The sequence below is a fragment of the Roseicella sp. DB1501 genome, assembly GCF_013112485.1.
Lineage (GTDB): Bacteria > Pseudomonadota > Alphaproteobacteria > Acetobacterales > Acetobacteraceae > Paracraurococcus.
Genome location: NZ_JABFHG010000003.1, coordinates 503024 through 584145, shown reverse-complemented (window position 1 = coordinate 584145; position 81122 = coordinate 503024). Strand labels below are relative to the sequence as shown.

Annotated in this window: 90 protein-coding genes and 2 pseudogenes (1 of these 92 cut by a window edge); 52 read left to right on the top strand and 40 right to left on the bottom strand. The window is 62.2% G+C overall.

Features of this window, described 5'->3' with window-relative positions:
* Positions 1 to 316: 316 nt before the first annotated feature.
* The 14 genes from HJG45_RS09020 (at position 317) to HJG45_RS08955 (ending at position 16408) form a co-directional block, all read left to right on the top strand.
* Positions 317 to 1330 carry a hypothetical protein gene (locus HJG45_RS09020; protein WP_171611754.1) on the top strand — a complete coding sequence of 338 codons (1014 nt, stop codon included), beginning with the start codon at positions 317 to 319 and terminating at the stop codon, positions 1328 to 1330.
* Entirely contained in the window at positions 1330 to 2754 is a 1425-nt protein-coding gene (locus HJG45_RS09015; protein ID WP_171611753.1) for a hypothetical protein, read from the top strand. The genes HJG45_RS09020 and HJG45_RS09015 overlap by 1 nt, the downstream gene beginning before the upstream one ends.
* An 87-nt stretch (positions 2755 to 2841) precedes the next feature.
* Positions 2842 to 3051, top strand: coding sequence for a hypothetical protein (locus HJG45_RS09010; RefSeq protein ID WP_171611752.1), 210 nt, complete (start codon positions 2842 to 2844; stop codon positions 3049 to 3051).
* Between the two features lie 131 nt (positions 3052 to 3182).
* A complete protein-coding gene (locus HJG45_RS29190; RefSeq protein WP_171611751.1) occupies positions 3183 to 3656 on the top strand; it encodes a lysozyme in 474 nt (157 codons plus the stop codon).
* 100 nt (positions 3657 to 3756) lie between these two features.
* Positions 3757 to 4104 (top strand): hypothetical protein, encoded by a 348-nt coding sequence (locus tag HJG45_RS09000; protein ID WP_171611750.1) that lies wholly within the window; start codon positions 3757 to 3759, stop codon positions 4102 to 4104.
* Positions 4101 to 4424, top strand: a complete 324-nt coding sequence (locus HJG45_RS08995; protein ID WP_171611749.1) for a hypothetical protein — start codon at positions 4101 to 4103, stop codon at positions 4422 to 4424. The genes HJG45_RS09000 and HJG45_RS08995 overlap by 4 nt, the downstream gene beginning before the upstream one ends.
* A 12-nt stretch (positions 4425 to 4436) precedes the next feature.
* Positions 4437 to 4778, top strand: a complete 342-nt coding sequence (locus HJG45_RS08990) for a hypothetical protein (RefSeq protein ID WP_171611748.1) — start codon at positions 4437 to 4439, stop codon at positions 4776 to 4778.
* Positions 4778 to 5167, top strand: a complete 390-nt coding sequence (locus tag HJG45_RS08985; RefSeq protein ID WP_171611747.1) for a hypothetical protein — start codon at positions 4778 to 4780, stop codon at positions 5165 to 5167. Before HJG45_RS08990 ends, HJG45_RS08985 begins: the two co-directional genes overlap by 1 nt.
* Positions 5164 to 5397, top strand: coding sequence for a hypothetical protein (locus HJG45_RS08980; RefSeq protein WP_171611746.1), 234 nt, complete (start codon positions 5164 to 5166; stop codon positions 5395 to 5397). Before HJG45_RS08985 ends, HJG45_RS08980 begins: the two co-directional genes overlap by 4 nt.
* A 51-nt stretch (positions 5398 to 5448) precedes the next feature.
* The gene (locus HJG45_RS08975) at positions 5449 to 7158 is read left to right on the top strand and encodes a hypothetical protein (RefSeq protein WP_171611745.1); all 1710 of its coding nucleotides are present in this window, start codon (positions 5449 to 5451) and stop codon (positions 7156 to 7158) included.
* 2 nt (positions 7159 to 7160) lie between these two features.
* Positions 7161 to 9125, top strand: coding sequence for a hypothetical protein (locus HJG45_RS08970; RefSeq protein WP_171611744.1), 1965 nt, complete (start codon positions 7161 to 7163; stop codon positions 9123 to 9125).
* Between the two features lie 9 nt (positions 9126 to 9134).
* A complete protein-coding gene (locus HJG45_RS08965; protein ID WP_171611743.1) occupies positions 9135 to 13334 on the top strand; it encodes a glycoside hydrolase family 5 protein in 4200 nt (1399 codons plus the stop codon).
* A 12-nt stretch (positions 13335 to 13346) separates the two neighbouring features.
* Positions 13347 to 14819, top strand: coding sequence for a hypothetical protein (locus HJG45_RS08960; protein WP_171611742.1), 1473 nt, complete (start codon positions 13347 to 13349; stop codon positions 14817 to 14819).
* A gap of 8 nt (positions 14820 to 14827) precedes the next feature.
* Complete coding sequence (locus HJG45_RS08955) at positions 14828 to 16408, top strand: hypothetical protein (RefSeq protein WP_171611741.1); 1581 nt, start codon at positions 14828 to 14830, stop codon at positions 16406 to 16408.
* A gap of 115 nt (positions 16409 to 16523) precedes the next feature.
* Here HJG45_RS08955 and HJG45_RS08950 read toward each other — a convergent pair whose 3' ends face one another.
* The gene (locus tag HJG45_RS08950) at positions 16524 to 18446 is read right to left on the bottom strand and encodes an NERD domain-containing protein (RefSeq protein ID WP_171611740.1); all 1923 of its coding nucleotides are present in this window, start codon (positions 18444 to 18446) and stop codon (positions 16524 to 16526) included.
* Positions 18447 to 18899: 453 nt separating this feature from the next.
* Between HJG45_RS08950 and HJG45_RS08945 the strand changes: the two genes are divergently transcribed.
* Positions 18900 to 19550 (top strand): hypothetical protein, encoded by a 651-nt coding sequence (locus HJG45_RS08945; protein ID WP_171611739.1) that lies wholly within the window; start codon positions 18900 to 18902, stop codon positions 19548 to 19550.
* A gap of 145 nt (positions 19551 to 19695) precedes the next feature.
* Here HJG45_RS08945 and HJG45_RS08940 read toward each other — a convergent pair whose 3' ends face one another.
* Genes HJG45_RS08940 through HJG45_RS08930 form a run of 3 tightly spaced genes read right to left on the bottom strand, consistent with a single transcriptional unit; the run spans position 19696 to position 21838 of the window.
* The gene (locus tag HJG45_RS08940) at positions 19696 to 19857 is read right to left on the bottom strand and encodes a hypothetical protein (RefSeq protein ID WP_171611738.1); all 162 of its coding nucleotides are present in this window, start codon (positions 19855 to 19857) and stop codon (positions 19696 to 19698) included.
* A complete protein-coding gene (locus HJG45_RS08935) occupies positions 19854 to 20195 on the bottom strand; it encodes a single-stranded DNA-binding protein (protein WP_171611737.1) in 342 nt (113 codons plus the stop codon). The genes HJG45_RS08940 and HJG45_RS08935 overlap by 4 nt, the downstream gene beginning before the upstream one ends.
* 38 nt (positions 20196 to 20233) lie before the next feature.
* The gene (locus HJG45_RS08930) at positions 20234 to 21838 is read right to left on the bottom strand and encodes a helicase HerA domain-containing protein (protein WP_171611736.1); all 1605 of its coding nucleotides are present in this window, start codon (positions 21836 to 21838) and stop codon (positions 20234 to 20236) included.
* A 248-nt stretch (positions 21839 to 22086) separates the two neighbouring features.
* Between HJG45_RS08930 and HJG45_RS08925 the strand changes: the two genes are divergently transcribed.
* From HJG45_RS08925 to HJG45_RS08880, 10 genes are all read left to right on the top strand, one after another.
* Complete coding sequence (locus tag HJG45_RS08925; protein WP_171611735.1) at positions 22087 to 22812, top strand: hypothetical protein; 726 nt, start codon at positions 22087 to 22089, stop codon at positions 22810 to 22812.
* A complete protein-coding gene (locus HJG45_RS08920) occupies positions 22805 to 23200 on the top strand; it encodes a hypothetical protein (RefSeq protein WP_171611734.1) in 396 nt (131 codons plus the stop codon). Before HJG45_RS08925 ends, HJG45_RS08920 begins: the two co-directional genes overlap by 8 nt.
* Positions 23201 to 23467 carry a hypothetical protein gene (locus tag HJG45_RS08915; protein ID WP_171611733.1) on the top strand — a complete coding sequence of 89 codons (267 nt, stop codon included), beginning with the start codon at positions 23201 to 23203 and terminating at the stop codon, positions 23465 to 23467.
* The gene (locus HJG45_RS08910; protein WP_171611732.1) at positions 23464 to 23709 is read left to right on the top strand and encodes a hypothetical protein; all 246 of its coding nucleotides are present in this window, start codon (positions 23464 to 23466) and stop codon (positions 23707 to 23709) included. The genes HJG45_RS08915 and HJG45_RS08910 overlap by 4 nt, the downstream gene beginning before the upstream one ends.
* A 103-nt stretch (positions 23710 to 23812) precedes the next feature.
* Positions 23813 to 24187 carry a hypothetical protein gene (locus HJG45_RS08905; RefSeq protein ID WP_171611731.1) on the top strand — a complete coding sequence of 125 codons (375 nt, stop codon included), beginning with the start codon at positions 23813 to 23815 and terminating at the stop codon, positions 24185 to 24187.
* Complete coding sequence (locus HJG45_RS08900; RefSeq protein ID WP_171611730.1) at positions 24184 to 24996, top strand: hypothetical protein; 813 nt, start codon at positions 24184 to 24186, stop codon at positions 24994 to 24996. Before HJG45_RS08905 ends, HJG45_RS08900 begins: the two co-directional genes overlap by 4 nt.
* Positions 24996 to 25268, top strand: a complete 273-nt coding sequence (locus tag HJG45_RS08895) for a hypothetical protein (RefSeq protein ID WP_171611729.1) — start codon at positions 24996 to 24998, stop codon at positions 25266 to 25268. Before HJG45_RS08900 ends, HJG45_RS08895 begins: the two co-directional genes overlap by 1 nt.
* A 146-nt stretch (positions 25269 to 25414) precedes the next feature.
* Entirely contained in the window at positions 25415 to 25843 is a 429-nt protein-coding gene (locus HJG45_RS08890; protein WP_368040548.1) for a DUF4345 domain-containing protein, read from the top strand.
* 59 nt (positions 25844 to 25902) lie between these two features.
* Positions 25903 to 26187 carry a hypothetical protein gene (locus HJG45_RS08885; protein WP_171611727.1) on the top strand — a complete coding sequence of 95 codons (285 nt, stop codon included), beginning with the start codon at positions 25903 to 25905 and terminating at the stop codon, positions 26185 to 26187.
* A 57-nt stretch (positions 26188 to 26244) separates the two neighbouring features.
* Positions 26245 to 26586, top strand: a complete 342-nt coding sequence (locus HJG45_RS08880) for a hypothetical protein (protein ID WP_171611726.1) — start codon at positions 26245 to 26247, stop codon at positions 26584 to 26586.
* Between the two features lie 39 nt (positions 26587 to 26625).
* Here the strand turns inward: HJG45_RS08880 and HJG45_RS08875 are convergent, their stop codons facing one another.
* Together HJG45_RS08875 and HJG45_RS08870 are read right to left on the bottom strand one after the other, a co-directional pair.
* Positions 26626 to 27099: an H-NS family nucleoid-associated regulatory protein gene (locus tag HJG45_RS08875; RefSeq protein WP_171611725.1), complete on the bottom strand. Its 474-nt coding sequence runs from the start codon at positions 27097 to 27099 to the stop codon at positions 26626 to 26628.
* Positions 27100 to 27182: 83 nt separating this feature from the next.
* Positions 27183 to 28013, bottom strand: coding sequence for a hypothetical protein (locus HJG45_RS08870; RefSeq protein WP_171611724.1), 831 nt, complete (start codon positions 28011 to 28013; stop codon positions 27183 to 27185).
* Between HJG45_RS08870 and HJG45_RS29400 the strand changes: the two are divergent.
* The 3 genes and pseudogenes from HJG45_RS29400 to HJG45_RS29390 form a co-directional block, all read left to right on the top strand.
* Positions 27932 to 31249 (top strand): annotated as a pseudogene (locus tag HJG45_RS29400) (hypothetical protein); the annotation flags it as partial. The gene HJG45_RS08870 and the pseudogene HJG45_RS29400 overlap by 82 nt on opposite strands.
* Positions 31224 to 32051, top strand: coding sequence for an endonuclease domain-containing protein (locus HJG45_RS29395; protein ID WP_368040551.1), 828 nt, complete (start codon positions 31224 to 31226; stop codon positions 32049 to 32051). The pseudogene HJG45_RS29400 and the gene HJG45_RS29395, both read left to right, overlap by 26 nt.
* Complete coding sequence (locus tag HJG45_RS29390) at positions 31961 to 34213, top strand: hypothetical protein (RefSeq protein ID WP_368040550.1); 2253 nt, start codon at positions 31961 to 31963, stop codon at positions 34211 to 34213. The genes HJG45_RS29395 and HJG45_RS29390 overlap by 91 nt, the downstream gene beginning before the upstream one ends.
* A gap of 3 nt (positions 34214 to 34216) precedes the next feature.
* Here HJG45_RS29390 and HJG45_RS08860 read toward each other — a convergent pair whose 3' ends face one another.
* On the bottom strand, positions 34217 to 34492 hold the full coding sequence (locus tag HJG45_RS08860) for a hypothetical protein (protein WP_171611722.1): 276 nt from the start codon (positions 34490 to 34492) through the stop codon (positions 34217 to 34219).
* Positions 34493 to 34754: 262 nt separating this feature from the next.
* Between HJG45_RS08860 and HJG45_RS28375 the strand changes: the two genes are divergently transcribed.
* The 4 genes from HJG45_RS28375 to HJG45_RS08840 all read left to right on the top strand — a co-directional run bounded on the left by HJG45_RS28375 (position 34755) and on the right by HJG45_RS08840 (position 38431).
* Positions 34755 to 35348 (top strand): hypothetical protein, encoded by a 594-nt coding sequence (locus HJG45_RS28375; RefSeq protein WP_217362869.1) that lies wholly within the window; start codon positions 34755 to 34757, stop codon positions 35346 to 35348.
* A 279-nt stretch (positions 35349 to 35627) separates the two neighbouring features.
* Positions 35628 to 36812 carry an RtcB family protein gene (locus HJG45_RS08850; RefSeq protein ID WP_171611721.1) on the top strand — a complete coding sequence of 395 codons (1185 nt, stop codon included), beginning with the start codon at positions 35628 to 35630 and terminating at the stop codon, positions 36810 to 36812.
* A 28-nt stretch (positions 36813 to 36840) separates the two neighbouring features.
* Entirely contained in the window at positions 36841 to 37257 is a 417-nt protein-coding gene (locus HJG45_RS08845) for a hypothetical protein (protein WP_171611720.1), read from the top strand.
* A 187-nt stretch (positions 37258 to 37444) separates the two neighbouring features.
* Positions 37445 to 38431, top strand: a complete 987-nt coding sequence (locus HJG45_RS08840; RefSeq protein ID WP_171611719.1) for a DUF6551 family protein — start codon at positions 37445 to 37447, stop codon at positions 38429 to 38431.
* An 89-nt stretch (positions 38432 to 38520) separates the two neighbouring features.
* On the opposite strand, the gene HJG45_RS08835 is transcribed toward HJG45_RS08840, so the two are convergent.
* From HJG45_RS08835 to HJG45_RS08810, 6 genes are all read right to left on the bottom strand, one after another.
* Complete coding sequence (locus HJG45_RS08835) at positions 38521 to 39249, bottom strand: glutathione S-transferase family protein (protein ID WP_174890415.1); 729 nt, start codon at positions 39247 to 39249, stop codon at positions 38521 to 38523.
* 90 nt (positions 39250 to 39339) lie between these two features.
* A complete protein-coding gene (locus HJG45_RS08830) occupies positions 39340 to 39948 on the bottom strand; it encodes a hypothetical protein (protein WP_171611718.1) in 609 nt (202 codons plus the stop codon).
* A gap of 367 nt (positions 39949 to 40315) precedes the next feature.
* Positions 40316 to 41107: a hypothetical protein gene (locus tag HJG45_RS08825; protein WP_171611717.1), complete on the bottom strand. Its 792-nt coding sequence runs from the start codon at positions 41105 to 41107 to the stop codon at positions 40316 to 40318.
* A 4-nt stretch (positions 41108 to 41111) separates the two neighbouring features.
* On the bottom strand, positions 41112 to 42137 hold the full coding sequence (locus HJG45_RS08820; RefSeq protein WP_171611716.1) for a hypothetical protein: 1026 nt from the start codon (positions 42135 to 42137) through the stop codon (positions 41112 to 41114).
* An 80-nt stretch (positions 42138 to 42217) separates the two neighbouring features.
* On the bottom strand, positions 42218 to 43837 hold the full coding sequence (locus tag HJG45_RS08815; RefSeq protein WP_171611715.1) for a type IV secretory system conjugative DNA transfer family protein: 1620 nt from the start codon (positions 43835 to 43837) through the stop codon (positions 42218 to 42220).
* Entirely contained in the window at positions 43834 to 44571 is a 738-nt protein-coding gene (locus tag HJG45_RS08810; protein WP_171611714.1) for a hypothetical protein, read from the bottom strand. The genes HJG45_RS08815 and HJG45_RS08810 overlap by 4 nt, the downstream gene beginning before the upstream one ends.
* A gap of 95 nt (positions 44572 to 44666) precedes the next feature.
* Between HJG45_RS08810 and HJG45_RS08805 the strand changes: the two genes are divergently transcribed.
* Positions 44667 to 45602, top strand: coding sequence for a hypothetical protein (locus HJG45_RS08805; RefSeq protein ID WP_171611713.1), 936 nt, complete (start codon positions 44667 to 44669; stop codon positions 45600 to 45602).
* On the top strand, positions 45595 to 45960 hold the full coding sequence (locus tag HJG45_RS08800; protein WP_171611712.1) for an ankyrin repeat domain-containing protein: 366 nt from the start codon (positions 45595 to 45597) through the stop codon (positions 45958 to 45960). The genes HJG45_RS08805 and HJG45_RS08800 overlap by 8 nt, the downstream gene beginning before the upstream one ends.
* A 28-nt stretch (positions 45961 to 45988) precedes the next feature.
* On the opposite strand, the gene HJG45_RS08795 is transcribed toward HJG45_RS08800, so the two are convergent.
* The 6 genes from HJG45_RS08795 to HJG45_RS08770 are packed head-to-tail and all read right to left on the bottom strand — an operon-like array spanning position 45989 to position 49559.
* Positions 45989 to 46246 (bottom strand): hypothetical protein, encoded by a 258-nt coding sequence (locus HJG45_RS08795; RefSeq protein ID WP_171611711.1) that lies wholly within the window; start codon positions 46244 to 46246, stop codon positions 45989 to 45991.
* The gene (locus tag HJG45_RS08790) at positions 46233 to 46652 is read right to left on the bottom strand and encodes a hypothetical protein (RefSeq protein WP_171611710.1); all 420 of its coding nucleotides are present in this window, start codon (positions 46650 to 46652) and stop codon (positions 46233 to 46235) included. The genes HJG45_RS08795 and HJG45_RS08790 overlap by 14 nt, the downstream gene beginning before the upstream one ends.
* Before the next feature lie 2 nt (positions 46653 to 46654).
* The gene (locus HJG45_RS08785) at positions 46655 to 46888 is read right to left on the bottom strand and encodes a hypothetical protein (protein ID WP_171611709.1); all 234 of its coding nucleotides are present in this window, start codon (positions 46886 to 46888) and stop codon (positions 46655 to 46657) included.
* Complete coding sequence (locus HJG45_RS28370; protein ID WP_171611708.1) at positions 46885 to 48570, bottom strand: Hint domain-containing protein; 1686 nt, start codon at positions 48568 to 48570, stop codon at positions 46885 to 46887. The genes HJG45_RS08785 and HJG45_RS28370 overlap by 4 nt, the downstream gene beginning before the upstream one ends.
* A gap of 48 nt (positions 48571 to 48618) precedes the next feature.
* A complete protein-coding gene (locus HJG45_RS08775; RefSeq protein ID WP_171611707.1) occupies positions 48619 to 49095 on the bottom strand; it encodes a hypothetical protein in 477 nt (158 codons plus the stop codon).
* Positions 49092 to 49559: a hypothetical protein gene (locus HJG45_RS08770; protein ID WP_171611706.1), complete on the bottom strand. Its 468-nt coding sequence runs from the start codon at positions 49557 to 49559 to the stop codon at positions 49092 to 49094. Before HJG45_RS08770 ends, HJG45_RS08775 begins: the two co-directional genes overlap by 4 nt.
* 253 nt (positions 49560 to 49812) lie before the next feature.
* Here HJG45_RS08770 and HJG45_RS08765 point away from each other — a divergent pair, with 253 nt between their 5' ends.
* The 4 genes from HJG45_RS08765 to HJG45_RS08750 all read left to right on the top strand — a co-directional run bounded on the left by HJG45_RS08765 (position 49813) and on the right by HJG45_RS08750 (position 51599).
* Positions 49813 to 50283, top strand: a complete 471-nt coding sequence (locus tag HJG45_RS08765; protein ID WP_171611705.1) for a hypothetical protein — start codon at positions 49813 to 49815, stop codon at positions 50281 to 50283.
* A 108-nt stretch (positions 50284 to 50391) separates the two neighbouring features.
* Positions 50392 to 50874 (top strand): hypothetical protein, encoded by a 483-nt coding sequence (locus HJG45_RS08760; RefSeq protein ID WP_171611704.1) that lies wholly within the window; start codon positions 50392 to 50394, stop codon positions 50872 to 50874.
* Positions 50874 to 51038 carry a hypothetical protein gene (locus HJG45_RS08755; RefSeq protein WP_171611703.1) on the top strand — a complete coding sequence of 55 codons (165 nt, stop codon included), beginning with the start codon at positions 50874 to 50876 and terminating at the stop codon, positions 51036 to 51038. The genes HJG45_RS08760 and HJG45_RS08755 overlap by 1 nt, the downstream gene beginning before the upstream one ends.
* 54 nt (positions 51039 to 51092) lie before the next feature.
* On the top strand, positions 51093 to 51599 hold the full coding sequence (locus tag HJG45_RS08750; RefSeq protein ID WP_171611702.1) for an NYN domain-containing protein: 507 nt from the start codon (positions 51093 to 51095) through the stop codon (positions 51597 to 51599).
* A 189-nt stretch (positions 51600 to 51788) separates the two neighbouring features.
* On the opposite strand, the gene HJG45_RS08745 is transcribed toward HJG45_RS08750, so the two are convergent.
* The 17 genes from HJG45_RS08745 to HJG45_RS08670 form a co-directional block, all read right to left on the bottom strand.
* Positions 51789 to 52115: a hypothetical protein gene (locus HJG45_RS08745; protein ID WP_171611701.1), complete on the bottom strand. Its 327-nt coding sequence runs from the start codon at positions 52113 to 52115 to the stop codon at positions 51789 to 51791.
* On the bottom strand, positions 52106 to 52555 hold the full coding sequence (locus HJG45_RS08740) for a hypothetical protein (protein ID WP_171611700.1): 450 nt from the start codon (positions 52553 to 52555) through the stop codon (positions 52106 to 52108). Before HJG45_RS08740 ends, HJG45_RS08745 begins: the two co-directional genes overlap by 10 nt.
* Positions 52556 to 52603: 48 nt before the next feature.
* Positions 52604 to 52930, bottom strand: a complete 327-nt coding sequence (locus tag HJG45_RS08735; protein ID WP_171611699.1) for a hypothetical protein — start codon at positions 52928 to 52930, stop codon at positions 52604 to 52606.
* Complete coding sequence (locus HJG45_RS08730; protein ID WP_171611698.1) at positions 52927 to 53313, bottom strand: zinc-finger-containing protein; 387 nt, start codon at positions 53311 to 53313, stop codon at positions 52927 to 52929. The genes HJG45_RS08735 and HJG45_RS08730 overlap by 4 nt, the downstream gene beginning before the upstream one ends.
* The gene (locus HJG45_RS08725; RefSeq protein ID WP_171611697.1) at positions 53310 to 53909 is read right to left on the bottom strand and encodes a DUF7007 domain-containing protein; all 600 of its coding nucleotides are present in this window, start codon (positions 53907 to 53909) and stop codon (positions 53310 to 53312) included. The genes HJG45_RS08730 and HJG45_RS08725 overlap by 4 nt, the downstream gene beginning before the upstream one ends.
* Positions 53910 to 53951: 42 nt before the next feature.
* Complete coding sequence (locus HJG45_RS08720; RefSeq protein WP_217362868.1) at positions 53952 to 54866, bottom strand: site-specific DNA-methyltransferase; 915 nt, start codon at positions 54864 to 54866, stop codon at positions 53952 to 53954.
* 126 nt (positions 54867 to 54992) lie between these two features.
* On the bottom strand, positions 54993 to 55334 hold the full coding sequence (locus tag HJG45_RS08715) for a hypothetical protein (protein ID WP_171611695.1): 342 nt from the start codon (positions 55332 to 55334) through the stop codon (positions 54993 to 54995).
* A 46-nt stretch (positions 55335 to 55380) separates the two neighbouring features.
* Entirely contained in the window at positions 55381 to 55632 is a 252-nt protein-coding gene (locus HJG45_RS08710; RefSeq protein ID WP_171611694.1) for a hypothetical protein, read from the bottom strand.
* A 402-nt stretch (positions 55633 to 56034) separates the two neighbouring features.
* The gene (locus HJG45_RS08705) at positions 56035 to 56457 is read right to left on the bottom strand and encodes a hypothetical protein (RefSeq protein WP_171611693.1); all 423 of its coding nucleotides are present in this window, start codon (positions 56455 to 56457) and stop codon (positions 56035 to 56037) included.
* Entirely contained in the window at positions 56450 to 56776 is a 327-nt protein-coding gene (locus HJG45_RS08700) for a hypothetical protein (protein WP_171611692.1), read from the bottom strand. Before HJG45_RS08700 ends, HJG45_RS08705 begins: the two co-directional genes overlap by 8 nt.
* 47 nt (positions 56777 to 56823) lie before the next feature.
* Positions 56824 to 57552: a hypothetical protein gene (locus HJG45_RS08695; RefSeq protein ID WP_171611691.1), complete on the bottom strand. Its 729-nt coding sequence runs from the start codon at positions 57550 to 57552 to the stop codon at positions 56824 to 56826.
* Between the two features lie 38 nt (positions 57553 to 57590).
* Positions 57591 to 57920, bottom strand: a complete 330-nt coding sequence (locus HJG45_RS08690; protein ID WP_171611690.1) for a hypothetical protein — start codon at positions 57918 to 57920, stop codon at positions 57591 to 57593.
* A 38-nt stretch (positions 57921 to 57958) separates the two neighbouring features.
* Entirely contained in the window at positions 57959 to 58213 is a 255-nt protein-coding gene (locus HJG45_RS08685; RefSeq protein WP_171611689.1) for a hypothetical protein, read from the bottom strand.
* A 175-nt stretch (positions 58214 to 58388) separates the two neighbouring features.
* Positions 58389 to 58511, bottom strand: a complete 123-nt coding sequence (locus HJG45_RS29185) for a hypothetical protein (RefSeq protein WP_302479722.1) — start codon at positions 58509 to 58511, stop codon at positions 58389 to 58391.
* Between the two features lie 3 nt (positions 58512 to 58514).
* Positions 58515 to 58793 carry a hypothetical protein gene (locus tag HJG45_RS08680; RefSeq protein WP_171611688.1) on the bottom strand — a complete coding sequence of 93 codons (279 nt, stop codon included), beginning with the start codon at positions 58791 to 58793 and terminating at the stop codon, positions 58515 to 58517.
* Between the two features lie 10 nt (positions 58794 to 58803).
* Positions 58804 to 59142 carry a hypothetical protein gene (locus HJG45_RS08675; RefSeq protein ID WP_171611687.1) on the bottom strand — a complete coding sequence of 113 codons (339 nt, stop codon included), beginning with the start codon at positions 59140 to 59142 and terminating at the stop codon, positions 58804 to 58806.
* Positions 59143 to 59249: 107 nt separating this feature from the next.
* Positions 59250 to 59840 (bottom strand): hypothetical protein, encoded by a 591-nt coding sequence (locus HJG45_RS08670; RefSeq protein ID WP_171611686.1) that lies wholly within the window; start codon positions 59838 to 59840, stop codon positions 59250 to 59252.
* A 143-nt stretch (positions 59841 to 59983) separates the two neighbouring features.
* Here HJG45_RS08670 and HJG45_RS08665 point away from each other — a divergent pair, with 143 nt between their 5' ends.
* From HJG45_RS08665 to HJG45_RS29380, 9 genes and pseudogenes are all read left to right on the top strand, one after another.
* Positions 59984 to 60205, top strand: a complete 222-nt coding sequence (locus HJG45_RS08665) for a hypothetical protein (RefSeq protein ID WP_171611685.1) — start codon at positions 59984 to 59986, stop codon at positions 60203 to 60205.
* Between the two features lie 212 nt (positions 60206 to 60417).
* Positions 60418 to 60693, top strand: a complete 276-nt coding sequence (locus HJG45_RS08660; RefSeq protein WP_408902016.1) for a plasmid mobilization protein — start codon at positions 60418 to 60420, stop codon at positions 60691 to 60693.
* Entirely contained in the window at positions 60690 to 61982 is a 1293-nt protein-coding gene (locus HJG45_RS08655; protein WP_171611683.1) for a relaxase/mobilization nuclease domain-containing protein, read from the top strand. Before HJG45_RS08660 ends, HJG45_RS08655 begins: the two co-directional genes overlap by 4 nt.
* Positions 61983 to 62008: 26 nt before the next feature.
* Positions 62009 to 62224 carry a hypothetical protein gene (locus HJG45_RS08650; protein WP_171611682.1) on the top strand — a complete coding sequence of 72 codons (216 nt, stop codon included), beginning with the start codon at positions 62009 to 62011 and terminating at the stop codon, positions 62222 to 62224.
* A gap of 59 nt (positions 62225 to 62283) precedes the next feature.
* Positions 62284 to 62508, top strand: coding sequence for a hypothetical protein (locus tag HJG45_RS08645; RefSeq protein WP_171611681.1), 225 nt, complete (start codon positions 62284 to 62286; stop codon positions 62506 to 62508).
* A gap of 1 nt (position 62509) precedes the next feature.
* Positions 62510 to 62659, top strand: a pseudogene (locus HJG45_RS29385) (helix-turn-helix domain-containing protein); the annotation flags it as partial.
* 17 nt (positions 62660 to 62676) lie between these two features.
* Positions 62677 to 63783 carry a site-specific integrase gene (locus tag HJG45_RS08640; protein WP_171611680.1) on the top strand — a complete coding sequence of 369 codons (1107 nt, stop codon included), beginning with the start codon at positions 62677 to 62679 and terminating at the stop codon, positions 63781 to 63783.
* Positions 63780 to 64208, top strand: a complete 429-nt coding sequence (locus HJG45_RS08635; RefSeq protein ID WP_171611679.1) for a group I intron-associated PD-(D/E)XK endonuclease — start codon at positions 63780 to 63782, stop codon at positions 64206 to 64208. Before HJG45_RS08640 ends, HJG45_RS08635 begins: the two co-directional genes overlap by 4 nt.
* Before the next feature lie 56 nt (positions 64209 to 64264).
* Complete coding sequence (locus tag HJG45_RS29380; RefSeq protein WP_171611678.1) at positions 64265 to 65221, top strand: OmpA family protein; 957 nt, start codon at positions 64265 to 64267, stop codon at positions 65219 to 65221.
* A gap of 636 nt (positions 65222 to 65857) precedes the next feature.
* Here HJG45_RS29380 and HJG45_RS08625 read toward each other — a convergent pair.
* Complete coding sequence (locus tag HJG45_RS08625) at positions 65858 to 66289, bottom strand: hotdog fold thioesterase (RefSeq protein ID WP_171611677.1); 432 nt, start codon at positions 66287 to 66289, stop codon at positions 65858 to 65860.
* 248 nt (positions 66290 to 66537) lie between these two features.
* Between HJG45_RS08625 and HJG45_RS29375 the strand changes: the two genes are divergently transcribed.
* The 5 genes from HJG45_RS29375 to HJG45_RS08600 all read left to right on the top strand — a co-directional run bounded on the left by HJG45_RS29375 (position 66538) and on the right by HJG45_RS08600 (position 78743).
* Positions 66538 to 67818, top strand: coding sequence for a glycosyltransferase family 1 protein (locus HJG45_RS29375; protein WP_217362867.1), 1281 nt, complete (start codon positions 66538 to 66540; stop codon positions 67816 to 67818).
* A gap of 8 nt (positions 67819 to 67826) precedes the next feature.
* Entirely contained in the window at positions 67827 to 75173 is a 7347-nt protein-coding gene (locus tag HJG45_RS08615) for a type I polyketide synthase (protein ID WP_171611675.1), read from the top strand.
* Positions 75170 to 76501: an aminotransferase class I/II-fold pyridoxal phosphate-dependent enzyme gene (locus HJG45_RS08610; protein ID WP_171611674.1), complete on the top strand. Its 1332-nt coding sequence runs from the start codon at positions 75170 to 75172 to the stop codon at positions 76499 to 76501. The genes HJG45_RS08615 and HJG45_RS08610 overlap by 4 nt, the downstream gene beginning before the upstream one ends.
* Before the next feature lie 136 nt (positions 76502 to 76637).
* A complete protein-coding gene (locus HJG45_RS28635) occupies positions 76638 to 77432 on the top strand; it encodes a formyltransferase family protein (RefSeq protein WP_171611673.1) in 795 nt (264 codons plus the stop codon).
* Positions 77433 to 77492: 60 nt separating this feature from the next.
* Positions 77493 to 78743 carry a capsule biosynthesis protein gene (locus HJG45_RS08600; protein WP_171611672.1) on the top strand — a complete coding sequence of 417 codons (1251 nt, stop codon included), beginning with the start codon at positions 77493 to 77495 and terminating at the stop codon, positions 78741 to 78743.
* Positions 78744 to 79061: 318 nt separating this feature from the next.
* On the opposite strand, the gene HJG45_RS08595 is transcribed toward HJG45_RS08600, so the two are convergent.
* From HJG45_RS08595 to HJG45_RS08585, 3 genes are all read right to left on the bottom strand, one after another.
* Positions 79062 to 79370, bottom strand: a complete 309-nt coding sequence (locus HJG45_RS08595) for a hypothetical protein (protein WP_171611671.1) — start codon at positions 79368 to 79370, stop codon at positions 79062 to 79064.
* Positions 79371 to 79454: 84 nt separating this feature from the next.
* A complete protein-coding gene (locus HJG45_RS08590) occupies positions 79455 to 80753 on the bottom strand; it encodes a S8 family serine peptidase (RefSeq protein ID WP_171611670.1) in 1299 nt (432 codons plus the stop codon).
* Between the two features lie 90 nt (positions 80754 to 80843).
* Positions 80844 to 81122 carry the 3' portion of a hypothetical protein gene (locus tag HJG45_RS08585; RefSeq protein ID WP_171611669.1) on the bottom strand. The gene runs 69 nt beyond the window's last position, so 279 of the gene's 348 nt are visible here — the last part of the coding sequence; its start codon lies beyond the right edge, outside the window — the gene reads right to left on this strand; it ends in the stop codon at positions 80844 to 80846.

Here is an 81122-nt window from a genome sequence, read left to right as displayed (position 1 = left end):
GCGCCGGAAGTACTGAGGGCAGACCACGTGCCCAGGCCCAGCGGCTCCGGCTCAGGCGGCGCCGCGCAGATCGCCGGACGGGTTATCCACTAAAATCTAACCCGGATCACTCGATGGGGGCTGGTCAACCGGCGCCAACGCTTACGACCTGACCTACCTGCGCCGCGGCCTGTACGGCACGACCATCGGCACCCATGCCGCAGGCACCCAGTTCGCCCGGCTTGACGGCGGTATTTTCAAATACGGCTACGACAAGAGTCAGATCGGCCAGACGATTTTCATCAAGCTCTGCTCATTCAACATCTACCAGGGCGGGTTGCAGTCGCTCGATGATGTCACGGCATACAGCTATGTCATTCAAGGGCCGCCCGCACCGCCGAACGTGCAGAATTTCGTCGTTCAGCAGAACGGCAACGCCGTCAACTTCACCTGGACCCAGGTCGATGACTATGCCCTGAAGGGCTACGACATCGGCTATATCGACCAGGGCGGCGACACCTCGGACTGGCACCAGTTCATCCTGCTCACGGAGGCCAGCAAGGGCACCGAGATGACCAACGCCTCGGTTCCGGCCGGGACGTGGACCTTCGGCATCCGGGCGCGCGACGTGGCCGATCAGCTGTCACCAGCGATAGCGACCTTCGACTTGGTCATCGAGAACAACAACGACACCACCACGGTCCAGAAGCAGGAGCCGGGCTGGCAAAGTGCGATGGTCGGCTTCCTCCGGCATTGGACTGGTGTGCTGATCCCGGACAGCACGACGCTGATGAGCGCAACCACGAGCTGGGCTGATCTCGACCACTTTGTGCTGAACCCGGTGTCGGAGTGTTCCTACACGACACCGACCTTCGACATCGGCTTCGTCAACAACCTGCGCATTCACTCGACCTACCAGATCACGGCGGGACCTGGCGAGGCGAGCGGTGCAGAAGCGACCACTTATCTCGACGCCTGGACCACCGGGGCAGACCCCGGCACCTATGACGAGTTCACGGTCGCCACGGTCCCGGTGCGCTACCTGAACATGAAGATTGTCTATGAGCCGATTGCCGGCGCTGTCGGGTATCTGAATGATTTTACCTACACCGTGGACCGGTCGCCGCTGATCGAGCAGGTCCAGAATGCGTCGATTGCGCCGGGCGGAACGGCGATAACTTTCGATCAGCCGTTCCACGATGTTCCGTATGTCGTCCCGGCATATATTGGCACTCACCCCTATTACGCCAGCGCGGAAACACCCACTGAAACCAGCGTGGTCATCCATGTCTGGGACCATTCAGGAAACGACGTCGGCGGCACTGTGACATTTACAGCTAGAGGAATTTGATGGGCGGCACTAACCCGACAGCACCTTACGTCCCGAACGATCAAACCGCGGACACCTTTGCCGCCTGGAAAAACAAGGTCGACAACAACAGCGTCGCCGCTTCCCGCATCGTCACCCGCTTCGCGCCGCATGCGCAGGCCACTCCGAATATGACGGTGGCGCTCGATGCAGGCTCGATCTTCACCGGCACGACCCTGACCGAGATTGCGCCGCAGTCTACCGCTACGATCACGGCCCCGGTTTCGAACTCGCGGATCGACCGCATCGTCATCGACAACACGACCGGCGCGGTGTCCGTGGTGGCAGGGACCGCCGCAGCGTCTCCTAACCCTCCCGCCCTCCCGACGGGGAAGAGTCCGGTCGCCCAGGTCCTCCTGACCAGCACGACGACGGCGATCACCAACAATCTGATTACCGACGAGCGCAACTTCGGCGGAATGGCGTCCAGTGGCTTTGGCACGCAGACCACACTGGCATCAGCATCGACCTGCAATCTTGGGTCGATCACGACGCAGAACGTCAAGATCACCGGCACGACGACGATCAACTCGTTCGGCAGCTCGGCCAGCACCATGGTTCCGATCTACATGATCGAGTTTGCAGCGTCGCTGACCCTTACCAACTCGGCGGCGCTGACACTGCCAGGCGGCGTTTCCATCCAGACCCAGCCAGGCGATTGCGCTATTGCCGAGTATCTCGGATCCGGCAACTGGCGTGTTCGGGATTACACATATGCCGCCGGCACCAGCCTGCCGACCGGCACCTCGATCCCGTGGAATGGCATCTTTGAGCCCACATGGGGCAAGTTCGAGAATGGCCAGGCGCTGTCTCGCACCACATTCGCCAAGCTGTTCTCCGTCCTTACCGCGCTTATCACCGGGACGCTCAGCAGCGGCAATGCGACAGTCACAGGGGTAATCACCGACCTCACTGGTCTCGGCCTCGAGGGCGCCGTGGTTGAGGGGGCCAGCATCTCCGCCGGTACGACGATCACCAGCGTCACCTCGAGCACGATCACCCTGTCACAGCCGGCAACCGGTGCTGGCTCATCGTTGCGCATCTTCCCGTACGGGAACGGTGACGGTTCGACGACCTTCAACCTGCCGGACAGCCGCGGCCGAGCGCAGTTTGGACGCGACAATATGGGTGGGTCCGCAGCTGGACGGCTCGCCGGTGCAATTTCCGGAACAGTCCTGGGCGCGTCTGGCGGCGAATCTGCGCATACCCTGACGGTCAATGAAATCCCGTCGCACACGCACGCACCGAAAGGCCGGCAATTTAACTTCGGCGGTTCGGGCGGAACCCGGATGACGCCTGATGCCGATTTAGGAGTGACCGGAGCCGCGACGACCGCGACCGGTGGAGATCAGCCTCACAATACCCTTCCCCCCGGCATCGTCAAAAACTGGGTCATCGTCACTTAAAGCCAGCACGCCCCACCAACCAGCGCCACCCCCATACATATGCCAGCCAACGCCGCCAGCAACATCCCGCCCCCCGGAGTATCTAGAATGCCTAATATCCGCGACGCCTTTTCGTACATGATCGGCGGTTGCAGCGCCGCGACAGGATACATTTTGATCCATAGCCAGGCCATCACCACCATCATGGGTGTTGCGGCAGGGTTCGTCGGTCTTTTGGTTGTCACGACACAACTCATGCTCAATATCAGGAAACTTGGTTGGCTCTCTTCCAACGCCAACGGCCGAGACGACGATTAAGTTCACCGTCCTTCTATTTCTCTGCTCCTGTACCCCGTTCTGCAAACCCTATCCCATCACCAACCACGCCCGCCGCGCGCCGCTCCAGCACCAACATTCGCTGGAATGTGGGGTCGCGATTAAGGATTGAAGTGCGCACCAGTGACAAAGGCATCGGCTTTATCAAGGGTTTCGAAGGGCTAAGGCTCGTCGCTTTCAAAGCCACGCCTACAGAAAAGTACTTCACCATCGGCTATGGCCGCTACGGCAAGTCCGTCGGCGCGAAGATGCGGATCACTGCTTTCGAAGCCGAGCAGATGCTGAGAGACGACCTCGCACCGGTCGAGACCTGTTTGAACTACGGCATCTTCATCCCCCTGTCACAACCGCAGTTCGACGCCCTCGCCAGCCTGATCTTCAATGTCGGCGTCGCACGGTGGACAGAATCGACCGCCCGGCACTGCCTCAACGACCGCGATCTTTTTGAATTCTGCCGTCAGGCATTTAGCCCTGAAATCGGCTTCGTGCGTCAGAACGGCAAAGTCCTGAATGGACTGGTTTGCCGCCGCGAAGCCGAACAGCTGCTGTTCCAGCACGGGCTCTATCAACAGCAGGCAATGGCATGATGTTCCACATCACAGCGGTCGCCTCAGTTTTCACTGCCTTGACCATGGCAGCGGTGTTTTTCATTCCAGAGATTCTAAACCACTTAGAAAGGCAGAAATTATGAGCGGATCAGGATTCAAGAACGTCAGGGACGGTGTCGTCCATTTCTTTCAGCATATCCTCGGCCAGGTCGACGAGAGCGTCGAAGCCGCGGCCGGCATCCTGGAATCGTCCATCGAGGCGGTTGCCAGCGAGATCAAGACCCATGGCGCCGATGTCGTGAAGGCCGCAGCTGCAGCAGCTGCCGCCGCCGCGTCGCAGGCCAAGGCAGAAGGCAAGACCAACTCGGAAGCTGGCCAGGCTGCGTTGTCTGCGGCGGAGAAGACCGCTCTGGCGAGCGCGGTGACCCTCGGCATCAATGCTCTTCATGCGATCTCGACCGCGACCGTGACCGGAGCCGCGCAATGACCATCCTCTCCTCAGTGGTCATCGGCGCGATTTCCGACCCGAACATCGCCTACGTCATCATCGGCATCATGGCCCGCGAAGCCGCACGGGGCTTCCTCTGGGCCTTCGGCACCATCCGGGCCCAGTCTGCGGCCGGCAAGATCCCGCACGTCACGCCAGATATGCTCGACCGGTTTAAAGCCGACATGCTGGCGGAACTGGCAAAGCAAAGCCCTGCTGCGGTCGCAGTGACGACTGTCGAGGTCGCTCCGATGCCCGCGCCTGTGCCAGCCGCGCCGTCTACCGAAAAGCCGAACATTCCCGTCTACAACCAGGATTAATGAGGAGGCGCCGTGGCGAACCTTTATATCGTTGAATACACCGGAGCCGGGCAACAGCAGGGCGGCGTCATGCCTGCCCTCAAAGGCTATGTCGGCAATCAGTCGATTGCACTCGCAAATGCTCATGCCGAGACGCAAAAGGATTTCACCAAAAACACTGAAATTCTTCGGCTCAAGAATGAAGGCGCCGTCACCTGTTATTACAAGCTTGGGCCGGCAGCAACCCTATCGTCATACCCAGCGACAACGTCAGACCGCCCATTGCTGCCTGGCGAGGTCGAGGATATCGACATCATCGACGTGATCCGGAAGCTGGGTGAAGTCGGTCTTAGATTGTCGGTGGTGACCGCCTAATGGATGTCCTGCCGCTTGAAATGACGCAAGGCGATTCCTTCTATTTCGAGCTCGCCTTTGTCGATCCATACAACGACAACCAGCCGGTCGATTTGTCCGGCTGGGACATCAGTGTCGATTTCAAGCTAAGAATATCGGATGCTGCACCGTACATCACGCTTGGCGTCGGCGCCGGCATCACGATCCTGCCGCCGAACAGAGCGGCACTGTCCTTTGCCGCGTCCGCCATCAGCGGCTTGGAAATCCTCTACACCCGCAGTGGCGAGTTCGTGCCGTCGCGCATAATTTATGGTGACGTGAAGCTAACTCCACCAATCGGCACCAATGTCATTCAGGGTCTCGGCGCCAGGACCGTTCTACCTCTTAAAATATGGGCCGGTATAACGTGAAAACCGGCCAAATCCGCATCATGCGCAGGCCCATTCGGGTTGTCCTTCTGGCGGTCGAGTATAACGTGCCAGCAGACGCACTACTCGACGATCAGGGCCGTCCAATCCTGGACGCCCAGGGCCATTATATCCGTATCAGTATTCCTCTTGACGTCCCGCAGACCGCATTGCTGGACGATGCCGGCAATCCAGTCCTCGACGACGCCGGCAATTACATCCTCGCGCCTTAACCAGAGAGAAAATCAGACATGAAGCATTTTAGGGTCGGGGCGACTGCCCTGTTGATGACGCTCGCCGGTTTAACAGGCCGGTCCGAGGCGCAGACGGGCAAGCACTTCAACGAATACGACAATACCGCACCGGCACAGGCGAATGACAGGGTCCTTATCGATCGGAACGGCGCCAACTACCTGCTGAGTGTTTCCAACCTCAGTTCCTACGCCTTCTCCCATGCGCCGGGCACCAACGGCCAGGTCGCCTACGTCTCGGGCGGCACCCTGACCACGGGCGACGCACAGACCCTGCGCGGGCTGCTCAACCTCTCCCCGGTCGCTGCATCCGGCTCATACACGGACCTGACGAGCAAGCCGACGATACCGTCGCTGCTCTCGCAACTGACCAATGACAGCGGCTTCCTGACCAACGCCTCGATCGGCAGCACGGTCCAGCCGCACGACAGCGACCTTGACACCGTCGCCGCCATTTCCACCACCGGCTATCTGAAACGCACCGGATCCGGCACATGGGCGACGCTGGGCAGCGTCCCTGCCGCCGACATTGGTACAGGCACGCCCAACACCCTCGCTGGCTGGGGCAGTTCCGGGGCATTCTCCGGCTTCACGCTGGGATCTAACCTGAGCCTGTCCGGTGGCGTCCTTTCCGCGACTGGTGGAGGGGCAACCCCTGGCGGAGCCGACGGCTCCCTCCAGTTCAACAGCGGCGGCACGCTCAGCGGCTGGATGCTCGGCAATGGCCTGACCACGGCTGGCGGCATCCTCAACACCACACAGCCCGCGCCGCGCGGCATCTTCCTGACCACCGACACGATCCTGGCGTCCGACAGTCGCAAGTTCGTCTATTATTACAACGCCTCGCCCGGCGCGATCACCCTGCCTTCGGCATCGTCGCCTGGATTCACGCAAGGCTTCAGCTTTACCCTGTCCATCCCTCCGGGCAGCGGTTCAGTGACGCTGAGCTCGCCGGGCAGCACGATCAACGGCCTCACCTCCTTCGTGGCCTCGGCTGGCGACATCTTCCTGCAGAGCGACGGCAGCAACTGGCTGGCCGCGGCTCCGGTGGCCCTGGGCTCGACAGGCTCAATCCAGTTCAACAGCAATGGGTACCTGGCCGGCGCCAACCTGACCGGTCTCGTGCTGGCCAATGGCGCGCTCCCGCCCTCGGCAGCCACACCAGGCGTCGACTTCGCGCCGCCGACGACCGGCACATCCCTGCTGAAAGGCAACGGGGCGGGTGGCTTCACCAGCTCGAACATGACCATCGCCGAACCGGCCACCAGCTCCACGCTGGGCGTCGCTGACGGCAAGACCTTCACGGCGCAGAACACGATCACCCTGACCGGCACGGACGGCGCATCGGTCAATGTCGGCGCAGGCGGCACGCTGGGTCCTGCAGCGTACATGACGCAGTTGACCGGTGGCCTGACCTTCCAGATCGGCTGCGCGCCTGGTGCGGTGATCCCGCCGACCGGCTCCTATGGCTTCCGCACCATGCCTTACGCAGGCTCTTTCACGAGCTGGTACATCGCCGGCGACACGACCGGCAGCGCGGTGGTCGATATCAAGCGCAACGGCACCTCGATCATCGGGACCGGTAACAAGCCAACCCTCTCCGGCGCGCAATTCGGCAATCAGGCCACTTCCGGCTGGACGGCCACAAGCTTCAGCGCGGGCGATCAGATCGAGATCGTCCTGAGCAGCGTCTCGACGCTGACATGCATCACCGGAACCATCAAAACCAACAGGACAAACTAAGAATGAAAAGAATTTCCGTCCTCTTCCTTGCGCTTGTCCTGCTGTCCAACCAGGCCTTCGCCGCGCTCAGTCCATCGAATATCTACACGATCCAAAGCACCGCGACGGTCGGCAACGCCAATGGCGGCGGGTTCAATACCGCCAACCCGAACTTCCTGACGGACGGTGCTATCACCAGCGCGACAGGCTCCTCGCCTGTCCTGACCTCCGCTTCCTATTCCTTCACCTCAGCCGATGTTGGAGCCTCCATCTGGCTTCCTGCGCAAACCAACGTCATATCCGGTTTCTTTAAAATCGCTTCCGTCAATGCTGGCGCCGCCACGCTGAGCGCAGGCATCGGCGCTGGCTCCATCGTCGGGCAAGGCCGCTACCTGGTCGCCACCACGGCCGGCGTCGGCACCGCCGCATCCCTGACCGGCATCACCTTTGGCGTCGACTACAGCCAGATGGACACCAGCCCGTTCGCGGATACCGACATCGCCTCGAGCAACGGCTCGACCGCGCCGGCACAGGTCACGTCCGCCTCGCACCCCTTCACCGTGGCGATGGTCGGCAACCTCCTCCGGGTGACCGCCGGCACCGGTTTTACCGCCAGCTGGTACGAGATCGTCAGTGTCTCCGGCGGGGTCGCCACGCTGGACCGGGCAGTCGGCACCACAGCGACCCTTTCAAATGGCACCGGCAAGGTTGGTGGCGCGCTGTCCCTTGGATCATCGGACGCCAACGTCTTCAACTCGACTCTCGCCGTGGCTTCCTCGACCGGTTCGGCGATGTATTTCATCAAGGGGGGCGCGACTTACACGCTGAGCGGGACCGTGACTATCGCCTCTGGTAACGCCCTGTCCCCGATCAAAATCGAGGGCTTCTCCTCCGTTCGCGGCGACAGGCCTTCCGTGGCGTCGGGCACTCTGCCGGTCCTCAATCCTTCAACGGCAACTCTGACCCTCGGCAACAATACTGTCACTCGCAGCGTCAAGGTGATCGGCAGCGCGGCTTCGGTTATCAATTTCGGTAACAGCGCGTCGCTTCTGGATAGCAGCGTCTACAACAACTCGACGACCGCCGGCCGCAGCGGAATCACGACCAACTTCAACAGCCTGATCCGGAACGTCGAAGCGGTCTCTATCAAAGGCAAGGCCGTGCAGGTCAGCACGAGCAACAACGCTTTTTCCATTATCGAAGACAGCTACCTGCATGACAGCGATATCGGGATATCCGTCGGTGGCAACAGCTCGGTCGTTATCCTCGGGAACCTGATCATCGGTAACGTGACTGGCGGAATCATTGGCTCCCTGGCCAACACCGGCTTTCTGGATATCCGCAACAACACGATTTACGGGGCCGAAAATAAACTTGGAACGGGTATTTCACTTGTCACCGGATCCCTCAATCAACTCCAGTTCCGCAACAACATCCTTTATGGGCTTGCGACTGGCGCATCGGGTGCGGACGTCAATAATTTCATTCAAGACAATCTGAACGACTATTTTAACAACACGGCCGACGTCAACGACCCGACCAAATGGCAAAAGGGCAATTCCGACCTCGCGCTCGATCCGCAGTTCGCGGGCGTGGCGCAGATCTCCGGAACGACCGCGACGACGGTGACGGGCAATCATTTCGTTCAGGCCGGTGCGACATTCCTTTCCTCCGGCGTCACGCCAGGCAGGGACTTCCTTTACGTCATCAGTGGAACAGGCGTGACGGTCGGTAAATACGGCATTGCCTCGGTCGACAGCGAAACTCAGATCACCACCGACATCGCCATCGCAGCGGATTCGACGCCGGACAAGGTCTGGCAGATTACCACCGGCAAGAACTTCGCCATCGGCACCAACCTGAAAGCCAAAGGCGCCCCCGGCAACTTCCCCGGCGGCTACACCACAGGCTTTATCGATATCGGTGCGGTGCAACGCCAGGAAGGCGGCGGCACCACCATTCTCGGCTCCTGCTCATCCGTTTACTGAGGATTTTAGATGCGCTTTTTCCTAACGCTTCTCGCCCTTATCGTATCTTCCGCTCCTGCCTATGCATCACGCGGCGGCAGCGAGCTTTCCGATAAAACGGTCCTGGTCGGGGTCAATGTCTCCGGCCTCGAGCAAGGCGCCCTGCCCGGCACGCCGTCTACCGATTATCCGATCCCGAACTCCGGCAATTTCGATTATTACCGCTCGAAGAACTGGATGCGGGTTCGCGTACCCTTCCGGTGGGAGCGCATCCAGCCTGTCCTGAATGGTCCGCTGGACCCGACCTTCGTCGGCTACCTGACTTCGGTCGCCTCGACAGCGGCCGCGCACGGTCAGAAGATCCTGCTCGATGTCCACAACTACGGCGGCTACACGCGCGTCGGCAAGGTCACCGGCACGACCTCGCTGACCACGCCAACCGTCATCACCGGCAGCGACACGACGAACATCGCGGTCGGCAACGGTATCAGCGGCACCGGCATCCCTGGCAACACGACCGTCATTTCGGTCGATACCCCGACGCAGTTCACCATCAGCAATGCCGCGACCGCCGCTGGCACGGTCAGCCTGACCTATTCCTACCCGACCCACAAACTCGGCGACGGCACGCTGAACCCGTCCGACTTCGCCGATCTGTGGAGCCGCATCGCAGCAGTTTTCGTCGGCAACCCTGCCGTCTATGGCTACGATCTCATGAACGAGCCGTCGAACATGCCAACGGCCAATGCCTGGCACGACGCCGCTCAGGCAGCCATCAACGCAATCCGCGCCATCGATTCGACGACACCGATCTATGTCGAGGGCAACGGGTATTCCGGCACCTACAGCTGGTTTTCCAACGGCAACGCCGATCTCGCCAATCTGACCGGCGGCAACCTGGTGTTCTCAGGCCACGCTTATGCCGACCACGATAACAGCGGCACGAATGGCGCGGGCGTCAACGGGTACGACAATGAAGTTGCCATCGGTGACAGCCTGGACTGCGCCGGCGGCGCCGGACATTGCGCCGTGCTGGGGCCGGACATCCTGGTCAAACGCTATAAACCGTTCATCGAGCAGTTCTGCGAGCCGAACCACCTGAAATGCCACATCGGCGAATCAGGCGTCCCGAACAGCGATCCGCGTTGGCTGACCATCCTCGATAACGGCCTCGCCTACCTGCAGAAGCACAACGTCCCGATCACGTACTTCGCCGCCGGTCCCTATTTCGGCAAATACTTCCAGGGTGTCGAGAATCAAGCCTCGGGCGGCGATACCGTCCAGGTTGCCGTTCTGACCAAATACACCAACGCCTACCAGCCTCGGGCCTATTACCTGACCGGCCCAAGCCGCGGCACGGTGGGGACGCCCGCGACCTTCACGGTGACGTACAAAGGGTGCGTAAAAAGCGCCTCTGACAGCTTCCCGTCGAGCTGCGTGGTCGGTCCCATCACCGTCACCCCTACCCCCATCACTGGCGTCACCTTCTCGCCCTCCAGCGTCACCCTGTCGCCTGGCTTCAATCCGACTGCGACCTTCACCGCCACCGCGTCCGGAAGCTCGACCTACATCATCGCCACCAAGAACAGCATCGGCTGGACAGATCCGGCCGCTGTGGGCTTTGCGACGCAGCCCGACCTGTTCATGAACCTGGCCACCGCGACCCCGCAGAACATTTTCTCCTTTCGCAAGCTGTATGCGCCGTACATCGGTCCGTGCTGCACCTTCCGTCGGGAGAGCGACAACAAGCAGATGACGGTCGGCTTCACCAGTCAGGCGATCAATGCGCCGGTCGACACAGCTTCCTTGCTGACTTGGGCCGCAGGATCTCCGGTGCATCTGGTGACCTGGTACGATCAAGGCCCCAATGCTTACAACGCTGGGATCAAGCGCAGCGCGGACGGCTATGGCGATGGGCAGGCTCCCACCCTCGCCGACCAGCCCGTGTTTTCCGCCACAGACGCCAATCTGAACAACAAGCCGGGCCTTGTCTGGAATGGCAGCAATGGCATGGATGCGATCAGTCCTATTAACGGTTATACCAACTTGACCGTTCTGGCTGCTTTCAATCCCGCATCTCTCACCGCCAATCGCGTTATCGGCTGGGATTTCCTTCAGCATTACGCCTTTCCGAACGGCGGCAACTTCTACATGGACGGCGACAACTTCATCGTCGCCTACATGGATGAAGGCTATTTCCACACCTATGGCTGGCGCTACAAAATCGGTCAAACAAATGGGATGACCGCTTACCGCGACGGCTACCCCGTCCAGCAGTCGGACAGTAATGCCGCGCTGTCCTCGATCAACCTTCAATACCGGTTCACAGCCCGCTTGGGTTACCCGATCAATGCCAGCGGCAGTTTTCAGGGCGATACGGCGGAAACGCTGGTGTTCAAGGGTGCCCTAACCGACAGTGAAATGCTGGCATTCAGCAATGATCAAGCGAACTATTACGGAACGCCGACACCGACCGCGCCGGCCTTACCGACAGCACCGGCTATCGACACAACGACGCCAAGCGCACTGCCCTTAACAGGCGTCAACAACTCCGAAATGGAGTTCGGCGCCTATCCTGGCGTCTTCCACACCGATTATTTCGACCACTCCTCCCAGAACTGCCCCTATTACCACTCCCGCTCGCTGCTGACGATCCGGGAACCGTTCAAATGGGAACGCCTCCAGCCAACCCTGCAGGCGCCGCTCGATGCCACCAAACTGGCGGAGATGCGCGCAGCCGTCGATACCTGCCAGGCCGCAGGCGAAAACATCCTTCTCGATATGCACAACTACGCCCAGTACGGCGACAGCATGATCAATGCGCCGACACTGGAAAAAGTGGTGAATGGCACATTCATTGCCGGCGCGAGTTTCACCGGATCGATTGCCGGAACGACGCTCACAGTTTCAGCCCTCTCATCTGGCACATTGGCGATTGGACAAGTCATCAATGGCCCTGGCGTCACCGCAGGGACCAAGATCAACTCTCTCGGGACAGGTACTGGCGGTACGGGGACTTACATCCTCAGCGCCAGCCAAGCGGTTGCCTCGACCTCCCTGACCTCGACCGAAAACTATGCAACGTTCACCGGGTCGATTTCCGGGAAAGTCCTCACTGTCACGGCCATTTCCTCTGGCAAAATTCTCAACGGCCAGATGATCACAGGTCAGGGGGTAACTGAAAACACCACCATTTCCTCCTTGGGAACTGGAACTGGCGGCGTTGGGACATACAATATCAATAACAGCCAGACGGTAATGTCTGAATATATGTCCGGCGCGCAAACTACCTGGAATCGCGGTCAGGGCGTCACCGTTTCCGGCAACGCGGCGAATATGTCGAACTTCACCGGCATAGCTATCAGCGAAACGCCGTCGACAGCGAACGGCATGCTCTACACCGTCACGTACACGCTGAGCAATGTAACGTCTGGTTCAGTAACCTTGAAACTGGGGACAGGGTCCGGGACGACACGGTCGAGCAACGGGACTTTCACTGAACAGGTTCGCTGCGGCCCGGTGCCGAGCGATATCATCGCATTCAGCGCCAGCGGTTTTAGCGGGTCGATCAGCAACGTCTCGGTCCAGTTCATTTCAGCAAAGCCGGCAGATTATGCCGACTTCTGGAGAAGGATGGCCGATGCATTCCCGTCATCGTCTTATCCCAAAGTCAGCTTCGACCTGATGAACGAGCCGCACGCAATCGACGGTGCAACCATGGCATCGTTTTATAATGCTGCCATCCCCGCCATTCGCGGCGAAGGCTTCACCGGTTGGATTTTGATAGAAGGCTTGAGCTACGCCAGCACCGCAAACTGGATTGCTGACGGATGGGCCGCCGCGGCACTGACTGTCACTGACACGCTGAACAAGCTGATTGATGAAGGCCACGCTTATCTGGATGCGGGCGCGGACGGCGGCGGTTCGGATATGTCCTTCTGCACAAGGGACGGCGTTTCGCAAATTTCGGCAATGACCGACTGGGCCACGACGAACAATCGCAAGCTTCTTCTCGGCGAGTTCGGCATTTCGCCCGACAACTCCTGCATGGCGCAATATGGGGCCATGCTCGATTACATGGCGTCCCATGATGTGTGGGTCGGATTCACGGCCTGGACGGACGGTGCTTATAAGAACGATTACCCATACAAGACCGGCCCAGCTAGCTTTACCGCCCCGCTTGTTGATCGGCCGAACCTCTTCCCATTGATCAATCACCGCAATCTATAACCAGTAGGCCATATGAAAAAGCTTTCCCTGCTGCTCGCCTTCTGCCTGCTCACTTTATTTTCCAACGAGGCGCAGGCTTTCAACTTTCACATGAACTTCGGGTTCAATTCCCGGCAGGCACCCACGACAGCGGCGTTCATCCCCGCGAACAATGCCATCGTGGCCAAGGGCGGGTATACCTCTGTCCACCCCAACAATTCAGGCTACATGCAGACCGCTCGCCGGTCGGTCATCGTCGTTGGGCGTCAACCGGTCAAGTCGATCCGCCTCATCTACTGGAATGGCTATTTGAACCATGGTGAATTCAGCAATGCCAATCCGATAACGATCGAAGCCGCGTTAGAGCAGATCTCGCCCACTGCAAAATACGTGACGGTCACTTTTAACGCTGCGGCCAACGTCACGATTCCATCGGGGCAATGGGCGGTCAGCGACCCGATCTACCCAGCAGCTTTCGGCCTGAACGTATTCCCCGCCGGGTGGGGCTCTAATTTCAGCGCGGCCGTCCGTACCGGCATGACCCTCTCCTCCACGTCGGACAAGTGGGCATCCGCCGAGCCGAACTTTCAAGAGATATTCAACAACCAGAACAATGGCACGACGCGCTGGATCAGCACGGCCCTAGTTCCCTCGCAGATCCAGGCCGCCGGTCCATTCACGACGCCTGGCACAGCGTCCAACTCATACGGCGACTTCGCAATGATGCCGAGCGCCATTATCGGCGAATGGGCCGGTACGCCCGATGTCTCGCTATTCCTAAGCGGCGACAGCATAAATTACGGATACTACGACAACCAGGATAATGGCTCTCTCGGCGGCGGCTATGTCGTCAACGGGATCCGAAACGTCAATGGCGGCCAGATACCCTTTGTCCATGTTGCCAAGCCGAGCGAAGCCGCCAGCGATTGGCCGGTTGGCGGCGCGGTTTATCGAAAGTGGCTGATGCAGTTCGCCACCCACTATCAAGACGATTATGGGACGAACGATTTCCAGGCAAACAAGACGGCAGCTCAGACGCTCGCTGCCAAACAGGTTATATGGGCCGATTTTCGCCAGTACGGCAAATACCCTCGACATATCGCCAACGACAACGTCATCCCGCGCGCGACTTCCACCAACAACTGGTCGGCGCCAACGGACCAGACGCCCGTTGCCAGCAGTGTCGTCGGCGGTCCGCGCGATCAGCTGAATGCCTCGATCACTCCCCTTATCGGACAGAGTAACGGTCCGGACGAGGTATTCGACATCAACTCGTACTGCCGCGATCCAAATGCCAGCTATTCAGATCGCTGGGTCAGCAACGGCACGTCCAAATACGGCACACCGGACGGCACCCATCCATCGGCCACAATCCACAGTCTCGCGTCCAGCCCTTATACAACGATGGCTGCGGGGTGGACTGTAGGCGTTCCCGCCAATGACAACGGCGCGAGTTCAACAAGCATCACTGCCGATTCCATACTTTTGACCGCCGATAAACAGTAGGTTCAATAATGAAAAAACTCCTTCTTCTATCCACCTTGCTGCTTTTCCCATTGCAGGCCGAAGCCGCTACGATCTCGCCCGTGAACATCGGAACAACTGCAAATGACGGGACTGGTGATCCCAACCGCACCGCCTTCGGTAAGATCAACTCAAACTTCACTGCCCTGAATTCCGGCACGGCCAATTACCTTGCAGGCTATGATGGCAGCGGCGTTCTGACATCCCTACAGCCAGGCGCAAACTGCTCGATTAGCAGCGGCGTTTTTAACTGTAGCGGCGGCACGACGTCACCTTTGACCAGCAAGGGCGACATTTATACCTTCAGCACCGCCAATACCCGGCTCGCGGTAGGCGCTGACAATACCTGCCTGATTGCTGACAGCACCCAGACAACTGGGTTAAAATGGGGAGCGTGCTCGACTGGCGGCAGCGGCACGCCGGGCGGAAGCACCGGGCAGATCCAGTATAACAACGCAGGATCCTTTGCCGGATCAACCGCAACCATCGACGCTTCCGGCAACCTCGGCTCAGTCGGGACCATCGCCAGCGGCGCGCAGACCATCACTGCAACCTCAGCCAATGCCTTTGTCGTCGGCCAGAACGGGACGACAAACCCTGGCTTCACCGTCAACACCAATACGGCGTCATCGGCAAACGGCGTGCAGCTGACCACCTCGGCAGCCGGATCCTCGACTGGTCCGCTTCTGCAATCGACCTCGAGCGCTGGCAACGAGAACATCACACTGAGCTCGAAGGGCAGCGGCGGATCGAGCGGCGCCGTTTACCTGAACACCGGCACTTCGGCAGGCGCGATCCGCATGACATATGGCGGTGTGGCGACGCCGGTTTATCAGTTCACCCAGACCGCAACGACGTTCTCGCCAGCAGCGAGCGCCGGCGTCCATTACGTGTTTAACGGTGCCGCCGACAACAACATCCCGGCGGGGTCAGTCCAGCCCGTGATGAACCTGGCCTTCACTGGCACTCGAACCCATCTTGTCGGCGCCCTGACCAACGACCCATGGCTGTCCGTCACCTGCGGCACCACCGCTTTCTCCGGTGCCAGCACCGCGACCGATTCCTCCTGCGCTTACATCGCCGGTCCACCCTCGGCAGGAACCAACGCCAGCTTTGGCGCAGCGCACGCATTGCAGATCGCGGGCGGCGCAGTATCCGGGTCGCCTCCGGTAGCCGACGGCCTGAACGTCTCCGCCCCGACCGGCGCGATCAGCAATTTTGCCATCAGAGCTACTGGCCCTTCCAGCTTCCAGGGCGGCCTGCAGTTTACGAGAACGACGGTCACTACCGGAGCGTCATACACCGTTCTCGCCAATGACTACGGGATCCTGGTCAACAAGGGCACGGGCAGCGCCACGACGATCAACATCCCGACCTGCACCACGGGCGGCACGATTGACGGGCGGATTTTGCGCATCGCTGACGAGAAAGGCGATGCGGCGACCAACAACATCACCATCACACCGACCAGCGGGACCGTGCAGAATGCTGCATCATTGGCGATTTCCGCTAACTACGGGAAGGCAATCCTGCAGTGCGATGGTGCCTCTGGTAACTGGGCTCAGGAATGACGTGATCGCTCAGATGAGTTAGCGCGTCTGGCCGGGCTCCTCCCCGGTTGGATAGCTTCGATCGACCCCCGTCAGCTTCGGCTGGCGGGGGTTTTTCTGCGTTGGGGTACAATGATCAATGATCGACAAGCGCTTCCGACGTTGCATGGAATAGCACGATCGGCTCTGGCTTTTGATTGTGTTCCGGCCAAGTCCGCCCGTATGCGATTAGCTCCGGGTTGTTTGCTGAACACACGACTGTCAGGAAGCTGCCTTGAGGACTTCGCTTCAGGCGAGTCAGAGCGGCGTAGATAACCGCTTTACTCTCGGGCAAGTCGAACTGGCTTACGTAGACGACAAGCAGTCTTGTCTCCCAACCCTTAAAGCTGTGCGGGGTAGTTGCTTTGATCCGCGCATCCCCCATAAAGAAGCCAATTTTCTCCCGACGCCGCTCCATGTAGTCCTCGTTAAATGTGCTGACTGCGTTTATGTTAAGGCCAGTCAATCCCCGTACCACGTCGTCTCCGAGGTTCGTGTCGTCCGTCAAGAAGGTTATATCCGCGTTGCCCGTTCCGTTCGCGCCCGTTCGACGCATCAATGCGATAATTTCCCTGATGCACGCCTCGGTCCCTTGGGGCGCTTCGCACTGCACCCACCGGAGCGTGCAACTATCAGGCTCCAAGTTGGACTGTCCCGAGTCGGGAAGGTCAGTTCGGTCTTTGTCGATGAAGATTTTGGCGAAAGTGCCCGCATAGTCCTGGACCATCTCGGGAAGCCTGTAGCTTTTGCCGAGCCTCGCCCAACGGCCGCTAAAGCCCATCTCGGTCATGGCTTGCTCGGTCCATGCCTTTCCTGTGCCGTAGATGTCTTGTGTAACATCGGCGACGAGCAACACCTCTCCCCCTGGCTTCAGCGCCTTACGAATGATTGGCCACCAGTCCGGACGGTAGTCTTGGCCCTCATCCACCATGATGGTGTCGTATGTCGGCACCTTGCCCGTTTCGAACGCTTCGCTGGCGAGCTGTGGTATTTCAACGTTCATAATACGGTCTTTCGTCGCGCGGTCAGCCGTCTTCTGAAGTTCGTCGATGAGCCGAACATATCGGGCATGATATCCAGATCGCAGGGCCGCGATCTTGCAGAAATGATGGAAGTGATCGAACCAAATGGAACTCAGGCCAACCGGTTTGTGCAGCGAGCGCACGATCAAGTCCCGGAGATAGTGCCACAGAGTAATGTTGAAAGTGAGGATGAGCACGGTCTTCTCTGCGTTCGCACGCATCGCCGCCCTCGCCGCCAACACCATGGACTTGCCCGATCCTGCCGGTCCCTTGATCCTCCGATATCGTGAAGCCGGCCACTCCGTGATCAACTTCCTCTGCTCGGCGTCGAGCTTGAGCGGCTCACGCTGCATGCGGGCGAAGTCCGGCTCTTCGAGCCATCCCCGCAGGTCGTCCGCAAGTTCCGGCCGCATCAGTTGGGACGTGCGCCTGCTCGACTCCGGGAAGATTGACCTAATGTCGCCAGTTGCCACCTCCCTCGAACCAGCGATGGGATGGTACTTAGCGATTTCGGGCTTCTGCCGGTCCCCAGTAAAGGGACTAAACAGCGCTTTCACCCGTTCCGCCGATGCAAAGGGAAAGATTACGCCCGCCGTAATAGCACCGAAACCGCTCCGCTGCTCAAGACGCGGACAATAAAGTTCGTAAATGGCCTTCTTATAGAACTCCACTTTCGAGATAGGATTTTGTTCTTCGATCGAAAACAGGCGGCCGTCCTTCCGGGCAACGAGGACCGGATAGCCTTTATACTTCTCAGCTACAGAGTAATCCATGGCATCGAGGTCCCAATCTTTCACCTCGAATACCGCGATACCAGCGCGGGGGTTCAGCAGCACAACGTCCGGCCTTAGCCCATTCAAATGGGGCTGGATGTAGATTTCCCATTCAACGGACAGGCGGCGGTGGAAGAGTTCCAGAACCATGCGCTCGCCCTCGGTGAGGGGTTGGCGCAGGCGGTCCAGGTCCTCAAGTGGCGGGAAGATTTTTCGGCGGAACATCTCGCCGTCATAACAGAAATTTTTGCGTCAGAACATCTCGTTCGATCAACGGCCATGCATGCCTACCGAAGCTCTGCCGCCATGCATGGTTGATCGGACATGTTCGTTGTAACGACCACCATTCCGTTGCTTTGGGTCGAGAACAGCTGAGGCACGATGAGTGCCTAGTGTGAGCTCTTACCCCTTAGCCAAGCCCGCCAACCCCTCCGCCGATGCACGAAAAACCGCCGTAGCTTCTTCCCCAACGTTCTGACCTCGGAGGAACCGCTGCAACAGCTTCGCGTGGGACGCCGGACTGTGCTGGTACGCCGATCCCCAATCCATCCACTTTGCCAACCGTGTCATCGAGATGCCACGGGATCGGCAATACGCGACCAGCTTCGCCCTGACTTCATCGTCGCTCATGGGAAAGCTCCTCACATCAGGTCAGCATAGCCGCATTCGGCGGGACAGATGGTGGAGATTGCGATGGCGTCCAGCAGCAAGGGTCCAGAACGTTGCGCGATGCCCCCATCAGAAGGCCAGCCATCGATGCCCGCCGACGAATCATCAACAGCTAAAGATGCAACCGCGCCAGGCGCGGTCCTTACGACCTCGTGGAGCCTGATAACTTCAGACCCGCCGGTCAGCCTTCGGGCTGACATCGCGACTCATTTGATGCATTCAGCTGTCCATGCAGCCAGAAGAGCTCACGCTGTTGAGGCTGAACGTGATCCATCTGCCCGCACCGCTCGGGTCGCCGATATGCTTCAGACCGTTCCAGTATCAACAATCATGGCATCGGCAGCTATCGAAGCGCATCTAAACGAGACAATTCAAGATCAGCTAGATATACCGACCATTTGTTATTCGAAGAAATTTGCGTTTGAAAATATTAAGGAACGCAGAAGCGGCAGCGCATGGGATAAATTCCCCTCTATCGCTTGCCTTATGCAAAAGGGCCCGCCGGACAAGAATAACAACAAATGTAAGAACATGAAGCTTCTCATTGATTTTCGCAACGCGCTGATCCATTTCAAACCCATGTGGGACAATGAGAAAGCTAGCCTCCGTGATTTAGTGAGAGACCTAGAAAAAAAGCATCAATTGTTCCCGTTAATTTAAACGATGGCCGACTTGAGTTTCCTACCAGCTTCATGACCTATGGCGCCGCGAAATGGTCAATCAACACCGCCCTTTCCTTCGCGGCCTACGTCTCGAGCATCCTGGGTGTCGCCGACAAGTTCTCCACCCAGGACTACGCGCTTCCCTAGCCCGGCTCCGGACCCCGCTCCTCCACCTCCTCGATCGCATCCTCGAACGGCTCGACATCCTCCGTCATGACGGAGCCGCAGGCTCCGCACTCCGGTTCATCATCCCGCGTCTCGAAGGCATTGCAGCCATGCCGGCAGAAGACCATGCGCAGCGTCATGGCTGCGGCTTCCGACCGAGGAAGCCGATCTCCTGGACGACGACCTCGGTGATGTTGCGCTTGACGCCGGCGTCATCCCATTCGCGCGGCTCCATGCGGCCGATGATACTGACCTGCTGGCCCTGCCTGACATGATCTCGCACCAGCTCGGCGGTCTTGCCGTAGGCGACGCAGGGATGCCAGCTCGTCTTCTCCTGACGCTGATCCTTAGCGTCGTACCAGGCCTCGGCCGTGGCGATGCTGAACCGCGCCGTCAGGCCGCCGCGATCGAGGGTCTTGGTCTTCGGGTCCTTGCCGACATTGCCGATGAGATGGACGCTGTTGAGTGAATAGGACATTTCTTTCTCCTTTGTTTGGTGGGCCGTAAGTGGCCGGCTTACGCAGTGTAGAAATTCATCGACAGGCTGACGGTCTGGGTCCCGTCGATCAGACCGAGGCCGCGCAGCTTCGTCAGCGTGTTGCGGAAGTAGCCCCCGCTGGGATCGGTGCCGACGCGCGCGGCGAGATCGCCCTTCGCCAGGGCACCGGCGTCCCATAAGGTGCCGAGGATCCGCTCGTTCAGACCGCCGAGGCGCTTGCTCCAGACATCGAGCAGATCGCGCCCCACCGGCAGCGGATCGACTGGACCGACAGCGGCGCGGCCCGCCGGGGTAATCGAGATCGGGTCGGTGCCGGTGACCTGTCCCTCCGACCGCATCTTGGTCAGGGTATTGCGGAAGTAACCTCCCGACGCCTTCACCTCCACCATCAGCGCCAGGCGCGACTTCGGCACCGCTCCGTCGAGCTGAGCCAGGGCGGTCAGGATGCGGCGCGGGAGACCGTCGCCAATCTCGGACCTGGTCGACGATGGTGGGGCTTTGGGCCTGGACGGCTGCAGGGGCACCGGGTTGGGCACTGGGGCGGCACTTATGACTTGGCTTGACCCCAGATCCTCTGCCAGTGCCCTCAGACGGTCGCCAGCGGCCGCCAGCGCCTGCTTAACTGCCGGAGCGACCTCCGCCCTCCCCCGTGCATACCCCGCCTCCTCGGCCTTCCTGAGCGCATCGGCGTCCGGCTTCCCCTTGGCCTTCTCGAGCTCGGCGATGCGGGCCTTCAGCCGCTTGGGATCATTCTCGGCGGCATCGCTCGTCGCCAGTTCGAGCCTGGCCTGGATGGCGGGAAGGTCGATCTTCGCCAGCACGATTTCACCAGCTTCGCCATCCGGCGCCTTGCTGCTGTCATAGGTCTTGATCGGTGGAAACTTCACCCGCTTGAGGACGCCGACGACAGGCGCCCATACCCAGCCCTCGCCGGTCTGCAACGACGGCAGCGAGGCCATCATGTCGGCCCCTTCCTTCGGGTCTGCCCAGGAGCCGATCCAGTCCTCGATGGCCTTACGGTCCTGCGGCGCGACGACCCGCATGGCGACCAGCGCCTGGGCCTGGCTGAGGCTGTCCTTATGAAGTTTCTGCGGCCGCTGCGAGATCATCATCACCCGCAGCCCGCGGCTCCTGCCCTGGCTCAACAGCCGGTTTGCGGCATGCAGCATCATGGCTGACTGCGGGTCCGCCACCTTGCCCTGCGGCATGATGTTGTGGGCCTCGTCGATGATGAGGTGCAGCGGCTTGCGGTTCAGCCGGTAGAGCGTTTCAGCGACGTCGGTCAGGAACCGGGTCTGGTCGCGCACAGTCATGTTGCCGGTGTCCAGCACGCAGGAAGTATCCGTCGTGGCGACGATCTCCGCGATCGCCTCGCCGCTATTGGCCGTCAGCGGCACGTCGGCCTGATCGCCGCCGAAGATCACGACCGGGAAGCCGGCCTTCTTGCCGCTGGCGCTGGACCGCAAGCCGGACCAGGCGCCGGTTGGATCGATGACGCAGAGATGCCCGCCGCTGGACAAGATGCTTTCCGCGATGCCCTTCGCGGCAAACGTCTTGCCGGAACCGGTGATACCCAAAATAGCGATGTGCTGTTCGAGTGCTTTGTCTGGAATAATGCCCACCTAATATCCTCTTTTCCTAAGCCAGTCATTCAGAGCCACGCGCACGACAGCAGCGAATGTTTTCAGACTTTCGCCCTTCGCTGCACGCAAAACTCTTCTTTCCAAATCACGCTCGAACCGCATCGTTCTCATGCGCGTCGGCGGTAATTTTATTGCCATTTAAAATACCCGGTGAAAATCTGTTGCTTGATCATTATGGTGTATATACGTTGTAGTCAAGGATGATTTTAAGGGGATTGGATTTTAAGATGACCATGACGACTGAACAGCAACGGCGAGAGGCTTTGGGGGCGCTCGATAAGCTGCATGGACGCTGCATAAAAACAGCGCATAGCCCTGGCGGAGAGGAGATTGTAAGCGAGTGGCGCGAAACCATACTTAAGGCACTCCAGCCCGCGCCAGTGCAGGGGCCGCCGCGCGTAGCTACCCACGAAATGATTTTGGCGGGCTTTCAGCATGTTAACTGCGAAACAATGTCCTTTGACGCTCGAAAGAATAACTTGGGCCGGGTATGGCAAGCCATGTACGACGCCGCCCCCATCGACACGCCGAAGCCAGACACGACAAATGCGGTGGATGTTAATAACGAAATTGTAGCCGGTGAGACGGAAGTTTCTGATCTCCCTTCCACGACTGCCGGTTGTCAACCAGGAGGCGACTGCCTGGGCAATGAAAGTGTCGCAATTTCTGATTTAGCGGACGACATATTGGTCCATCTCTGCCTTGGCAAAGGCAAGAGGGAACGGCTTGTCGAAGTGCTTGGAAGAAGCCTCGGAATGCTCAGCCCCGGGACCGCGCAGCCAGCGGGATGGAAACTGGTGCCGGTTGAGCCGACGGATGAGATGGTTATAGCCGGTATCAAGGCGTTTAATGCGGTCCCGACTGATGACACGCAAAATACCAAGGCCATTATCGCGGAATATAAGGCCATGCTCGCAGCTGTCCCCCAACCACAGGGAGGCGACCATGACTGATCTCGGCAAACGCTTCCGCGCAGACTGCGACGACTTCACCGGCACCTGCATCGGCTCATACACGACCCGCGAAGGCAGAGACGGCCTGGTCCTGCAAATGGATAATGCCCGCGTGGTGCATGTCTACGGCCGGAACAGGCTGACGGAGATTGAGGCGCAGCCAGCGGGTGAGTGGATGCCGATTGATACTGCGCCGAAGGATGGCAGTCGGTTTGATGCATGGTCAGTAAACAAAGAACGCCATGCAGATGTAAAATGGTCAGCAAGGAAAAACTGTTTCCTTGAATGGGCTGTCGGGGATTTTGACACCTGCGAATGGGTGCGAGTTCAGTACAGTTTAACCCATTGGATGCCCGTCCCCCAACCGCCAGCATCGACGGAGGGGTAGATGCGCAAAATAGACCGATTTGCAGCAAAGCCCGACTATCGGAAAACCCCTAAGACTGATTACTACTGCATAAATTGCCAACGCGACATTGATCCGTCAAAGCCGCATAGAATGGTTCATGCCATTGCAGGCGGCGATTGGTATCTGCATCCAGAAGATGAAGATCAATATGTGCCAGACGGCGGTGATTGCGGGTTTCTTCCATTCGGAAACGATTGCGCTAAGCGACTAGGCATTGAATGGACCCATGAAGGACAGAAGCCATGACCGCCGACCAGTGCCGCGTCGCTTTCGAGAAGTGGTTTGAAGATACGTCAGGTTTTACGGAGAATGATGAGGGCATAGCGATGGCAGCGTTTAAAGCAGCCTGGACCGCATCCCGCGCCGACATGGCGGAGGAGATGGGTCGGTTGAGGGAAGCGGTTCGTGACCTATCCGATTTTGCGCCTGTTCTGACGAGGAACATACATGCCGCCGTCATCAGGGAATGCATGGAGGGCGGGAAGTGACCGGTAAACAAGCCTTCTGGATAATCGTCGTTTATGCCCTCGGCCTCTATGTCGGCCATGCTTTTACGTCCGACTCTTGCTTTGATCACACAGGATATTTGCCATGACCCCCACCAACGCGAACCCAGATGCACCGGCGATGCCGGATGCCCAGACTATAAGCGATGCATTGTCGCATTTCAGTAAGCGCGTCGATCCGTTCAGCAAAGCCGCAACTTATGCTCTGGGTCGAGTTTCCCAATCTCCCGCTCAGGCCGGGGGTGCGTCACAGGGAGGGGGCGTGATGGCGCAGATGGCGGAGGCTTTAAGGCGGATACGATCTGGATGTCACCCGACGTTTAATGTCAATCGGTTCTGTGATGAAGCCCTGGCTGCCTACGCCCAACTGCGCCAGCAACCGGCAGGCGCGGCGAATAGGGGTGCGATTGACGAAATGGACGACGATATTCAAGCATTAATGGATAGGGATAGAGAATGACCACCCCCGAAGACCTAGACGCGATAGAGGCGGCACTGAAAATAGCCGATCGAAAAACCGTGGAATTTGATTTAGCCAAAGCCTCCCTCGCCCGGCTCCGCGAACAGATGCTGACCGTACCGCTCGACCCAGACATGCCCGCACAGGAATTGCGCCTGCACATGGGCGAACTGACAGCCGATGAAATGCGCGTTGCCAGGGATGCGATACGGTGGGCCAATACAGGACGATCCGCAGCCAAGGCCGAACCGATTGAAGGTATAGAACAGGCCGATAATACCCTAATTGGTGACGCAGTACCCTTAATGCCCGAACAGGCAGGCGGGCAGGCGGAGCGGGAGGCGATTGCTACCTTAACGCAAATTATCAACGATGAGCTTGGTGGATATCCGTTCAAAGAGGCCGCTGAAGCAATCGGTGTATTAATGCGGGCCCTCCAGCAACCGGCACAGCCAGCAGACGAGACGCATCTGCCGAAATACCCAACCGATGACATGATAGATGCGGGGCGGAATAGATTAGCAAAGCTGCAAAAGGCTAGCTTCGCAGTGCAGGCTGGTGAGGTGTGGACATCCATGTTTGATGCCATGCTGCCACAGCCAGCAGACGAGACGGTTGAGGCGTTGCTGGAGAAGCTGATTGAAATGGGCTACGAAGCCGGCATTTGCCTTGAACTGATCGATGACAATGAGTGGCAGTTCGGTGCTAGGCGATTAGTCTGCTTTACGCCTGCAGATAAGTTGCACGGCATTGGCCCAACCCCCGCCGCAGCACTGAAAGCCGCCATTGAGGCGGTGAGGGAGAGGTGATGGAAATACCAAATGATCCGATGGAACGCGAATTCATACTGCTATGTGAAAAGCACGGCATTGAATACACGAAGCCAGAACAGGAAAAGGATAATCCTAGCAACCTAGATTTCTATCTGCCTGAATATGACGTCTCTGTTGAGGTGAAGCAATTCCCCACAGAACGCATCCACGACCAAATGATTAAAAGCGGACAGAAAGATATCATTGTCCTTGTTGGCAAAGGATCAATCAAGGCGCTCCATTACATGATTTCTGGGTTGAAGCCATGACACCACACGCGAAGAACTGGTGGAGGGGCAATGCCGCTGGAAAGAATGACGGCCAGATGAATAAATAGCAGGCCTATGTTTTTTGCCGCAACACCTCACCAGTTCTCCCGTTATCTGTCCGTCTTGCATTGAGCCGGGATAACCGAGTGACCGAAAAGCGGCTTCTTCAGAGTGCTATCCTCGTATTCGGTCTTGTTCCGGTCCTGGCTGGTCTCGCTGGCATGATTTTGGGTGCCGGGTTCATTGCCGATGCCGCCGACCCATCGCTCGACAGCCACGTCCGCTATCTCTCCGGCCTGCTGTTCGGCATCGGAGTGGCGTTCTGGACCTCGGCGCCGAGGATCGAGACCATGGGTTCGCGTTTCCGCCTGCTGACCGCGGTAGTGTTTGCCGGTGGCCTGGCGCGGCTGGTGGGGATTGTGGTCGTCGGCATCCCATCCAACTCGGCGGTGTTGGCCCTCGGCATGGAGCTGGTTGTGACGCCTCTGCTGTGTCTGTGGCAGGCGCGGGTCGCTCACGCAGGCGTTCAAGATGCCCGAACCAATAAATTGAATTCGCGAACGGTCTCGAAATAACCGGCCCCGCACAGTCTCGGCAGGCATAGCCTCGCAGCTTCCCCTTCGGACATTCGGTCATGGCCTGCGAGAACCATACGATTTGGCGCACCCGTTCCGGCCGCACCTACTGCATGCATTGCTGGAAGGGCGACGCCAGCCAGGACGAGGTGTTGGAGCATTACTGGTCGGTTGCGCAGCTGCTGAACGCCATCCGGCCCAAGGAATCGCACCATGGCGGTTGGAGGCTCGAACGCCCGATGACATTGCGCGAGATGCAAGTGCTTTTCAGAGACGAAAAGCCGCGAAGCGTGCCGGTGCCGTTGTGCGGTGCGGAGGCGGTATGGCGAGCCATCGGGCGTTAACTCTCGGAAAATGACCTGGAGCCGTGCGAGCAGCTTCCTAACGAAGCCTGAACCGCCATGAATGCCTTCCATCCCGATCATCCCGACTGGCAGCGGTATCGGCGCGCATGGAGCCGGGCACGGTTCGCGGCCTATGGCATTGTGTGGAGCCTGATCGGCAGCCTGGCCGTCATCGAGACAGCGGAAGTCCTGTTCGGCGCACTGCATCTGCCCGGCCTGGCCTATGCCGTGTCGGCAGGATTCGCCGTCTGGTCATGGTTCGCCTACCGACAGGCACGGCGCATACCCCGGCCAACTGAACCGGGATTGTCTGACGGCAGCGGTTCGCGGCCCCTGCCCTCCACCCCGTCACCGGCACCGCAACAGCGCACGGGAACGCCCGAGCTGGTGGACGCATAATTTTAATCTCAGAAAAAGGCGGGCCGAAGCCCGCCCCTGTCACTCAGCCGCCGGCTTTTCGATCAGGAATTCGTCCCGGCTCTTGCCTTCTGCCTCGGCGACCTGGATCCACTTCGCGGCGCGACCGCGACCAGACCATTCTTCGCCGGTAGCGGGATTCCTGTATTTCGCCGGCGGCGACGCCCTTTCAGACGAGGCGCCTTCGCTCTTCGGCTTCCGGCCACGCTTGGCCGGCCCAGCTTGCCGTGGCGCCATGTCACCGAAGAGGTCGTGAATGGCGAACCCCTTTTCCTGGGCAAGCTTCATCAGCTCGTCACGGGCAGAGGCCTTTTCGCTGGCTTCCCGCTGCCTGATCCGCGCCTCGGCATAGGAAATCGCCTGGCGCAGCTGACCGACATTCAGCCCGTCGAGCGGCTTCAGAAACGCCGGGGTTTCCTCCGGCTGAACATCCTCGTTGATATCCCGCACCGGCTCCTCGGACGCCTCCGAAGCTTTCTTCGCCGCGCGTGCCATGGTGATCTCCCAAAAAGGCTGACGCGAATCTCTTAAACCCTGCGTCGATTCGCTGGGAAGGGGAAATATGGCTTCAATCGCGTTTATCTTACCCAGTCGCGCTGTTTCGGGAAGGCTTGGCCTTTCGCCTTGATCGATTTAGAGGCCTCGCCATCCAAGCCGAAGGCATAAACCAGATTGCCGGGGTGCCGAATGGGCCGCAACGCCGCCCTGACGCGGTCCACCCAGTCTCGGTCGGTCTCCCCTGCCCTGACGATTCCGACCGCAGCACCCGCGCTCTCAATCTTCGCTTCCGCCGCCTGCCAGCCCTGCTTGCGGCGCAGATACTTGAAAAAGTTATAAGGTTGGATCACGCGCCCATCCGGCAGCATCTCCAGCGTGCGCGGTGACGCCATGCCGAGGAAAGCCGCGTTGCTGGCTTGATAGACAGTGCCAAAATGGCCGGGCTTAACCATCTCGCCCGTTGCGGTCCTGCGTTCGACGGGATCGGAATAGGACAGGCAGGCCCTGACATGCGGCTTCTCCTGCCGCAGCGCATTGAAGGCGCGTTTCAGGAACCAGCTTTCGCCGTTCCATTTCACCTCCGGCAGCAGCACCAGCCGCCCTAGCTCTGTCCCTTCCTCGCGCCCGAACCCGGTCCAGCGCGGCATGGCCTGGCCTGATTGGATGCCTTCGCTGAACACCGCGACCCCGACCAGCGCGGATGAATCGACGCCAGGTTTGCGAAAGAGACCGACGGCGAGGTGGGCAGCGGGGTATGACCCGGCATAATGATGTTCGCAGATGAACGCCTTGGCATCGCGTTCACGGATGACATCGACGCCGAACTCGGATGGATCGATGCGGTCGCCGGGACCATGGATTACCTGGTGACGGTTTTTCCAACGCAAGTCGAGGTCAAGAGAGAGCTGCACAGCATGTCGGTTTCTCCGGCATCGCCGGGCAAATAACGCAATTATCGAACGTCGTTTTTCCTCGCGATTTTAGCTCAGCGGGATACTATCGGCCAGCCTTTTCGGAGGATTTATTTGAACCCAAACAGATGTGCCTTGATATGCTTGATTCGATCTTCACCGGCGCCGTATCCCACGGCGAAAAAGCCAAAGCCCGCGATCTTCTCGCTGCGATCCGAACATTAAAAGAGGCGGAGGGACGCCAAGCCACCGCCACCGAAAAAGACACCCTCAGGCGATTTCCCGGCTTCGGATGCGTGGCGAATTCGATCTTCCCCGATCCGGCGACCAAGATTTTTAGGCAAGGCTGGGAGGATCTGGGGCAGGAACTCGCCGGGATACTGACGCCAGACGAGTACAGTTCGGCCAAGCGCAGCGTCTTCAATGCATTCTACACATCGCCCGTCGTCATGCGCGCCGCGTTCGCTGGGCTCAAGCGCATGGGGTTGCCGGATAGTGCCTTGGTCATCGAGCCCGGCTGCGGCGTCGGAAATTTCATGGGCCATGCCCCTGACGGCATGCGCTTCATCGGCGTCGAGATGGACAGCCTGTCCGGCCGCATCGCTCGCCTGCTCTATCCCGACCAGGACATCCGCATCGAGAATTTCCGCGACAGCCGGTTACCCTCGCTCGACGCGGCCATTGGCAATATTCCCTTCGGTGATGTCCACATGGAGTACGGCTCCCACCGCTTCTCGCTGCATGACTTCTTCTTCGCCAAGACGGCCGATGCCCTCGCCCCCGGCGGCGTACTGGCGTTGGTGACCAGCCGCTACACCTTGGACAAGATCAATGGTGCTGCGCGCGAGTACCTCGCCGACCGGACGCAATTCCTCGGCGCAATCCGCCTGCCCGACGACGCCTTCAAGGATCAGGGGACGCGCGTCGTCACCGACATCGTCTTCCTGCAAAAGCGCGAGGGTGGCGACCGCGGCTGGACCAAAGTAGCGCCCTTCCCGCTCAGCGACGGCCGGACGGTCGATATCAACAGCTGGTTCATCGAGCACCCCGAGATGATCCTTGGCAACATGGCCCTGGATCACGGCCAGTACGGGCAGGATACGCTCAGGGTCCGCAGCGCGCCGGACTATCAGGAACGGCTCTGGTCAGCCCTGAAGGCGCTTCCTGAGGGCATCTTCGCGGCCCAGCGGGAGGAGATGCGCCAAGCGGTCCCGGTGGGGCTTGGCGAAGGCTCCTTCAGCATTGCCGACGACGGCGCCATTCTGCAGGTTGAGGCCGGCGAGATCGTCCCGGTCAAGCATGGCGAGCGCGCCCTGTCGGCCAAGGGGACCGGCCAGATGGGGCCGCGTCTCGCCGCCCTGATCCGGCTGCGCGACCTCGCCCGTACCGTGCTGAGGACCCAGAACGAGGGCAAGCCGGAAGCGGACAGGGAGGCGGCGCGCAAGGCCCTGAACCGCGCCTATGACGGCTTCGCCTATGCCTATGGCCCGATCAACAAGACGACCTTCTCGACCAATGCGCAGGGCAACGAGGTCAGGCGCATGCCGAACCTGGTCAAGTTCCGCGAGGATCCGGACGCCTACCTGGTCATGTCCCTCGAGGATTACGACGAGGAGACCGGGAAAGCCAAAAAAGCGGCGATCATGACCCGCGACGTCGTTGGCCCGGCCCGCAAGGTCGAGCGCGTCACATCCGCCGAGGAAGGGCTGCTGGTCTGCCTCAATGAACGGGGCCGGGTCGATATCGACTATATCGCCCGGCTCTATGCATCGACGCAGGATGTCGTGCTGGCCGAGCTCGGCGAGCTGCTGTTCCAGGATCCGGTATCGGGCGAGTACGAGACGCGCGACGCCTACCTGTCGGGCAACGTCAGAAAGAAGCTTGCCGAGGCAAAAGCATCGGGCAGGCACCCGCGCAACGTCGCCGCCCTTGAAGCCGTCCAGCCCGAGGATCTGCTGCCAGGCGACATCGACGCCAATCTCGGCGCGCCGTGGCTGCCGGTGTCCGATCTCGAGGCCTTCGCGGTCGAGTTGTTCGGTGTGACGCCGTCCGCCATCTCGATCGCGCACCTGCCGAAGGATGCCATCTGGACGGTCGATGCGACCTATCAGGCCAAGAGCGCCGTCACCAACATCAGCGAGTTCGGGACGCCGCGCATCGACGGGCTCACCTTGTTCGATCAGGCATTGAACCTGAAAACGCCTTCGATTTTCGACGAAATCAGGGACGGCGATTCCACAAAGCGCGTCCTGAACCAGGAAGCCACCATTGCCGCCCGTGAGAAACAGAAGCGCATCAAACAGCGGTTCGGATCTTGGGTGTTCAGCGATCCGGAGCGGGCCGAACGGCTGGTCAGGATCTACAACGACGGCTTCAACAATATCAGGCTGCGGCAGTACGACGGGGCGCACCTGACGTTTCCGGGGATGAGCCAGGCGTTTAGGCCGAGGAAGCATCAGATCGATGCTGTGTGGCGGACCATGACCAGCGGGAACACTTTGCTCGCTCATGTGGTCGGAGCTGGCAAAACGGCCTGTTTTGTAATATCGGCAATGAAGATGCGACAAACTGGATTAATCCGGAAGCCCATGCTCGCCGTGCCAAATCATATGCTTGAGCAATTTAGCCGAGAGTTTTTGCAGATATACCCCAACGCTAAACTGCTGGTCGCCGGAAAAGAGGACCTGGCTAAGGACCGCAGGAAGCTTCTGACGGCGAAGGTTGCGACGGGTGACTGGGACGCAGTTGTCGTCACGCACAGCAGCTTCGAGCGCATCGGTCTATCTGCCGAGTTCCAGGAACAGTTTATAGAACAGCAGATCGAGCAGTACGAAGCCCTTCTGATTGAAGCCAAGAACACTGGCGATGGCGGCGGATCGCGCTCGCGCAGCACAATGATTAAGCAGATCGAAAAGCGGAAAGTGGCTTACGAAGAGAAGCTTAAGGAGCTGCAGGCGGAAGATAAGAAAGATGATGGACTGGTATTCGATGATCTAGGGGTTGATCAGATCTACGTCGACGAGTGCTTTTCCTTCGACACTCTTGTCGAGACTGATCGCGGGTTGCTTAAAATCGGCGAGATTGTAGAAAAACGCATTTCTGCTCGCGTAATATCTCGAAATTCTTGTAGTGGTGAGATAGAGTGGAAGCCAATTGTAAATTGGTATTCCAACAGACGTCACACACCGCTTATTGAGGTATTTCACGACCATGGGTCATTCATCTGCACGCCAAGCCATAAAATCTGGGTCGACGGAAGCGGCTACAAAAAGGCGGGCGACCTCACCTCGAATGATCCACTGCTTACAGTGCGACAAGGAATTCGATCTGAGCTTAGCAGGTCCAGGGCCGAAGCCGGAACATTGCTCGGAGGCATGCAAGTCCGCGTTTCGGACCATAACGCGGACTTGCCAAGTGTGCGAGGAACCGTTCAGCTTCGAAGTGACAAGCAGGAAGGTTTTTCAACATCGGGAATTCTGCAGCATAACGTGCAAGATGAAGGCGCAGCGGGCGAACCCGCTTTCGGAAGAGAAATTCAGCGCCTCTATGAAGGAGCATTATGCGGCACACGGGGGGTACTGGAAAGGGAAGTCGAATCCTGCGCTGCGGAACTGGTGGAACACAGCCAGCGAAGAAGAAAAGGCGGTGGTAAACAAGAAGTCTGCACAGACTCTTCGAGCGATTGGTCACAGACCGAAGATGCGCGGTGGCAATGGCCATCTGACCGTTCCTCAAATTCTGTTGGCAGAGAGAACTGGGATGACGACGGAGCTGCCCATATCAACCAAGACCATTCGGCATCTGATTCCGAACTTAGCGAAACACTACAAGGCGGACCTTTCCGACAAAGACCGCATGCTGGTGGTGGAGATAGATGGGAACAGCCACAACTCGGTCAAAGCACAGGCACGGGATGCGAAGAAGGACAAAGCCTTGTCCCTTCTCGGGTGGTCGGTGTTGCGGTTCTCAAACCAGGAAGTGATGGAGAATACCGCTTCTGTGGTCGAGCGCATTCAGTCGTTTACGACATCGAGGTAGCGGACAACCATAACTACTTCGCCAACGGAACGTTGGTTTCAAACTGCCATCTGTTCAAGAACCTCGAAACGCCGACCAAGATGGAGCGTGTCGCCGGCATCCAGACCACCGGTTCCCAACGGTCATTCGACCTCTACATGAAATCTCGCTACCTCGACGGCCTGACGCCGGGCCGTGGTCTCGTCTTCGCCACCGGGACGCCGATCTCGAACACGATGGTCGAGATGTACACGATGCAGCGTTACCTCGCCCTGTCGGCATTGGAAGATCGCGGCATCGCCCACTTCGACGCATGGGCCGCATCGTTCGGCGAAGTTGTCGACGCCATGGAGATCAGCCCGGACGGGGCAACACTGAAACCGCGCAGCCGGTTCGCGAAGTTCATCAATCTGCCCGAGCTGCAGCAGCAGTTCCGCATGTTCGCCGATGTGCAGACGGCAGAAATGCTCAAGCTGCCTGTCCCGCGCCTGAAATCGGGCAAGGCCATCGTCGTCTCTGTCCCGATGACGGAGCGGCAGAAGGACATCCAGACCGCGCTGGTCAAGCGGTATGAGAAGATCAGGCAGGGCGGCGTCGATCCAAGGGACGACAATGCCCTCAAGATCACCACCGACGGCCGCAAGCTTGCGCTCGATCCCCGCCTTATCGAGCCCGGAGAAGCGTCACCGGACGGCAAGATCGCCGCGCTGATTGAGAACGCGGTCGCCATCTGGGAACGCACAGCAGACCGCCGCGGCACCCAAATGATTTTCAGCGACATCGGCGTGAACCCGACTGACTGGGGCTTTTCCGTCTATGACGAGGTTATCGACTTGCTGGTGGAGCGCGGTGTCCCGCGCGAGCAAATCGCCAATATCGGGGATGCCGACACCGACGCGAAGAAAGCCGCCCTGTTCTCCAAGATGCGCGCCGGGACCGTGCGGTTCCTGCTTGGATCGACAGCCAAGATGGGAACGGGAACCAACGTCCAGCAGCGACTTGTGGCGAAGCACGACATCGACGCGCCATGGAAGCCGGCGGAGATCGAACAGCGCGACGGCCGCATTCTCCGCCAGGGCAACAGCTGGGACGAAGTCGAGATTTACCGCTATGTCACGGAAGGATCGTTCGACGCCTATATGTGGCAGACGCTGGAAACCAAGGCGCGATTCATCAGCCAGATCATGAAGGGCGATCTCGGCGTCAGGCGCGCCGACGACATCGGCGGTGCCGAACTGAGCTTCGCCGAGGTCAAGGCCCTTGCCTCGGGCAATCCGGCCGTCCTGACCCTTGCCGAGATCGAGGCCGACATCCAGCGGCTTGCCCTGCTGAAACGCTCGCATGCAGACGATCAATACCGGGCGCGGCAACAGGTCCGCAGCCTGCCGGACGACATCGTGCGCCTGCAGGAGCGCGCCGAGGCCCTGACCGCTGACCATGCCGGCGCCGGGAGCAAGGCCGTCGCCGTGGCCGGTCGCAGCTACAGCGACCGGGACAAGGCCACCGAGGCCATGAACCTGGTGCTGAAGCAGCATCTCTCCAATGCCAGCGAGAAGGCGCACCGGTGGCCGGTGGGGAGCTATCGCGGATTCACCCTGTCCGTGGAGGCACAGAAGGGCGTCACGCCGGACCTGGTCGTCGAAGGGCGGACATCGCACTTCCTCGATTTCAAGGCCATCGCCGCCGGATCCCTGTTGAACAGGATCGACTACCTGGTCGAGCAGATGCCGCGTCAGGCCGAGGCCGCGCTGGAAACGCGCCGGATCAAAATCGGCCAACTCGCCGCGTTCAAGGACCGGGTCGGCCTGCCGTTCGAGCAGGAGGACCGGCTGCGCGCGCTGGAAGCGATCAGGACCGAGCTCGAGGGACTGCTCGCCGGCACCGAAGGGCGGGAGCGCATCGACGCGCTGGTGGATGGCTACAAGGCGATGAAGGGCGCGCCGGAGGTGGTGGCTGCGGCTGAGGCGGTCCCAGAGCCCGAACCGGTTCCAATCGTGGTTCCTACCCCTGCCATTCCTGAGCCTGTTCAGCCGGTCGAGGTCGAGCCACCGCCGCCGCGTGTCGAGAAGCCTGGCGTACTGGTCGAGGCATTCCAGGCCTCGCTGTTCGAACCGAACAAGCCGAAACCTCAACCCAAGCCAAAGAGCACCGCGGCGAGGCCGGTGCAGCTGAGCCTGTTTTGAGGATCAGGACTGAACGCGCTCCACCAGCCTGACGCGCAACGGGCTGGTCAGGGAGGGGAACGGCTTCGTATCGCACTTGCCGCAGCGGATCGATGGGTCGTCGGGCTGCGGCATGTCCTCGATGCGGTCAGCCCTGATCGCTGCGAACTCGGTCACTTCCCCGATGATCTGACGCATCGCGCATTCGACGCAGCCGGTCATCGCGATGGCCGCGAACCAGGCCTCATGGATGGCTTCGACGTAGCGGGCATAGGTCTCGGGGTCGGGTTTGTTGGGCATGGCTGCCTCCGTAAAACGAAAGAATATTGCTCACAAAAGCCGCGACATTGGTAATACCTTGTATTATCTTTTTGACATGAATGATCCATTGGTTCCGACATCTTTTAAGGCTCCGAAATCGCTTATGGCTTTGTTGAAGGCCAGCGCGAAAAAGAACGGGCGCACCAAAGGCGGCGAGATTAGGTTCATTTTAGATCGAGCTTTGCGGCCAGGTAAGAAGGATTAGCCCGCCACCGGGGACTAGTGGAGAAAGAAGGAGATTATGTGGGGCGATAACTGCAATTTAGACACTTTACTAGGCAAGACGCTGATCAAAGTCGAAAAGTCCGGCGATGACGAGCTTCATTTTGAGGCCGACAGTGGCGAACGTTTTAAGCTTTATCATTCACAAAGCTGCTGTGAGAGCGTCCAGATTGAGGATGTCTGCGGCGACCTGAATGACTTGGTCGGGTCCCCAATAATCAAAGCAGAAGAGCGGGAATTCCGCGATGAAAATCCTCCTGATGTTACGGTTCCTGACTACCAGGACAGCTTCACCTGGACCTTTTATGAGTTTGCCACCGTGAAGGGCAGCGTAACGGTGCGCTGGTATGGATCATCAAACGGATATTATTCAGAAAGCGTCGATTTCACAAAGTTGGATTCGTACCCCCCCCCCCACCGGGGATCGGTGGAGAAAGATGTTAGGAAACTTTGCTACGCGTCACTGCCACGTCTACTATGGGTCCAGAGCGAACGGTTTCCGAGAGTCGTGAGGCTATTTACGGGAGAAAGAAAAGAGCGGCAAATCCAGAAAGATACCAGGAGCACTCGCGGGCATACAAACGCAGGAAAAATACGGATCCTCTCTATTTAGAGCGGAGGAAAGAGCAGCAGCGCAAATACGCCAAAGAAAGGCGGCAACGGATTGACCAATACATCTTTGCCGCTAAGGATGTGCCATGTATGGACTGCGGCGAGAAATATGACAGAGTTTGCATGGACTTTGACCACGTTCGGGGCAAAAAAATCTTCAATCTCTGTCACGCAACGCGGGCGGTTTATCGGTCGTACCAAGATATAATTGACGAGATCGCCAAGTGCGATGTTGTTTGCTCAAACTGCCATAGGTTAAGAACCAAGAATCGGAGTAAACATGGAAAAGCGGCTTAAAGTAAACGGAGAGGTCGAGGAAAAAACACTTGACCAGATGAAGAAGGTCATGGAGCAGGCTGATTATGGCGTGCTGTGCGCCGACAATCACTTAGGGTACGGCCATCCAATCGGCGGCGTAGCTGCATACAAAGACCGCATCTCAATCTCCGGAGTAGGCTTCGACATCGCCTGCGGCAACATGGCGGTGAAACTGCCTCTCAAGGCCAGCGAGATGAGCCATGACCGCTGGAAGGAACTAGGGCGGGAGATCAACCGCACCATCAGCTTTGGTGTCGGGCGGGTCAACGAAATGCCGGTTGAAGCCGAATTCCTCGACACTGACGCCAACTGGGAGAACGAAGCCCTGGCTGGTTTGAAAGACCTTGCCGCTGCGCAGCTCGGCACCGTGGGATCAGGCAATCACTATGTTGACGTCTTCCGCGATGAGGACGACTTCGTTTGGATCGGCGTCCACTTCGGCAGCCGCGGTCTTGGCCATAAGGCAACGACGCACTTCCTGAAGAAACTTGGCGCCAAAGATGCTATGGACGCCGATCCCTGCATCGTGGACATGAATTCCGATGTTGGCCAAGCCTACTACGAGGCCATGACGCTGGGCGGGAAGTACGCCTATGCGGGGCGGGATTGGGTCTGCAAGACAGTTTCGAAGATCATCCAAGGTGGCGATCACTGGATTGATGAGGTCCACAACCACCATAACTTCGCCTGGATCGAGGAACACGACGGCGACAAGTATTTCGTCGTCCGCAAAGGCTCGACACCGGCCTTTCCCGACCAGCGCAGTTTCATCGGTTCGACGATGGCGGACCAAAGCGTGATCGTGCGTGGATTGGATACACCATCTGCCAAAGAAAACCTGTACTCGACAGTGCATGGAGCAGGCCGCGTCCTTTCTCGCACTCAAGCGGCAGGGAAATTCAAAGGCTGGGGACGCAACCGCGTCCGCGTTGCTCCGGGCCTAATTGATGAGGACGCGATGCGGGAGGAGATGAAGGCGAACAGGATCCACCTATTCGGCTCCGGGGCTGATGAAGCGCCGGGTTGCTACAAGAAGCTGGACGAGGTTCTGGCCTTCCACAGCGACAGCATCGCCGTGGAACACAGGTTGACCCCGATCATCGTCTGCATGGCAGGCAGTGATACACGCGATCCGTACAAAGACTGAGCCGGCCCAGCCGGAGAAAGAAGGAGATATGCCGAACTACGATGTCACCATATACCGCGAAATGCGGGTGAAATTTAACGGCATCTCAGCCGAAAGCCCTTCCCACGCCGCCTATCTGGGGCATGACAGGCCGACGAGCGAAGCTGATCTCGTCGAGGATTGCGATGGTCGCAGTTTTGCCGCCTTGGTGGACGTAGCGGGGGACTCCGATGGCGTCGTTATCGACTTCCCGCAGGGGGAGATACCCCAGCACTTCGCCAAGGCGATGCTCGGCATGCTCCAGTCGGCTGTCGATCATTGGGGCGAAGCCGTCAGGGCCGATGAGCCGATCGACGGCGGCGACGCCGTGCAATGGCTGTCGGGCTTCATCACCGCCGCCCTGCCCCTCGTGAGGGAGATCGAGCGCCAGGCCGCACAACACAAGCCAGAAGGGCCGGCGCCATGATCGACATCGAACTCGAACCCGAGGCGCCCTACCCCACTTGGTCCGCGATCCTGGTCATGCTGCTGGCCGTTGTCGCGGTGCCGCGTGTGGCGATGAACTTCATTCGATAAGCCCAGCCGCAGGGGATGCGGCAGGAAGACGAGGAGATGTGACAGGTCGGCAGAATAGAAATTCAGATACTGAAGCGATGAAGGCGGCATTTATTGCGCGGCACGGCGTCACCAAATGCCCACGGCAAGAACATGTTTCACCGCCGATCCCGAAAGCACCCTCCCATAGAGATGATGCGCCTGTAAAGGCCGAACGGATACAGAAGGTCGATACCAAGCCGCCAAAACCGCAGTCAACGCGGGATCTGGGATCTAAACCCGTCTTGATGTGGGTTCCTGTTAGCGAACTTCATATCGACAGCCACTACCAGCGCAACGTGTCCACCAAGCGCGGCCAGGCGGTCATCAAGGACATCGTCGCCAACTTCCAGTGGCCGCTCTTTCAGCCGATCACCATCACACAACGCGATGAATCAGGATACTGGGTGATTGACGGGCAGCACCGCATGCTCGCCGCGCAGCAGGTCAACATCCGCGAAATTCCTGCCGTGCTTCTTGAAAACCTCACCCAGGCGCAGCAGGCCCGCGCTTTCGCTGGCATCAATGGCAAGCGTGTCTCTGTGAATGCTTATGCCATCCACCACGCGATGATCGCCGCCGAGGATCAGATCAGTGTCCGCCTGGCGAGCATCTGCGCCAAATCAGACGTGTCTATCCCTCGCTATCCGAAGATGGTAGCCGTCGCAAAGCCGAACGAAACCATGGCCATCGCAGCTTTGAAAACAGCGATGAAGGTTCATGGCGACGACGCGCTGATCTGGGCTTTGCGATTGATACGGGCAACCTATCCAGACGAGCCCGGCATGATTACAGCCTATGCCGTCAAGATCTTGAGCCGATTTTATTCGATTCACGCCGACTACCCAATCAGCGATGCCGTCATGCAGGAGGTTCTGCTTGATCTTGACCTTGATCGAGTCAGGGACGACGCCGCGGAAAGCGCCAATGGCTCCGATAGGGTGACTTGGGCGATCGCAAGGCTGGCACAGCTGTACAATGGCGCTCTGCCCGCCGGAAAGCAGAAGCTTCCGGCGACTAGCCTGGCTGAGAAAGCGCAGGACTGACTGCGCCGCGCCTTCAACGCACAACCAGACCTGTTCGCCGAGCCGCCGTTACCAGCCCCGGACCTGTGCGGCTACCAGAACTGCCCGGCTCAGGACGGGTCCACAAACGGCCCGATGTTCGCTCGCTCGAAGGCCGGGCGGGCCTGAATGCGGGACCACCAGTCCGCGACATGGGGATGCTTTGCAGTCGTCACCTCGTCCGGGGCGATCTCTTCGTCGATCCGCTTGACGAAGGGGACGGCCGCGATGTCCGCGATCGAATAGGCGCCGCCGACGAGCCAGCACGACGCCGCTATGGCGGCTTCCATGCGGTCCAGCAGCACGACGAGCTTCCCGCGCGCTTCGGCGCGCTCCTCCTCGGTGTAGGGCCGTCGTGCGACGCGCAGCCAGGATTCCTGCCGTTCCTTGCTCGGGATGCTGGCAAGCTTCGCCGCGAGTTCCTCGTCGGTCCATTTCGATGCCATCTCGCCGAAGGAATGCCGCCAGTTGAAGATGATGAGGTTGTGGATGCGCTCATCGATATGGCGGATCCAGTTGCGCATCAGCGCGCGGTCGTACGGGTCCGCCGGCCGCAGCGGGGGATCGGGGCAAATCTCGTCCAGGTACTCGCAGATGGTGCCGCTTTCATGCAGCGGCTTGCCGTCATGGAGCATCGACGGGACGACACCGTTCGGGTTGATTTTCAGGTACGCCGCCGAGTGATGCTCGAGCTTGCCCATGTCGACGATCCTATTGTCGTAGGCGAGGCCCTTCTCTTCGAGACAGAGTCGGACGCGGCGCGAGGCGCTGGACCGTGGGGCGTTGTACAGAATGATCATTGCGGCTTCCTGCCAAACCGGACGTCGGGTTCCCGGCGGGCGGAAGCTTAGTCCGGGTACGGGCCGGTAGAAAGTTGGATGCCGGGCCGATCAATGTATGTCGTGCTTCCTCAGACTTTCCGGACAGATCCGCGCGAACATATTTTCCTCGTCCTTATTCCCGTACCAGGCGTTGAAGCCCATGCGTGTGCATCGCCCGTACCCGTCGGTTTGAATGCAGACGTTCGGTCGGCGCATGTAGGCTTCCCATTGTCCGTACGAAACGCATGGCTGGGTGAACTGGCGCACGAGTGGCTTGGCTTTTTCGACGGCTTTAGGCACTGCCATAATAGCAGAGGCCAGCAGGACGACCGCGATGATCACCGAAGGCGCAAATGCTCGAACCTTTACCCAGGTATCGTCTCTTGCCCATGCTGGGGCCGGTTGCGGTGACGGGTCGGCTTGCGGCCTTGGCGGCACCTGAGGTGACGGCGCAGGGCGCCGTTCAGGTTCGGGTTTAGGCTCAACCTCTCCCTCAAGCCTGCCCGCCTTGAGCCAGTCCAGCAACACGTCCCTCGCCGCATTGACCCTTGCCGTTTCCTCGGCACCATCACACGCCTTAACGCGCTTCTGGTGACGCCTGCCCACCTTCTGCGGGGTCAGGGTTTCAATTTCATGACGCGCGACACCAAGGACTACCGCAGCCGCTTCAATCTCCATGCGTCTGTGTAAATGACCCTGGATAGACAAAGCCTGGACAGGGAAAAGGCGGGGATCAAACCCCGCCCCTCATGCACCGTCCAATACGAGCGTGACCTACCACGATCTCGACCTGAGTGCCCTCGCTCGGCTTATATAGACCACCGGGGCCGAAGGCGCTTCGATCTCAGGGACAGTTTCTCGAAGCGCAGCGGCTTGCGCCCGCTTCCACCTGACGTAGCTGCTGGAGACACGCCAGGCTATCGCAAGACCGACGAGCGGGGCGATCACATCGGCAATCACCCATTGCATAGTATGCGCAGCGACATAGCTGCCCGCAGCGATCGTGGTAAACTGCAGCACCTGGTTCCAATCGATCTGATTCATCTCACTTCACCTCGACAGGGGTCCACTGCTTGCTCGTGAGGAACAGTTTTTCGGAGCGGTTGATCGCGTACGGCGTAGCATCGACCGCATCTGAAGCTAGCCTCGCGGCACAACCCGATCCATAAGCCTCGATGGCGCCCACCTTGCCGCCGCGCCCGACAACCGATTTGCCCCAGAACGAGACCAGCTTTTGGCGAAAGCGCTCGGACGCAAAGGACTTCACGGCGTCCGTGTAGCAGAAGCTTACCAAGGCTCCACTCAACACCTTTTCCTGGCCGACAACTCCAAACGGTCCCCCTGCATCCATCAGGAAGCCATCTGACGGGATGAAATTCCGCGTATTGAAGTTCCCGTCATTTTCATTCTCCCAAATCAGGCTGCCGATAAACAGTACGTTCGCCTTGCCTCCGGGCATGGTGGGGAGCACCGTGCTTCCCAGGTCACGCAAAGCGGCCGGGATGTTGATGTCGTCGGCCTTAACGCCGGCGTCCACGCCGCTGATAAACTCACTGATCTGTCCTGCCGCGGGGCCAAGGGCTTTGATCCTGTCCCGCTTGCCTGTGCCGATCGTCTCAGGCATGAACAGCGTCGCTACTCGGCGAAGGTGGGACGCATCAAAGACCGTCAGCGAATCCTTCGGTTCCAGAGCCATATAAACCTGACCGAAAAACTCGGCGACATGCTCCTGCGCTGCCGGTGAAAGATTGGCGGGTAGCGCCACGATGAAAGATTTTGCATTCGCCTGCCCTGCAAGCAGCATGGAGGCCAAGATCGCACTTTTGAACACGGACATCGTCTTACTCCTGCGAGGCGTTGCGGACGAAGGTCGTGGTAAACCTGATCTCGGCGGCATCACGCTCCTCGATATGCTGCCGGTACTCCCCGAGGCATTCCGCGATGAATGCCTTCCGACCGAGATCGAAAGCCTCCTTCAAAGCTTCAGTCGCCGCGATCTCATCGGACTGACTGGCAACCGCGGTTCTCAGGGTTGCTGTGAGCTGGTCGAGATGCACGAAATAGGCATTCGGGCAAAAGACCCTGTCGTAGAAATTCCCGATATACCGGCTCGCGGAAATTTCCATCGCAACGCTGGCCGCGCACTCGGCAATAATGCCTGCCGGCAGCATCATCGCTTTGCAGAAGGCAGTCAGGCTCCCGAGGGCCGCCACCGAAAGCCAAGCCCCACGGCTGCCATGCAGCGTGGCAAAATCGATGCGATCCTGGGCCCAGGCGACCAAGGCAAACATCACGACCCAGACCAGGCCGGTGATGAAGCTCACGCGGATGACGGTGCCGTGGAACCGCTTTTTATCAACGTCGGTACTGCGATGCGTATAGGCGATAAGCGGCACCGCAACGCCGGCGGTGATCACGATACCGGTCATCAGCAAGGCACCGATCAAAGTCTGCGATGCATTCTCGAAAATTTCCGCCTGAATGATCCATTGCGATGTCTGCCACATCGCGGAACACCAAGCGACGAACGTGAGGACGTATAGTAAGGCGCCAGAGAGGCGGTGCAGGATCGTGATGGGGTGATCCGCGCTTTCCACAGGGCGAATGAAGCCTGGAGAAGTGTTGTCCCGTGTTATCGAGACACGGTGCAGATCGAGGAGGGCACTGTCGCGTTCACCACGCTTGGCGTTCAGCTGGCTTATTCGTGCCGCTGCATCTGCGTTTTCGATGGCATAGTCTCGTTCCGCCATCTCCCTCACCGCGGTCTCCGGGTCCGCCGCACGGCTCACCCGGATGATGGCTCCGCGCGGGATAAGCGGCGCCTTCACACGGAGAGGTTCAGCGCAGCGAGGATCCAGGCTCGGCATGTGATTCATGCTGTCTCCACTCCTTGCTGGTCTCGGCCGTTAGAGATACCGCATTGCATTGGACAATCCCGGGACACGGATCAGCGCCACAGGTAGAAGACGCCGATGAACACGGCGGCCGCGGCCAACGTGCGGAACGACGGGAACAGGGCGATGCCGCGCAGGATCAGGCCGAGCAGGACCATGCCGGTCCAGGCACCCGGCGGGCCCGACTTCTTCCCTTTGTAGTAAGGGTTGTCATTGAATGTTCCGACCAAGCTGGGACGCTGCCAGTACGGCCGAATCTTCAACAGCACGGGCGGCTTATTCGGCAAGAAGACGATTTGCTGATCCGGCCTAAGAAGCATAACTTCTTCCGGCATGATGAGCTTGCGACTGACAATTGAGTTTCGAGCGTCCCGCTCGGTCATTGTTCCGCACATATCCGACACGTAGCGACCAGTCTCGAGATCCTGCACGCCGAGAAACTGGCGCAGTGAACAGTTACCTACGATCTGGCCCCAGCCATGCTCGCCGTAGATGCCCTTTGCCTGGCCAATGTTATGAAGGACCAGGTGGAATAGAATGCCATATTTCGGTAGATTTGCGAGATCGCTGATGACCTCGGAAATTTTGCCAATCGACGCGAATTCGTCGATCATCGCCAGGACTTTGTGCTCCTCAGTCACGCGAGGATTACGACGCATCGTCATAACAGTGCAGCCGATCGCCATCCGAGCCAGCGCGCCATGGCTCTCCTTGAATTCCAAGGGAATGATCACAGAGACAATCGCCCCCTTGAGGCGCTTACCTGTTGCATCGAGCCCAGTGAGATCGTGAAAACGAGCGTCGGTCTTACTCAGGGCGGCCCTGACGATGTCGTCGTCGATGAACTTGGTTGCCGTCTCCATCGTCTGTTTGACGATATCGAACTGCTTGGGGTTTTGCAGAATTGCCATCATCCATTCGTTAGCCTGGCCTCTCACGGCCTGATGCCGGCTTTTCTTCATCTCGACGAGGACTTCGCTCCACTCCTTGATGTCACCACGAATGATGTCGCGCACCGTTCCGAGATGCTGATTCTCAGGCGAATACGTATCTTTGACGAACATGAGGAGGGTTTGATAACCACCGCTGCTCTTGTCATCGAAATACTCGCCGGCACTGGATCCGGCATACTTTTTCCCAACAAGCAGTGATGCAAACCAAAGTGCATCGCTAGAGAACGTCTCACTTTTCGGGTCAAGATAATCGAGAGGATTGAAATGGCTCTTTGGCAAGCCGTACATGCCCCACGGATTGACGAAATGCATGTTGTAGCCACGCCGGCGCCACTGCCTGACGCAGATGGCCGAAATTTCGCCGCCCGGATCGTAAAGGAACATGAACGGCCAGCGCAGAGCGTTGACCACCAGCATCCCGACACCCTTCGCGCTTCGCGGCGCGCCGCAGGTTAGAATGTTCGAGTTGGCGTCATAAAAGACCGGGAGCATGGACCAGCGGTTCCAGTCCCCGATAAGCAGTCCCTTGCGGCGGAACAGCTTGCCTGCCTGGCGCGGCTTCATCCAGGCCGCCGAGCCGCGCGAGGTATCCCGGCGCTGCATGATACGCCGGGCCAGCAGCACACCGATCAGGGTGAACAGGATCTGCCACCCATGGGCGATGAACCAGAGCAGGTATTGGTTGGCCACATACCAGTTGATGTGGTTGAGGAGGCTCATTCCGCGGCCTCCTGGGTCAGGGCCGGCGCGTCGCTCACCTCCTCCGCCTTGCCGTCGATGATGTCGCCGACATGGTCTTCGGGCTTGAACAGGACCCTCATCGCGCCGTGGAGCGGGCAGTGCGGCGGGCCGGGGGACTTGGCGTGGGAGCGGGCCACGCGGACCGTGTAGCCGCACTGGCGGTCGCCCATGACGGCCTCGCAGACGGCCTTTCTCATCCGGCCCTCCTGCTTGGGCGGGCGGTCGGCGCTGGCGCTCTTCTTGACCTTGATCCTGTCGAAGTCGACCTTGGCGTGCGGGAGCGGGCCGAGCGTTTCGGCGAGATCGTTTAAACGCTCCCGCAAAACGGGACCGGCGGCGGTCTCCCTGAGACCGTTGACCTTGACCAGGCCGACGCTGAGCGCGGTGTCCCCGAACCGGCCGTTGTGCTCCCGCCCGGCGACCACGTGGCAGCCGCTGTGGGTCAGGCCCTCGAGAACCTCGATCGGATCGTCTTGCTGCGAGCTGATAATGATCTCAAAAGAGCCATCCGCCGACGCCTCGGGGTACAGGGTCTCGTACCGGTCCTTGCCTTTCCGGCCCCCGGAGGTGAAAGATTGGGCGTAGCGGATGTTGTGGGGCAGCCGATGGCCGTTCTTCTCGAACCATGGGCGCAGGCCGATATCGACCGCGGCCTTGAGCCAGGCCTCACGGGTCTCGTGCTTGTTGGGGGATGACTTGCTCGTGGGCTTCATCGACACACCCCCTCCTGCGGGTGTACCGGTGAGGCTAGTGTCATTGTGCGGTACAAACCCTGGACAGAACGCTGGTCTGGTGGTGGGGAGATAAAATGGCGCTCTCCGCATTCGGCGATGTTCGCTCGGCCTTGCTGCGTTACCTTGCAGATTCCGGCATCAACGCTCGCGAGTTCGCAACGCGAGTTGAAAATAAAATCGGAGGCTCATCGCCGAAGCTGGCGGAGGAAATCCGCCGTATCTGTGATGGGCAACAGCCGGATGACTCCGGGATACTAGATGAAATCCGAGCTGTATTGCCCAGCAGCGCGACGACACCGGCGCCGGTCGTCCCTACAGATTTCGCTGTTTCCGAGGATCAGATTGCGGAAATTCGGCGCAAACTGCTCTATTATATGAGCCGCAAGACTCCTGGAAAGCCTATTGGATTCCCTCAACTGCCCGGAGAAATTAGGGTTAAAACCGGAATAGCTACAAACTATAAGACACTGGATAGGTTTGTGAACGAAAAAATAAGTCCGCAGACCAAACTACCGTACGACACTAACATCAAAACAGTCTATGCCTGCCATCTCTTTACAGCTGACATGGCAGACCCTGATCCAATGGCAGGGCTGGGAATTGCCTTAGCAAATATTTTCACGTCGGAATCGAGCCTTGGAGGAAAATACGAGGCGACGCAAGAGGAACCCTACCCTAAAGACAACTCCGTGATTTTTTTAAAAGCAGCAGGAAAACACATTCTGATTGAAGAAAGATTTTTCACTTCAGATAAGGGTTATGAGCGACCGAAATTGTCCCATCCCGTCATATTTCGTGGTGTTTTGGTTCGAACTTTAAATCGTCAGACATCAATTCCCCGGGAGGAGTACCTCGCCGTCATGACGGAAGTAACTTACAGCCTGCCAAGAACTCTAATACTTTCAGTTGACGACGATGATCGCCTGATGAATGGTCATGGCGTTGATCGAAGCTGTCTAACAGGTAAGTCTAGATCTTTCTCCATCAAGATGAGGAAGTCCGATGTCTGACCGAATTTCTGGTTTTAGCGGTTCAGGCGATAGCTCAGGTGGCGGGGATTACGGGTCGGCAAATTTAGGAACACCGCCGCAATATCACGCCAGAGATCTTAGAGTGACTCTCAGTTGGATTAAACCTGATATTGACAAGCCAATTATAAATGGCATGTCACTGCTTCATTTGGCTATCGGCCATCATGACACGGACCTAGTGCAAGAACTGATTAAACGTGGAGCGAAATTTTATCCGGACGATAAAGGCCGCATGCCGTCTTTGTTGGCGAGCTTGGTTGGCGCAGGGAGTTTTCTCCGCGATTTAGTCAATGATGCCGAGGCGAAGGCTTTAGGCATCTCAAGTGAAGATTGCTAATCAAAAACCGTGCCCCGCCATCCTTGGGTCAACGCGCGGACATTTCCCTAATCGTCCAAGCCAGCCCCAGCAGATACCGGTCGCTCACCGGCTCCCCCGCCATGACCCGGCGCAGCGTTTCCCCGCAGAGTTCGGCCAGGCGGTTGCCGGACAGGGACAGGGACGCGAAGGTCTGCTGGTAGAGCAGCAGCGTTTCCGCACTGAGGCTGCGCAGATAGGCCATCGCGCTGTCGGCGGCAGGATGGTGCTCGCCTATGCCGAGGGTGCCGGCTTCAGCCCCTTTCATATTTTCCTTCCTCCTCGGCCTGCGCCGCTTTCTGCAAATTATAAAGACGAGAAACCGTCTGGCGCGGCCTATTCATGCGCCTGCCGATAGACACGAACGAAAGCCCCAACCGGCGCATCCTGTTTATGGCTTCGCGGCGGGCCTGTATCAGCTCATAATCACCCCTCGGCCCCGTTATATCGTCGACCGTAAATCCATATTCCGCCGCAACCGCATCCAGTATCTCTTTGCTGGTCTGCTTTCTCGGTGCGGCAATCTCGCTTGCAATCGCCGAAGCCATATCCGCGATCCGCGCGTCCAACTCCCTGTTGTCCACGAACCGGTAGATATGGGGCTTGTCATCCATTTCAGCGTGCAGGATTGCGCTGATGCGGGCGTGCCAATGGCGATAGTCGGGGGATGTCATGGTCACGCGTCCCGCTCGCTATACACACGCCGGAATTTGCCGCCCCTGACGTAAGCCTTCCGCTCCCGGTCATAGCTCATGTTGTCCGGCGCCTGATGGATATACCCGCCGAAGTCGGACGCGGCTTGGCGTTCCGAGATGGCGAATGCTTCGATGAGATCGGAGCGGTTCACCTGGCCCTTCTCGGCGAGGCATTTGTCGATGAAACGCTGGCGTTGTTCGGCGGCCCAGTTCATAGGGCCAGCTCCATCTGTGGTCCGCCGAGTGCGGGCGGCGCGTCCGGCGAGAAGCGCCCTAACTCGCCCCATTGAGCTGCCATGGCCGCACTGATTCCGGAGAAGAAGCGGGACCTCTCCTTCCACCTGTCAGGCCCGGGCGGCATCCGGTGGACGCGGTTCTCCCTGCCCTCAACAATATCCGTCGGGACCAGCGGCGGCAGGTTCTTCAGCCAGAAGCATGTGCGCTTGGTTTCTGGATGACCGAACTGCCAAGGCTGAACGCTTTGGGCGAACTCCTGATAATTTCTGATCCGCTCTTTGGCGTGTTTATGCATTACCGGGTTTTCGACGCATATCCGGTCGATCGGTGCGTTCCAGAAATCGGAGAATAGAGATGCGCCTTCATCGAGGCGGTCCCACATCTGTTTCAACGTTTTACCCGGCGGTGGTTCATGCAGCCAGCGAACGCCACTATTGCAAAGCGCCGTACAGTTATGAACGACCACGCCGTTTGCGGTATAGGTTTCATCCTCTTCGACGGACAGGTTGTAGACGACCGTTCTTTCTAGCTTTTCAGTCACATACCGAACATGGCCCCAAGCGTAATCGCCATCAACGTAATTTCTCAGGCGTTCGCAGGATCGCGGCACTTCAACAGTATGGAGCGGTTGCGTCTGGACACATCGGCCTTCGATCTGAACGTTATCCCGTGGTGCTGCTGTGCGAAATGCGGGGCATTTACCAAACGCTCTTTGCATAAGAACCGCAACGCCGAGAACCAGCTTGGCCGAAACTGAAGTCGCGGTTATGTTTTTCTCGCAAATGTATCCGTCGCCGCTCAGATATCCGTCCAAAAACACTGCCGCCTGTTCAGCGGGCAATGCCAAAACCCATTCAGGAAAAGCTTTATTGGCAGCACCACGCCCAAACTGAGCGAACGGCGCTATTGCATCATGGCCATAGAACGTCGCCTTTATGGCAGTCTCACTATCATGGAATGTCACTTTGCGGGAAACCTTTGATTTGAACGTCTCCAGCTTGGCTCTACCGACCGAGATCACCATCTCTTCGTATTTGCCGGGCGTCCAGCGACTTTCGCGCATATGGCCGTCTGCGACGTACCGGCCCATCAGCCACAAATCATCATCGCTAAGTTCAGCTTGTCGCACTGGAGGCAGTACCGATCCGGTGAAATGACGTAGGGTCAGTTTTCCCGCTTCAACGAAATCCGGCGGCGAATTGTCCCTTTCCGCCAGCGTCCGGAACCCGTTCCGGTAGGGCTCCCTGTACCGTGCATAATACGGATGCTCTGACGTTGTGATCGTCTCTAGGCAATTGGAAGATTTAACTATCGTCACCCGATCCGTAGTCTTGTGCATCACCTCTGTGACGCGCCGCCACCTACCTTTATGGGTAAGCACCAGGTCGCCCACAATGACCTCAGAAATGGGCTTGTGACCATCTTTCGTCAAAACCAGCGTCCCCGCCGCGAAGCAGGGCGGATGCGCCACCATGAGCAGATCCCAGCCGTCATTCAGGATGTCGCGGGCGTCGCCACGGATATGGCGGTTGCTCCCGTCTTCGGCGGGGAGAAGGTCGCAGGACCATGCGTCATGGCCCTTGGCTAGGAAGGCGTTTCGGACGGTTCCTGAAAATTCGCAGGCTATTAAGACCCGCAGCGGTTCAAAGTCTGGTTTCACTATCTCCTTGCTTTCTGCGGCCTCTCCCCGGCGCGCTGGGGTCTTGGTTCAGTTTACAGTCTGATGGGATGTACCCAGCGCGGCTTTGAGCTTCTCGACCGCCGCCGCCGTTCCTGCATCGTCGGGCGCGCTCATCTGCCAAGCTTCGAGCTCCGTCAGCGCGTCCTGCGCTGCATCACGCAGGTCCGGTGCGCTGTCATAGAGATTGCCATGCTGGCGGACGCGGGCGCGCAACTCGAAGAACTCCTCGGTCGAGCCGCCATCTTCAATGAACCTCCACAGCGCGCTGACAAGGCTAATGTCCGGATCGAACGTCTCCTCGACTTTGAAGTCGAGCAAGACGCCCTCATGGTCGCAAGCCTTGCAGCGGCAGGAGGACTTGTCCGTCCACTCAAGGTCGTCGTGCTCGCCGGTGGACCCTTCATCCTCGATCAGCATACGGGTGCTAACTTGAATGACGAACGGGCCAAGGCTTTTGCACTTCGGACAGGCCATGCCTTCGAGGCAGTTGGTGTTGACGCTCATGGGGCGACCGTCTTGAGCTGCTGCGCAAGGCTAGCGCATTCCGCCTGCACGAACGCCAAGTTGCGATAGGTGTCGAGGCCAGCACGATAGGCGAAATACGTAGCCCACTTCGGCGTCATATCTCCGGAATGAGCGCAGTCGAAGCCGAGCCACCAGACATTGTCGGTTTCGCTTTCATCCGGCTGATGGCAGACACCATCGCACTCACTTTCTGTTTCCTGGCAATGATCGGAATAAGTCAGGCCCCAGTGAACCTGGACATCGCAAGCATCATATTCTTTTTTAAAATATGGATGCCCCTCGGATACGCCGACATATCCGCACCAGTGACCGCCCGGACCGCGAACGGCCAGACAAGGCAGCTGAGTAGCCTGATCTTGCCATTGAACCTTATCTGGCTCGTTATCCCACTCGCCACGCGGCCATTCGGATTTATCGATTGTATTGTAAGACTTGGTTTCCACGATCTCCTTCTTTCTCCACCCGTTCCCCGGTGGCCGGCATTAAACCCGCCCTTATGTTTTAAGAGCATATGCAGTTTTAGCACGTGCAGTTTATTTACTTCAAACACATTCGCCGCAATTTCCTTTCGTATTTCAATCGCAACCCCAACCCTGAATTTAATGCCCCGACCCGATATTAAATTGCCTCGCGATCACGCGACCTTTGACTGGACCGACGCATCACGCGGCATGAAGCTCGGCCCCGGAGGCGTTCATGCGACTTGCCCTTGCCGCGCTGCTCCTGACCGGCACCGCCCATGCCCAGACCGTCCTCGCCCGCGACGGCGACTGGACGGCCGTGTTCCTGCCGAAGACCTGCGCCGTGGGGACCGAGACCAAGGACGCCGCGCTGTGGTTCAAGGCGCAGGCCGGTCGGGAGCGCCCCTTCGGCTTCCTGCAGGTCCGCAAGGCCAGCTGGCAGGACGTCCCGCCCGGCGACATCACCCTGCAGTTCAACACCGGTGAGCGCATGCGGTCGCCTTACATCATCGACCGCGCCAGCCTGACAGTCAGCTTCGTCAACCAGTGGCCCGCCTTCATGCGCACCGTGGATGCGATGACGACCGCGCGCGAGGCCACCATCAGCATCGGCCGCGATCCCATGCGGGTCGCGCTGAACGTGCCTGAGCCTGTCGTCGCGGCCTTCCGCGCCTGCATCGCCGAGCGATTGCCGCCGGAGACCTGACCGCAGCCACTCCCCGAGCTTCCGGCCCGCAGGCAGCGCCCTTGCGGGGTGGATTAGTCGCGACCTGGCGCTGGAGGCAAGGTTATGGGTGACTACTGGATGGATTCGATGTCGCCGGACGACATCGTCATGCACGCCGGATACTTCAATCCGGACAGCGGGCTCGAGTTGTCGCCGGCGGAGATCGCGGAAGGCTGGACCCTCACGCCGGACGGGACGATCATGTCGCCGCCCGCCACCGGCATTCTCGACCCGAATTCCGGCCTGCCGATCGGCATGGCGCCTGATCCGGCCAGCCCCTATGTCGGGACCTGGCAGGACTATGCAGGGTTCGCGGCGGGGACGCTCGGCGTGATCGATGGCGTCGTCAACGAGAACCCCTACACGCTCGGCGCCGGGGCTCTCGGCATGGCGGCGACGGCGGAACCGACGCTCACCGATCTCGGCACCCTGATGACGCCGACATCCTGGACCGGCGAGGCGGACGGCTATGCAGGGATGATGGAAGTCGGCATGGGTAACGCCGCCGGTCAGCCATTGCCGGAGGGCAGCGTCATCTTCGACTATAACGGCCCGAGCGGAGGCAACTGATGCGGGTCAAGCTGCGCGATCTGCTGGGATGCATCGCCATCACCGTCCTGTTTGCGGCCCTGGCGCTCACCCGGCCTGTATCCCAGTTATGGATCGTGGCGACGGCCCTGATGACGGTTCTGTCGGTGGCGGGGATGGTCCAGTACCATCGAAGCCAGCGATAGGAGGGCCGGGGTGCGGGGGGCGCCCCGGTTTCGACGGGTTAGCGAAGGGCATTTATGCGCGACCGGCTTGCTGTGTTCATCGATGGGGCGAACCTGTACGCTTCAGCGAAGGCTCTTGGCTTCCAGATCGATTATAGCCGGTTGCTTGAGTATTTCAGGACGCAGGGCGCGTTGGTCCGGGCATTGTATTATACGGGCGTCCAAACCGATGCTGACAACTACACACCTTTGCAACGCTTGATAGATTATCTTGCCTATAACGGCTACAGCGTCGTCACCAAGCCCGCGAAGGAGTTCACCGCGCCGGATGGCCAGGTGCGCACCAAGGGCAATATGGATGTCGATCTCGCCGTCGACATGATGGAAATGGCTTCTGGCTTGGACCACATAATCCTCATGTCCGGCGACGGCGATTTCCGGCCTCTCGTCGCATCGGTGCAGCGCAAGGGCGTCCGCGTCACCGTCATCAGCTCCCGTGACGTTCTGGCCGACGAGCTGCGCCGGCAGGCAGACGCCTATGTCGGGATCGAGGATTTGAGGGCGGTGATTGGGAGGGGGTGAGGGCGGGCGCGGGCCGAGGCCGTGGTGAACACGATCCAGGACCTCGCGCGCGACGGTGGCCATCCCTTCAAATGCATGGTCGCGCCGGCGAGCTGATGCGGGGGAGATCACGATGGCAGATTGCGTTGCAACTGCATGCCATATCGGCTCGCCGTGGGTGTCGCACTACGCCAGCTACGCCGCCCAGGCTTAAAGCTTGAGCGTCAGCTGCGGCCCGGCATAAGCCCCGACCTTGCGCCAGTGATCCAGCGCGCGTGCATTGCCGCACATACGCTCGATCCCGCGCATGAGGACGGGATCGTCCTTGGCTTTGTCCATGAGGGCCCAGACGACCGCCTCGCCGTCATCCATCTCGAAGCAGTTGTCCATCTCGCGGCTATGGACGCGGCTGAAGACCTCGCCGGTGCTGCGGTCGATCCTCTCGTCCCTGCCCTCCCCGCACAGGCGCAGGGCGTTGGCAGCGAAGGCTACACGGGCGGAGAAGCCGGGGCGGGTTGGGTAGGGATTCACTGACATGCCCGCACATCGGCATCGGGATAAGCGCGGCAGGCATCGAGATAGGCTTCCACAAATTGTACTAAGCCTTCGTATGACCCCCAGCCATTCTCAGGATTGAACCCCTTGAACCTCTCCGGGTCCGCCCGAAGAATTTTCAAACCCCTCTCGAGCGGCACCACCAAATCGGCGCCGCGTTTCAGATCATGTTCCTCTGGCCGCCACAAACACACATAGATGCCGGCCTCAGCAGCCATCTGGCCGAGGTTGTGCGTGATGTTCGCCGAGTAGACGGTGTTCGTTGTTAGTGATTGCTCGACCACGACTGGTTCACGACCAGGGTAAAGATCATCCCATTCCTTGCGGGAGATCTTCTGGCTAGAGCCGTCCTTGCGCATGAATATGCCGCTGCCTCCGTTCGGCACCGGCTCATTGACCGTCAGATAAACGTCTAGACTCACTTCTCTCCTTCTCTTTCTCCAGCAGGTCCGCGCTGGCCGGGTTGTTAATCACTGCTGGCAAAGATAGATAAACTGCCGTCGCTTTTCAGGTGGAACTTCGCTGAGCTTTGTTGCCCCGAAAATGGCCAGAAGGTTGATTAAGCCCACGTTGCCTTTCCGAGCATGAAAGGGGACTGCCGCTGCCCTTGCTTGCTCAAATGTTGGTATCCGTTCAGCCTTTCGCCTCGCACGCTCAGCCAATAGCTGCTCCGCCATCTTCCTCCTGCGAACCGCAGCGACGACTTCCAGCCGCGACACCTTGCATTCAGCGGCGATGCGGACGCATGTCTTCCCTGCTGCGTGTTCTTCTGCCCATTGCTGATGAACGCCGCTCATGGCTGCACCTGCCCCATGCCGCGCACTGCCTCCAGCACCCTCTCCGCCTCCTCCAACGTCCGCAGCTCGCCGGTGTGGTACTCCCTGCCAAGCAGCGTGGAGAGTTGGGCATAGACGGCCTTCCGCCGCACCCGCCCCGATTTCCAGAGAGGATCGAGAACGGCGTGGATGCGCGAGCGCGCCTGCCGCATGGCCGGGGATGGGATGCATCCCAGCGGACGTGTCCGGTTCGCCGTCTTGTGGTGGCAGCCGACGTGATTGTGGCAGGTGTCGCACTTCCAGAAAGGCAGCGAGCCGAGATCCGGGCGGTGCGGGTATATCTCGCGCCCGTCCGTCAGGCGGGCTTCGACGTCGGCGGTGCATTCGCAGCAATACAGCTTCATGGCTGCACCGGCGTCGGGATGCGTTGGTGGCGGTCCGGATCGACCACGAAGTCGCCGCCGCGCTTCGCGTACTCGGCAGCGGGGATCAGAAAGCACGCCTCCTCGCCCTTGGCCTTGCGTGCAAACACCCCGACCATGCCGTCCGGCACCCAGTGCGCCCAGGAACCGAAGGCGGAGCGGACGACGAAATTCTCCGCGTTGTCGGCATCGAATTTGCGTTGCCACTTCACATGGCTTTCTTCCAGCGGGATGACCTCGCCGGTCAGGGCTTCATAGATGTCCGGGTTCCAGGCTTTGACGGACTGGGTACAGAGCGCGACGAACTCGGACTCATCGCCCGCCAGGACCATGGTGCGGCAGAACCACCAGACCGGGATCGCGGCCTCGCAGTCTTCCTCCCACCACTCCCGGCCATGTCCAACCGGCATCTGAAGACGATCTTCAGGGGAGAGCCATAAGCCGCCATGCCCAGCGGTATGGACGAAATGGAATTCCCGGTTGCCGATCTTGGCGCAGGATTCGTCCTGGACGCCGCCCCATGGGGAATAGGTGGGGCAAGTGCGTTTGAAGTCTTTTAGCCATACTGATTTGGTCACGGTCTCCTTGTCTTTCTCCCACGATCCGCGTGGGGCGGGGTGTTATGCTTTCTCTAGTGACTTGACCGTCGCGTCCGCGAACATCGGACAATCAGCATTGATCCTGTCCGCCGCCATTTGCGCATATTCAGGGTTTAACTCGATCAGGACTGCATTGCGACCGTGTCGAGCAGCGACGAGGCCGGTTGTTCCTGCGCCACCGAATGGATCGAGTACCGTGCCACCTTTCGGACAACCTGCGAGGATGCAGGGTTCCGCCAGGTCAGGCGGCATTGTGGCGAAGTGCGAACCGGGGAAAGGTTTTGTGTTAATAGTCCAAACGCTGCGCCTGTTTCTCCTCCCGCCAAGGTCATTCCATTGAGCATCATTACCGCGCGCCGACCCGTCTGCATTTGCATAGGAGAGCCGCGCACCGCGCTTGAAGCCGTTGCCGCTTGGATGATCGCTTACACATTCCTCTTGTATCGCTTCATGGTCGTAGTAATACCGAGATGACTTCGAAAGCATGTATACCATCTCATGACATGGGGTGGTTCGGTCCTTAATGCTCGAAGGCATCGGGTTCAGCTTGTGCCAGATCACTTCATCCCGGACCCACCATCCATCATCTTGCAAGGCAATCGCCACACGCGCCGGTATTAGCATCCTGTCTTTTGCTTTGAGGTTCGACCCCGCCGGTATTGATCCGGTCCGCGACATTTTGCGAGGTGCTGCTGCAATTTGACGAGCATGAACAACGGACCTATCTGCCATATCGCCAGTCCGCCCTTGAGCGCCCCACGATCCGGCATAGCTGTCTCCCAGATTCAGCCACACGGTTCCATCGTTGATTAAAATGCGGCGGACTTCTCGGAAGACCGATACAAGTTCCGAGACAAATGCGGTTGGTGATTCCTCTAGCCCAATCTGACCATGGACCCCGTAATCCCGCAGGCCGAAGTAGGGCGGACTGGTCACAACGCAATCTATGCTGCAATCTGGAAGCGATTTTAATACCTCGCGGCAATCACCTTGCAGTATCTCAACAGGCACCTTCTCCTCATCTCTCTCCGGCGATAGCCCGCCGGGGGCGTTTGTACGGTTTCAGGCTGCGCCATCATCCTTCTCGATAGCACGCTGCAACTGGTCGCACGTAAACATCAGGTCTTTGATCAAGTTCTTACTCGATATTCTGTTATAGCCGCCCATCATGTCAGGAATCTCGCAGACAACCCGCATGGAATGAATGCCGCGACAGCCTTTGATGAATTCAGGCTCATATGTAGGATTGAACAATCCAGAATATCCACCGGGCGACTTGTCAGCCCCATTCAGGAAGCCGGTATAAAAGATCGCCTTATGTTCCGGGTTGTCATGGGTGAACTTGACGTCCACCACATAATAAGCCCTTTCTCTCCAGCCGCCGTGTGGGGCGAACTTATTCAATGTGTTTATCACTCTCTCCTCTTTCTGCCCTCGGCGGGCCGGTGTGTTATTCGGGTTGTTCGGCGGCTATCATCGCGTCGGCATATGCGAAGGCGCGTTGAGCGGCGTCTTGCGCGGGTGTTAATTTCCTACGTCCATATCCGTCCGTGTCGTGCAGCTCGTTTAACTTTGGATCAATCAAAGCCTGCAAAGCCATGCCCGCGTACCATTGCCGTTTTGTAAGAGCTGTTTCCGAATAGTGCCAATCATCACCAGTATTTGGAAACGCAGGTCCGCCATTGTTAATCTTGTAGCTCATATCCTCTCTCTTTTTGCATCTACGTTGGCTGATTTTCGATCCGGCTGTTCCAAGCAGTTATAGCGCATTCACGCGACCCCATGCCTGGGGTCCTCGCTTTGACCGAACATTTATGGGCTTCGAGTTCTGCAAGCGTGGAAATGTGACCGCCACATGCCACATACCAAGGGCCGCGTCCGTCCGAGTAACAAACAATATCAGCCGGTCCGCCGCAAAACGGGCATGGTTTAAGATAAGGATCACTCGACCTTATGGATTCCGTTCCATGCACGAGAGTCATCGTACTGCCCTCACCCCGGCGCGGAGGGCTCCTATCAGTTCGGCTAATACTTTTTGATTGGTCATTGTTTTATTCACTTTCTGCGCCAGTGGCGCGGTTAAATTCTTATAGCGGGAAGGCGTTCAAACGGTTCCACGCACCTCGGCAGCCAGAACACGGGCAATATGCGCCGGGCAATCATCTGACGGGCAATCGCCGGATAGGGCCATGCTGTCATCCCCGATGTAATCCCGCCCGCAATGCTGGCATATGCCACCCTGCACTTCCGGCGCGCTGCCATGCAGGTCCTCCAAGGCTTTGAGCAGGTCCGCCAGCATCCCGCTTTGCATCCGTTCGGCCAGCTCGACGGCGTTCAGGTTCAGGCGGCTGGCGGCAGCGTCAAATGCGTTGTAGCTGGCGGCAAGGAGGCGGGCGTTATCCTCGCTGCTGTCTCCGTACCGCATAGCAATGCACCGACCTACTCCACCATCCCGGTCTTGGATCGACCAACCACCGCCCGGATGTTTGACTACGAATACCGGCCCCGGCGTGTGTCTGTTATCCATGGCTGACCTCGCCTTTCGCTTTGGCTATTGCGCCACGCAGGTCTGCCAGCATCTCGGCAATGCCTTCCTGAAGCTCATCGCCTTCAAAGCCGGATATAAAACACTCGGCTTTTTCAGCAGCCGCATACAGGTCCGGTGCAGCGGAGATTAGGTAAGCGTTGGCTTTAAGCTCATCGGCATAGGGAGCTTTTTGATTTTGTGCATACCAGCGTTCTGCGATGCACCCCCTGTTTTGTGTATAGACAGCCCAACCTGTATAGTTGGTGTACCCCTGGATTTCCCAAGGCCCCGGCGTCCACTTCACTTCACTGGTCATCATCTCCTCTCTTTCTCGCCATTCACCCGGACGCAGGTTGTTTGAAGAGGTTAGGCGACTTCGTCTTCGTCATCGCGTTCTGGCGCGTGACCATATACGCGCTCGTAAAGAGCGTCGGTCGCGTCGCATGTATCGAATGGTTCATCGCCGGGGCCGGGATTGAAGCAGCCACGCCCGGCAAAATTCCACCCCTCATCAAAGCAAACACAGTCGAACCGTAGGCCGGGAAAATCCGCGGCCAGTTTTTCAAACACTGGTGTTGGAAAGTTCCATGCGGTATCAAATCTGAACGACAGCGGCTCCTCGGCGTCAATCGAGAATGAGTAGCTGTTCCACTTCGTACCCCAATTCGCAATGCTCCACGAATACCAGTCAGCGTGGCCGGTTTCGAGCAAAGCTTGCATTCTATTTTTGCCTTGTTCCTCAACGCCAGGGTGCTTTTTCAGGTATGCATCTGCGACCGTGCGCCATTTGTCGGTTGGCATTCCAACATCGTCGCGAATGCGGTAGATTTGGGCCGGGTACAATGTCGATTGACGAAAGTTCGATGAACTCTCTCCACGGTCTATTATCAACTGCATTCCTTCCTCCGCCGTGGAGCTGGATTCGGAGTTCTTGATGCAGGCGGGCATCGGAATAATGGCCTCAAAGTCAAAGCCTGGCTCTTCGGCATCGGCAGGGTTCTTGTGGATCACAAGAGCGCGGAACCTGTCCACTTCCTCTTTAGGTCCGGTTACGGTGCAGCGCGTAGTTACATGGTTAGGCACGATCCCCATCATCTTTCTCCACCAAAGCCCGGTGGCGGCTGTTAAACGTCCTATAGCTCCAGCGCCGGCCCAGCAGGACGCGGCAACCGTGCATATTCACAGAAATATTGACCCCCTTCGCGGCTGAACTTCGCATGGTAATCGTCGAAGCATTCTTCCATGCAATAGAAGGACCCACCGCGCCAATGCAGGGGCGGCATCATGTTCAAAAATTCGTCGTAAATGGCTTCGTCGATTTCCCAGCGTTGCCCGAGCAATGACGGGCGCTCTCCAGCGGGCGGCTCACCACTAATGGATCGATACCATTCCGCATATTCGCGGGTGTTGCGGTAATCGTTCAGGCGGGCATAATGGTTTGCTCTAATGTCTTCGGCGTTCATCGTCTCCTTCTTCCTGCCCCTCAGGGCGTTTGCACGGTCTATCGATATTCATTCAGCACGGCCCGCACCGCGCGTCGCAATCGCAATTGATAAAATTTAGGCTTGGCATCCCAGCCCCGATTATAGTTCAGCACTTCGCGCCCGGCGGCATTGGTCAGCGATAAAACCGAGATGCGACCACCAGCGATACCGAAGCTCGACGGAACATCGTAGACCTTGGCGACATACTTCCAACGACCAACCGCGCCGAACTGCCAGTAGCTACCAGGATTAAACGTTGTCGTAACTATCATCGCCCCTGCTTCTCTCCCCCAGGGCGTTTAAACATTCCCTCACGGTCGCCGTTGCCGTGACAGTTTCCCCACGTTGGCCCCTTCAGAATACGCCTCACCTCGGCGCAGGCTTCCGCGTGTGTTGGTTCCCGGCCAAGCTTGACGGCCAACGCTTCCCAGATAGTCAGCTTGCGGGTCACGGGTCGATCACCCGGCCCTCGCGGCACCCGCCGCAGAGGCATACATCGAAGTCATAGGCTTCATCGTCCAGATCGGTATCGACGATGGTGCAGCAGGCTTTGCAGCGGTCTAAGCTCATGCCTCAATTCCCCGGGCGATCATGGTTGTTTATCAGGTCGAGCACGGCTTGATATTTCGTCGGTCCCCATCCGAAAGGTCCGCTTTCTTCGGTTCCTTCATAGCAGGCAGACCAGTCATAACGACGGTCCGGGATCGGCGGGAAGTGATGGCAGGTTGCTATCCTCATTTCCGCTATATCTCGGTCTTGGCTGGCGTTGATGTTGGCTTTCACGCTCGCATAAACCTCACCGGCTCCAATGCAGGTTTGGTGCAGGGCTTCGGCGGCTTGCTGAATGGTCATCCCCGCCCCCTTATGCCGCTACCAGTTCACGACGAGCCGCCCGGTATTGGTCCCAGAACAGCGCGACACCTTCACGACCATAGGCAAGGTTTTCAGCCGTTCCGCCGACCTTGAGCAGCCAGCGCAGCTTATGCAGTTCATCCCGCACCTTGTTTGCCGCGAAAGTGACGTTCGCTTCCAGCCCTGCCCGTTTCATGTCGTAAGGCTTATAGGCTTCACCACGGTTCAAGGCCCGCAGTTCAGCAGACAGGGCATCGTATTCAGCGGCCAGAGCAGGTACGGTGAACAGGGCATCATGGGACAAAAGCATATTGTCCATTTGGGATTTGATTTGTTCGGCGCGGGTCATTGGCGTTTCCTCTTTGTGTTTGTTTATCTGTATGTATCGTATAACGCTTAACACTAAAAGCAAAGCGTTATACGCGACATTTTATTGCGTTGTTTTATTCGCATCGTCTATGCGGCTTCTTCGTCCACATTCGGCGGCAAAAGCTTGCCCTGCCAATCTTCGGGGATGTCATACAAGGGAAAGGTTCCAAGAAGGCGGACGCCAAAATATTCGACGCCATCGCCCTTATCCTTTAGGCTTGCATATCTCCCGGCGGCGGCAGGGTCCGTATTGAACCCCTTGTAAATCTCAATCTCGCCAGTGTCGAAATTGATGATATATGCCCATTCGCAGAATAAAGAATCTGCCACGAAGTCGTTTCCGCCACTGGTAGCAATGCCGAACTCCAGCGTTTTTTCGGGTTCACCTTGGAGATTGCGAAGAACACAATACCAATCTGTTGTTGATCTGTTAGAGACAGTCAAATCATGTAAACCAGCTTGTGCGGCCCTTTCGACGGTCTCAATATCCGGCGTAGAATCTGGATCAACCATTCGAAGGTTTTCCGCTAAGGATCGATATTTCGGAACGTCGGTCGCAATCTTCCGGGCAAAAGCAATCATGTCCTCGCCCAACCCTTCCGGATAACTGTCAAAATGATTGTACAATAATTTGTCTTGTTCGTTCACTCTAAAGCCAAATGCACCACGGGTACCCATAATCTCCTTCTTTCTGCGTCTATGCGCTTTACAAGTTTAATGGCTGTATCGTATCCAACTAAACGTCACTTCAGAAGCACAAAATACGAAATTAAATTGCGTTCTTTTTGTGCTTATAATGGTCGTATAGCTAATGAGGATACATGGCCCGCGCGCTGAAGGAACCTGAGATCATAAAGCTTTTGAAGAAAGCCACGGTGGACGCTGGTGGCGTTCGAGCGTTTGCGCGCAATCATTCATTTGCGGCTGGCTTTGTTAGCAATGTTCTGAATGGCCGGGAGCCAATGACGGACCGGCTTGCTGAATGCCTTGGCTTCCAGCGGGAGACGGTGACCAGATTCACGCCGCGTCCGGAAGCTGTTTAAACGCCCTCACTCCCCCGCCTGCACACATCTCCACAACCCGCCTCCGTCATGCCTCTTGCGGGCACTCCGGCGGGTTATGGATATGTGCATCGCCTATATTTTCCCCAGCCGAACCATCGTTTAATCCCATCCGAGACGCCCCGTATCGGTAATGTCCAGTCTTTGTCCGCAATGATGGTTTAGAGGTCGGACCGGCATCGGACTTTCAAGGTATGATTTCGTCTAACAAAAACCGGGGCGGACGACCTCATAAGGCCGATAAACGCGCCTTCCCCATCACCGTGCGCCTGAACGACGCCGAGATGGCCGAGCTGGAGAACGCCGCCTTTTCCGCCGGCCTGACGGTCTCGGCCTACGTCAGGTCCCACCTCGCCGGAGTGGAGCGGCCGGCGGTCAATCCTCTCGCCCTGCATGACCTGGCGCGGATCGCTCTGGAGCATCCTGCCGTCGCCGAGCGAATCGCTGGCGTGATCGCCATGCTCAGATGATCGTCCAGACCAACAGTGGCGCCAGCGCGTCCAAGGCCATCGGCTACGCGACACACGACAAGGACGGCAAGGGCAGGGACCGCGTCGGCTTCGTCGCGCATCTCAATGTCGGGCCCAATGCCGCGCTTGAGATGGACATCACCGTCGCAGCCGCTCCTCTCCTGCGGGCGCGCCTGGAAGGCCGGATCACCAGTCGCGTCCCGGAGAAGCCGATCTACACGATCAGCCTGAGTTGGCACCCGGACGAGAAGCCGACCAAGGCGCACATGCTGGATACGGCGAAGTCGGTCCTGACCGAGATGGGCTTGCAGGACCATCAGTGCGTCATTGTCGAGCATACCGAGCGCAAGCATCGCCACGTCCATCTCATCGTCAACGCGGTCCATCCGACGACCGGCCGGATGGCCGACCTGTCCCATGACCGCCGCAAGCTGAGCCGCTGGGCGCACCGCTACGAGCTCGCCCACGAGATCAGAACCCCAAAACGCGCAGCCAAGATGGAGAGGATGATGGAATTCGAGAAAGACCAGTTCGACATCGGTAAGGGCTTCGAAGAGCTGCGAGCAATCCTCAAGAGCGGGAATTACACCGTCGAGCCGGCGAAGGAGCCGGCCAAGGAACCGGCCAAGGAGAAGCCGAAGCTGGACCGTAAGGCCAAGCCGCGGGAGACGCGCGAGGAGATCAACAAGCGGCACCACGCCGCCCGCCTCAAGCGTCACCAGGACAGGAGGGAAGCCCGCACAAAGCACACGGAGAAGATGCTGCGGATCCGAATGAAATTCGTGCCGGCGCTGCACGCCATCGGCGAGCAGGAACGGGCCTTCAAAGGCAAGCCGCGCAAGCGGGAATGGATGAAGCTGGCCGCCGCCCTGAAGCAGAACCTGCACACCCTGCCCGACCGGGTACATCGGACGATGACCGATCACCAGAAGATCGCTGGCGCAGGGAAGACCCTTGCCGAACACGCCAAGGATATTCTGAGCCGGGTGCCGCGCAGCATCGCGGCCAAGGAACTAAACAAGGAGATGAACAAGGAGCTGAATGCCGCGCGCGCGGCCTACTCGAAGGCGTTCAAGGCACAAAGCGCCGAACACAAGCAGCAGGAGCGCGCCGAGCAGAAGGAGTTGCGGGCTTGGGAAGCGGGCCAGGACATGCAGACCGAGTTCACCCGCGTCGCCGAACCTACGCTTCCCGACCTTTCGACGTTCCAGCAGCAACCCTCCGCCGAGGATCTGGCCAGGGCGCTCAGCACGCCGGACCGCGCTGACGGTCATGGTTGGGAGCGGTGATGTCCCACACGAAACAGGAGAGCGCCATGCATACCATTGTGTCGGTGGAATTTCGCAAAGCCCCCGCAGACATCAGGGGCACGTTCCCAATGTGCATACTGGTTCATCCGGGTGATCAGGATTGGCTCAAATCTCTTTTGTCGAGGGCCAAGCTGGTCTTGTCCGACGAGGCAAAGCGCCAGGTGTTCGATCGTGCCGAGCGGGATGGAAAGGCGGAGATCGTTGGATTCGAGGTGATCTGATGTCCAGGCTATGTCTGAGAGGGAGTGGTTAGACTTCCACGCATTGGAAGGAGGCTACGATGGACGCCAACGAGATGTTCGAAGACGATCTGATCGATCTCATCCATAAGGCTGCGGCAGATCGCGCCGACGTACGCACAGTGCTGCATCTGCTGATCGGCCACGCCTTTCAGGTGCACGCCCTCCACACCACGACGCCGGACCATCTGAAGGTCGTCGACTTCCTGCACATGGCGCACCTGGTCGCGCTGCAAGCCGAGGTGAACTGCGCCAAGGTGTCGTAACATGACGACCCCAGCCGCCCACTTCACGGTTTCGAGTCTGGCCCTTCGCTGGTCGGTCAGCCAGACTCACGTCTACAATCTCATTGCGTCCGGGCGGCTGGGTCATCTGCGGATCGGATCGGCCATCCGCATCCGCCGCGAGGATGTCGAGGCTTACGAGGCCGCACAATGGCACGCTCCAAGCTCGCCCGCCCCAGCTTTAAGCTCATCAAGCGCTACGCCGCCTACAGCATCGAGTTCTGGTGGGAAGGACGCGCTCACCGTGTTTCGACGGGCACAGGCGATGAGCATGAAGCGAGAAAGGCGTTAGCGGCCTTCGAGGCCGGCTGGGGCAAGCCGCAGGCGCCGGATGTCCCGACCATCGCCGAAATCCTCAACGGCTATCAGGCCGACCGGGCCCAGAACCTGGAGCGACCGCTCGCCGCGCCGGAAAGCCTTGGCTTCGCAACGGTCGCCCTTAAGCGTCACCTCGGCGACCTGATCCCCGATCTCCTGACCCGCGACATTTGCAGGCAGTACACCCGCCAGCGGCGCGAGGAAGGCTTTGAGGTCGGCCCGGCGGGCGCCAGGCGGAGGAAGCCGGTGCAGGACGGCACGATCATCCGCGAGCTCGGCCTCCTCCGGACCGCTTTGCGCTGGGCGAAGAACGAGAAGTGGATCGCCGATGTCCCCTATGTCGAGGTCCCGGCGTCCGTGGCCCCGCGCGACCGCTGGCTGTCGCGGGACGAGGCCGCCCGCCTGATCGAAGCCTGCGGCGACTTCCATATCCGGGTGTTCGTCACCCTCGGTCTCCACACCGGGGCACGGTCTGGGGCGATCCTCGGCCTGACCTGGACCCGGGTCGATCTCGAGAATGGCAGGATCGACTATGGCGCCGGGGCGGGCCGGAAAGGCCGGGCGCGCGGTGTCCCGATATCGCCGGAACTGACGGCGACCCTGCTGGCGGCACGCGAACTCGCCCAATCCGACTATGTCGTCGAGTTCGCCGGCGCGCCGGTGAAGAGCATCAAGACCGGCTTTCGCGCTGCCTGCCGCCGGGCCGGGCTGGAGAATGTGACCCCGCATACCCTCCGCCACACCGCCGCAACCTGGATGGCGCAGGCCAGGGTGCCGATGTGGGAGATCGCCGGCATCCTCGGTCATAGCGATGTCACCATGATCCAGAAGGTGTACGGCCATTACTCCCCGGATGCCCTGGTCGCGGCGACCTCGGCCATCGGACGGATCGCCCAGCCGGTAGGCGAAGCGAAGATCCGGGTGCGGCGCATGCGGTGAAGACCACCCAGCGCGGCCTGATGTCGGAGCTGGCAGTCCAGCGCCGCCTGATCGAGCTTGGCGCCGCCGTGCTGGTCCCGGTGGGCCACGACCACAGCTTCGACATGGTGGCGCACTGGGAAGGCCGGTACAGCCGCATCCAGGTCAAGACGGCCAGGATCGGCCTGTTTCATGGCAAGCCCAACGGGACCATCGTCGTCCCCGGCTATTCGATGGTCGGCCGGGGAAAGCGGGTCAAGCAGCTCTCGAACACGGACTGCGACGTCATCGTCGCCCATTATCCAGCCGGCGAGAGGTTCTATGCCGTGCCGCCAGGGATCGGGATGATGTCGCTGCGCTATGAGCCGACCAGGAACGGGAACAGCAAGCTGATCCGCTGGGCGACGGACTATGAGCTGGTGCGGATCGAGCAGGTGCTTGGCTGATGTCGTGGTTTGAGATCGCGCGCCGGCCTCCCAAACCTACTGGGCGGGATCACGATGTGAAAAAGAAGGATGGGTGGGACAAGGCCGATATCATCGGCAAACTCGTTGCCGGGATCGGGCTGGCTGGCGCTATTGGTTACCTGAATTTTTCGTCTCAAAAAGACCAGAACGAAGCTGTCAGACGGAACGCCCAGGAGCAGGTCGAGGCAGTTCGTCGAAGCGCTCGGGATCAGGCGGAACAGGCCGAACGAACGCTGCGCACCCAAGCAGTTTTTGATTCACTACAGTTAAAGCCTGGAGACCCAGAAGTTGGCATTTTACAGTCTTACGTAGATAACTTGAAGATGGCTATGCTTTTTGACAAGGCAAGCTTGGAGCGCTTCCAAGAGATCGAGCAGCAGTTTGGGCCATGCCAAAATGATTTTTCGGAAGCCTGTCAACGGCGTGCAGCGGCGGCAGTGAGCGCAATTCGAAAATATCTGGGGAAGGAAGACGCTTCGGAAGACCTTTTAAGGTCCTATCTGTTCGGTAATAGAATGGGTGAACTTCTGCAGCGTGCCCTTCAGTCTGGCACACCCTGGCCACCGATCGAACGTGAACCAGCGCCCATGCCGCCGATCGCCGCGCCAGTCAGTCCTCGCCCTCCGGCGCGAACTTATCTGGTCTTCTTCGATTCAAATTCGGCCATTCTAACGAGCCGCGCGAAAGAGATCATCGCCGAGGCTGCCCAAAATTGGTCAAGGATTCCCGGCGCAGTGATCGACATCGCGGGCCACACCGACACCCGCGAAGGTCGTCGCGGAGCACAGGCGCTCAGTGAAGCACGCGCTAATGCGGTTGTCGCCGAGTTCAAAGCGCAAGGCGTTCCCGAAGATCGCATCCGGGTCGCGGCATACGGCGCGCGCCGGCTGCTCATTCCGACTCGGCCCAATGTCGCCGAGGCACAGAACAGGCGCGTGGAGATCGTGCTGAAGGATCGTGAGGCGGGCGATGGTGCTGCCAGAGAGGATTGAACTCTCGACCTCTCCCTTCAAACCACTTCGACTTTCGTCGCCCCTTTCGGGTTCGTGGTCTGGACTATCCCTTCACCGTGGGCCGAAGCCTTTAGGTGCCACCCGTCTAGTCTCTACACCTTCCCCTTTCGGGGCTTGGCTCGGGATTGCCATCGGCTCGCGCCGGAAGGTTTCCCCGACTTTGGGCGGTTTACGTCCCGGCGTTTCCGCCGGGCGAGGCAATGATACCAAGGGAGTGCTCTACCACTGAGCTACGGCAGCGTACCGATACGACCTTTCGTAGTCTCTCTTTCCAGAGAGGATATCCGACACACGTAGGCTTCTAACCCATTCGACCGCCTAGCGGAACCCAACCGTAGAGCACTTTGTTACCAAGGGAGTGCTCTACCACTGAGCTACGGCAGCGGACCGGCCCGGAAGCCCGCGCTGTCTAACGGCTCGCCCCCCGCCGCGCAACCCCTTCACGTCGGGCGCCCGAGGCCGGACACGCCCCCTGGCAGCAGGGCAACCTGCCAGTAAGCATTTCTAACGCAACCTCTCCCTCGAGACGCGGGGCAGGATGCCGGCCGCGGATGAGGAGCCGGTATGGCCTGCCCCCGCCCGCCACGGCACGCCCCAGCCCCCCGTCGCCTCCCCTCACCCGGCACGCAGCTTCCGCACCACGGTGGTGAGGCGGGAGACGCAGCTCAGCCGGCCATCGCCGCGGCGGATCTCGATGTGCCAGACCTGCACGCTGCTGCCGAGCTGCAGCGGCCGGCACAGCGCCTCCACCACGTCGCCCTTGTGCACCGGCGCCAGGTGGTTGGCGTTCACCTCCAGCCCCACCACGGTCCATCCCTCCTCCAGCGCCAGCACGCCGCAGGTCGAGCCGATCGTCTCCGCCAGCACCACGCTGGCGCCCCCGTGCAGGATGCCGGCCGGCTGGATGTGGCGTTCGTCGACCGGCATCGTGGCGCGGGCGAAATCCTCGCCCCATTCGACAAACCGGATGCCGAGCAGGCTCGGCAGCGTCCCCGCATGCGTCGCGGCATATTGCTCCGGCGGCATCGCCCGCTTCCACACGCCCATGCACCCTCTCTCCCGCTCGCGCGCCGGCCAGGATGGGCCGGGGCCGGCGCGTGTCAAATGACCATCAACCAAAGGGCGGCATTTCTCCATCTGGTTGACAATTCCGTTACAGTTCAGCAAGAAATCCGATGAGGCATCCCGATCGATCGGCCCTGCCGGACACGGCCTCCCGAAACCTCGGGCGGCTGGCCGGACCACCGGGGCGCCTCGCCCGTGCAGCGCCGTCCGGCACAGCGAATGGGGCCCCCGTGCACGTCCTCCTCGACGTTTCGCGTCTTCTGCTCTGCGTGCATCGCACTTCTCCCTCCGGCATCGAACGGGTGGAATACGCCTATGCCCGCCGCTGGCTGGCGCGGCCGGCCGAGGACTGCACCTTCACCGCCCAGAGCGTCTGGGGGCATTTCGCCGCCCTGCCGCGGGAGGGCGTGGCCGCCCTGCTCGACGCCCTCGACGAGGTCTGGGACCGTGGCACGCCGCAGCGCCGCGGCCTGCGCCGGGCGCAGCGCATCGCCCTGTCGCTGCAGGGCCGGCTTGCCCGCGGCGGCGGCCGACTCGCGCTGCGCGCGCGGCTGCGCCGCCATCCGGGCGCCGTCTTCCTGCTCGTCTCGCATCACGCGCTCGACCAGCGCGCGCCGATCGCGGCACTGCGCCAGGCCGGGGCGCGCTTCGTGCCGCTGATCCACGACCTGATCCCGCTCACCCATCCGGAATACACGCGGGTGCCGCAGATCGCCCGGCACGCCGCGCGCATCGCCAACACCGCGGCGCTCGCGGACGGCATCATCGTGAATTCGGCGGCCACCGAATCCGTGCTGCTCGACCATCTCGCCGCGCATGGCCGCGTGCCGCCGATCGCCATCGCGCCGCTCGGCACGCGGGCGATGCGCGCCCCGGCACCCGCCCTGCCGACCGAGCCCTATTTCGTCTGCATCGGCACCGTCGAGCCGCGGAAGAACCATCAGCTACTGCTGCATCTCTGGCGCGACTTCGCCGCCGAGGGCCGCCGCGGCCCGCGCCTGCTGCTCTGCGGCCGCCGTGGCTGGGAGAACGAGAACGTGCTCGACCTGCTCGAGCGCTGCACCGCGCTGCGCGGCCCGGTGCGCGAGCTCGGCGCGGTGCCGGATGCCGAGATGACGGCGCTGCTCGCCGGCGCCCGCGCCCTGCTCTTCCCGAGCTTCGCCGAGGGCTTTGGCCTGCCGGTCGCCGAGGCGCTCGCCCTCGGCGTGCCCGTTCTCTGCAGCGACCTTCCGGCGCTGCGCGAGGTCGGCGGCGCCGTGCCCGACTATCTCGACCCGCTCGACGGCCCCGGCTGGCGCCGCGCCATCCTCGACTACGCCGAGCCCGACAGCCCCGCCCGCGCCGCCCAGCTCGCCCGCCTGCCGGGCTGGACGGCGCCGAGCTGGAGCGCGCATTTCGATGAGGTGGACGCCTTGCTTGCGCATGTGACCGCAGAGGCGGAGCCGATGCTCCCCGAGTCCCCGCGGCGCCCTCGCGGCGAGCCCTCCCTCGCCGGCGCCACGCCAGCATGAGCGCGGGCATGACGAACGGCGCGGCGCGGCGCGGCCCGGGGCCCATCGCCATCATCGGCGCCGCCTGCCGGCTGCCGGGCGCGCCGGACCTCGCCGCCTACTGGCGCCTGCTCGCCGAGGGGCGGGATGCCGTCACCAGCGTGCCGGCCGACCGCTTCGCCCAGGCCGCCTTCCTGCATCCGCGGCGCGGCGAGCCGGGCAAGTCCTACACCTTCGCTGCCGGCACGCTCGGCGACGTCGCCGGCTTCGATCCCGGCGCCTTCGGCATCTCGCCGCGCGAGGCCGCCGAGATGGATCCGCAGCAGCGCCTGCTGCTCGAGGTCGCGGCCGAGGCGATGGAGGATGCCGGCCTCGCTCCCGGCGCGCTCGCCGGCAGCCAGGCCGGCGTCTTCGTCGGCGGCTCGCTGACCGATTTCGGCGACCTGCGCCAGGCCGATGCTGCCGCCGCCGACCGCTACTTCATGACCGGCGGCGCGCTGTCGATCCTCGCCAACCGCATCGGCAACGTCTTCGACCTGCGCGGCCCGGTGCAGACCATCGACACCGCCTGCTCCTCCTCCCTCGTCGCCCTGCACCTCGCCTGCGAGGCGCTGCGCGCCGGCCGCGCCCCCATCGCGCTGGCCGGCGGCGTGAACCTGCTGCTCTCGCCCTATCCCTTCATCGGCTTCGCCCGCGCCGGCATGCTCTCGCCCCGTGGCCGCTGCCACGCCTTCGATTCCCGCGCCGACGGCTATGTGCGGGCGGAGGGCGCCGGCCTGGTCCTGCTGAAGCCGCTCGCCGCCGCCCTGGCGGATGGCGATGCGATCCGCGGCGTGATCCTGGCGAGCGGCGTCAACGCCGCCGGCCGCACCATGGGCATCTCGCTGCCCAGCCAGCCGGCGCAGCAGGCGCTGCTCGAGCAGGTGCTGGCCGAGGCCGGAATCGACCCCGCGCGCATCGGCTATTTCGAGGCGCATGGCACCGGCACCGCGGCCGGCGACCCGATCGAGGCGACGGCGATCGGCAACGCCATCGGCCGCCGCCGCGGCGGCGCCGCGCTGCCGATCGGCTCGGTGAAGACCAATATCGGCCATACCGAGCCGGCCTCCGGCATCGCCGGCCTGCTGAAGGCGATGCTGGTGCTGCAGGAGGGCCGGATCCCGCCCTCGCTGCACCACGAGACGCCGAACCCGGCCATCGACTTCGCCGGACTCGGCCTGCGCGTCGCCACCAGCCTCGAGCCGTTGCCGAACCGCCAGCGCGCCGTCGCCGGGGTGAACAGCTTCGGCTTCGGCGGCACCAATGCCTGCGTGCTGCTCGGCGCCGCGCCGGCGCCGAAGCCGGTGGCGGAGACGCCCGCCCCGCTGCCGCCGCTGCTGCTCTCGGCCCGCAGCGCCGGCGCCCTGCGCGCCCTGGCGCAATCCTGGCAGGCGCGGCTGCAGGCGAGCCCGGCCGCGGCCCTGCCGATGCTGCTGCGCGGCGCGGCGCGGCATCGCGGCCCCTGGCCGCACCGGCTTGCCTTGCGCGGCGCCGATCCGGCGGGCCTCGCCGCCGGTCTCGCCGCCTGGCAGGCAGGCGAGGCGACGCAAGCCCCCGCTCCCACCGCGGTGCAGGGCCAGGCGGCGCCCGGCCAGGGCATCGCCTTCGTCTTCAGCGGCAACGGCGCGCCCTTCCCCGGCATGGGCCAGGCCCAGCTTGCCGCCAACCCGGCTTTCGCGGCCGCCATCGCCGAGGCCGATGCCGCCCTCGCCCCGCTGCTCGGCTGGTCGGTCGCGGCGCGCCTCGCCGCCGGCGTCACCGCCGAGGAGCTCGCCGGCAGCGAGGTCGCCCAGCCGCTGCTCTTCGCCATGCAGCTCGGCATCGTGGCCGCCCTCGCCGCCGAGGGCATCCGCCCCGCCCTCTGCCTTGGCCACTCGGTCGGCGAGGTCGCGGCGGCGACCGTCGCCGGGCTGCTGCCCCTCGCCACCGCGGCCCGCCTCGTCACCGCCCGCAGTCGGCACCAGGCCACCACCCGCGGCGAGGGCCGCATGGCCGCGCTCGGCGTCTCGGTGGAGGCGGCCCGCCCGGTGCTGGCCGGGCTCGGCGCCATCGCGGGCCGCGGCGTCGAGATCGCCGCGGTCAACGCGCCCGAGAGCCTCACCGTGGCCGGCCCGGCGCCGCTGCTCGCCCGCCTCGCCGAGGCGGCGGCGGAGCGGCACTGGAGCTTCGTCGGCCTCGATCTCGACTACGCCTTCCACAGCGCCGCCATGGACGGGCTGCGCGAGGGGCTGCTGGCCGACCTCGCCGGCCTCGCCGCCACGCGGCCGGGGCGGCCGATGATCTCGACCGTCACCGGCGCGCCGCTGGCGCCGGAGGACTGCACCGCCGACTACTGGTGGCGCAACCTGCGCGAGCCGGTGCAATTCCGCGCCGGCATGGAGCGCGCCCTCGCCGAGGGGCCCTGCCTGTTCCTCGAGATCGGCCCCAACCCGGTGCTGCAGGGCTATCTGCGGGAGACGCTGCGCGCCGCCGAGGCGGAGGCGGCGGTGCTGCCGAGCCTGTCGCGCCGCGACCCGGCGCCCGATCCCTTCCCCGGCATCGCCGACCGCGCCTGGATCCTCGGCGCCGATCCGCGCTCCGGCCCGGCCTTCGCCGGCCCAGCGGCGCGGCGCGGCCTGCCGCACACGCCCTTCGACCGGCAGCCTACCTGGTACGCCCCGACCACCGAGGCCGCGAATGCCATCGGCCCGGTCGAGGAGCATCCGCTGCTCGGCTTCCGGCACGGCGCCGAACCTGGCGAGTGGACCCGCCACATCGACACCGCCCTCGATCCCTGGCTGGCGGACCACCGCCTCGCCGGGCAGGCGGTGCTGCCCGCCGCGGCGATGTGGGAGATGGCGCTCGCCGCCATCCGCAGCCGGCATCCGGAGGCGCCGGCGCTGGAGCTGCGCGAGGCGGCGATCCACCAGCCCCTGCCGCTGGAGGCGGAGCAGGCGCGCGAGCTGCGCGCCCGGCTCGACCCCGCCGGCCGCTTCACCCTCGAATCCCGCCGCCGCCTCACGCCCGAGCCCTGGACGCTGCACCTGGAGGGTGAACTGGCGGTGCTGCCGGACCTGCCCCCGTCCGGCCCGCCAGCGCCGGTGCACGGCATGCCGCTGGAGGGCGAGGCGGTGCGCGCCCTCGCCCTCGCCGCCGGGCTGCATTACGGGCCGGCCTTCGAATCCCTCGACCATGCGGTGATCGATGCCGGCGCCGGCCGCGCCGTGGTGCGGCTGCGTGGCCCGGTGGCGGCGCCCGCCGACGGCCCCTGGCTGCTGCACCCGGCGCGGCTCGACGGCGCCCTGCAGGGGCTGGTCGGGCTGCTCGCCGGGCAACCGGCCGAGGCCGGCAGCGGCCTCGTCCCGGTGCGGCTCTCCCGCCTGGTCTGCCGCCGCGGCGCCGGGCCGATCGAATCCGCCGAGATCCGGCTGACCCATCGCGGCGAGCGCAGCGCGGCGGCCGAGCTGCTGCTGCGCGACGCGCTCGGCACGCCGGTCGCGGTGCTGGAGGGCTGCACCCTGCAGCGCATCCGCCTGCCCGGCCGCGCCGATGCCGCCGAGGGTGCCTTCCACGTCGCCCTGCAGCCGAGCCTGCCCCTGCCGGGCCAGGACGGCGCCAGGCGTCCCGCCCTCGCTCCCAGCCTGGAAGCGGCGCGGCGGCAGGATGCGGCGCTTGATCTCGGCGAGGCCTCGATCCTGCTGGAAGGCTTCTCCGCCGCCGCCGCGCATGCCGCGCTCTCGGCAAGCCCCTCTGGCGGGCCGCAGGCGCGGGCGCTGCTGGAGGAGCTGGCCAAGGGCGGCCTCGCCGCTCCCGGCCCCGCCGGCCTGCGCCCGGTGCCGGATGCCGACCTGCCGCCGGCGGTCGAGATCTGGCGCCAGGTGCTGCTGGAACAGCCCGCCCTCGCCGCCGACCTCGCCTGGGTGGCGCTCGCCGCCGAGCGGCTGCCGCAGGCGCTCACCGATTGGCAGGCGCCGGCGGAGGCGGCCCTCGCCGCCGATCCGCCGCCGCAGGGCGCCGGCCAGGCCCGGCTCGGCGTCGTGCTGGCCGAGGCCGTCGCCGCCTTCGCCAATGCCTGGCCCGCCGGCCTGCCGCTGCGCGTGCTGGAAGTCGGTGCCGGTCCCGGCCCGCTGACCGCCCGGCTCGCCGCGACGCTCGCCGCCTCGGGCCGGCATGTGCGCTTCGCCGCCGCCGCCCTGCCCGGCCGGCCAGCGCCCGGCCTGCCGGCGCCGGCGGCCAATCTCGACTATGCCGCGGCGAGCTGGGACCCGCTCGGCGGCGAGCCGCCGCCGCTCGCCGCCGACCTCGTCATCGGCCTCGCCCCCGGTGCCCGGCTGCGCGCCGGCCCGCTGCTGCCGGAGGCGCTGCGCCAGGCCGCCGCCCCCGGCGCGGCGCTGCTGCTGGTCGAGCCGCTGCCCGGACCGCTGCTCGATCTCTGCTGCGGCCAGGATCCGAGCTGGTGGTCGGCGCCGGGCGGCGCCTCGCCGCTGCCTGGCTTGGAAGCCTGGCAGGCCGCGCTCGCCGCCGCGGGCTGGGAGGAGGGCAGCGCGCTGACGCTCGCCGCCGCGCCCTGGCCGGCGGCGCTGCTCGCCGCCCGCGCGCCGGAGGGCGCCGCGGTGCTGGCGGCGCCGACGCTGCGCCGCATCGCCCTCTTCGCCGATGCGGCGATGGCTGGCTTCCGCCCGGCCCTCGCCGCCGTGCTGCAGGGGCGCGGCGCGACCGTCGCCCAGCACGACCTGGCCGAGGCCGCCCGCACCCCGCCATCGGCGCTGCAGGGCAGCCTGGTGGTCGCGCTGGCCGGCGGCGGGACGGAGCTCGCCGCCAGCCTCGCCGCGCTCGGCCGCCTCGCCGCCGCGGCGGAGGCCGCGGCGAGCGGCTTCCGCCTCGTCACCCGCGGCGGCCAGCAGCCCGAGCGGGGGCAGCCTGGGCGGGGGCAGCACGATCCCGCCGCCGCCGCCCTCTTCGCCCTCGGCCGCGTGCTCGGTAACGAGCATCCCGCGCTGAAGCCCCGCCGCATCGACCTCGATCCCGGCCTGCCGACCGAGGCCGCCGCGCGCCGCCTCGCTGGCGAGCTGCTGGCCGAGGGGGATGGCGAGGCCGAGGTCACGCTCACCCGCGCCGCCCGGCTGGTGCCGCGGCTGCAGCCCGGCCTGCCGCCGCCGCCGCCGCCCGCCGGGCCGGCCTTGCTGCGCATCCGCCAGCCCGGCCAGCTCGGCACGCTGCACTGGGCGCCGCTCGACCTGCCGGCCCCCGGCCGAGGCGAGGTGGCGCTCCGCATCGAGGCGGCGGGGCTCAATTTCCGCGACCTGATGTGGGCGCAGGGCCTGCTGCCGGAGGAGGCGCTGCTGCCCGGCTTCGCTGGCCCCGGCCTCGGCATGGAATGCGCCGGCATCGTCGAGGCGGTGGGCGAGGGCGTGCCCTTCCGCCCCGGCGACCGGGTCTTCGGCGTCGCCCCGCGCGCCCTGGCGACCCATGCCGTGACCCGCGCCGAGGCGCTGGCGCCGCTGCCCGCCGGCATCGAGGCCGGCGCCGCGGCGACGGTGCCGGTCGCCTTCATGACCGCGGTGCATGCGCTGGAGGAGCTGGCGCGGATCGAGCCGGGCGAGCGCGTGCTGGTGCATGGCGGCGCCGGGGCGGTCGGCCTCGCCGCGCTGCAGGTGGCGCTGGGCGCCGGCGCCCGCGTCGCGGCGACGGCCGGCAGCCCGGCGAAGCGCGCCTTCCTGCGCGCCGCCGGCGCCGAGCTGGTGCTCGACAGCCGCGATCCCGGCTTCGCCGATGCGCTGCGCGGCCACTGGCCGGATGGCGTGGACGTGGTGCTGAACTCGCTGGCCGGCGAGGCGATGGAGCGCTCCATGGCGCTGCTGCGCCCCTTCGGCCGCTTCCTCGAGCTCGGCAAGCGCGACTTCGCCGAGAACCGCCGCGTCGCGCTGCGGCCGATGCGACGCAACGTCACCTGGTTCGCGGTGGATGTGGACGAGCTGCCGCGGGCGCGGCCGGCGCTTGCCTCGCGGCTGCTGCGCTCCATCGCCGACCGGCTGGAGCAGGGCCGCTTCCGCCCGCTGCCGGCGACCGAGCATGCCGCCGCCGAGGTCGAATCCGCCTTCCGCACGCTGCAGGCGAGCGGCCATATCGGCAAGCTGGTGGTGCGGCCGCCGGCGCCGGCCGCCCTGCCGCGTCGCGTCCGGCCGCTGCGCGACGCCGCCCGCGGCACGGTGGTGGTGGTCGGCGGCACCGGCGGCTTCGGCCTCGCCACGGCGCGCTGGCTGGCGGCGCAGGGCGTGCGGCACCTCGCCCTGCTGTCGCGCCGCGGCGCGGCGACGCCCGGCCTCGAGGCGGCGATGCACGAGATGGCGGCGCAAGGGGCCGCGGTCACGCCCGTCGCCTGCGACGCCACCAACCCGGCCGCGCTCGCCGCCGCGCTGCGCGGCATCCGCGCCGGCCTGCCGCCGATCCGCGGCGTGGTGCATGCCGCGGCCAGCATGGCCGATGGCGCGGCGGCGGCGATGGAGCCGGCGCGGGTGGCGGAGGTGCTGGCGGCCAAGCTGGCGGTCGCCGAATCGCTCGACGCCCTCACCGCCGAGGATCCGCTGGCGCTGTTCCTGATGTTCGGCTCGGCGGTGGTCGCGGTCGGCAATCCCGGCCAGGGCGCCTATGTCGCCGCCAATGCCGGGCTGGAGGCGATCGCCCGCCGCCGCCGCGCCGCCGGCCGGCCGGCGCAGGTGGTGGCCTGGGGGCCGATCGCCGATGCCGGGATGCTCGCTGGGGAGGCGGCGACCGCCGCCATCCTCGCCCGCCGCCTCGGCGCCACGCCGCTGCCGGCCGCCGAGGCGCTGGCGACCCTGCCCGCGCTGCTGGAGGCCGGGTCCGCCCCGGGGCCGGCGGTGCTCGGCCATGCCCGGCTCGCCTGGGGCGAGGCGCGCGCCGCGCTCGCCATCCTCGACGAGCCCTGCTTCGCCGCGGTGCGCGGCGCCGCCGCGCCGGCCGGCGATGCCGCCGACCTGAAGGCGCGGCTGCGGGCGGCGCCGGAGGCCGAGGCGCTCGGCCTGCTGCGCGAGGCGCTGAGCACCGAGCTCGGCCGCATCCTGCGGCTGCCGCCGGGCGCGGTGCCGGCCGAGGCGCCGCTCAGCGGCCTCGGCCTCGACAGCCTCGGCGGCATGGAGCTGCGGCTCGGGCTGGAGCAGCGGCTCGGCATGCCGGTGCCGCTCTCGGCGGTGACCGACACGCTCACCGTCGACAGCCTGGCGAGGCGGCTCGCCGGCAGCTTGCGCAACGCCCAGGCCTCGGAGGAAGCGGCGGTGGAAGCGATGCTCGCGGCGCATGAGCCGCCCGCCCCGGCGGAACCGGCCGTGAGGGCGGCATGAGCGGCGGCGCCAGGCAGGGCTTCGGCCTCTCGGCCAATGCCCGCGCCGCCCTGCTGCAGCGCCTGTCGCGGCGCAGCGGCGAGGCGGCGGAGGCGGCGCCTGCGGAGAGCCCGGGCCGCGACCTCGCCACCCTGCCGGGGCTGCGCGACCTCGAGATGGTGCGCCAGGCCGGCGCCGCGCTCGGGCTGGAAAGCCCGTATTTCCGGGCGCATGAGGGCGTCGCCGGCGCCCGCACGGCGATCGGCGGCGCGCCCTACCTGAACTTCGCCTCCTACAATTATCTCGGCCTGAACGGCGATCCGCGCATCACTGCCGCGGCCAAGGCGGCGATCGACCGGCACGGCGTCTCCGCCTCCGCCTCCCGCCTCGCCTCGGGCGAGCGGCCGGTGCATGCGGCGCTGGAGGCGGCGCTCGCCGCCAATTACGCGGCCGAGGCCTGCCTCGCCTTCGTCAGCGGCCATGCGACGAATGTCACGGTGATCGGCCAGATCATGGGCGCGCGCGACCTGATCCTGCACGACCAGCTCATCCACAACAGCGCCGCCGAGGGGGCGCGGCTCTCCGGCGCCCGGCGCATCGCCTTCCCGCACAACGACTGGCGCGCCGCCGAGCGCGAGCTGGCGGCCAACCGGCGCCGGCACGGCCGGGCGCTGATCGTCATCGAGGGCCATTACAGCATGGATGGCGACGCGCCCGACCTCGCGCGCTTCGCCGAGATGGTGCGGCAGCACGACGCGCTGCTGATGGTGGACGAGGCGCATGCGCTCGGCGTGCTCGGCGAGACCGGGCGCGGCAGCTTCGAGCATTGCGGCGTGCCGCCGGATGCGGTGGATATCTGGATGGGCACGCTGTCGAAGACGCTGTCCGGCTGCGGCGGCTACATCGCCGGCCGGCAGGTGCTGATCGACCTGCTGCGGCATGCGGCGCCCGGCTTCGTCTATTCCGTCGGCATGGCGCCGGCGCTCGCCGCCGCCTCGCTCGAATCGCTGCGGGTGATGCAGGCGGAGCCGTGGCGGGTGCAGCGGCTGCAGGCGAATGCGGCGCTGTTCCTGGCGGTGGCGCGCGAGGCGGGGTTCGACACCGGCCCCTCGGCCGGCCTCGGCATCGTGCCGGTGATCCTCGGCAGTTCCGTCGCCGCGGCACGCATGGCGGCGGCGCTGTTCGAGGCGGGGGTGAACGTGCAGCCGATCCTCTTCCCCGTGGTGCCGGAACGCGCCGCGCGGCTGCGCTTCTTCCTCTCGGCCGAGCATACGGAGGAGGAGATCCTGCGTACCGTCGCCACCATGGCCGCCGCCCGCGACGGCACGCCCCTCGCCCGCGCGGTGTGAGCACGCAGGTGCCCGATCCTGCCTTCTCCCGCAGCCCTGCCGCGGCAAAGCCGCGGCAGGCCGTGACGCCCCTGGGCCCTTTCGCGAATCACGGGGCCCCCGCGGCGGCGCGCAGCGACGTCGTGGGGATATAGTTGTGCGTATCGCCCTCTTCACGCTGGAAGCGGCGCCGAGCGCCGAGGCGGTGGCGCGCTTCCTGCGGCGCCACGCCGCCGAGGTGGTGCTGATCGGCCGCTCCGCCGCCTTCCGCCCCGGCGCCGGCGGGCCGCTGCGCCAGGGCTGGCGGCACCTGCGCCGTTCCGGGCCGCGGCTGCTGCCCTTCCTCTGGGCGAACTACGCCCTGCCCGGGCTGCGGCCCGGCCCGACCGTGCTCGACCGGCTCGCCGCCGCGCACGGCATCCCGCTGCATGCGGTGCGGGAGGTGAATGGGCCGGAGACCGCGGCGGCGCTGCGGGCGGCGCGGCCGGACCTCATCCTCTCCTGCCATTTCGACCAGATCTTCGCGCCGGAGACGCTGGCCCTGGCGCCGCTCGGCGGCATCAACCTGCATCCCTCGCTGCTGCCGCGGCATCGCGGGCCGGTGCCGGTGCTCTGGGCCATGGCCGAGCCGGAGCCGCGCTTCGGCGTCACGGTGCATCGGCTGGCGCCGCGCATCGATGCCGGCGGCATCCTCGGTCAATGCGCGGTGGCGCTGCCGCCCGGCCTGACGGCGAGCGCCGCGGCGCGGGCGCTGCACCTCGCCGGCCTGCCGCTGCTGGACGAGGTGCTGGCCGCGCTCGCCGCCGGCACGGCGCAGGAGCGGCCGGCGCCGCTGCTGCCCTATTGCCCCTTCCCGCCGCCGGCGCTGCTGCGCGACCTCGCCGCACGCGGCCGGCGCCTGGTCGGCCTGGCCGACCTCGCCGCGGCCTGGCGGTGTGGCACCGCCGCTTGAGGTTGAGATTTCTGTTCAGAAATCAATCTGTGCGCAAGGGACTGCCGCCCAGATGCGGCCATGCCGCCCCTCCCGCCCGCGCCGCCGCGCCGGTTCCTTTTCCTGCAGGGCCCGATCAGCCCCTTCTTCGCCGAGCTCGCCGCGGGGCTGCGCCAGCTCGGCCATGCGACGCGGCGGATCAATCTCTGCCTCGGCGACCGGCTGTTCTGGGATGGCAGCGCGGCGCATGACTATCGCGGCCGGACGCGCGACTGGCCGGGCTTCGTCGCCGGGGTGCTCGAGCGCGAGCGCATCACCGACCTCGTCCTGCTCGGCGAGCAGCGGCCCTACCACAAGGCGGCCATCGCCGCGGCGCGGGAGCGCGGCGTCGCCGTCACGGTGACCGATTACGGCTATATCCGCCCCGACTGGATCGTCTTCGAACGCGACGGCATGGGCGCCGAGAGCCGCTTCCCGCGCGACCCGGCGGCGATCCGCGCCCTCGCCGAGCGCTGCCCCGCGCCCGACCTCGCGCATCGCTACGGCGACGACTTCGCGTTGCAGGCGCGCTGGGACATGCTGCACCACCTCGCCTCGCTGCTGCCCCTGCCCTTCCCGCATTACGAGAGCTACCTGCTGCACGCGCCGGTGCCGGCCTATCTCGGCACCGGGCTGCGGCTGCTGCGGCGGCCGCGGCAGACGGCGCGGGCGGCGCAGGCGCTGGCCGAGCTGGCGCCGCGCGGGCCGCTCTGGCTCTTCGCCATGCAGATGGAGAACGACTACTCCATCCGCGCCTACTCCGACTTCCCGAACAACGACGCGGCGCTGCGCCAGGTGATCGGCAGCTTCGCCCGCGGCGCGCCGCCCGAGGGGCGGCTGCTGGTGAAGGTGCATCCGCTCGATCCCGGGCTGAAGCGCTGGGGCACGCGGCTGCGGCAGATCGCCGCCGAGGCCGGCATCGAGGGCCGGGTGCACCTGCTGGACGGCGCGCTGCCAGCCGATCCGGCGATCCTCGCCAGCCGCGGCGTCGTCACCATCAACAGCACCCTGGCGGTGCAGGCGATCGCGCTGGGGCGACCGGTGCTGGCGCTCGGGCGGGCGATCTACCAGATCCCCGGCCTCGCCTGGCAGGGAGCGCCGGACGCATTCTGGACCGAAGCCCCGTCGCCCGAGCCGGATCTGGCGGATGCCTTCCTGCGCGCCATCGCCGCCTGCCTGCACATCCGCGGCCGCTTCTACGGCCGGCCAGGGCTGGATGTGGCGGTGGCGGGGGCAGTGCGGCGGCTGCACCTCAACCTGGTGAACCAGCCGCTGCCGGAGGTGATGCACTAGCGGCCCGCTGGTCCGCTGCGTTCGTGGGTGAACCCACGAGCTTCGCGATCAGGACACCAGGCTCCGGGCGCATCGATCCGGAGGAGAGCGGGCGGGCGGGCAGGCCGTGAGCCGGCGTGAACGGATCACGCCGGGGCGCGTGGAGGACCGCCTTGCCGGAACCATGCCGCTCTCGCCGCGGATCTTGTCCCAACGACCGTTAAGGGTGACCCATCAACGATCCCTATCTGGCACACCGCCTTACACCGGGCGCAAACCTCCGGCTTGCCCGAGCCTTGTTCGGAGCCTTGGATCGGTCAAGAAGCCGATCCGTCGGCATCATTTGCCCTGCGTGTGAACTTGGTGCTCACCTGAGATGTCGGCGATCTCCGGAAGCGTTCGCAGCTGGTCAATTTGCGTTGCCGGCGCCTTGCCGATGAGGATGCCGAGCTGGTGTAGGCGCTGCTCGATGACGACGCCCTGCGCCTCCAGCGCGGCGGCGGCACGGTCCAGGTCGGCGCCAGGTGTCAGTGTCACGGTAACCGGATCCATTCTTGCCTCCGAAGGAGCGCCGCGCAGCTGGGCAGTCGCCTGCCCGGCCAGGAAGACGGCGCCCAGGACGAACAACCTAACGCTGCGGGTCTGCATGATGCGCCCGGGTCCTCCCGCCTTCCGGTGGGATCTGGCCCTGCCACCTGGCGCGCGCAAGCGGCAGGCGGCAGGGCCGACGGCTTACGGCGCCTGCACCAGACCGGCTCCGACGTCGGAAGCGGGCAGCGGTAGCCGCCGGGCCGACCGCAGTAGCGCGGCGCGCAGGGCGGTGCCGCGGAAGGCAGGATTGGACTGCGCCAGCAGGGCTGCGCAGCCGGCGACGTGCGGCGTCGCCATGCTGGTGCCGGTCAGCGTGCTGTAGCGCACCGGCATCGGCACGGACGAGAACACGTCCACGCCCGGACCGGCGATGTCCACCTTGCCGCCGCAGGAGAACGGCGCAACGGCGAGAGCCTGGGTCAGCGCAGCCACCGAGACGATGGTCGGCGAGTTCGCAGGCGCACCCGTTGGCGCGATGGTGGCCGGCCGCCGGCTCGCATTGCCGGCAGCGGCGATGATCAGGCAGCCGGCGTTCAGTGCAGCCTGCCCAGCCTGGGTGTAGTAGGCGAAGGGCCCACCGGCGCCACCGAGCGACATCGAGATGACGTCACAGCGATTGGCGACTGCCCAGTTCATCCCGGCCAGCACGCCCGCGCTGGTTCCGGAGCCGGAGTTGGACAGCACTTTGCCGATAAAGATCCTTGCCTCGTGCGCGATGCCGTAACGCGGCTGACCGGGCGGCGATTTCGGCCCGCAGGACGTGCCGGTGCAGTGCGTGCCGTGCCGGTTGCCGTCCTGCGGCGGCTGGCCCGTGACGAAGGACTGCGAGACGATAGGCCTACCGCGGAAATCCGGATGATTCATGTCAAGGCCAGTATCAAGGATCGCCACCTTGATGCCGCGCCCGGAGAAGGCACTGCTCGCGGCGCGTGTTGCGATCAGGCCCCAGGTCGCCGCCGCTAGCGCGGCGTTGTCCTCGAACTCAGCTCCCGGCTGCAGGGCGCCGCCGGGTGCCAAGTCCTGGCGGATGCGCTCCACCGCGGCGCTGAAGCCGCGCAGGTACTCCGCGGCGCCCTGGAGGGAGAAGACGAAGATCTCCGGCTCCACCGCCAGGATCGAGCTTTCGGCTGCATTGACCGAAAGGCTCGAGACCTGGCTCGCCACTTCCTGGCGACCCGAGGAAACCGCGATGTTCAGTTCATCAAATACCACGTAGTCCGCATCGCCGAGCGCGTTGAAGTCCACCAAGCCTTCGGCGAAGTCGCTCGAGCTGGCAACACGCGTGGCGTCGCTGACGCTCAGACTGCCGATACGGTCTGCCTGACTGGTGTCGCGGTTGCGGAAGGTGATGATCTGGCGGCCCGTGAAGAAGTCGCCGTTGCTCTCCGCGGCCAGCGTGAGCAGCGTCTCTACGGGTGTGGCAAGGCTGAGATCTGACATGGTTGCCTCTCTAATTTCAATGCATGGGAGGTGGCACCCTGCAGGCCCGCGGGCGCAGTGCAGGTCGACCGCTCTGTCGCCGGCAATGCGTCAGCGGATCAGGGCGTCGCGCAGCTCCGGCGGCAGCTTGCTCGGCGCGGCGGCGCTGATCGTCTCGATCAACCAGTATTCCAGCGCACGGTCGGGATCGGTCCGCGCGCTCGCATGCCCGGCGGGGTCGCGCAGCGTGACCTGGCCTGCGGCGATGCGCAGTTCCGCTGCCTCCGGCAGGCCGGTGACGAGGAGGCCGCGATAGCCGAGGCCGGGCTCGTTGGCTCCGATCGCGGGGCTGGGCGGCAGTGCGGCGAGGCGGCGGGAAAGCTCCACCGC

Coding starts and splice junctions, on each gene's coding strand:
- HJG45_RS08805 (WP_171611713.1), top strand. CDS start 44,667: ATGGCGCTCTCCGCATTCGGCGATGTTCGCTCGGCCTTGCTGCGTTAC.
- HJG45_RS08815 (WP_171611715.1), bottom strand. CDS start 43,837: ATGAGCCTCCTCAACCACATCAACTGGTATGTGGCCAACCAATACCTG.
- HJG45_RS08745 (WP_171611701.1), bottom strand. CDS start 52,115: ATGTCAGTGAATCCCTACCCAACCCGCCCCGGCTTCTCCGCCCGTGTA.
- HJG45_RS08595 (WP_171611671.1), bottom strand. CDS start 79,370: ATGCAGACCCGCAGCGTTAGGTTGTTCGTCCTGGGCGCCGTCTTCCTG.
- HJG45_RS08705 (WP_171611693.1), bottom strand. CDS start 56,457: ATGGATAACAGACACACGCCGGGGCCGGTATTCGTAGTCAAACATCCG.
- HJG45_RS08810 (WP_171611714.1), bottom strand. CDS start 44,571: ATGAAGCCCACGAGCAAGTCATCCCCCAACAAGCACGAGACCCGTGAG.
- HJG45_RS08995 (WP_171611749.1), top strand. CDS start 4,101: ATGACCATCCTCTCCTCAGTGGTCATCGGCGCGATTTCCGACCCGAAC.
- HJG45_RS08765 (WP_171611705.1), top strand. CDS start 49,813: ATGCGACTTGCCCTTGCCGCGCTGCTCCTGACCGGCACCGCCCATGCC.
- HJG45_RS08800 (WP_171611712.1), top strand. CDS start 45,595: ATGTCTGACCGAATTTCTGGTTTTAGCGGTTCAGGCGATAGCTCAGGT.
- HJG45_RS09000 (WP_171611750.1), top strand. CDS start 3,757: ATGAGCGGATCAGGATTCAAGAACGTCAGGGACGGTGTCGTCCATTTC.
- HJG45_RS08660 (WP_408902016.1), top strand. CDS start 60,418: ATGATTTCGTCTAACAAAAACCGGGGCGGACGACCTCATAAGGCCGAT.
- HJG45_RS08625 (WP_171611677.1), bottom strand. CDS start 66,289: ATGGGCGTGTGGAAGCGGGCGATGCCGCCGGAGCAATATGCCGCGACG.
- HJG45_RS08895 (WP_171611729.1), top strand. CDS start 24,996: ATGGAAATACCAAATGATCCGATGGAACGCGAATTCATACTGCTATGT.
- HJG45_RS08905 (WP_171611731.1), top strand. CDS start 23,813: ATGACCCCCACCAACGCGAACCCAGATGCACCGGCGATGCCGGATGCC.
- HJG45_RS08935 (WP_171611737.1), bottom strand. CDS start 20,195: ATGTCCTATTCACTCAACAGCGTCCATCTCATCGGCAATGTCGGCAAG.
- HJG45_RS08840 (WP_171611719.1), top strand. CDS start 37,445: ATGAAGGCGGCATTTATTGCGCGGCACGGCGTCACCAAATGCCCACGG.
- HJG45_RS08880 (WP_171611726.1), top strand. CDS start 26,245: ATGAATGCCTTCCATCCCGATCATCCCGACTGGCAGCGGTATCGGCGC.
- HJG45_RS08915 (WP_171611733.1), top strand. CDS start 23,201: ATGCGCAAAATAGACCGATTTGCAGCAAAGCCCGACTATCGGAAAACC.
- HJG45_RS08830 (WP_171611718.1), bottom strand. CDS start 39,948: ATGGAGATTGAAGCGGCTGCGGTAGTCCTTGGTGTCGCGCGTCATGAA.
- HJG45_RS08590 (WP_171611670.1), bottom strand. CDS start 80,753: ATGTCAGATCTCAGCCTTGCCACACCCGTAGAGACGCTGCTCACGCTG.
- HJG45_RS08680 (WP_171611688.1), bottom strand. CDS start 58,793: ATGACCATTCAGCAAGCCGCCGAAGCCCTGCACCAAACCTGCATTGGA.
- HJG45_RS08610 (WP_171611674.1), top strand. CDS start 75,170: ATGAGCGGCGGCGCCAGGCAGGGCTTCGGCCTCTCGGCCAATGCCCGC.
- HJG45_RS08850 (WP_171611721.1), top strand. CDS start 35,628: ATGGAAAAGCGGCTTAAAGTAAACGGAGAGGTCGAGGAAAAAACACTT.
- HJG45_RS08825 (WP_171611717.1), bottom strand. CDS start 41,107: ATGTCCGTGTTCAAAAGTGCGATCTTGGCCTCCATGCTGCTTGCAGGG.
- HJG45_RS08790 (WP_171611710.1), bottom strand. CDS start 46,652: ATGACATCCCCCGACTATCGCCATTGGCACGCCCGCATCAGCGCAATC.
- HJG45_RS08820 (WP_171611716.1), bottom strand. CDS start 42,137: ATGCCGAGCCTGGATCCTCGCTGCGCTGAACCTCTCCGTGTGAAGGCG.
- HJG45_RS08965 (WP_171611743.1), top strand. CDS start 9,135: ATGCGCTTTTTCCTAACGCTTCTCGCCCTTATCGTATCTTCCGCTCCT.
- HJG45_RS08645 (WP_171611681.1), top strand. CDS start 62,284: ATGGACGCCAACGAGATGTTCGAAGACGATCTGATCGATCTCATCCAT.
- HJG45_RS08950 (WP_171611740.1), bottom strand. CDS start 18,446: ATGTTCCGCCGAAAAATCTTCCCGCCACTTGAGGACCTGGACCGCCTG.
- HJG45_RS28375 (WP_217362869.1), top strand. CDS start 34,755: ATGTGGGGCGATAACTGCAATTTAGACACTTTACTAGGCAAGACGCTG.
- HJG45_RS08640 (WP_171611680.1), top strand. CDS start 62,677: ATGGCACGCTCCAAGCTCGCCCGCCCCAGCTTTAAGCTCATCAAGCGC.
- HJG45_RS08670 (WP_171611686.1), bottom strand. CDS start 59,840: ATGGGTACCCGTGGTGCATTTGGCTTTAGAGTGAACGAACAAGACAAA.
- HJG45_RS08690 (WP_171611690.1), bottom strand. CDS start 57,920: ATGAACGCCGAAGACATTAGAGCAAACCATTATGCCCGCCTGAACGAT.
- HJG45_RS08750 (WP_171611702.1), top strand. CDS start 51,093: ATGCGCGACCGGCTTGCTGTGTTCATCGATGGGGCGAACCTGTACGCT.
- HJG45_RS08960 (WP_171611742.1), top strand. CDS start 13,347: ATGAAAAAGCTTTCCCTGCTGCTCGCCTTCTGCCTGCTCACTTTATTT.
- HJG45_RS09010 (WP_171611752.1), top strand. CDS start 2,842: ATGCCTAATATCCGCGACGCCTTTTCGTACATGATCGGCGGTTGCAGC.
- HJG45_RS08955 (WP_171611741.1), top strand. CDS start 14,828: ATGAAAAAACTCCTTCTTCTATCCACCTTGCTGCTTTTCCCATTGCAG.
- HJG45_RS08970 (WP_171611744.1), top strand. CDS start 7,161: ATGAAAAGAATTTCCGTCCTCTTCCTTGCGCTTGTCCTGCTGTCCAAC.
- HJG45_RS08600 (WP_171611672.1), top strand. CDS start 77,493: ATGCCGCCCCTCCCGCCCGCGCCGCCGCGCCGGTTCCTTTTCCTGCAG.
- HJG45_RS08615 (WP_171611675.1), top strand. CDS start 67,827: ATGACGAACGGCGCGGCGCGGCGCGGCCCGGGGCCCATCGCCATCATC.
- HJG45_RS08730 (WP_171611698.1), bottom strand. CDS start 53,313: ATGAAGCTGTATTGCTGCGAATGCACCGCCGACGTCGAAGCCCGCCTG.
- HJG45_RS08920 (WP_171611734.1), top strand. CDS start 22,805: ATGACTGATCTCGGCAAACGCTTCCGCGCAGACTGCGACGACTTCACC.
- HJG45_RS08755 (WP_171611703.1), top strand. CDS start 50,874: ATGCGGGTCAAGCTGCGCGATCTGCTGGGATGCATCGCCATCACCGTC.
- HJG45_RS08650 (WP_171611682.1), top strand. CDS start 62,009: ATGCATACCATTGTGTCGGTGGAATTTCGCAAAGCCCCCGCAGACATC.
- HJG45_RS08795 (WP_171611711.1), bottom strand. CDS start 46,246: ATGAAAGGGGCTGAAGCCGGCACCCTCGGCATAGGCGAGCACCATCCT.
- HJG45_RS09015 (WP_171611753.1), top strand. CDS start 1,330: ATGGGCGGCACTAACCCGACAGCACCTTACGTCCCGAACGATCAAACC.
- HJG45_RS08940 (WP_171611738.1), bottom strand. CDS start 19,857: ATGACGCTGCGCATGGTCTTCTGCCGGCATGGCTGCAATGCCTTCGAG.
- HJG45_RS08655 (WP_171611683.1), top strand. CDS start 60,690: ATGATCGTCCAGACCAACAGTGGCGCCAGCGCGTCCAAGGCCATCGGC.
- HJG45_RS08925 (WP_171611735.1), top strand. CDS start 22,087: ATGACCATGACGACTGAACAGCAACGGCGAGAGGCTTTGGGGGCGCTC.
- HJG45_RS08695 (WP_171611691.1), bottom strand. CDS start 57,552: ATGATGGGGATCGTGCCTAACCATGTAACTACGCGCTGCACCGTAACC.
- HJG45_RS08945 (WP_171611739.1), top strand. CDS start 18,900: ATGGTGGAGATTGCGATGGCGTCCAGCAGCAAGGGTCCAGAACGTTGC.
- HJG45_RS08835 (WP_174890415.1), bottom strand. CDS start 39,249: ATGATCATTCTGTACAACGCCCCACGGTCCAGCGCCTCGCGCCGCGTC.
- HJG45_RS08675 (WP_171611687.1), bottom strand. CDS start 59,142: ATGACCCGCGCCGAACAAATCAAATCCCAAATGGACAATATGCTTTTG.
- HJG45_RS08845 (WP_171611720.1), top strand. CDS start 36,841: ATGCCGAACTACGATGTCACCATATACCGCGAAATGCGGGTGAAATTT.
- HJG45_RS08700 (WP_171611692.1), bottom strand. CDS start 56,776: ATGATGACCAGTGAAGTGAAGTGGACGCCGGGGCCTTGGGAAATCCAG.
- HJG45_RS08985 (WP_171611747.1), top strand. CDS start 4,778: ATGGATGTCCTGCCGCTTGAAATGACGCAAGGCGATTCCTTCTATTTC.
- HJG45_RS08910 (WP_171611732.1), top strand. CDS start 23,464: ATGACCGCCGACCAGTGCCGCGTCGCTTTCGAGAAGTGGTTTGAAGAT.
- HJG45_RS08760 (WP_171611704.1), top strand. CDS start 50,392: ATGTCGCCGGACGACATCGTCATGCACGCCGGATACTTCAATCCGGAC.
- HJG45_RS29185 (WP_302479722.1), bottom strand. CDS start 58,511: ATGAGCTTAGACCGCTGCAAAGCCTGCTGCACCATCGTCGATACCGAT.
- HJG45_RS08785 (WP_171611709.1), bottom strand. CDS start 46,888: ATGAACTGGGCCGCCGAACAACGCCAGCGTTTCATCGACAAATGCCTC.
- HJG45_RS08775 (WP_171611707.1), bottom strand. CDS start 49,095: ATGAGCGTCAACACCAACTGCCTCGAAGGCATGGCCTGTCCGAAGTGC.
- HJG45_RS08875 (WP_171611725.1), bottom strand. CDS start 27,099: ATGGCACGCGCGGCGAAGAAAGCTTCGGAGGCGTCCGAGGAGCCGGTG.
- HJG45_RS08735 (WP_171611699.1), bottom strand. CDS start 52,930: ATGAGCGGCGTTCATCAGCAATGGGCAGAAGAACACGCAGCAGGGAAG.
- HJG45_RS08860 (WP_171611722.1), bottom strand. CDS start 34,492: ATGCCCAACAAACCCGACCCCGAGACCTATGCCCGCTACGTCGAAGCC.
- HJG45_RS08710 (WP_171611694.1), bottom strand. CDS start 55,632: ATGAGCTACAAGATTAACAATGGCGGACCTGCGTTTCCAAATACTGGT.
- HJG45_RS08665 (WP_171611685.1), top strand. CDS start 59,984: ATGGCCCGCGCGCTGAAGGAACCTGAGATCATAAAGCTTTTGAAGAAA.
- HJG45_RS29395 (WP_368040551.1), top strand. CDS start 31,224: ATGGGTCATTCATCTGCACGCCAAGCCATAAAATCTGGGTCGACGGAA.
- HJG45_RS08685 (WP_171611689.1), bottom strand. CDS start 58,213: ATGATAGTTACGACAACGTTTAATCCTGGTAGCTACTGGCAGTTCGGC.
- HJG45_RS08885 (WP_171611727.1), top strand. CDS start 25,903: ATGGCCTGCGAGAACCATACGATTTGGCGCACCCGTTCCGGCCGCACC.
- HJG45_RS08900 (WP_171611730.1), top strand. CDS start 24,184: ATGACCACCCCCGAAGACCTAGACGCGATAGAGGCGGCACTGAAAATA.